Origin of the sequence: Staphylococcus sp. IVB6181, assembly GCF_025561445.1 — a bacterium.
Classification (GTDB): Bacteria; Bacillota; Bacilli; order Staphylococcales; family Staphylococcaceae; genus Staphylococcus; species Staphylococcus simulans_B.
In genome coordinates, this window is sequence record NZ_CP095096.1 from 2652885 (window position 1) to 2744967 (window position 92083).

Annotated in this window: 84 protein-coding genes, 1 pseudogene, 2 riboswitches and 2 other annotated features (1 of these 89 running past the window's edge); of the genes and pseudogenes, 21 read left to right on the top strand and 64 right to left on the bottom strand. The window is 37.5% G+C overall.

Annotated elements, in window-relative coordinates; all coding sequences use genetic code 11:
* The 7 genes from MUA90_RS13080 to MUA90_RS13110 all read right to left on the bottom strand — a co-directional run.
* Positions 1–763 carry the 5' portion of a bifunctional cystathionine gamma-lyase/homocysteine desulfhydrase gene (locus MUA90_RS13080; protein WP_105994495.1) on the bottom strand. 383 nt of this gene lie to the left of the window's left edge, so the window shows 763 of its 1146 coding nt (coding positions 1–763); it begins with the start codon at positions 761–763; its stop codon lies off the left edge, out of view.
* Between the two features lie 106 nt (positions 764–869).
* On the bottom strand, positions 870–1775 hold the full coding sequence (locus MUA90_RS13085) for a PLP-dependent cysteine synthase family protein (RefSeq protein WP_114604054.1): 906 nt from the start codon (positions 1773–1775) through the stop codon (positions 870–872).
* A 271-nt stretch (positions 1776–2046) separates the two neighbouring features.
* Positions 2047–2517 carry an IS200/IS605 family transposase gene (gene tnpA / locus MUA90_RS13090; protein WP_262587313.1) on the bottom strand — a complete coding sequence of 157 codons (471 nt, stop codon included), beginning with the start codon at positions 2515–2517 and terminating at the stop codon, positions 2047–2049.
* A gap of 179 nt (positions 2518–2696) precedes the next feature.
* Entirely contained in the window at positions 2697–4025 is a 1329-nt protein-coding gene (locus MUA90_RS13095; RefSeq protein ID WP_262587374.1) for a sodium-dependent transporter, read from the bottom strand.
* 356 nt (positions 4026–4381) lie between these two features.
* Positions 4382–4963: a TetR/AcrR family transcriptional regulator gene (locus tag MUA90_RS13100; RefSeq protein ID WP_262587376.1), complete on the bottom strand. Its 582-nt coding sequence runs from the start codon at positions 4961–4963 to the stop codon at positions 4382–4384.
* A 265-nt stretch (positions 4964–5228) separates the two neighbouring features.
* Positions 5229–5963, bottom strand: a complete 735-nt coding sequence (locus MUA90_RS13105) for an alpha/beta hydrolase (RefSeq protein ID WP_262587378.1) — start codon at positions 5961–5963, stop codon at positions 5229–5231.
* Positions 5964–6108: 145 nt separating this feature from the next.
* Positions 6109–6609 (bottom strand): isoprenylcysteine carboxyl methyltransferase family protein, encoded by a 501-nt coding sequence (locus MUA90_RS13110; protein WP_262587380.1) that lies wholly within the window; start codon positions 6607–6609, stop codon positions 6109–6111.
* Positions 6610–7032: 423 nt separating this feature from the next.
* Between MUA90_RS13110 and MUA90_RS13115 the strand changes: the two genes are divergently transcribed.
* Positions 7033–7737: a type 1 glutamine amidotransferase domain-containing protein gene (locus MUA90_RS13115; RefSeq protein ID WP_262587381.1), complete on the top strand. Its 705-nt coding sequence runs from the start codon at positions 7033–7035 to the stop codon at positions 7735–7737.
* Positions 7738–7879: 142 nt separating this feature from the next.
* Here MUA90_RS13115 and MUA90_RS13120 read toward each other — a convergent pair.
* The 10 genes and pseudogenes from MUA90_RS13120 to MUA90_RS13165 form a co-directional block, all read right to left on the bottom strand.
* Positions 7880–8482 (bottom strand): annotated as a pseudogene (locus MUA90_RS13120) (alpha/beta hydrolase).
* 37 nt (positions 8483–8519) lie between these two features.
* Positions 8520–9503 carry a ring-cleaving dioxygenase gene (locus tag MUA90_RS13125; RefSeq protein ID WP_262587383.1) on the bottom strand — a complete coding sequence of 328 codons (984 nt, stop codon included), beginning with the start codon at positions 9501–9503 and terminating at the stop codon, positions 8520–8522.
* A gap of 197 nt (positions 9504–9700) precedes the next feature.
* Positions 9701–10249, bottom strand: coding sequence for a hypothetical protein (locus MUA90_RS13130; protein ID WP_262587385.1), 549 nt, complete (start codon positions 10247–10249; stop codon positions 9701–9703).
* 165 nt (positions 10250–10414) lie between these two features.
* Positions 10415–11227: a DUF4097 domain-containing protein gene (locus tag MUA90_RS13135; RefSeq protein ID WP_262587386.1), complete on the bottom strand. Its 813-nt coding sequence runs from the start codon at positions 11225–11227 to the stop codon at positions 10415–10417.
* Complete coding sequence (locus MUA90_RS13140) at positions 11224–11784, bottom strand: DUF1700 domain-containing protein (protein ID WP_262587387.1); 561 nt, start codon at positions 11782–11784, stop codon at positions 11224–11226. The genes MUA90_RS13135 and MUA90_RS13140 overlap by 4 nt, the downstream gene beginning before the upstream one ends.
* Positions 11777–12100: a PadR family transcriptional regulator gene (locus tag MUA90_RS13145; RefSeq protein WP_114604064.1), complete on the bottom strand. Its 324-nt coding sequence runs from the start codon at positions 12098–12100 to the stop codon at positions 11777–11779. The genes MUA90_RS13140 and MUA90_RS13145 overlap by 8 nt, the downstream gene beginning before the upstream one ends.
* A 223-nt stretch (positions 12101–12323) precedes the next feature.
* On the bottom strand, positions 12324–13448 hold the full coding sequence (locus MUA90_RS13150) for a 5-methyltetrahydropteroyltriglutamate--homocysteine S-methyltransferase (protein WP_262587390.1): 1125 nt from the start codon (positions 13446–13448) through the stop codon (positions 12324–12326).
* A 79-nt stretch (positions 13449–13527) separates the two neighbouring features.
* Positions 13528–13769 (bottom strand) — a binding site (T-box leader).
* A 95-nt stretch (positions 13770–13864) separates the two neighbouring features.
* Positions 13865–14047, bottom strand: a complete 183-nt coding sequence (locus MUA90_RS13155; RefSeq protein ID WP_105994485.1) for a hypothetical protein — start codon at positions 14045–14047, stop codon at positions 13865–13867.
* A 74-nt stretch (positions 14048–14121) separates the two neighbouring features.
* Positions 14122–14221: riboswitch (SAM riboswitch) on the bottom strand.
* Between the two features lie 400 nt (positions 14222–14621).
* Positions 14622–15083: a 2-thiouracil desulfurase family protein gene (locus tag MUA90_RS13160; RefSeq protein ID WP_262587391.1), complete on the bottom strand. Its 462-nt coding sequence runs from the start codon at positions 15081–15083 to the stop codon at positions 14622–14624.
* Positions 15084–15100: 17 nt separating this feature from the next.
* On the bottom strand, positions 15101–15634 hold the full coding sequence (locus tag MUA90_RS13165) for a DUF5067 domain-containing protein (protein ID WP_262587393.1): 534 nt from the start codon (positions 15632–15634) through the stop codon (positions 15101–15103).
* A 189-nt stretch (positions 15635–15823) separates the two neighbouring features.
* Between MUA90_RS13165 and MUA90_RS13170 the strand changes: the two genes are divergently transcribed.
* Positions 15824–16294: a thioesterase family protein gene (locus MUA90_RS13170; protein ID WP_105994482.1), complete on the top strand. Its 471-nt coding sequence runs from the start codon at positions 15824–15826 to the stop codon at positions 16292–16294.
* Between the two features lie 67 nt (positions 16295–16361).
* On the opposite strand, the gene MUA90_RS13175 is transcribed toward MUA90_RS13170, so the two are convergent.
* From MUA90_RS13175 to MUA90_RS13215, 9 genes are all read right to left on the bottom strand, one after another.
* A complete protein-coding gene (locus MUA90_RS13175; protein WP_262587394.1) occupies positions 16362–17144 on the bottom strand; it encodes a (S)-acetoin forming diacetyl reductase in 783 nt (260 codons plus the stop codon).
* A 158-nt stretch (positions 17145–17302) separates the two neighbouring features.
* The gene (cysC, locus tag MUA90_RS13180) at positions 17303–17902 is read right to left on the bottom strand and encodes an adenylyl-sulfate kinase (RefSeq protein WP_105994481.1); all 600 of its coding nucleotides are present in this window, start codon (positions 17900–17902) and stop codon (positions 17303–17305) included.
* A 2-nt stretch (positions 17903–17904) separates the two neighbouring features.
* Positions 17905–19104, bottom strand: a complete 1200-nt coding sequence (gene sat / locus MUA90_RS13185) for a sulfate adenylyltransferase (RefSeq protein ID WP_262587398.1) — start codon at positions 19102–19104, stop codon at positions 17905–17907.
* A 15-nt stretch (positions 19105–19119) separates the two neighbouring features.
* Positions 19120–20034, bottom strand: a complete 915-nt coding sequence (locus tag MUA90_RS13190) for a sulfite exporter TauE/SafE family protein (protein WP_105994479.1) — start codon at positions 20032–20034, stop codon at positions 19120–19122.
* A gap of 230 nt (positions 20035–20264) precedes the next feature.
* Positions 20265–21026, bottom strand: a complete 762-nt coding sequence (cobA, locus tag MUA90_RS13195) for a uroporphyrinogen-III C-methyltransferase (protein ID WP_262587401.1) — start codon at positions 21024–21026, stop codon at positions 20265–20267.
* Positions 21027–21112: 86 nt separating this feature from the next.
* On the bottom strand, positions 21113–22819 hold the full coding sequence (locus MUA90_RS13200) for an NADPH-dependent assimilatory sulfite reductase hemoprotein subunit (protein ID WP_262587402.1): 1707 nt from the start codon (positions 22817–22819) through the stop codon (positions 21113–21115).
* Between the two features lie 18 nt (positions 22820–22837).
* Entirely contained in the window at positions 22838–24673 is a 1836-nt protein-coding gene (locus tag MUA90_RS13205) for an assimilatory sulfite reductase (NADPH) flavoprotein subunit (RefSeq protein ID WP_262587403.1), read from the bottom strand.
* 156 nt (positions 24674–24829) lie between these two features.
* On the bottom strand, positions 24830–25555 hold the full coding sequence (locus tag MUA90_RS13210; RefSeq protein WP_114604074.1) for a phosphoadenylyl-sulfate reductase: 726 nt from the start codon (positions 25553–25555) through the stop codon (positions 24830–24832).
* Between the two features lie 299 nt (positions 25556–25854).
* Positions 25855–27750 carry a DUF5776 domain-containing protein gene (locus MUA90_RS13215; protein WP_262587406.1) on the bottom strand — a complete coding sequence of 632 codons (1896 nt, stop codon included), beginning with the start codon at positions 27748–27750 and terminating at the stop codon, positions 25855–25857.
* Between the two features lie 264 nt (positions 27751–28014).
* On the opposite strand from MUA90_RS13215, the gene MUA90_RS13220 reads away from it, so the two are divergent.
* Positions 28015–28428: an NUDIX hydrolase gene (locus MUA90_RS13220; protein WP_114604076.1), complete on the top strand. Its 414-nt coding sequence runs from the start codon at positions 28015–28017 to the stop codon at positions 28426–28428.
* 52 nt (positions 28429–28480) lie between these two features.
* On the opposite strand, the gene MUA90_RS13225 is transcribed toward MUA90_RS13220, so the two are convergent.
* The 3 genes from MUA90_RS13225 to MUA90_RS13235 form a co-directional block, all read right to left on the bottom strand.
* Entirely contained in the window at positions 28481–29527 is a 1047-nt protein-coding gene (locus MUA90_RS13225; protein WP_114604077.1) for a PTS sugar transporter subunit IIC, read from the bottom strand.
* Between the two features lie 288 nt (positions 29528–29815).
* The gene (locus MUA90_RS13230; protein WP_262587409.1) at positions 29816–30805 is read right to left on the bottom strand and encodes a beta-channel forming cytolysin; all 990 of its coding nucleotides are present in this window, start codon (positions 30803–30805) and stop codon (positions 29816–29818) included.
* Position 30806: 1 nt separating this feature from the next.
* On the bottom strand, positions 30807–31799 hold the full coding sequence (locus MUA90_RS13235; protein ID WP_262587411.1) for a leukocidin family pore-forming toxin: 993 nt from the start codon (positions 31797–31799) through the stop codon (positions 30807–30809).
* Between the two features lie 316 nt (positions 31800–32115).
* On the opposite strand from MUA90_RS13235, the gene chrA reads away from it, so the two are divergent.
* Positions 32116–33273, top strand: coding sequence for a chromate efflux transporter (gene chrA, locus MUA90_RS13240; RefSeq protein ID WP_262587414.1), 1158 nt, complete (start codon positions 32116–32118; stop codon positions 33271–33273).
* A gap of 308 nt (positions 33274–33581) precedes the next feature.
* Here the strand turns inward: chrA and guaA are convergent, their stop codons facing one another.
* Genes guaA through xpt form a run of 4 tightly spaced genes read right to left on the bottom strand, consistent with a single transcriptional unit; the run spans position 33582 to position 38489 of the window.
* Entirely contained in the window at positions 33582–35123 is a 1542-nt protein-coding gene (gene guaA / locus MUA90_RS13245; RefSeq protein ID WP_262587416.1) for a glutamine-hydrolyzing GMP synthase, read from the bottom strand.
* Between the two features lie 16 nt (positions 35124–35139).
* Positions 35140–36606, bottom strand: a complete 1467-nt coding sequence (gene guaB / locus MUA90_RS13250; RefSeq protein WP_114604082.1) for an IMP dehydrogenase — start codon at positions 36604–36606, stop codon at positions 35140–35142.
* A 33-nt stretch (positions 36607–36639) separates the two neighbouring features.
* Positions 36640–37908 carry a xanthine permease PbuX gene (pbuX, locus tag MUA90_RS13255; protein ID WP_262587418.1) on the bottom strand — a complete coding sequence of 423 codons (1269 nt, stop codon included), beginning with the start codon at positions 37906–37908 and terminating at the stop codon, positions 36640–36642.
* A 2-nt stretch (positions 37909–37910) separates the two neighbouring features.
* Positions 37911–38489, bottom strand: a complete 579-nt coding sequence (gene xpt / locus MUA90_RS13260) for a xanthine phosphoribosyltransferase (protein ID WP_105994465.1) — start codon at positions 38487–38489, stop codon at positions 37911–37913.
* A 400-nt stretch (positions 38490–38889) separates the two neighbouring features.
* A riboswitch (purine riboswitch) is annotated at positions 38890–38991 on the bottom strand.
* Between the two features lie 238 nt (positions 38992–39229).
* On the opposite strand from xpt, the gene MUA90_RS13265 reads away from it, so the two are divergent.
* The 4 genes from MUA90_RS13265 (at position 39230) to MUA90_RS13280 (ending at position 43208) form a co-directional block, all read left to right on the top strand.
* A complete protein-coding gene (locus MUA90_RS13265) occupies positions 39230–39616 on the top strand; it encodes a general stress protein (RefSeq protein WP_262587420.1) in 387 nt (128 codons plus the stop codon).
* Between the two features lie 108 nt (positions 39617–39724).
* Entirely contained in the window at positions 39725–40390 is a 666-nt protein-coding gene (locus MUA90_RS13270; protein WP_105994463.1) for a hypothetical protein, read from the top strand.
* A gap of 117 nt (positions 40391–40507) precedes the next feature.
* Positions 40508–41521 carry a hypothetical protein gene (locus MUA90_RS13275; protein ID WP_262587422.1) on the top strand — a complete coding sequence of 338 codons (1014 nt, stop codon included), beginning with the start codon at positions 40508–40510 and terminating at the stop codon, positions 41519–41521.
* A 358-nt stretch (positions 41522–41879) separates the two neighbouring features.
* Positions 41880–43208, top strand: coding sequence for an L-cystine transporter (locus MUA90_RS13280; RefSeq protein WP_262588855.1), 1329 nt, complete (start codon positions 41880–41882; stop codon positions 43206–43208).
* A gap of 125 nt (positions 43209–43333) precedes the next feature.
* On the opposite strand, the gene nfsA is transcribed toward MUA90_RS13280, so the two are convergent.
* A complete protein-coding gene (gene nfsA / locus MUA90_RS13285; protein WP_262587423.1) occupies positions 43334–44089 on the bottom strand; it encodes an oxygen-insensitive NADPH nitroreductase in 756 nt (251 codons plus the stop codon).
* A 147-nt stretch (positions 44090–44236) separates the two neighbouring features.
* Here nfsA and MUA90_RS13290 point away from each other — a divergent pair, with 147 nt between their 5' ends.
* From MUA90_RS13290 to MUA90_RS13310, 5 genes are all read left to right on the top strand, one after another.
* Positions 44237–45013 carry a 2-keto-4-pentenoate hydratase gene (locus MUA90_RS13290; protein WP_105994460.1) on the top strand — a complete coding sequence of 259 codons (777 nt, stop codon included), beginning with the start codon at positions 44237–44239 and terminating at the stop codon, positions 45011–45013.
* A 385-nt stretch (positions 45014–45398) separates the two neighbouring features.
* On the top strand, positions 45399–45968 hold the full coding sequence (ahpC, locus tag MUA90_RS13295; protein ID WP_262587425.1) for an alkyl hydroperoxide reductase subunit C: 570 nt from the start codon (positions 45399–45401) through the stop codon (positions 45966–45968).
* Between the two features lie 16 nt (positions 45969–45984).
* Positions 45985–47508, top strand: coding sequence for an alkyl hydroperoxide reductase subunit F (gene ahpF / locus MUA90_RS13300; RefSeq protein WP_262587427.1), 1524 nt, complete (start codon positions 45985–45987; stop codon positions 47506–47508).
* 505 nt (positions 47509–48013) lie between these two features.
* A complete protein-coding gene (locus tag MUA90_RS13305; protein WP_262587429.1) occupies positions 48014–48637 on the top strand; it encodes a phosphatase PAP2 family protein in 624 nt (207 codons plus the stop codon).
* A gap of 61 nt (positions 48638–48698) precedes the next feature.
* Entirely contained in the window at positions 48699–49322 is a 624-nt protein-coding gene (locus MUA90_RS13310; RefSeq protein ID WP_262587431.1) for an NDxxF motif lipoprotein, read from the top strand.
* 57 nt (positions 49323–49379) lie between these two features.
* On the opposite strand, the gene MUA90_RS13315 is transcribed toward MUA90_RS13310, so the two are convergent.
* Positions 49380–49820, bottom strand: coding sequence for a carboxymuconolactone decarboxylase family protein (locus tag MUA90_RS13315; protein ID WP_105994455.1), 441 nt, complete (start codon positions 49818–49820; stop codon positions 49380–49382).
* Between the two features lie 171 nt (positions 49821–49991).
* Here MUA90_RS13315 and MUA90_RS13320 point away from each other — a divergent pair, with 171 nt between their 5' ends.
* Positions 49992–51158, top strand: a complete 1167-nt coding sequence (locus tag MUA90_RS13320) for an ArgE/DapE family deacylase (RefSeq protein ID WP_262587433.1) — start codon at positions 49992–49994, stop codon at positions 51156–51158.
* A 55-nt stretch (positions 51159–51213) separates the two neighbouring features.
* Here MUA90_RS13320 and MUA90_RS13325 read toward each other — a convergent pair whose 3' ends face one another.
* From MUA90_RS13325 to MUA90_RS13975, 12 genes are all read right to left on the bottom strand, one after another.
* Positions 51214–51801, bottom strand: coding sequence for a histidine phosphatase family protein (locus MUA90_RS13325; RefSeq protein WP_262587435.1), 588 nt, complete (start codon positions 51799–51801; stop codon positions 51214–51216).
* A gap of 316 nt (positions 51802–52117) precedes the next feature.
* Positions 52118–52870 (bottom strand): amino acid transporter, encoded by a 753-nt coding sequence (locus MUA90_RS13330; protein ID WP_262587437.1) that lies wholly within the window; start codon positions 52868–52870, stop codon positions 52118–52120.
* On the bottom strand, positions 52871–53761 hold the full coding sequence (locus tag MUA90_RS13335; RefSeq protein WP_262587439.1) for an ABC transporter ATP-binding protein: 891 nt from the start codon (positions 53759–53761) through the stop codon (positions 52871–52873).
* Positions 53761–54177, bottom strand: coding sequence for an Msa family membrane protein (locus tag MUA90_RS13340; RefSeq protein ID WP_262587441.1), 417 nt, complete (start codon positions 54175–54177; stop codon positions 53761–53763). The genes MUA90_RS13335 and MUA90_RS13340 overlap by 1 nt, the downstream gene beginning before the upstream one ends.
* Before the next feature lie 21 nt (positions 54178–54198).
* Positions 54199–54495 carry a CPBP family glutamic-type intramembrane protease gene (locus tag MUA90_RS14130; RefSeq protein ID WP_398577389.1) on the bottom strand — a complete coding sequence of 99 codons (297 nt, stop codon included), beginning with the start codon at positions 54493–54495 and terminating at the stop codon, positions 54199–54201.
* A 654-nt stretch (positions 54496–55149) separates the two neighbouring features.
* Positions 55150–55659 (bottom strand): hypothetical protein, encoded by a 510-nt coding sequence (locus tag MUA90_RS13345; RefSeq protein ID WP_262587442.1) that lies wholly within the window; start codon positions 55657–55659, stop codon positions 55150–55152.
* 608 nt (positions 55660–56267) lie between these two features.
* On the bottom strand, positions 56268–57590 hold the full coding sequence (locus tag MUA90_RS13350) for an ISL3 family transposase (RefSeq protein WP_262585957.1): 1323 nt from the start codon (positions 57588–57590) through the stop codon (positions 56268–56270).
* Between the two features lie 223 nt (positions 57591–57813).
* The gene (rpsR, locus tag MUA90_RS13355) at positions 57814–58056 is read right to left on the bottom strand and encodes a 30S ribosomal protein S18 (protein WP_002480324.1); all 243 of its coding nucleotides are present in this window, start codon (positions 58054–58056) and stop codon (positions 57814–57816) included.
* 53 nt (positions 58057–58109) lie between these two features.
* Positions 58110–58628, bottom strand: coding sequence for a single-stranded DNA-binding protein (ssb, locus tag MUA90_RS13360; RefSeq protein WP_262587443.1), 519 nt, complete (start codon positions 58626–58628; stop codon positions 58110–58112).
* 21 nt (positions 58629–58649) lie between these two features.
* Positions 58650–58946 carry a 30S ribosomal protein S6 gene (gene rpsF / locus MUA90_RS13365; protein WP_105994450.1) on the bottom strand — a complete coding sequence of 99 codons (297 nt, stop codon included), beginning with the start codon at positions 58944–58946 and terminating at the stop codon, positions 58650–58652.
* A gap of 162 nt (positions 58947–59108) precedes the next feature.
* Positions 59109–59339 (bottom strand): excalibur calcium-binding domain-containing protein, encoded by a 231-nt coding sequence (locus tag MUA90_RS13370; protein ID WP_262587446.1) that lies wholly within the window; start codon positions 59337–59339, stop codon positions 59109–59111.
* Positions 59263–60111, bottom strand: coding sequence for a thermonuclease family protein (locus MUA90_RS13975; RefSeq protein ID WP_316959792.1), 849 nt, complete (start codon positions 60109–60111; stop codon positions 59263–59265). The genes MUA90_RS13370 and MUA90_RS13975 overlap by 77 nt, the downstream gene beginning before the upstream one ends.
* A 399-nt stretch (positions 60112–60510) precedes the next feature.
* Between MUA90_RS13975 and argF the strand changes: the two genes are divergently transcribed.
* Entirely contained in the window at positions 60511–61515 is a 1005-nt protein-coding gene (argF, locus tag MUA90_RS13380; RefSeq protein WP_262587448.1) for an ornithine carbamoyltransferase, read from the top strand.
* Between the two features lie 83 nt (positions 61516–61598).
* On the opposite strand, the gene MUA90_RS13385 is transcribed toward argF, so the two are convergent.
* From MUA90_RS13385 to MUA90_RS13395, 3 genes are all read right to left on the bottom strand, one after another.
* A complete protein-coding gene (locus MUA90_RS13385) occupies positions 61599–67217 on the bottom strand; it encodes an Ig-like domain-containing protein (protein WP_262587451.1) in 5619 nt (1872 codons plus the stop codon).
* Between the two features lie 305 nt (positions 67218–67522).
* On the bottom strand, positions 67523–68026 hold the full coding sequence (locus MUA90_RS13390; RefSeq protein WP_262587453.1) for a hypothetical protein: 504 nt from the start codon (positions 68024–68026) through the stop codon (positions 67523–67525).
* Positions 68027–68440: 414 nt separating this feature from the next.
* The gene (locus tag MUA90_RS13395; RefSeq protein ID WP_262587454.1) at positions 68441–69049 is read right to left on the bottom strand and encodes a hypothetical protein; all 609 of its coding nucleotides are present in this window, start codon (positions 69047–69049) and stop codon (positions 68441–68443) included.
* A 377-nt stretch (positions 69050–69426) separates the two neighbouring features.
* Here MUA90_RS13395 and MUA90_RS13400 point away from each other — a divergent pair, with 377 nt between their 5' ends.
* A complete protein-coding gene (locus tag MUA90_RS13400; protein ID WP_262587455.1) occupies positions 69427–69678 on the top strand; it encodes an autorepressor SdpR family transcription factor in 252 nt (83 codons plus the stop codon).
* Between the two features lie 21 nt (positions 69679–69699).
* Positions 69700–70347 (top strand): SdpI family protein, encoded by a 648-nt coding sequence (locus MUA90_RS13405; RefSeq protein WP_262587457.1) that lies wholly within the window; start codon positions 69700–69702, stop codon positions 70345–70347.
* 47 nt (positions 70348–70394) lie between these two features.
* On the opposite strand, the gene ychF is transcribed toward MUA90_RS13405, so the two are convergent.
* The 4 genes from ychF to MUA90_RS13425 form a co-directional block, all read right to left on the bottom strand.
* The gene (ychF, locus tag MUA90_RS13410) at positions 70395–71492 is read right to left on the bottom strand and encodes a redox-regulated ATPase YchF (protein ID WP_105994085.1); all 1098 of its coding nucleotides are present in this window, start codon (positions 71490–71492) and stop codon (positions 70395–70397) included.
* A complete protein-coding gene (locus MUA90_RS13415; protein ID WP_105994084.1) occupies positions 71492–71704 on the bottom strand; it encodes a DUF951 domain-containing protein in 213 nt (70 codons plus the stop codon). The genes ychF and MUA90_RS13415 overlap by 1 nt, the downstream gene beginning before the upstream one ends.
* A gap of 29 nt (positions 71705–71733) precedes the next feature.
* On the bottom strand, positions 71734–72621 hold the full coding sequence (locus MUA90_RS13420) for a mechanosensitive ion channel family protein (RefSeq protein ID WP_262587459.1): 888 nt from the start codon (positions 72619–72621) through the stop codon (positions 71734–71736).
* A gap of 62 nt (positions 72622–72683) precedes the next feature.
* A complete protein-coding gene (locus MUA90_RS13425; protein WP_262587462.1) occupies positions 72684–73496 on the bottom strand; it encodes a ParB/RepB/Spo0J family partition protein in 813 nt (270 codons plus the stop codon).
* A gap of 339 nt (positions 73497–73835) precedes the next feature.
* Positions 73836–74190, top strand: a binding site (T-box leader).
* A gap of 118 nt (positions 74191–74308) precedes the next feature.
* Here MUA90_RS13425 and MUA90_RS13430 point away from each other — a divergent pair.
* From MUA90_RS13430 to MUA90_RS13445, 4 genes are all read left to right on the top strand, one after another.
* Positions 74309–75481 carry a trans-sulfuration enzyme family protein gene (locus MUA90_RS13430; RefSeq protein ID WP_105994080.1) on the top strand — a complete coding sequence of 391 codons (1173 nt, stop codon included), beginning with the start codon at positions 74309–74311 and terminating at the stop codon, positions 75479–75481.
* Positions 75435–77276, top strand: coding sequence for a bifunctional homocysteine S-methyltransferase/methylenetetrahydrofolate reductase (locus tag MUA90_RS13435; RefSeq protein WP_262587464.1), 1842 nt, complete (start codon positions 75435–75437; stop codon positions 77274–77276). The genes MUA90_RS13430 and MUA90_RS13435 overlap by 47 nt, the downstream gene beginning before the upstream one ends.
* Entirely contained in the window at positions 77273–79516 is a 2244-nt protein-coding gene (gene metE, locus MUA90_RS13440; protein ID WP_262587465.1) for a 5-methyltetrahydropteroyltriglutamate--homocysteine S-methyltransferase, read from the top strand. Before MUA90_RS13435 ends, metE begins: the two co-directional genes overlap by 4 nt.
* A gap of 138 nt (positions 79517–79654) precedes the next feature.
* Entirely contained in the window at positions 79655–80404 is a 750-nt protein-coding gene (locus MUA90_RS13445) for a cyclase family protein (RefSeq protein WP_105994077.1), read from the top strand.
* 426 nt (positions 80405–80830) lie between these two features.
* Here MUA90_RS13445 and MUA90_RS13450 read toward each other — a convergent pair whose 3' ends face one another.
* The 10 genes from MUA90_RS13450 to rpmH form a co-directional block, all read right to left on the bottom strand.
* Positions 80831–81991 carry an aminotransferase class I/II-fold pyridoxal phosphate-dependent enzyme gene (locus MUA90_RS13450; protein ID WP_262587467.1) on the bottom strand — a complete coding sequence of 387 codons (1161 nt, stop codon included), beginning with the start codon at positions 81989–81991 and terminating at the stop codon, positions 80831–80833.
* A 183-nt stretch (positions 81992–82174) separates the two neighbouring features.
* Positions 82175–83125 (bottom strand): hypothetical protein, encoded by a 951-nt coding sequence (locus MUA90_RS13455; protein WP_262587470.1) that lies wholly within the window; start codon positions 83123–83125, stop codon positions 82175–82177.
* Positions 83126–83138: 13 nt separating this feature from the next.
* Positions 83139–84089 (bottom strand): hypothetical protein, encoded by a 951-nt coding sequence (locus tag MUA90_RS13460; RefSeq protein WP_262587471.1) that lies wholly within the window; start codon positions 84087–84089, stop codon positions 83139–83141.
* Positions 84090–84303: 214 nt separating this feature from the next.
* Complete coding sequence (locus tag MUA90_RS13465) at positions 84304–85626, bottom strand: ISL3 family transposase (RefSeq protein WP_262587473.1); 1323 nt, start codon at positions 85624–85626, stop codon at positions 84304–84306.
* Between the two features lie 162 nt (positions 85627–85788).
* Positions 85789–86631, bottom strand: a complete 843-nt coding sequence (noc, locus tag MUA90_RS13470; protein ID WP_114604109.1) for a nucleoid occlusion protein — start codon at positions 86629–86631, stop codon at positions 85789–85791.
* Positions 86632–86677: 46 nt separating this feature from the next.
* On the bottom strand, positions 86678–87400 hold the full coding sequence (gene rsmG, locus MUA90_RS13475) for a 16S rRNA (guanine(527)-N(7))-methyltransferase RsmG (protein WP_262587477.1): 723 nt from the start codon (positions 87398–87400) through the stop codon (positions 86678–86680).
* Positions 87401–89275 (bottom strand): tRNA uridine-5-carboxymethylaminomethyl(34) synthesis enzyme MnmG, encoded by a 1875-nt coding sequence (gene mnmG, locus MUA90_RS13480; protein ID WP_105994068.1) that lies wholly within the window; start codon positions 89273–89275, stop codon positions 87401–87403. It lies immediately after the preceding gene.
* A 16-nt stretch (positions 89276–89291) separates the two neighbouring features.
* Positions 89292–90671 (bottom strand): tRNA uridine-5-carboxymethylaminomethyl(34) synthesis GTPase MnmE, encoded by a 1380-nt coding sequence (gene mnmE / locus MUA90_RS13485; protein ID WP_262588856.1) that lies wholly within the window; start codon positions 90669–90671, stop codon positions 89292–89294.
* Between the two features lie 132 nt (positions 90672–90803).
* Positions 90804–91157, bottom strand: coding sequence for a ribonuclease P protein component (gene rnpA, locus MUA90_RS13490; protein WP_162912182.1), 354 nt, complete (start codon positions 91155–91157; stop codon positions 90804–90806).
* A gap of 147 nt (positions 91158–91304) precedes the next feature.
* Positions 91305–91442 (bottom strand): 50S ribosomal protein L34, encoded by a 138-nt coding sequence (gene rpmH, locus MUA90_RS13495; RefSeq protein WP_000240855.1) that lies wholly within the window; start codon positions 91440–91442, stop codon positions 91305–91307.
* Positions 91443–92083: the final 641 nt, after the last annotated feature.

The window sequence follows — 92083 nt, forward strand, 5'->3', positions numbered from 1 at the left end:
GGCTGACTTGTTCCATACGTAAGCCTAATGTTTTAATACCGCGGATAAGCAAGTAGCTGTCTTGCGGTCCTAAAACGCCGCCTGTAGAGTTTTGGATAAAGCCGATACGTTCCGCTAAATCTTCATCATTTGTCGCAACTAAACCGCCGATGACATCACTATGACCGCCGATATATTTAGAAGCAGAGTGTAAAACAATATCTGCACCTAAAGTAAGCGGATTTTGGAAATAAGGTGACATGAATGTATTGTCTACTACTGAGATTAAGTTGTGTTTTTTCGCGATATCCGCTGATGCTTTAATATCTGTAACACGTAATAATGGGTTAGACGGTGTTTCAATGATTAACATTTTTGTTTCTGGTTTGATAGACGCTTCAATATTTTTTGCATCTGTTGTATCAACGAAATCTGCATCGATACCTAAACGGTTGAATACTTTTGTTAAGACACGGAAAGTGCCGCCGTATACATCAGAGTTGACCACAATATGATCGCCTTTGTCTAATAACATCACTACTGCAGAAATTGCGGCTACACCTGAACCGAACGCATACCCGAAACGTCCATGTTCTAAATCAGCAATTGTACTTTCTAAAGCAGTACGTGTAGGGTTGCCGCTTCGTGAATACTCATAACCTTCACGCAAGTCTCCGATATCATCTTGCAAATAAGTGCTTGTTTGATAAATCGGTGTTGTTACTGCACCAGTATAGTCATCAGTCGTATGTCCGCCATGGACCATTTGTGTTTTTTTATTCATGATATTAGCTCCTTTTTTAATCGTTTCTGACAACAGTAAAAGACACCTTAAGATAACGTGCTTGATCAACATTATCAGTGCCTCTCACTTGTTGTTTGAACTTCATTTACTTATTGTGTTTTCCCGAATAATTAAAGATGGATTTAGACATGTAGCGATCGCTGCCATCAGGGAAGACGGTCACAATCGTACCTTTGTCTAGGCGTTTTTTGATTTCTAATGCACCTTGCAGCGCCGCTCCCGATGAGCTTCCTACAAGGAGGCCTTCTTGCAATGCCAGCTGTTTTACATTATGAAAAGCAGCTTCATCCGCAATTGTTAAGATTGTTTCCACTAATCCTTTATCCAAGAAGACCGGCCATTTTTCAGAACCGATACCTTCTGTGTCATGCAATTGCTTTTTACCGCCGTTGAGCACTGACCCGACAGGCTCAACAATGACATTTTTCACATTGTGTTCAGCCAGCACTTCTGCAGTACCTGTAAAAGTACCGCCAGAGCCGACGCCGGCCACAAAATAATCAATCTGCGGCACTTCTTTCAAGATTTCTTGCGCAAGTGTGTCGCGATATGCGCCTGGATTATCCTCAGATTCAAATTGGTTCATATAATATGCACCATGTTCTGCCGCATATGCTTTTGCTTCATTTTGCGCACCAATCATACCGCCGTTTTGCGGTGTTCGAATCACTTCAGCTCCCAATGCTTCCATAATCGAAATTTTCTCCGCCGCAAATCCTTGTGGTGCGTAAATCACACATCGCAAACCATAATGATTCGCCGCAATCGCTAATCCAATACCTGTGTTTCCAGCCGAAGCTTCAACAATCGTATCTCCGCGTTGAATTTGTCCTCGTTCTAATGCTTGCTCCACCAAATACTTTCCTAAACGGTCTTTGACACTGCCGCCAGGATTAAATTGTTCCAGTTTCGCATAGATAGTGACGTTCTCATCACTGAACGATTCCAATTTAACGAGAGGCGTATTGCCGATTAAATCATATGCAATCATTGGTTTCCTCCCCGAGATGCGTGTGACGAAAGGCTTAACGTCTTTCTTAATTACGCAACCCAATTATCCCTATCATACTAGTCTGAATTATAACGCAATACAGTAAGGAATGCAATTGAATACTAAGATTAATCAAAACCACCCGTGTGAACAGGTGGTTTGTTCTTCGGCTGAAAGCCTCTGTTACTGACCAGCCCTTAAAAGGGCACTGAAGAATCTGACAACCGTACTACTTTTTCAGCAAGCCCTAAAGGGCTACGGTCATCATTCTTTATTTTCCTACTTTCTCACCAGTAAATGGGTCGATAAATTCTTTCATCGACATCTGATCTGCAAGGATATCCTCTTGTATTTGATTTCGAATATAGTTCTCTATCACTTTTTTATTTCTTCCTACTGTATCAACATAAAAACCTTTACACCAAAATTTTCTGTTCCCATATTTATATTTAAGATTTGCATGTCTATCAAAAATCATTAGACTACTTTTTCCTTTTAAATATCCAACAAAACTTGAAACTGAAATTTTTGGAGGTATACTCACAAGCATATGAATGTGATCTTTACAGGCCTCTGCCTCTATTATTTCTACACCTTTTCGTTCGCATAAAAGTCGAAGTATTTTCCCAATATCCTTTTTCAATTTACCATAAATTATTTGTCTTCTGTATTTAGGGGCGAAAACAATATGATACTTACAATTCCATTTTGTGTGTGCTAAACTATTTATATCATTAGACATACAAAAACTCCTATTCATGATGTAATGTTGGTTGCCAGACCATTTCACATTATACCATTTTTAGGAGTTTTTTTATTACATCGCTAAATCTTTCCTGAACCATACGCACAGCGTATGGTTTTCAAAAGAAAGAAAAAATTCCCGCTGTCTGACAGCGGGAATAGTATAAAATCTTAAATTTAGAAAAATTGAATTACGAATACTAGCAATATCACGACAGGTAAGACAAATTTCACTAAATAATACCATGGCGCAAAGAACTTGAAGCGATCATAACCAAAGACAGATTTCAAATCCTCTTTCGTTAATAACTGCCCGACAAATAAAGTCGTGGCTAATGCGCCTAAAGGCATTAAAATATTTGAAACTAAGAAATCCATATTATCGAAAATTGTACCTGCTAAGAAATGTACACCGCTCAAACTGCTGAAAGATAATGTTGCCGGAATACTGATAATAAACACAAGTATACTGCCGATCACTGCAACTCTGCCGCGTTTGCGATTATCATTCTTCGTAAAGTTCGATACATTCAATTCTAATAATGAAATTGAAGATGTCAGTGCCGCAAATAAGAATAAAATTAAGAAAATCAGATAGAAACCTGGACCAAAGCTCATCTTTTCAAAGACATGCGGCAATACTTTGAATAGCAGACCCGGGCCTTCTTCTGGTTTATAACCGAATGCATTAATCGCAGGGAAAATTGCAAGCCCTGCCAATAATGACACAATAATATTCATAATAACAATTGATAACGCTGATGTTTTAATCGTCATCTCTTTCGGTGCATAACTGGCATATGTAATCATTCCGGTTGTACCTAAAGATAACGCAAAGAAAGATTGTCCCAGCGCGAACAATACACCTTCCATGGACAGCTCTTCCATACGCGGTTCTAAAATGAAACGCACACCTTCCGCTGCACCTTCAAGTGTCAGTGATTTGACCACAATTAAAATCAAGAAGACAAATAACAGCGGCATCATTACTTTAGAAGCTTTCTCTAATCCATGTTCTACCCCTAACATGACAATCAGCATTGTAATTAAAATAAATGCTCCTTGTCCGATAATCGTATAGACTGGATTGCTGATGACTTGATCAAAGTGAATACTGCCTAAACCACCTTGGCCGAAGCCTAGAATCTGCATAGCGACTTGTGCAATATAGATAACAATCCAACCACCGACTACGCTGTAAAATCCGAATAAAACAAATACCGCAATATTACCGCTCCAGCCTATCGCATTCGTCCATTTTTTATTGGAGAGCTTGCCGAAGATTGCAGTTGTGTACGTTCTGCCGAGCTTCCCGATTGTGAATTCCATAATCAGCAGCGGCAAACCGATAAATATTGTAAATATCAAAAACATAATTAAAAACGCACCGCCGCCGTACACACCGGCCATATATGGAAATTTCCACATAGCCCCTAGTCCGATTGCCGAGCCTGCGCTTGCTAAAATAAATCCTGTTGACGTTTTCCATTGAGATTGTTTCGACACGTTCTTCATCCTTTTCTATCTGTTTAGAGTTGCGTTTAACTCATTTACGTTAAAGCGTTAAAGTGTTCATGTGATTAAGTATACTATAACACAATAATAGCAATCCCTCAACCTTATTTTGAAGTGTGAAAACTTGATTTAACCTTGTCATCATAGCGGTTTCAACGATTTTCAAAAGTTCATTTTTTAATTTCAAGTACAGCACAAAAAAGGCTGCTTAGATTTCAAGTTTGAGAAAATATTAATGCTAAGCAGCCATACAATCATATTTGATTTTATAAGTTAAGCAAAGATATCAGACACAAAACAAAAAAAGAGGTTACCTTCTTTTAGGATAACCCCTTGCAGCTCATATTTTATTCATCTATTTGTGATTCATTTAATTCTAATAGTGAATCCAGCATTGAACTTACTTCACCTTCTAATGTTTCGCGGCGGTAACTCAACTCATCGAAGTAGTTGATGAATGTTGTTCTGACGAAGCCGCTTTCGATTACACCGAACATTAATTCTTCAAATGCTGAAAACGAAATGGATACATCGTTCTTTTCATAGAACACTTTAAATAAGGCAATCACTCGCTTATGCAGTGCTGCGACATTGACATATAACTGTTCTTTAAATTCATCAGGCGCTTGTGTAAATTGCATGTACATGCGCAAGTAACTAATGTTTGGTTTGAAAACCACGTCTAAAATAAATTGCTTCAAATTCTCTAATGACGTATGAGAAGCATCTTCTTGCAAATCAAGCATTCTATTAAAATGATTAAATATACGCACCGTACATTCTTCATAGATATTTGCTTTACTTGGGAAGTAGTAGTAAAGACTCGCTTTTTTTATTGAAACGCTTTTCGCGATTTCATCAAGAGTGCAACCATAGTAACCCTTTTTCGCAAACAGCTCAATCGCATTTTTGATAATCTCATTCTTCATTGCGAAATCCCTCCAATCATTTCTCTCTTTCTCATTCTGCGGAAATTTCTTCTTGATGGCAGGCATTTGTATAAAAAGCATTTTGTTGTAACAATTTTCCTCTTACAAGAGGTGACTACCTTGAGGTGTCAACGGGGAACTTATTAGTAAAAATACTCTTGGAGCCATCATAACACATCCAAGCACTCTGATACATTAATAGTCGATTATACTTATATGATTTTACGCTACTTTTCTTAATATGTAAAACGCTTACACGTAAATATTACGATTTATACAAAAATTTAATAATATTATCAATAATTTCTTCTAATTGTGAACTTCTTGTGATCAAATGACCGGCATGTGCATAACTATGCAGTTCCGCTGACACAGCTTGTGTCAGATTCTGAACAATCTTTTTTGCACTTTCATGATAGGATTGATCATCAGCACCGCCGTACGCAACGAATGTCGGTGATGTCACTTTGTTCAATTCATTCATAGTCTGATTCACAAATGCCTCAAAATGCGCTGCACCTTCACGATAAGCAGGAACATAAGCCATTTGTTCTGCTTGTTCTTCCTCTGTACATCCGATGTAATATTGCAGACGTGTACCATAATGGTTCAATCTGCTTAAGACACCCGCTTGAGATTTTGTGTAAGGAACAGACATCGCAATCGTACGTGCAACGTCAAACTGCTGTGCTAACTTCAATGCAAAAATACCGCCTAATGATACGCCTGCTACATTGATATTGGTATAACCTTTCGCATGAAGAAAACCATATGCTGCTTCTGCGTCTTCCCACCAATCTCTGATATCGTATTGAACAAATTCAGATACAGGCAAGCCGTGTCCTCTGTAACAAGGTGCGTAACAAGTATAACCTTTTGCATGCAATGCCTCAGCAAGTGCTTTCACATCTTGTATTGTACCTGTAAAAGAGTGCAATAATAGAACCGCTTCAGATCCGCCTTCTAAAAAGAGTGCTTTTGGTGCTTTAACTTTTAACATTCAACTCACTCCATCTCAGTTGTAATCCTATTATAGAATGATTACACGGACTATTTCCACAAAAGGTTAAGCGTAATTTAATATTTAAATGTATTAATTAAAAAGACTAGAAAACATTGGTGTATTTTCTAGTCTTTGATGCAACTTATTTAAGATGTGACATTGCGCGCTCTTCTTGTTTGATACGTACAAAGAGTATATACGCATACGGCAGCAGTAAAATTGCTGCAGGATAAGCGTGTGTAAATAAGATAACCCCTATCAACTCAGGTATAATATTTAAAAAATAATTTGGGTGCTTGATGTACTTAAATATACCCGTTTTTATTACATTATGCTCTTTAAGAATATATATTTTCAGAGTCCAAATCGGTCCTAGTGTATGAATTACCCAAAATAATACAATATAACTCCCGATTAATAACAAAGTTCCCGCTTGAGCGATCCTATCAAAGGGAGGGTGATAAATAACTGCATAACTAAAACTCAATAAATAGATTAAAATATGTACCCATGCAAGGTACTTAGAATTTCTTGCACCATGTTCTACTGCACCCTGTGCAATTAAAAGCCGCTCGTGTTTCATTGAAATAGATAAATAATACAACCTTACTAAAAAGAATAAACCTAATATTGCGACACTCATTGACAACCTCCATACCTCACTATCAATAATCATAAACAAAGCCTGGACTTCGAATGCTGATCAAAATCCAGGCTTCCTCTACTTATTTCTTAAAAATTTTTCTACAACTTTTTTACTTAAGCTTTCATAGACAACATCTGAGCAATTCATTAAACAAAAAAGAAAAAAGAAAAATAGAAAAGAGAAAAAAGAAAAAACACAATATAAAACATCAAAGAAATAACAAAAAAATAACAAAATGTGTGTCATGCTTAATTTCAGACTACTTAAGCACAAGTTAATTTTAATGTCTCTTGCCCTCTTTTCCAATTAACGCATCATTAACAAATTCTTAACTTTAGTTAATGCTTGCAGTGCATTATTATGTTCGAAAAAGACTCAATTGCTGTATAATCCTTTTAAACCATAACAGGAGGAAATTACATGCCTAAAAAAGTTCTAATCGTCAATACAAGTGTCGACCATTTCGAAAATTTTGATGTTGCTACTGGTTTGTGGCTAGGCGAACTCGTTCATTTTTATGACGTCATGCACCGTAATCATATCCAAATGGATATCGTCAATACTAAAGGAGGCGCAACGCCTATTGATCCAGTCAGTACCTCCAAACTTATGCTGGATAAATTAACCAAGCAATACCAAAACAATCAAGCATTTATGCAATTGTTAGAAACATCACCCTCTATTAAGACAATCAATCCTAAAGATTATGATGCTGTTTATTTCACAGGAGGTCATGGTGTCATGTATGATTTCCCAGGAAATCCTGATATTCAACGTGTGATTTCAAAAGTCAGAGAACAAGGCGGTATTGTCTCAGCAGTTTGCCATGGGATCTGTGCTTTCTTAGATTTCAAAGATACAAATGGCGTTTATTATGTATCCGGCAAAAAACTCACAGGCTTCTCTAATTTCGAAGAAAAGTTGGCTCATCGTAAAAAGTTAGTACCATTTATGTTAGAAGATCAATTATTCGCACAAGGTGCTGATTATACTAAAGCTGCATTACCATTTTGTCCATATACTGTCACAGATTATCATTTAGTCACAGGTCAGAACCCTCAATCTCCTAAACGTGTCGCAAAAAAAGTACTTGCATTATTAAACGCAAAAGACAAAATAAAATAGTTACACAGAGAAAAAGACCTGGTCGCAACCACTTTGGTTGTGCCAGGTCTCTTGTTATTTTGGGGGTTTTGATTGAATTTGTTTTGGAGGTCCTTCAATCACGTGTCTTTAATGCTATCTATTTTAGAGTGATCATGTTTTTTTAGTTGTTGCCGTTAACGACTTTATCTGCGTCGTTTAATGATTGTTCTGTAATGCCGTGTGATTGTGTCCAGTGTGTTGTTACATTTGCGCCTGAACGTTTGAATAAATCAATTAAGCGTTCGCTTTCAGATACAGGTACGATAGGATCATGTGTACCCATTGAAAGGTAAATGTCCATGTGACTTAAGTCTTTAACGTCATCAATTTGTGTCGGGTAAAGTCATGCGAATAATAATGCTTTATCGAATTTAGTGTTGTCGCGCAATAACAAGTTAATCGCAATGTTTGTACCGTTTGAGAATCCGACTAAGATTGCTTTTTCTAAATCAAAGTCATATTCTTCAGCAGCTTCTTTTAAGAAGTCGTATAACTCTGTACCGCGTTCCTCTAAATCTTCCCAGTCATATTGACCTTCGCCGTGGCGTTTGAAGAAACGTGTCATACCGTTTTCATCTACGTTGCCTTTCATACCCAGCATATTATAGTTTTGGTTCAAGCGTAATGCGAGCGGGAATAAATCTGATTCATCGCCGCCAGTACCGTGCAAGAGAATAAATGTCGGTTGATCTTCACCGTTACCTTTTTTGAAAATGTGTTTCATACTTAATGCCATCGTATCTGCCTCCTAGAGTTATTAATTATTGATTTTTACGGCCAGGTTGGTTGTGGCGTGTCGTATCAATATGACGCACTTGTGCTTCGATTGCTTCTCTTTTTGGTTCTAAGAATGGAGGTAATGATAATTTTTCACCTAGTGTTTCATAGTCTTCATCACCCATGAATCCTGGACCATCTGTCGCAATTTCAATTAAGATACCAGGATAGAATTTAGAATAAAGTGATTTGAAGAAGTAACGTTCCACAAATCCAGAGTTGCCGATTTGATATTCATTCAAACGGTCAATCCATTCATCTAATCCTTCTTTGTCAGCGACACGGAATGCTGTGTGGTGAATTGTACCGTAACCTTGCATACCTGGGTTGCCGCCGAGTTTGCGCACAATCACTTGTCCGCCGTTGCCGCCTTTGCCTGTTTCGAATAAGTGATAGTCGCCTTCTTGATCTACTTCTTTATAGCCATAAACTTCTTCGAATACAGCTTTGAATGGGTCAAAACGGCTTACGTTTAATTCGATTGGGCCTAAACCAACAATCGCATATTCTTCAGGTACTGGCGCATTTTTCCATGCGACACCTGGTTCTACACTATCAGCCGCATCTTTTTCATCAGAGATCAATGTGTATTGTTGTCCATCGAAGTCTTCGAATTCAATGATTTTTTTACCGAATCTTTCGCTTGGCGTATCGTGTTTTACATCTAATTCGTCAAAACGTTTGTTCCAGAAATCAATCGCCGCATCTGATGGGACACGAAGTGTAATACGTGCAATTTCATCAGTTCCGTGTGTGCCTTTTGGAATTCCAGGGAAATCAAAGAATGTCACGTCAGTTCCGGCATTCCCTTCATCATCCGCAAAGAATAAATGGTACGTTTGGATATCATCTTGGTTTACAGTTTTTTTCACTAATCTAATGCCTAAAACATCAGTAAAGAAGTCATAAATTTTAACAGCGTCACTTGTAATAGCAGTAACATGGTGCATTCCTTTTAAGTTTTTCATTTAACTTCAGCTCCTCTTCTTTGAATAAGTTCCCCTTTTACTATTTATATTTGTATCATAGTAAAGCGGTTCTTCTTCCGATATACTTATTATACTTCATATAATAATACTACTTCCGAAATAATGCAAGTGTTTATGCTCACAACTCTCATTACCGTAAAAAAACGACTCCAAACTTCTTTGTCTGGAGTCATTTTCTATACATTCACTGCGGATTTTTGCACAAATTGCAATTCATAGATTGTTTCTTCATCAAATTGGTTGAAGCTGTCGATTTTTCCGAATAATTCCAAGTGCTGATATTTACGGCTTAAATTATGCTTAAAGTCGATGTTCACTTTTAAGCTCGCTTCATAGCCGTTTTGTTTAATCGTTTCCTCTAATTCATGGAAAACACCTTCATTAATCGGCACAAGGTAGAATTCTTTACTCGGCAAAATACTGACATACTTTCTTTGCAAGACTTCTTCTTTTCCCATATGCGTAATAGTCACTACAACTTCTTTTGCGGCACCGCCGCCTAAGTTATAAAGTTTTAAAAAGCGATTGCTGTCTTCTCCTGTTGTATTTATATTAAATAACTTCAAATGCCCGTCTTTGCCAGTCTTCAATAAGATTTGATCAAAGCCGATGGCTGGTATGAAGGAAATACGCATTTGATATAACTGTATAGAAACAGATATTAAATAGAAACACGCCATAATAAAGGTTCCGATTGAACCGATGGCTGATAATATATTGACCATAAGTCGCTCCTTTCTTCTGTGTTAAAAAATCGCAACGCATATTCTAACGTATTCAATAACAAGAAAAAAGGCATTTGTTTTATTCTTAAAAACAAATTTAATATTATGGAATATTTACACCAAAAGAAAGACTGAGCAATTATTACTCAGCCCTCCTATCATGATTTAATGTACTTCTATTGCACCTGTATCTGTTTGTAATTGCAGTGTATACGTACCTTTGCCATACTGCTTAGCTTTTAATTCAGGTTGATAGACATCAATGCTGGATGTGTCTTCATCACTGTCATTTTCTAGTTTGGTATTATGCGGTGCTTGGGCATATTTTACAGTGATATCTCCTGTATCTGTGACAGCTTTGATATTTGCATCGCCCTTAATTCCTTTTATTATTGAATCTCCAACATCATTTTCTAATTTCAAATCTTTAAACTCAGTACGGTCTATAAGGATATCTCCTGCATCACTCTTAGTATCGATACGATCGATATGTGATGTTTTCAATGTGAGATCTCCCGTATCTACTTGAGTACGCAGGCTTTCAGATTTTAAGTCTTCTATCGTGATATCCGTTGTATCATTATTAATCACCACTTCATCTAAGAGACGATCAGGAACAGTGATGGTAACTTCGCTGCTTTTATGACCATCAAAGCGGAAATTAATGGTCGGCTGTCGATAGTGTTCTTGTACTTTTAATGTGCCGTTTTCAACTGAACTTGAAATACTGTTTTTACCTTTGATTCCGCCCTCGCCTTTTACATTGAAATGCTGGCCGCGTTTGATTTTAATATCAGAGGCCTGTGTTTTAATATCAAGCTTTTTAATCTCAGCATCTTGGTTCGCATAATCTTTTTCATAATGCATCGGGTGATCTGGTTGTTGTGCAAGTTTCTTACCTTCTACATACGCTGCTATGCCAAAACCAATCGTCATCAGCAATCCTGCACTAAAGATAATAATGAGTGCTTTCTTCATGATTGTGCACTTCCCTTCACTACTTTAATATTCCAGCGCAGATACTTCATAAAGAGGATGAAGCTCCATTTACAAGCAAGATACGTTACTGTAAAGCACATCAATCCTACTCCGAAACAAGTGAAAGCCGTGTAGATATCTAATGGAATGATTTGATCGAAGCCTTCCATGATACCTTTTACGATGAGTAAGAGCGGTGTTGCGAGCAGTGAAATCGTCGCAACTATCAAGCCGAATAAGATGCCGAAAAGCGACGCAAGGATAACTGTTACCACAAAGAAGTTTAAAATACTGAGACCCATTACTGCGAGCACCGCATTGGTCACATTGCCGGCATTACGATCACCTTCAGCTTTTTCCATCGCATTTGCAGCACTCATTTCACGCCCGATTTCTTTTGGGTTCCCAAGTTCACTGGCAATTTCTGCTTCAGTCTTTCCTGCTGCTTTGCCGCTGATGAAATGCGTTTCGTATTCAGCGAGAATATCTTGTCTTTCTTCTGGTGAAACTCTGGTCAAATAACGATTTAGCAACTTTAAATATTCTTCTTTACTCATCTGTCTCACTCTCCTCAATAAATAAATCAACAGCTGCGGTAAATGCTTTCCATTCTTTAAGCAATGCGTCTAAACGTTCTAGACCTTCATCAGTAATACGGTAATACTTTCGTGCCGGGCCTTCAGTGGACGGTTTGAAATAAGTGGTTAAATAGCCTTCTTTAACTAAGCGGCGCATTAAAGGGTAGACTGTACCTTCCGCAATTGTGATACGCGGTGTAATCTTTTGAACAAGCGAATAGCCGTATTGGTCTTCACCTTTAATAATGAGTAAGACTAAAAACTCAAGCGCTCCTTTCTTAAATTGAATGTTCATGGCAATCCTCCATATACATTACTCAGTACTGTGCAATGTTTAGTAGTGGTTCATTTATAATATACCCTTTACTATTAAACTATGCAAGGTAGTGTATTAAAATAATTGTCAACTTCATGACTTTTGTAAAGCGTATGTTGAACGCAAAATAAAAGAGCAGTCCTCGATAATGAGTGCTGCTCTGTATTCAAACTATATATTATATTGTTCAGATACGAAAAAATCAGCCTTTTACCTTTTCGGGCCAAACTTCTTCTGCGATACTTTTAACTAAACGAATCTTTGCCCATTGCTGCGCTTCTGTTAAATTATTGCCTTCTTCAGTAGACGCAAAACCGCATTGTGTACTTAATGCCAAACGTTCTAATGGAATATATTGTGCTGCTTCTTTTATACGGTTTAATACTTCATCTCTATCTTCTAATTCACCGTCTTTTGAAGTGATTAACCCTAAGACCACTTGCTTGTCGCCTGAAACGTATTGCAGCGGTTCAAAGCCGCCTGAACGGTCACTATCATATTCAAGCAAGTATGCATCCACATTTTCTTGGTCGAATAATGGTGTTGCGACTGTATCGTATGCTCCTGACGCAAACCAAGTCGAACGATAGTTGCCTCGGCAGATATGTGTTTGTACTCTTAAATCTTCAGGTAAAAGTGCAATTGCTCGGTTATTAACGTCTGCGAAAAGCTGTTTTAAACGTTCTTTTTCTTTCGGATCGCCATTCTTGCCGTTGATTTCTGTTTGGTCGCCTACTAAACGGCCCCAAGTTGTATCATCAAATTGAATCGTCTTTAATCCAGCATCATGCAGATCTTCGATAACCGTTTGGTACGCTTTCGCAATTGCATCGATCAATGCATCATCATCTTTATAAAATGCACGTGTTTGGTCTAAATTTTCTTTTCTTGTCAGCTCTGAGAATAAACGTGCCGGTGCAGGTACTGTCTGACGTGCTTCAATACCTTCTGGTGTATGTGCTGATAAGAATTTAAAATGTTCCACAAATGGATGGTTTTCACCTGAAATCGGTCCCGATAAACGTGCCGTCTCAATACGAGAAGGGCCCTCAGAGAATGCATAACCGCCTTCGTCTTTAACTTGCTCTACACCATTCAGACCCCAGAAGAAATCCAAATGCCACCAGCTTCTTCTAAACTCTCCATCTGTAATAGATTTCAAACCATTCTCTACTTGTTTCTTAATCAATGTTTTAATTTCTCTATTTTCCACTTCTGTTAATTCATTTTGATCAATGTCGCCTTTTTCAAATGCGGCACGTGCCTCTTTTAACGCCTCTGGTCTTAAGAAACTTCCTACAATATCATAACGTAATAATTCAGTCATTCTGATTTCCCCCTTGTATCTGTTTAAAATAAGTCCTCAAATAATAAAAAGCCCCCATAAAGCCTGATTTAATAAGCTTTACAGGGGCGTAGAATCTGATTCTGCGCGGTACCACCCGGTTTCAAGAAGCACAAATAACATACTTCTCCTCTAAAGTACTATCATACTTTCGCAATGGTAACGTATGCGACCACGTGTTAACCTCACAATTCAGCTAACAGATTCAGAGTCCATTTTCGATATTGTCGAATTGCTTTTTCACACCAACCAAAAGCTCTCTGATAATTCTTCAATATTTACTTTACTCATCATAATCAATTAATATTATTTGAATTAATCCTAGTCTATAATTAAAAGAATATTCTGTCAACTATGAAATTCACATTTAATATTAACATGCATCAATTGCGAATAAATTACTCTTCTTCTAACCACTCTTTAATGACTTCTAATGGAACCATCTGTCTGATTGTTGCCTCAATATCATGAATCTGCGCTTTTCTTCCCATACTGCTAGCCATATTCATCGGCTTATAAGCTTCCCATTGCTCAAGTTCTGCCATTTTCCCTCTGATTTGTTCTTTAGTAGATGTTGTCATTTTATTTACCACCTTTTCTGATTTTGGATAAATAAAATAGCCCTCCTTGCAAGAAGAAGCGCTTCACGTACGTCTTCTTATCTTTCAAGTTTCCTTGTTGGATTTAGCACTTCACCTGACGGTTGTTGCTGGAGCTTCACAGGGCCAAGTCCCTCCACTCACTCTTAATAAGAACTATTTTTTTCACTACTCATCATACCTTATCCAAATATTTTTTCAACTTTTTCGATAAATATATTTAGTATAATTAGAAATTTTAAGATATATTGAACCTTAACACTCATTATGAAAAGGGGATAACACATAAGCAAATAACTAATGAAATGAATAAATGGAATCAGCTTTATAATAAGGGGTAACTTGCTAAGATATATCCTTTAAACTACTCGCCCTTAAAACACTACAGAAACACAGTCATTCTGACTCTCTCCTGCACCTCTTTAAATAATGCAATCAAATAATAAAAGCCCCTATAAAGCCTAATTCAATAAGCTTTACAAGGGGCATAGAATCTGATTTTGTGCGGTACACTTGGTTTCAACATACGTTGCCGTAATGGTAAACAGTATGAATTTTAAACCTCAAATTTTCCTTTCCAATTAAATTCATTAGCAAGCGTTATACCTTGTTGTTCAAATAATGCTGCACTTACACCCTTGCCTTGTTTAAGTTGACCTGAAAATGAACCATCATATATTTCACTCCAACCGCAAGACGGACTTTTTGATTTCAATATGACACCTGTACAACCCTGTTCCTTCAAAATTTCTAAGGCAAATTGTGCGCCTGATTTAAATGACTCAGTCACATCTTCCCCTGTTTTCGTTATCACTTTTGCAGTACCTTGCCATACATCACGTCCATCACCGCCTACAATTTCTGCGGCTTCTCTCGGTGTCAAAAGTCCTCCTAACACCTCAGGACAAATACTAATTGCCTTGCCCTGTTCAACCAATGACTTTAACTCAGTATTAAGTTTGTTCGAACCATCATACCTTACATTATCTCCTATTAAACAAGCACTGATTGCGATCATAGAAAAACTTCCTTCAATTATTTTTGAATATTTACTTTTATTTGTCCTAGAGATTCGTTAGTACTTAGATTTCTTGCTTTAATTAACACTGGACTTTTATCATCCTCTAATTCATAGGGTTCGATTGTCTGTACTGTTGCCCCTTTTTTTATGATATCTGCATTTCTTTGAAGGATATCCTGATAATTTTTGTCCATTACTATGCCGTGATTTAATCTCTTTTGAACATCTTTGGTATCTTGATAAACTTCAAAATCTGCTGACCATTCTGTTAAAGGTCGTACTTCTCTATTAGTAGTATTAGTAACTGAATAATGAATTATAAATAAAGGTTTCTTTTGAAACTCTTCACTACCCATCGGTTTAAATTCTGTTTTCAATACTTTTACTTTGACTCCATTTATTTCTATTTCGTTATTGCTTAATTTATTTATTTTCTTTTTTGTATTTTGACTTGCATTAAGACTTATATTCTTTTCCTCTTCCTTTTTTTCTCCACAAGCTGTGAGTAAAATGACAAAAGCACTAATCAATATTGCTAGTTTTTTCATAGCTGACCTCCAAATTGATATTTCTCATAATTTAATAACAATTATACCTTATTTCCATTTATCTGTATTAATAAAACCCAATCATTCTGCACATATTAAATTCTATACTTACACCAATGCTCCTTTACTATTCATTTTTATTTTCTATGATACACTTCACTTATATGTAATAAAGGGGGAGCTTTATTTATGGGTTATATTTATACTTACAATGACAAAGTGCATCCGTCTTGGATTGATCATAATCAACACTTGCATGATGCACAATATTTCTCGATTTTCAGTGATGCAGTGGTAGGTTTCTTTGCGAAGATGGGCTTTTCTATTGATTATCGTCAAAAACACGATACTACTATTTTCAATTTAGAAGCACATGTAACGTTTTTAAAGGAAATGCTTTTAGATGAGCCGTTTTCAGTCGAGGTTTATGTCTATGATTATGATGAAAAACGTGTTCATTTCTTTTTAAAAATGTTCAATGAAGATCATACACCGACTGCGACATATGAAGTTATCATGATGGCAGTAAACAATAAACTGCGCCGCAGTTCAGTGTTCCCTGATTTTGTGTTTAACAATATCCAATCTTATTACGAGGAACAAGGGGAGTTTGAAACACCAAAACAACTCGGCCATGCGATTGGTATTCCAAGAAAATAATAAAACGACAGCCCTGACACATTTAAGCGTCAGGGCCGTTTCATCTGTATAAGGATTACATAACCTATTAATTAAAAACCATACCGCCATCAATGATTAAAGCTTGACCTGTCATATAATCACTGTCTGGACCTGCTAGATAAGAAACACATGCCGCAACATCAGATGGCTCTGATAAACGTTTTAACGCAATGTGTTGTGCGAATTGTTCCATTCCCCATTCGTATGGTTTACCTGCTTCATCGGCAGTTTTTTGTGCGATATCTTCCATCATTGGTGTTTTAACGATACCTGGGCAATAAGCATTTACTGTAATGCCTTTTTCAGCTAAGTCGCGTGCAGCTGTTTGTGTTACACCGCGTACTGCGAATTTAGTAGAACTGTATAAAGCCAAACCTGGATTGCCGACTTGGCCGGCTTGTGAAGATGCATTAATAATTTTACCGCCATGGCCTAAAGCTTCAAATGCTTCTGTCGCAGCTTGAATACCCCAGAATACACCGCCGACGTTAACATCATAGACTTTGCGGTATAAGTCATAGTCGATTGTATGAATAGGTGTTTGTGGTCCTAAACCTGCGTTATTTACAATCACATTAAAGTCGCCGAAGTAATCTTTAACCGTATTCACCGCATTGAATACTTGGTCACGATCAGAAACATCGACTTTAACTGCAAGTGCTTCATAGCCTGCATCTCTTAAACTTTGTGCTACTTGTTCAGCAGTTGTTTCATTATAATCTGCCACTCCGATTTTAAAGCCATCTTCAGCTAATCGGCGACAAATTGCTTCACCAATCCCTTGTCCTCCACCAGTTACTAATGCGACTTGCCCTTTTACTTTTGTCATGCTGTACATCTCCTTGTTGTTCATATTTGCTTACAGTTTTATTATATCCGTTTTCTGAATATTTACAAAACTATATCCTGCTATGTGCTTTGAATATTAAAATCGTCTTACACGTTAAAATATCCATCTGACAACTGCTTTGCCAGATGGATAAAAATTTAAATGATTTGTTTGTCTTCTAAATATTGAATGATTTGTGCAACTGCATCTTCTACAGAAGTTGTTTCTGTATCCACTACAATTTCCGCATTTTCCGGTGCTTCATACGGTGCATCAATGCCTGTGAAATTCTTGATTTCTCCTGCACGTGCTTTTTTGTACAGTTGTTTCGGGTCGCGTTCTTCGCATGCCGCAACACTTGCTTTAGCGTAGACTTCAATAAATTCGCCATCGTCTAAGATTTCACGTACACGATCGCGGTCTTCACGATAAGGTGAAATGAACGCTGTTAAAGTAATTAAGCCCGCATCCGCTAATAGTTTGCTGACTTCACCGATGCGTCGGATGTTTTCTTTTCGGTCTTCAGGACTGAATCCTAAATTATTGTTCAAACCGTGACGGATATTATCACCATCTAAACGATATGAACGCACACCGCGTTCAAACAACGCTTTTTCGAGCGCAACACTGATTGTTGATTTCCCTGACCCAGAAAGTCCTGTAAACCACAGCACAACACTCTTATGATTGTTTTGTGCTTGGCGTTCTGCCTTCGTTACTTCTGAATCATGCCATGTAATATTTTGCGACTTTGTCATGCTTACGCCTCCTCGTTTTGTTCTCTATGTCTGCGTAATCCGCGAATTAAAACTTCTGCCACCTCTGGACGAGAGAATTCTTCTGGTAATGGTTCGCCGTTACGTAATTTCTCACGTACTTTTGTACCGCTTAAGTGCACATGATATTTCGCATCATGCGGGCAAGTTTTCGCTGTCGCCATATTACCACATTTTGTGCAATAGAACGCATGCTCAAATTTTAGAATATGAATACCCAACTCATGTTGGTATTTTGAAATTAACTCTTGTGCTTCATATGTGCCGTAGTAGTCGCCAACACCTGCATGGTCACGACCTACGATGAAGTGTGTACAACCGTAGTTCAAGCGCACAATTGCATGCAAGATAGCTTCTCTAGGACCTGCATAACGCATCGCTGCTGGATAGATTGCTAAGCGTGCGCGATCTTTAGGGAAGTAGTTTTTCAAGATAACTTGATAGCTTTCCATACGTACATCTGCAGGGATATCATCTGCTTTAGTTTCACCTACTAATGGATTTAATAATAATCCGTCGACTGTTTCTAAAGCTGATTTTTGGATATATTCGTGTGCACGGTGAACAGGGTTGCGTGTTTGGAAACCTACCACTGTTTTCCATCCTAAATCATGGAACATTTGACGAACTTCGATAGGATCTAATTCGAATTCTTCGAATTCGCTGTGATCTGCTCGGTTCACAAGTTGAATCGGACCTGCTAAGTAAACATTGCCTTTTTCATAGACTTTTTTCACACCTGGATGGGCTTCTTCTGTCGTACCGTATACATTTTGTGCTTCTTTTTCTTTGTCATACGTATACTTTTCTTCTAAAGTTAAAACACCATATAACTTTTCATCTTCGCCGTATAATGCGATTTGATCACCGATTTCATATTGTTCTGCTTCTGTTTCGCTTACTGGCAATGTAATCGGAATACTCCATAATGTTCCATCTTCTAAATGTAAATTATCAACAACATTCTTATAGTCCGCTTCTCCCATAAAACCTGTTAAAGGACTGAATCCGCCGATTGCGATTAATTCTAAGTCCGATAAACTCCAAGCATTTAAAGTTAATTTTTTAAATGATGCTGCTGCTTCAATTAAAGCATCTCGTTCTGCACCTTCAAGTTGTCGGTTGATCAATTTACCGCCATGCGGTGTACTCGTATATTCTAAAATTTGTGTTGCTGTTGCCAATTGACTCATCTCCTCTTATTGTTTAACTCTTCCTACTTTATTTGGTTCTTTTTTCTGAAAAAAATTGGGTAATCTGCCTTCTTTGCGCAAAATAACAAACAATAAAACTAACCATGCGGCGATAACACCGATTCTTACCACTCCTGAAACTTCACCAGGAACATGGAATGCTTTCATTAAAGTGTTGCTGTTCGTAAAGATAATCAAACCGCCGACGAAAATACCTAACACATTAACCGGGATAACTTTTACTAACCATGCCGCAAAAGGTGCAGCTGCAACGCCGCCCACACTTAATGCCAATACCAATCCCCAGTTAATAAGGTGTAACGGCAAAAAGATTAAGAAACTGATGGATGCAGCAATCGTTACGAAGAACTCGCTGATTGAAACACTTCCGATGACATGTCTGACGTTAATATCACGACGTGCAAGCAACGCTGATGTATTCACAGGACCCCAGCCGCCTCCGCCGATTGCTGTTAAGAAACCCGCTGTAAACCCAAGCGGGAACATAAATTTATTACTCAACTCTGACCCTTTAGTCAGCTTCTTAACTTGTCTGCGTTTAAAAGCAAATTGCACTAAAATATAAATACCGATTGTAATCAGGAACAAAGCAACGACAGGTTTTACAATACCTGCATGCAAATGGCTGACTACCGCGGCTCCAATGAAAGCCGCCATCGATCCGGGCACCGCTAATTTTAAAATTAAACGTTTGTCTGCGTTTGAAAACGACATGTGAGAGACACCTGATGCTGCTGTTGTCGCAATTTCAGAGAAGTGGATTGTCGCTGATACAATAGCTGGTGCTAAACCAAGCGATAACAAAATCGATGAAGATGTTACGCCGAAGCCCATACCGAGGGAACCATCAACCAATTGTGCAAAAAACCCTACAAGGGCAATAATTAATAGTTTTTTCATTGTCTTTGCTCCTTTCTATCAATAATCAAATACCTTTTTAGGTTTAATCATGATAATTCAAGAGGTTTCCAAATAAAAAGTAAGCTTAACCTCTTGTTGACCTTAATCAATTTTTACAATTTTCAAATTAATTTTATTTAAAAGCAGAGTTTCGTTATTATTCTTATGTGTTTACAAGGAATTAAAGTTAAGAAATTTCACAAAGTATAATACGAATACCCGTGCGGATTTTATTGTTGCGCTGCTGCTTTTTCTGTCATCGTTTGGAACCAGCTGATTTTGTCATGCATCTGCACGACTTCGCCTACTACAATCATCGACGGATTTTTAAAGTCTTTTGCGACTTCTGCGATATTCTCAAGTGTTCCGACTGCAGTTTGCTGAACACCGCTTGTACCTTGATATACCAATGCCGCCGGTGTAGCTTTCGGTCTGCCGTGACGGATTAATAATCGGCTGATCTCAGGCAATCTGCTGACACCCATGTAAATACATAGTGTTTCAGGTCCTAATGCTAAATGTTTCCAGTAATCTTCTTTTAATGTTTTAGCTTTATTGACACCCGTCACAAATGCAACGGATGAACTGTAATCACGATGTGTTACAGGAATACCTGCATACGCAGGTGCTGCAATTCCAGATGTAATACCGGGTACGATTTCAAACGGAATATATTGTTCTGCCAATACTTCCGCTTCTTCCCCGCCTCTGCCGAACAAGAAAGGGTCTCCGCCTTTTAATCTTGCGACAGTATGTCCTTTGTTCGCGAAACTGACAAGCAATGCATTGATTTCTTCTTGCGGAATAGATAAACCGCTTGGGTCTTTCCCGCAATAAACCAACCTTGTATTCGGCTTCGCATATGCTAATAACGCTTTATTAACGAGGCGATCATATAAAATCACAGTTGCGCTTTCTATCGCTTTAACACCCTTGACTGTGATTAAATCCGGATCACCCGGGCCTGCGCCCACTATATATACTTTTCCCATTCGATCACCTCATTTGTTTATAATGATTGCGATTGAAAGTGTGTACGACAAAACGTACAGCACTTTCTCCCGCAAGTTAAATGTCATTATCTGAAGTCGCGTCCATCTGTCACTTTATCTACAATACCTTTTCGTACGACAAAGTCTCCGAAATGTTCGCCTTCTTCACGTTCTTTGCTGAACTGTTCTAAAATCGGACGAAGACTTTCTAAAATTTCTTCTTCTCCAATATTTTCTTTGTATAATTTATTCAATCTTTCACCGATGAAGCTTCCGCCTAAGTAGAAGTTGTATTTGCCAGGTGCTTTACCGATGAAGGCAATCTCAGCTAATGCTGGACGCGCACATCCATTCGGGCAGCCTGTCATACGGATTGTGATTTCTTCTTCGCTTAAACCGAATTCATCTAAGATATCTTCGATTTTGCTGACAAGTGATGGTAAATAACGTTCAGATTCAGCCATTGCCAAACCGCATGTAGGGAATGCTACACATGCCATTGAGTTGCGGCGCAAACCGCTGTAGTTTTTGCCATCTGTTAAGCCGTATTCTTCGATTAATGCATCGATTTTTGGTTTATCTGCTTTATCAACGTTCGCAAATATCAAGTTTTGGTTCGGTGTCATACGGATTTCGCCTTTATGCACTTGAGCGATTTTTTTGATAGCTGTTTTTAATTTGAAGTCTTCAGTATCTTTAATACGTCCGTTTTGGATAAATAACGTATAATGATATTTTCCTGAACCTTCAACCCAGCCTAAGCGGTCGCCGTTGCTGTCGAATTCGAAAGGTTTCGCATCTTCGATTTCCCAGCCTAAACGATTATTAAGCTCTTCGCGAATCCAATCTACACCTTTACGTTCAACAGTGTATTTGAAACGTGCTTGCTGACGATCAGCACGATCGCCGAAGTCGCGTTGAATCGTTAAGATTTTTTCACAAACTTCTGCAGCTTTTTCTTTAGGAATATAACCTAATACTTTACCGACTTGCGGATGCGTTCTTAAGTCGTCATTCTTGCTTCCCATTCCGCCTCCGATAGTCACTGTAAAGCCAGTTAATTCATCGTTTTCAACGATACCGATTAAACCAATATCTTGAGAGTAGACATCGATATCATTAGACGGCGGTAATGCAATACCGATTTTGAATTTACGCGGTAAATACGTTTTACCGTACATCGGTTCATGATCTTCTTTTTTAGAATCGATTACTTTCTCGCCATCTAACCAGATTTCATGGTAAGCCGTTGTTTTCGGTAAAAGGTGATTACTGATTTCTGAAGCATACTCATTAATTTCACCATACAAATCAGATTGATAAGGATTTGGGTTGCACATGACGTTACGGTTAACGTCACCGCAAGCTGCGATAGAATCTAATACTGCCGCATTAATAGCTTGCATAGATTTTTTAAGATTACGTTTGAAAATTCCGTGATATTGCAATGTTTGACGTGTTGTTAGACGGATTTGTTCACCCGCGAAATCATCTGCTAATTTATCTAATTTCAACCATTGTTCTGGTGTTACACGTCCCCCAGGAATACGCACTCGAATCATGAATGCGTAGAGGGGTTCTAATTTTTGTTTGCGTCGTTCTTGGCGCAAGTCACGGTCATCTTGCATATAGCTGCCGTGGAATTTTAATAATTTTGTATCATCATCCGCAATTGCACCTGTAACAGGGTCATTCAAGCCTTCGACAATTGTACCGCGCAAATAGTTGCTTTCGCCTTTATTGCGTTCTAAATCATCTAAGCCTTTATATAAATCATTGTCATTCTTAGCCATAATTTGCCTCCTCAAAAATTAGTAAACGTCACGTTGATAGCGTTTTTCTTTTTTCAATTCTGCTAAGTACTCTTCCGATTCTTCTTCAGTTAAGCCGCCTTCTTTTTCAAGGACATGGATAATTGCTTGATGTACATCTTTAGCCATATGTTTTTCATCGCCGCAGACATAAATCGCTGCACCATTTCTTAACCACTCGTAGAATTCTGAACTTTTTTCATCAATTAAATGTTGAACATAACGTTTTTCTTCTTGATCTCGTGAAAAGGCTAAATCTACTTTTTCTAACACACCGTTCTTCAACCAATCTTGAATTTCAGTTTGGTAAAGGAAGTCTGTATTAAAGTGCTGATTACCGAAGAATAACCATGTATTGCCTGTTAAATCTAATTCTTCACGTTCTTGAAGTACACCGCGGAACGGCGCAACACCTGTACCTGGACCAATCATGATCACTGGTGTGTTTTCATCAAATGGGAATTTGAAGTTAGGGTTTTTCTTCAAGTACACTTTTAATTTGTCGCCTTGTTCAACACGTTCAGCCAACTGCACGCTGCAAACGCCTGAACGGTCGCGATTATGTGATTCATAACGCACTGCACATACTGTGATATGCACTTCATCTTCATTTGCTTTATTACTGCTGGAAATCGAATAGCTTCTCGCTGGGATTTTTCTTAAGAACTGATGTAATTGGTCAGGTTGTAAAGATTCAGTCGGGAAGTCATCTAACAGGTCTAATAAGTCGCGACCATAAATATATTCTTTTACCCATTCGCTGTCTGAAGCTTTATCTAGTAAATCTTCGTTATCAAAGATTTGCGCTGCTGCTTCAATCAGCGGTTTTGTTAATTTTGTAATTTCAAAGTAAGACGTTAAAGCTTCGCCTAAAGGCAATTTGTCGCCTTGTGTATTAATAACAACATCTTTTTCAGCAACCCAATCTTGCATATCGATGAGTTCATCGACTAATTCCGGATCATTTTCCGGCAAGATATTAATAGAATCGCCTGGTGCGTATTCATCACCATAACCTTCTAATGATAATTCAAGGTGACGGATTTCTTTATTAGAACCGCGTCCTGTAAGGTTAATATTTTCTAATACTTCTGCTTCATAAGGATTTGTTCTTGAATAGATAGGTGCTGATACATCTTGTACCGGTGTTTCTTCGGCATCTTGCACGACTTGTTTCACTTCTTGATCGCCAAGTTCGTTAATAATGTTATCAATCCATTCATTCGCAAGCCCTTCGAAATCAATGTCGCAATCGACACGAGGCAAGATACGTTCAGCGCCTAGTTCTTCTAAGCGTGCATCGAAATCTTTACCTGTTTGACAGAAGAATTCGTAAGATTGGTCGCCTAATGCTAAGACTGAGAAGCGTGCACCGTCTAATTTAGGGGCTTTTCGACCATATAAGAACTCATAGAATGAAAGTGCATTGTCCGGCGGATCGCCTTCGCCATGTGTTGAAGTCACTATCAATAAATCTTCAACATTTTTCAATTCTTTTGTTTTATATTGGTCCATCTCACTCAATGTTGCATCAAAGTCATTCTCTTTTAATTTACTTTCAAGCAATTCCGCTACCCATTGAGCGTTACCAGATTCAGAACCGAACAGAATAGTAATTTTTCTTGGTTCTACAACTTGCGGCGCTGCAACTGCACCGCTTTGCTGAACTGCGCCTGCAGCTTGAGGTGCGGGTGCTTCTGCTGTTCCGCCTTGCATGTTCGCTGTTAAGTAACCGCTAAGCCAAAGCTTTTGGTCATTTGATAATGTTGATAACGCTTGATTAATAAGTTGTGCCTGTTCATCGTTGAACGGACTATTTGTTGCTGATAAATTCAAGTGTCTCCCCCCCATATTATGGTTGATATCCTTAGTTTTTTAGTAGGAATTATAATCAAAAAAATATATGTTGCGGAATATGATTATTGTTTTAACAACAAGATTTTAATTCCAATGCGTTTACTAAGGATTCGGTTCAAAAAATTTCAAGTCCTATTATGATTTACGTCCAACATGCAGTCCGCATTCGGTTTTCATGTTGTTTTGCCATCTGCCTTCTCTAGAATCTCCGCCTTCAAAAACAGGTGATGTACAAGGTGCACATCCGATACTCGGATAATTTTGATCATGCAGTGTGTTATAAGGTAAATCATTGGATTTAATGTAATCCCAAACATCATCCCAAGTCCAGTGAATTAAAGGACAAACTTTGATAGATTCAAAACGATCATCTTTATTAATAAAATTCGTATTGCGTCTTGTCGGTGATTGTTCTCTTCTGAGTCCAGATACCCAAGCCGTTTGACCTGTAAGTACTTCTTCAAGCGGTTTGACTTTGCGAATATAGCAGCATTGGTTCGGATCTCTTCGCCAAAGGTTGCCGCCGTATTTTTGTGCTTGTTCATCCACTGTTAAGTCAGGTTTTTTCATTATAATGTTTAAATCAGGATATTTCGCTTTCACGCGGTCGATTAAATCATAAGTTTCTTCAAAATGGAGACCTGTATCTAAAAAGACGATACGAGCGTCTGGTTTTACTTGCGAAATTAAGTTAATCAAGACAATGCCCTCTGCCCCGAAACTGCAAGCATATACAATTTCATCTCCGTAAGTATCATATGCCCATTTCAAAACATGATACGCACCTTTTGTTTCATCAGTAACATCCAATGATTCAAAAGGATCTGAGGCGAAGTTTGTATAAGTAATTTTAGAAGTCAATAAAATACTCTCCCCTCATATTATATAGATGTTGTGCCATACAATTCAAATTGATACGATGTTCGAATTGTCAGAAAATAATTATGTATTGAATCATACCGCTTTCTTTTCTCCCTGTCAACAACATCTATAAATAATTTACAAAATTAATAATACGGACGAAGAAAATCTTATTTTTATCAATTAAGCCTTCCTTTCTCTTTTCTGCTAAATTACTTTAAAGCTTGTCATGAAGAGGGTTATCGTCTTTAAGCTTCACGTTCCAATAAAAAAAGGAGTTGGTATAAAAAACCAGCTCCTTAATCAATTGCTTGTACAAAATCACGATTCGCAGTCATGTAAATACCATCTGCTGTTTTCAATCGCGGTGTGCCTTTTGCAGAAAAAACAATTTTTTCAATCGATTTTGTTGTACCTTTTTTAATTGCGTCACCCGTCTCACTTTTAAAATTGCGGTCTTCATAACCCTTGCAATTTTTAATTACTTTTACAGCTGACGGGCATGTTATGAAATATTGTTCTGAATCAGTTTCATCTGTTGTTGTTACAAAGTTCTTATTCGCAGTAATAATATTGCCGTCTTCTAAGACTAACCGCGGTGTGCCTTTATGCGAATATTGAATATCTGATACTGACACTAGTTCACCGACTTCTATAGAACGCGCTGCTTCGTTTTTAAATTCTGTATCTTGATAGACTTTGAATTTTTTAATCGCATAAACTAGTTTTGGAATTTCAGTGTAATACTTAGCCGTATCAACAGGTTTTGTTTTTGTCTTATCTGCTTTTGTATCTCGAAAGACAAATTCTGTTTTAAAGCTTTGACGATGCATCGGCGGTGCTGTCGCAGCACTCGGCAATGTCATTTGAACCTTGCAAGGCTTATAGCCGTCATAAATCAATTGAATATCGAAGTCATAATCAGTTTCGAGTGCAGTCGATGGCACGAAAAGCTGATTGCCGTTTATTTCAAATGTTGTTTCTGTTACGACAGACTCATCTCTTATTTTGACTAACTGCACTGCATTGACTTGTGTCGCTGGTGCTTTGTAAACGTTGATCACTTCATAGAAAGTATCATCAACACAATGTGTACCCCCGTATACAGCATACATCGGCTCTGCCAACGGCTTGTATGCTTGCACGTTGTCTGGCAAGTCAAAATACACTTGTCCGTTATAAACATAATGCGGTGCACGTGCACCTTCGACTAATGATGAGATAAGTACATTCACTTGTTCAGATGTTCCTTCTAATAAGCAGTAACATACTTTTTCATATTTTTCTTCAGTTAAATAATCTGTAATGTCATGACCTTTTTCTTTTAATACTCCCACAAGTGTTTCGAAAGCTTGATAAAAGTGCGGTTGATGCGCACTGTTTAAAAAGCGGCGGTTGATGAATAAGCGTGATAAATAATCTAATTCAACGATTCTGCTGATGACATGTTTGCGCGCAGTCTCAGGGATGTCTAAATCCAATACTGCTTTTAACACTTTTAAATTCAGATCTGTTTTTTCAAAAACATCTGTCTCAGTCACCAGCGATTGATTGGCATCATATCGATTCACATGATAGACCGTGACATCATTCATCACTGCCTGTTGTGCCAATGCAATGACTTCTGTAAAGAAAAGCTTATCTTCTCCATACTTCATATGCTCAAACTGAATATTGTTGTCAGTTATTACACTTTTCTTAATGATTTTGCCCGGAGGGCCTACGGCACGAAATATTTTATCTATTTCATAAGGAACTAAGTCTTCTGCCTTTTGATAGGATGCAAAACGCGCAATCTTGCTGATTGAACGATCTTTATGTTTCAGAGCTTGTCCGAATGCGATATCTGCGTCATTCGCAATGGCTTGTTCCAATAATTTTGGAAAGCCTTTTGCATCCAGCCAATCATCTGCATCTAAAAATGTAACATAGCTGCCTTCGGCCGCATCTATACCCACATTTCTAGGTTGTGCAGGGCTGCCTGTATTTTCTTCTAATGCAATTACACGCATATAATCGCGCGTAACTTCATATTGCTGCAGTTGCGACAGCGAATCATCTGTTGATGCGTCGTCTATGAAAATCGCCTCTATTTCTGAATGGTTGAGCTCAAGCTCATCAATAGATTGAATACACTGTGCTAAATATAATGTTTTATTATAGACAGGAACGATTATTGATAATTTTTTTGGCAAAACTGTTCCTCCTAGGGTTGTGTCTTTGTATTTGCTATACTTTAACACATTATTTCCTAAAATTCTTTTTTTACACATTTTTATCGAATATATCAATTGATTGTTACTTACTCTATCGTTTCCAATCTTTAGAAATTATCGCTTTGTCTGCGCTGCTATGTTAAGCTCCATAACTGAACGAGTAAATATTACTTAATTATCTTCTAGCCTAATTCAAACAAAAAATTCACATCGCTTTAAAATAAGAAAAAAAGGAGTTTACCTATGCCCCCTTTGCATATACTTTCAGCATCGTGTTTAGTAACCAATGACAAAAATGAAATTTTATTAATTAAAAGTCCGAGACGAGGTTGGGAAATGCCTGGAGGTCAAGTAGAAAACGGCGAAACTATTACAGACGCTGCAATACGTGAAGTTAAAGAAGAAGCCGGCGTCAACGTTGAAATTACGAAATACTGCGGTGCGTTTCAAAATACCAATCATTCCATTGTGAATCATTTATTTTGCGCAGAGTATGTCAGCGGCAGCCTTACGACCAGCGAAGAAAGCTTGGAAGTCGGTTTCTTTTCGTATGAACAAGTCATGCAGCAAGTCACATGGGGTAATTTCAAAACACGTATCAATCTCTGCTTAGACGACACGCAACATCCGTTTATGGTCTCTTTTGAAGAGAAATAAAAATACAGCACCATAGCAAACTAATTTCGCTACGATGCTGTAATATTCAACATTATTTTGTTTTTGATTTTTTAAGGATTTCGGATTCATATCCTAAAACTTCACTGTTTCTGATCGGATAATTTCTAAATAAATAAGCCATCACAAATCCGACAATCAAACAGATGACCGCTGCGATTGCAGCGTACTTCAATACTTCAAGTGCGGGGTTGAACCCAAACATAACGAGTATACCTGGTGTCGGAGCTGCCGTACCCGGTGCATTGTTGATAAGCCCTGAGTAAGCAATGACCATTCCGGCCAACCCTCCGCCGATAAAGTTCGTTACATAAATCGGAACTGGATTCGAAGAAACCAAATCCGCTTTTGATAATGGTTCAATCGCAATTGAGATCACTGATTTTAAATTACCGATTTTCAAGCGGTGCAGCAACGTTGTATTCATGAAACTTGACGCAAAAGCTGTTAATGCTGCAACAGCCATTGGTGCGCCTGTCAGACCTAACATAGCTGTCAGTGCCATTGAGCTTAATGGCGATGTTCCTACTACCGTTACAATACCGCCAAGGATTAATCCCATAAGTAATGGACTTGTATTCATTGCTGCATCAATAATGCCCCCGATTTTCAGCAATGAACCGTCAACCAATGGTGTAAAGCCTACACCTAATAATCGTGCGATCGGAATACAAACAATTACTACAATAATAAAATCCATGCCATTTGTAATTTTCTTTTGAATAAAGCGAATTACAAATGACATTAAATACGCAGCAAATAGTGCAGGAATCAACCCGATTTCCGCAAAAGATACTGCTAATAATGCTGAATTTTGCGCATTGATCTTTCTAGATAATGCAACTAAGAATGCAACAATGACCCCACTCAATGTGCCTGCTAACTTTCCAGTTTCTTTCAAGAATTCAACGTTAAGAATGTCCCCCAACACATAACCTTGAAGTGCTTCTACTAAGAAAGTCGCAATTGCCGCTGTTGCTAAAGCCCCCATGACTGCGCGCCCATCCGGCGCGTAATACGTAAACAAAGTAAAAAAGACTAAAATGAGCAATAATAAGCCCGTACCGATTAATATATCTATTTTCCACAGCCCCTTTATATACTGTATTCATTCAAGCTTATCCCTTTTATCCTATAAACGCAAATTTTGTTTTCTTTATAGTATGAATTTTCAAACAGTTTTAAATCAATACTTAGTTTTAAGTAAAACCTCTGAAATATTTTAAATATTATAGAGTATATGAATACAAATCATGTATTTTTGATGGTGCAATCAGCCAAACTATCACCATTCTGTTTTTGTCATCTCAATCAGAAAGCAGGACTCCCAAAAACTGCTGCTGAGGTAAGTCCTGCGCTATATTGCTTATTATTCTGCTTTAATGAATTTCACACTGTGTGTTTCCCAATCAATTTCATAAGTCGCTGTCATAGCTTCTTTAGCTGTATTCTTTTTGTTATAACCAGACCAGTAAAATGTTTTCCACTTGATTAAATAGTCATCCATATTTCTTTCGTATTTTACTTTAATTCTAGATTTATCTTTATCATCATAATCATGAGAAAAGACGGTCAAAAATTCAGGGTTGAATGAACTTGCGATCAATGACGGCAATTGGTTAGAATCCACAAAGTTCTTCCCTGCATTTGCACGGCTGGTTCTGTTTTTCAAAAACAGCTCATTGCCATATGAACTTTGTATATCATTGTATTTTTCTCTGTTATAAGGTCCATATCCATTCACATTAATATTATAGGCTTCTACACCCCAAGCGATATCTTTTGGAGAAGTGGGTTGTTCTAGGAAGGTACGATAAGCATCTTGCTTATATTTTACGGATTCATTAAATGTATACTTCCCATTCAAATTAGCGTCACCGCCGCCACCCTTCAGATTGAGACCGCCTCCGATATTCAAACCGATTGTCTCTGTCACTTCTCGCGACTCATCACTGTTGCGCGGCGCATAATCAATAATGGCTGTAGAATCTGTTTTCGGCAACGTTACAGATACTTTATATTCGCCCGGCCAGCGTTTTGTACTCGTATATACCGCATAAGGATCTAATATATGTGCACCGCTCGCAATATTACCCGCTGTTTTCAGCACTACTGTTTCTTTATCATAACTTTCATCTTTAATGAAATTAAACTGGAGACTTTGTGTAATATGCTTTTGCGTGTCGCTTGCAGTTGCTGTACGTTTATAAATCATTGAGTCTGATGCCACTTTTTGCTGACCTTCATCTTTTATCACTGCTTGGATATGCCCATCAGCCTTGGCAGTTTGCGTCTGAGACAATATAGAAGCCGTTAACAATGTACTTAATGTTAAAACTTTAAATGCTTGCTTTCCCATCCTATTCACCGTCTTTCTCTAAAGGTGCTTGCCCTATCTGTTCTGATTCTTGGTTAATCATCTTCACTTTTTTCTTTTTCCAATCAATTTCATAGGTTACTTTATAAGTGTTTCCTGAAATATTTTGATGATAAAGGTTCATTTGCGGATACTTATCAAAATTATCGTTGTAATACGCCGCATCAATTTCATCATTCTTACGTGAATATGTCACTGTGATTTGTGTTTTTTCGTTCTCTTTATCGTTCGATAAATAAGTTAAGAAATCTGGATTAAATCCGCTTCTCACCAGCGAAGGCAACGTTGATTTCCCCGCAAAGAATGTCGATGGACGCTTTTCATCACGTTCTTCGCCATCATTATGGAATAAATTCATATCCCCGCGTGCATTCATATGACCGTTATAAAACAAACTGTTCGCAACAACATTCCAACCTACACCTTGATTGCTCGTATTTCCATTTAACAGTGTTCGGTAATTGGTTTGTTTATAGTTGATTGTTTTACTATAGTTTTGACCGCCATTGATATTTCCAGATTGATTGCTGGAAATAGAACCGCCGATGTTATAACCGAATGTCTCGGTCACATTGACGCTTTCAATATTGTTCTTCGGCAGATAATCTAATATCTCTGTTTTCGGATTGTCCTTCACATCGACACGTACACCAAATTCTCCAGGATATCTCATCTGGCTATAGAACAAAAAACTTTTACGATACTTTCCGTATTCTAATTGGGAAGCAATATTCCCTTTGGTACGGACAACTAAAGCATCTTTGTCGTATTTCGGATCATCGATAAAGTCAAAATGAACCAGTTGCGTGAATCCTCCGTCAAAATCACCGCCGACTTGTGTACGTTTAACAATTTTGCCGTCTTTACCGATCTCATCTTGTTTAATATCTGCTGCGAGAGCCTCAGTAGGCATGAATGTACCTAAAATTAAAGCTGATGCTGGAATTAATGTCGCAGCTATTTGTTTCCAATTCATGATGCATCACTCCTCTTTTTCTTTTGTTGTGCCTTTTCGATTTAATTATATCTAAAATTCTCAACTTAAAAATTAATAATAAATTATAATTTGTTAATTATAGTTAATATTTCTTTCACTGAAATGTCACGTTTTCAAAATCCATACATCACATCTTCAACAAATCGAAAATTAAGCCAGCCAGGCATGTCCATAACATGCGAAAATTTAATATTCTTTACATCTTTCATGCACAAACCTTAACATTTCATCAATATAATAGAGCATAACGTGTCAAAAATTATAAGTTGAGCCTATGATGAATAAGGAGAATAATATGTATAATTATGTAAATATTTTTATGGTTGCCTTAAAACTCGGTGTCTTATCCTTTGGGGGTCCGACTGCACATTTAGGCTACTTTTATGATGAATATGTAAAGAAGCGCAAATGGCTGAATGAAAAAGAATACTCTGATTTAGTTGCGTTGTGCCAGTTCTTGCCTGGACCTGCAAGCAGCCAAGTCGGTATAGGTATCGGAACGATCAGAGGCGGTGTCTTAGGGGGTATATTAGCCTTTCTCGGTTTTACAATGCCTTCTGTAATTCTATTAATGCTGTTTTCAGCACTCTTTGTGAATGGCAATGCCCACTTTACATGGATGCAAGGTTTAAAGTTAGTCGCAGTGGCGATTGTTGCACAAGCAATACTCGGTATGGGCAAAAAATTAACCAATACAAAAACAACGATTATGCTGGCGATGTTTGTATTGGCGCTTACATTATTAATCAACAATATTTATATACAAGTTATTGCACTTTTGATAACAGGCATTTACGGTATTGTATTTCTTAAGCCCGCTTCTGTCTCAAAACATGACTCAAAAGTCTTTTATTTACCTAAGAGAGTCAGCGTTATTTCTCTTTCTTTATTTGCTGGCTTGCTGGTTGTGCTGCCTGTCTTGAGTGCAGCTACACAAAACATATGGATAAGAATGTTCGATAGTTTCTACCGTTCTGGTTCTCTTGTATTCGGCGGCGGTCATGTAGTATTGCCTTTATTAGAAAAAGAATTTGTACCGCAAGGTCTCATTTCTTCTAATGATTTCATCACAGGTTATGCGGCTTCTCAAGCAGTCCCAGGACCTTTATTTACCTTTGCATCGTACATCGGTACATCAATCGGCGGTATCGGCGGCGGACTTCTCGCAACCTTCGCAATATTTTTACCTGCCTTTTTACTTTTATTCGGTGTCTTACCATTTTGGGATTGTCTTAAATCGAATATTTATGCAGAAGGGTTTTTAAAGGGCATCAGTGCTGGTGTCGTAGGTATCTTAATCGCCGCATTCTATCAGCCGATTTGGACATCTGCTGTTAAACAACCTTTAGATTTTACATTGGCAAGTATTCTTTTCGTTCTGCTCACCTATTTCAAACTCCCTTCTTGGTCGATTGTTTTAATAGGTATCGTCATAGGATTATTGTTTTATTAACTCCGAATATATGCATTCAATAGCTTTAAATGCGCCTATTTTAGCAAGGGTAACAACATGCTATTTTCATATTAATTAAACCATCGTGAATAGTAAGCCTAGACTTAGCTGACATACTTAAAAGAGCCCGGTAACTACTGCGAATAGTTATCAGGCTCAATGTTTATCATGCACTTCATATTTGTTACTTACATTAACACTTCACTTTTGAGAGTCATCTCTCATTGTTCAATGTCACGATTAAGTGTCTAAAAAACCCTCTAACCATTGCGGCTAAAGGGTTTTCGTTTCATATATTTATAGACTGGTTATTCCCATTCTATAGTGCTTGGCGGCTTAGAAGTCACATCATAGACAACTCTGTTGACATGATCGACTTCGTTTACGATACGACTTGAAATCTTTTGCAAGACTTCCCAGTCAATACGCGCAAAGTCGCTTGTCATACCGTCGATAGACGTTACGGCACGAATACCGATTGTGTAATCGTAAGTACGGTAGTCTCCCATTACACCTACTGAGCGCATACCTGGAAGAACTGTAAAGTATTGCCAGATTTCACGTTCTAATCCTTCTTCACGAATCACTTCTCTTAAGATAGCGTCTGATTCGCGGACAATTTCTAATTTCTCTTCAGTAATTTCACCTAATACACGGATACTAAGTCCTGGACCTGGGAATGGTTGTCTCCAAACTAAATGTTCAGGGATACCTAATTCGATACCTAAAGCACGTACTTCATCTTTGAATAATGTATTGATAGGTTCAATTAATTCAAATTGCATGTCTTCAGGCAATCCGCCTACGTTGTGGTGAGATTTAATTGTTTGTGCTGTTTTTGTACCTGATTCAATAACGTCAGTGTATAGCGTACCTTGTGCAAGGAAGTCTACACCTTTTAATTTAGAAGCTTCATCGTCGAAAACATAAACGAATTCATTACCGATGATTTTACGTTTTTGTTCAGGATCTGAAACACCTTTTAATTTATCCATGAAACGGTCTTTGGCATTCACACGAATGATGTTCATGTTGAAGCCTTCGCCGAATTGTTCCATAACCATGTCGCCTTCGCCTTTACGAAGCAAACCATGGTCTACAAAGATACATGTAAGCTGGTCGCCGATTGCTTTATGCAATAAGACTGCGACTACTGATGAATCTACACCGCCGCTCATTGCACATAAAACTTTGCGGTCGCCTACTTTTTCACGGATTTTTTCAATTTCAACGTCAATGAAGTTTTCCATTGTCCATTCACCTGTACAGTCGCACACACGGCGTACAAAGTTGCGTAAGATGTCGTTGCCGTATTCAGTGTGACGTACTTCTGGGTGGAATTGAACGCCGTAAATACGACGTTCTTTATCTTCGATTGCTGCATAAGGTGTGCTTGGGCTGTCTGCGATTGAAACAAAGCCTTCTGGAATTTCGATCACTTTATCTGAGTGGCTCATCCATACTGTTTGTTCTTCCGGTAAACCAAAGAAGATTTCATCTGATTTTGCATGAATCGTTGCTTTACCGTATTCTCTTTCGTTCGCACGCTCAACTTTACCGCCTAATAATTTAGTCGTTAATTGCATACCGTAGCAAATACCAAGTACGGGTACACCTAAATTGTAAATTTCAGGATCGATTGTGTAAGAACCTTCTTCATAAACTGAGTTAGGTCCGCCAGATAAGATGATACCTTTAGGATTCATCTTTTTAATCTCTTCAATTGAAATTTCATGGTCGTGCAACTCACTGTACACACCCATTTCACGAATACGACGTGTAATGAGTTGGTTGTATTGGCTGCCAAAATCTAATACAAGAATTAACTCTTGTTCTTTCGCCATTTCCATAAATCAGTTTCTCCTTTTATCTTGAGTAGTTTGGTGATTCTTTAGTGATTTGGATATTGTGCGGGTGGCTTTCTGCTAAACCTGCAGGGCCCATACGTGTGAACATTGCTTCTTCACGTAATTCTTTTAAGTTATGAGAACCAGTGTAACCCATACCGCTTCTCACGCCGCCCATCAATTGATAGATGTTGTCTTGTAATAAACCTTTGTAAGCGATACGGCCTTCAATACCTTCCGGCACATATTTTTTAGGTGTTTTATCTTCTTGGAAGTAACGGTCATTTGATCCGCTTTCCATAGCACCTAATGAACCCATACCGCGGTATGTTTTGTATTGTCTGCCTTGGAAGATTTCAGTTTCTCCTGGGCTTTCTTCAGTACCTGCAAGCAAGCTTCCTAACATTACTGCATGTCCGCCAGCTGCTAATGCTTTTACAACATCGCCTGAGTATTTGATTCCGCCGTCAGCAATGATAGCTTTACCATGTTTGCGTGCTTCAGTTGCACAATCGTATACTGCAGTGATTTGAGGTACACCTACACCTGCAACGATACGTGTTGTACAGATAGAACCTGGTCCGATACCTACTTTTACAACATCAGCGCCTGCTTCGAATAATGCTTTTGTAGCTTCTCCTGTCGCAACGTTGCCTGCGATAACAGTTACGTCTGGATAGTTTTTCTTAATGTGTTTTACTTGGTCGATAACACCTTTAGAGTGTCCGTGTGCAGTGTCGATAACTAATGCATCTACACCCGCTTCAACTAATTTTTCTGCACGAATATCTGTATCTTTAGAGATACCGATAGCTGCTGCACATAATAAACGGCCTTGCGCATCTTTTGCTGCGTTTGGATATTCATGAACTTTTTCAATATCTTTGATTGTAATAAGTCCTTCTAATTTTCCGTTTTCTGTTAATGGTAATTTTTCGATTTTGTGTTTTTGCAAGATTTTTTCCGCTTCATCTAAAGTAGTGCCGACTGGAGCTGTAATTAAGTCTTCTTTTGTCATGACATCAGAAATTTTAATTGAAAAATCTTCAATAAAACGCAAGTCACGATTTGTGAGAATACCAACGAGGTTACGGTCTTCTTTATTGTCTACGATCGGTACACCAGAGATACGGTATTTACCCATTAAAGCTTCAGCTTCATAAACTTTTTCTTCTGGAGTTAAGTAAAACGGATTAGAGATAACGCCGTTTTCAGAACGTTTAACTTTTTGTACTTCATCAGCTTGATCTTCGATGTTCATATTTTTATGAACCACACCAAGACCGCCTTGTCTTGCCATAGCAATTGCCATTTTTGACTCAGTTACAGTGTCCATACCTGCTGAAATAACTGGAATATTTAACTTGATTCTGTCTGATAATTCAACACTTAAGTCTACTTCCTTAGGTAATACATCAGACTCCGCTGGAACTAAGAGTACATCATCGAACGTCAAAGATTCTTTAGCAAATTTATTTTCCCACATTGAATACAGCCTCCATTATTTGTTTTAATTACATTATTTCACATTTTCTTCGTTTTGTTGATACTTTAAGCCGTTAAAAAAGAAATTAAGTACAATTGCTGAAATTGCACCCAGTACAATTCCATTTTGAGTTAACCAGGCGAATTGTTCGCCCATTGCTTTAAATGCTTGCGGAACAGCACTGATGCCTGTCCCTAATCCGACAGCTACAGCAATAATCAAAAGATTATTCTGATTTTTAAAATCAATACTTCCTAAAATACTTACGCCGTATGCCATTACCATCCCGAACATTGCGATCATCGCACCGCCGAGCACTGGTAAAGGAATGACGTTGGCTAATGCGCCGAGTTTCGGAATACAACCGCAAATCAAAAGAAGTATAACCATTCCATAGATGACATTATTCTTTTTCACGCCTGATAATGAAACCAAACCGACATTTTGCGAATAAGCAGTGTATGGAAAAGCATTAAAGATAGAACCGATGACAATCGCAAGACCTTCCGCAGTGTAACCTTTGCGGTAATCTGTACGCGTCAATCGTCTTCCAGTTATCTTGCTCAGCGCTGTGTAAACACCTGTGGATTCAATCAAGCTGACAAGGGCTACAATAAAGAAGACTAAAATAGCACCGATATCAAAACTGAATCCAGAGAAGCGAAACGGTTTTGGAAATTCAAACCAATGTGCTGTTCCGACTTGTTTAATATCTACTACACCGAATGCGCTGGCTAATAAAGTCCCTGCAATCAACCCGATTAAAATTGCGATAGACTTTAAGAAGCCGTGTGTAAAGCGTTGTAAAATCAAAATGATGACCAGAGTTGAAAACCCTAAGATGATATTCTTCATATCTCCATAGTTTTTAGAACCTTGGCCTCCTGCAACATAGTTCATCGCAACCGGCATTAAATTAATACCGATAATGGTTACGACGCTTCCTGTTACAACAGGTGGAAAGAACTTAACAACATAGGAGAAGACTGGTGCGATTAAGACTACTAAGATTCCTGAAACAAACAAGGAACCATATAAAACGCCTAACCCTTTTGTCTGCCCTATTAATATCATCGGTGCAACTGCCGTAAAGGTACAGCCTAATACGATCGGCAACCCAGTCCCTGTTACTCGGTTCGCTTCTAAAAACGTTGCGACACCACACATGAAGATGTCGACTGTTACCAGATATGCAATCTGTTCAGGTGTAAATTTAAGGCTGGTCCCGACGATAATTGGAACTAGTATAGCACCTGCATACATTGCAAGTAAATGTTGTAGACTCAGAATGAAGTTCTTCATGTTTATGCTTCACCCACTAAAGTCACTTGATTGCCTGCAAGCGATGCAACTTGGCATAAAGAAGAAACGGTCAAACCTGCTTCTTCCAGCTTCTTGCGGCCTTGTTGGAAGCTCTTCTCTACAACAATACCGACACCAACTGTTTGTGCGCCTGCTTGTTGAACCAAACGGTCTAAACCTAGGGAAGCATCTCCGTTAGCTAAGAAGTCATCGATAATCAGTACACGATCATTTTCATCCAAAAACTCTTTCGAAACAATCACACGATTCGTTTTGTTCTTTGTAAATGAATGAATATCTGTTTGATAGAAACCATCTTTCAAGGTACTCGGTTTCGCCTTTTTGGCAAAGAGACAAGGCACACCGAAACGATATGCTGCCATGATTGCAGGAGCAATACCTGATGCTTCAACAGTTAAAATCTTAGTAATCCCTTGATCTTCGAACTGCTTGTAAAATGTTTCGCCAATGTCATACATTAACTTTGCATCGATTTGATGATTCAAGAACCCATCGACTTTCAAAATCTTTTCTCCGATGACCACACCATCTTCTTTAACTTTTTGTTTTAACGCCTCCACGTTAGCAAACCTCCTCAATTTGTGTATAAAAAAAATCCCAAACTGCTAATCGAGTTTCAGGATCTATGAGTGGCACAGGCAATACACATCATCAATATAAAGTTTGCTTTGCTATCAGGAGGTTCATCTTTAACTGCAAGCCAAAAAAACCTATTTGGCCAAAACAGCTATGACTGCATACTTCTAATAATCCGCATCAGCTCAACCCCTTGAAGCCGAATGCTAAAGCAACCATATTCATTGATAATTTGAGAAGCTGAGAGTGTTCTCTGCGTTTCAAAATACAATCGCTCGCTATATGCAGGGATAAAGTACAGGTCCCATCTCCCAATAGTCCTTACCTGTAAATTATGGTGTCTGCACACTTTCAACCGTATTGTTTCGAAAGCACCATTTGTGTTGTATTGTATAAGTGACTCATAGTCATGTCGTTAAGGCGACATGGTAGAAACTTCTAAAGCCTAATTCTCTAGATTATATGAGTTAGGTAAATTATTTAATGATAATATCAGATTTCAAGCGTCTTTTCAATATTCGAAACTCATTTCATCTTATTCTTAAGAAATCCAATAATTTTAATAAAGAAAATGTTATCTTTCTGTTAATGGTTTGAATTTTCTTACATTTTATTTGATGCCCCGCATCACAAATAGTATAATGAACACGGAAACGTTTACAATAAAGAGATAATGGGTATTCTATTTTATATTAATCAGAATTTTCGGAGGGGGAGCTTTAAAATGCCAGAAATTGTTGTACTTTCATCAAAAGATGAACTTTTCGATACTTTAAAACACAAACTTGATGAAGGATTTACAAAAGACGAGATTTCAGTAATCAGCAGAAACAAACTACACATCGACAGCGTAGATAGCACAGATATGAAAGTGCAATCTACAAGCGGAACTTTCAGTGACAGAGTGGCCCGCCTCCTCACAGGGGAAGATGGCGAGGAAGCTGTCTTGCAGCATTATGATTTATCAGAAACTGAACGCCAAATTTTAAAACGCGAACTGCTTGATGGTAAAATTGTTGTACTTGCGGGCAAACATAAGTACAGTCGTAAAGAATTCAAAGAAGAATATGAAGAACATAAAGATAAACACGACAAAGAGTATGAAATTTAATATGTGTATCTGATTCTTTAATCGGCAGCAGTTGCTGCCGTTTTTTTATTCTACAAGCGAAGTACAGCGGTATGCTATAATCAAAAGAAACATGGGAGGGGACGACTTATGGAATTTAAATTAGTAAAACAAACATCTGACCCGTTATACGAAGCTGCTTTAAAAATTTATGACAACTACCAATTCGGCAATGTAAATCAAAAACATCATATATTCAAGCAATCTCTTGAAAATAAGCGCACTCAAAATGATTATGTCTTTTTAGTAGGATTAGATCAGGGTGAGCCTGTCAGTTTAGCCACAGCACACTATGAAGCCACTACTAATGCGGCATTCATTATCTACCTTGTTGCTGTCGATGCACCTGATAGAGCGCGTTATCTAGCTGAAACATTAGAAAAAGTACAAGATGCATTGGACAATCTTGCCAACCGTGTACATGACCGCGATGTGAACTTCTTCATGATGGAAGCCTTACCTGTACCAGATTCTTCAGAGGAAAAAGATGCAGACTTGCTTGTTTCGCGTCATCGTTTCTTAAACGAGCACGGTTTCGAACAACAAAGGGAAATCGACTATGTACGTCCTGCACTAGAAAAAGGCCAGCCGCCGATTGCTTTAAACTTATTCTTGCACACGCGTATTCCATTGACTAAAGACATTTATGCGACAAGTGTCAAATCTTGCTACATTTTAAAATATGTCTTCGCAAACCATCTTTCACGCAAAACTGTATATCCTCTCTTAGAACAAATGGATCTCAGAAAATCCTAAGAACGCTTGAAATCATACGGTAATCAGGTTAAACTAACATAGAGGTTAGACTGACGTTTGTGTGACGTAAGACAAACGTCCGACTTAAAAATCATAAAGTGAAAGGATATAGATCAGATGCTAACAAAAGAATTCGCCCAACGCGTCGAATTAAGTGAAAAACAAGTGCGTAAAATTGTTCAACACTTAGAAGAACGCGGCTACCACTTAAATAAAACCGAATACCGTGGTCGTGAAGCAACTGACTTCCAAGAAGAAGACATCGAGCTATTCAGAGAAATTGCGGACAAGGTTAAAAAGACAAACAGTTATGAACTTGCTTTCGAAGAATTAGAAAAAGAGAATGATTTCTTGCAAATCGTTGTTAAAGATGAAAATAAAGAACAATTACCAAGTGATCAGAATTTCGCAAAATTATTAAGCGACTTACATAACGACATCACTAAAATGCGAGAAGAACGCCAAATGCTCGGCCAAATGATTTCTCAAGTACACCAGCAGCAAAAAGATTTGCAAACACTGCAGCAGCAAATGACAAATAAACTTGATCAACATGAAAAAACATTAAAAGCCATTGAAACTGCACAAAAAGATCAAGCGAAAGCTGTTGAAGATAATACAGCAGCTGTAAAATCCCATACAGATAAAGTATTAGCACAACCAAAACAAGAAACGCCTGCAAAAGCAGAAACACCAAAAGCAGAAGCTGAACAGCCAAAAACAGATCAAACTGCTACTTCAACAACAGTTGACACTAAGAAAGAAGAAAAGCCATCAGTATCACCAACTTCTGAAGCTAAATCAGAAGAGAAAACTGCTGGTCAAACATCAGAAACACCGATTTCTGATTATAAAGGTGCAGCCGTTTCAGCTTCATCTGATGACAATAAAACATCAACGAAAAGCACAACTGCTGAAACTAAATCAGACAGTACTTCTGCTGCTTCAGACAACCAATCAGCTGCGACTGAAAACAAAGTATCTGATTCAGAAATGCAAAGCACACCTAACACAACTACATCTGAACCGGAAACACCGATTGATGCTATGCATAATCAACATGAGCCTTCAGTACCGCCGCATAAAAAAGAAGAGAAAAAAGGGTTCTTCGCACGTCTATTCGGAATGTAATTTCGAGAGATGCAAAACTCCAACCCGACCGTACGGGTTGGAGTTTTTTATTATATTCCCCTGCTATAACAGGCTCTGCGAAAAACCGCCATTGACCCTACCTTATATATGAGATATATTTACTATGTATTTAGGGGGACTTTACAAATTTTACATTGTTCCATGCATTTATGGTTGATACGTGTCTGCTAATATTCTATCTATTATCCAGAACCTCGTATTTATAACAGCCATTTGAATCTTTGTACAATCTTATTCATTCCGGATACAGATAAATTAAAGGAAAGGGAGTTTGATTCAATTGGGTTTCACAGTTCTTAACATCGTCATATTCGTCTTGCTGCTTGCTGGACTTTTCATGATGGCCAAGAAACACGTCGCTTTCTCTAAACGTGTATTTACTGCACTCGGCATCGGTATTGTACTTGGCGCTATTATGCACCTGGTCTATGGTGCTGATTCAAAAATCACAACAACTACTACAGATTGGCTGGGCATTGTAGGAAACGGCTACATTTCCTTGCTTCAAATGATTGTAATGCCGCTGATCTTTATTTCGATTGTCGCAGCATTCACTAAAATTCAACTTGGTGAAAAATTCGCGAAAATCGGTTTTTATATTTTCATATTCCTTATCGGTACTGTTGCGGTTGCGGCAACAATCGGTATTATTTCAGCTTTAGTCTTCGGTTTAGATGCTTCATCTATCGACTTGGGCAACGCGGAACATTCAAGAGGTACTGAAATTGCACAAAAAGCTAAAGATATGACAGCAAGTACTTTGCCGCAGCAAATTTTAGAACTCTTACCGTCTAATCCGTTCTTAGATTTCACAGGTCAACGTACTACATCTACAATAGCGGTCGTTATCTTTGCGACATTTATTGGTTTCGCTTATTTACGTGTAGCACGCAAACAGCCAGATAATGGTCATATTGTGAAACGCGGAATCGAAGCTGTCTACGCAGTAGTTATGTCTGTCGTAACTTTCGTGTTGCGTTTAACACCTTATGGTATTTTAGCTATTATGGCGAACACCATCGCAACCAGCGACTTCGGTGCTTTATGGACATTAGGAAAATTTGTCCTCGCTTCATATGCGGCACTGATTACTATGTTTATCATCCACCTCATTATTGTCGGCGGTTTAGGTCTTAATCCTTGGCGCTACGTACGAAAAGTTGCTGAGGTGCTGATCTTCGCATTCACAGCACGTTCAAGTGCAGGGGCATTGCCGTTGAACGTCCAAACACAAAAATCACGTCTGGGTGTACCTGAAGGTATTGCCAACTTATCCGCTTCCTTCGGTCTATCTATCGGCCAAAACGGATGTGCAGGTATCTATCCTGCAATGCTTGCTGTAATGGTTGCACCTGTAGCAAATGTGGAAATCAACTTCCAATTCATCATTACAGTAATTGCAGTTGTCGTGATTTGTTCATTCGGTGTTGCTGGTGTCGGCGGCGGTGCGACATTCGCAGCCATCTTAGTACTTTCTACATTGAACTTGCCGGTAGCACTCGCAGGTGTCTTAATTTCAGTAGAACCGCTTATCGATATGGGCCGTACTGCATTAAACGTTAATGATTCAATGCTTGCAGGTGTCGGCAGTGCTAAGCTCACAGGCAACCTTGATAAAGAACGCTTCAAATCAAATGATTATGGTGATTTAAGTACAGATTATTAATCTTAAAATTAAAAAGCAGTGCTATAGCATCAATAAAGCAGGCAGGACAAAGTTTAATCGTCCTGCCTGCTTTTATTGATTCACGCACTTATATGTTGGTACATGTTCGCTGTTAACGGTCGATCTTATTTTTGAACAAAACCAGAATCATGCAGCTCGTCTAACATATCTGTACGTTGTTTCATTTCTAAGAAATTCGCAACTTGCTGAGACCAAGTTTCTGTACGTTTGCCGTCTGTACGTTTTGAGTAATAATCGCTAACGACTTGGTCATATTCTTTTAATGCATCTACTTTTGATGATTTATCTTGATTGTATTGATTTTCATGGAACACTGCTTCAAATGGCAAACGCGGTTTAGGAGAACCTTGTTCATTATCTGCAGGTACACCGACTGCCATACCGAATAATGGGAAAGTATATTTAGGCAAGTTCAATAATTCTTTCACACGTGCAACGTTATTGCGCAGAGAACCTAAATACACAATACCTAAGTCTAAACTTTCAGCCACAACTGCCATATTTTGTGCGAGCAATGCAACGTCAATTGTACCTACTAATAAGCCTTCTGCAGACTCGAAAGAACTTTGCATATCGCCTTGAACTTGTTCATTGATTAAATCATGGCGATGATAATCCATCACAAAGACAAACAAGTAGCCGTTCTCTTCCACATAGGCTTGACCTGATATTTCTCGCAATGCCTTTTTGATTTTTGGATCAGTCACACCGATAATCGAATATGTTTGCAAGTAACTGGATGTTGAAGCGCTTTGTCCCGCTTGTACAAGCTGCTTCACAGTTGCTTCGCTTAAAGGTTCTTGTTTAAATCGTCTGACTGAATGGTGTTTTTTCATTAATTGTTCAATTACATCTGACATAGATTTTACGCCCCTATCTTTCCAAATGATTTTAACACTCCTATTTTACCCTTTTTTCATGAGGCTTAAAAAGTTAATGCTTTGAAACTTAATCCGAATAAAGTTATCCTAATACTATAAATATTCTGACTAAAGGGAGAGATAACTATGACACAACATAAAAAAGAGATTGTTAACACATTATTCAAAGCACAAAAAAATCATGAACCCGTCAACTTCATATCAGAAGAATATGAAGTCAGCGAACCCGTGGCTTATCAAATCCAAGATGAATTAATCGAAGCACTCAAACAAGCCGACAACAGTGAAGTCGCAGGTTATAAAGTAAGTATGACTAGCGAAGATACGCAAGCTTATGCGAATACCAACGAACCTGCTTACGGTACGATTTTATCGAATAAAGTTGTAAAATCCGGAGACACTGTACAGCTTTCTAAATTGTTTGCCCCTTTAATCGAACCTGAATTGGTATTTGTATTAACTGAAGATATCAGCCCAGATGCTTCTGACGAAACAATTTTAAACAGTGTTAAAGTTGCACCGGGCATCGAAATCCCAGACGCACGTTATAAAGATTGGTTCCCTAACTTTACTTTAGGTGATTTGATCTCCGATAACACAGCTTCAGGCTTAGTCGCATTAGGCGAAGCAAAAGCGCCTGTTTCATACAATGATTTCGAAAATATCACTTTAAAATTATCAAAAGATAATGAAGAAATTGCGACAGGTATTTCTTCAGATGTATTAGGCAACCCTATTGAAGCCTTGAAGTGGTTAATCAATAAATTGAATACACAAGGCAAACAGCTTTACAAAGGTCAAATTGTGTCATCTGGTACGTTTGTACCGCCTGTACCTGCAAAAGCCGGCACTTATAAAGCTGAATACAGCTACCCTGGTTCAATCGAAGTCACATTTGAATAATCCATGACAACTTCCATTTACTCGTTTGGAAAGTTGAAAAGGGGTATATGTGTATTGTAGGTTCTCACAATAATTAATAATGTATGGGTTTCATTGAGAAAATTTGATTCTAATTGATATTGAGCAATAATTATTAATTTCCTGTAAACTTGTTGGCTTTACATGAGTTTTAAAAGCCGTTAGAATGTCCAATATGCTCGTTTTCAAAGCATTTTAACAGTCATTGTACGGTAGAAACCGCTTGTATTGACTATTTCTGACGATAATGTGATAATAGTAATCAAGGAGATTAGAATTATTATAAATAAGTAATTAGGATAATTTAGATATCCTGGTTATGTATTCTGATCAAACAAACTTTATAATTTCTAGGAGGATGTATTTTATGTCATTAATTAACAAAGAAACTTTACCATTCACAGCAGATGCTTATGATCCTAAAAAAGACGAATTCATCGAAGTTTCAGAAGAAACTTTACAAGGTTCATGGAACGTAATCGTATTCTATCCAGCTGACTTCTCATTCGTTTGTCCAACTGAATTAGAAGACGTTCAAAACCAATATGATGAATTACAAAAATTAGGCGTAAATGTTTACTCAGTTTCTACTGATACTCATTTCGTACACAAAGCTTGGCATGATCATTCAGATGCTATCAGCAAATTACAATACACTATGATTGGTGACCCATCACAAACAATCACTCGCAACTTTGACGTATTAGACGAAGAAAAAGGCTTAGCTCAACGCGGTACTTTCATCGTTGACCCAGATGGCGTAGTACAAGCTGCAGAAATTAACGCTGACGGTATCGGCCGTGACGCAAGCGCTTTAGTACACAAAATCAAAGCTGCTCAATACGTTCGTAAACATCCAGGCGAAGTTTGCCCTGCTAAATGGGAAGAAGGCGGCGAAACTTTACAACCTGGTCTTGACTTAGTAGGTAAAATTTAAGGAGGCATTCACATAAATGCTGAATAAAGAGTTAAAATCACAATTATCCCAACTTCTTGAGTTAATGGAAGGCGACGTGGTTTTAACAGCGAGTTATGATGACAGCGACAAATCTAAAGAGTTGAAAGAACTACTAGATGAAATTGCTGATATGTCATCGCATATCACTGTTAAAGAGGACACACTTCAACGTACACCAAGTTTTAGTGTGGACCGTCCTGATGCGCACACAGGCGTTGTATTCGCCGGTGTGCCATTAGGTCATGAATTCAACTCACTCGTACTGGCTTTATTACAAGTCAGCGGACGCCCTCCGAAAGAAGAGCAAAGCGTTATCGATCAAATCAAAGCGCTTGATCGTCCACTTCATTTCGAGACATTTATCAGCTTGAGCTGTCATAAATGTCCAGATGTGGTACAAGCGTTAAACTTAATGAGTATTTTAAATCCGAATATCACTCATACAATGATTGATGGTGCTATATTCAGAGAAGAATCTGAAGATATTATGGCAGTACCTGCTGTATTCTTAAACGGCGAAGAATTCGGCAATGGCCGCTTAAGCATTTCTGACATTTTAGGTATGTTGGGAAGCAAAGCAGATCCAGCTGAATTCAATGATAAAGAGCCTTTCGATGTTTTAGTTATCGGCGGCGGCCCAGCAAGCGGTTCAGCAGCAATTTATGCTGCGCGTAAAGGTTTGCGTACAGGTATTGTAGCTGACCGTATCGGTGGTCAAGTCAATGAAACTGCAGGTATCGAAAACTTTATCACTGTTAAAGAAACAACAGGTCCGGAATTTTCAGCTGCCTTAGAACAACATGTCGAAGCGTATGACATTGATGTCATGGACGGCATGCGTGCTTCTAATATCGAAAAAACAGATGACGGTATCGTTGTAACATTAGACAACGATGCAAAATTAACTAGTAAAACAGTAGTTATTTCTACAGGTGCACGTTTCCGCAACCTTAACATTCCAGGTGAAGACGAATTGCGCAACAAAGGTGTTGCGTACTGCCCTCACTGTGACGGACCTTTATTCAAAGGCAAAGATGTAGCAGTTGTCGGCGGCGGCAACTCTGGTGCGGAAGCAGCGATTGACTTAGCAGGTATCGTCAATCATGTAACACTTGTTGAATATAAAGACTTTTTACGTGCAGACGAAATCTTGCAAGAACGTTTACGCGAATTGCCGAACGTTGAGATTTTGAAAAATGCACAGTCTTCAGAGATTCTTGGCGACAGCCATGTTACAGGACTCAAATATGAAGACAATAAAACTGGCGAAACACATCAAATCGATGTTGAAGGTGTATTCGTTCAAATTGGTTTATTACCAAACACAGAATGGTTGCAAGGTGCAGTCGAAACGAATAAACAAGGTGAAATCTTGATCGACCGCAACCACGCAACAAGCATGCTGGGTGTGTTCGCGGCAGGCGATGTTACTGATGAACATTACAAACAAATCATCATCGCAATGGGTGCAGGTGCCAGCGCAGCACTCAGCGCATTTGATTATATTATCCGAAACTAATCTCTCCCTATCATTTTGATTAGTACGGATACAAATAGACAGGCGAAGGTAAATTTCTGCGACAATATTACCTTTGCTTGTCTTTTTTTATACATATTCATGATACAATTAATGAAGTACACTATTATATAGCTTAATCATCAGCTTGGCGAATTACTCTAACCGCTTAGACACCCTCCTCTTTTGTATCTGCCAAGCCTTCCGTTCCACCATCAAATCAAGAACTGTCAAAGGAAATATGCAATGAAAGCCGGCTGTTTCACCAAACTTCAACGGCGTGCTTTAAAATGCCTCTTTTTTTCAGCAACCTTTAAATTTCCTCAGCTTGTTTTTGAATTTTAAATTCCAGAACTATCATCAATCATGGCCGAATTCTGTTTATATACCTGCAGTTTATCGTGTTCCATCTATTTTCTGGTCAAACGTTCATTCCAAAGTAGGATGGCAATACTTGGGCGGTCAGCTATAATCATTATTAATAAAAAAAGAAAGCTAGGTTTTAACTATGAGTCTCCTATACACTAGACATATCGGTTTAACACTTACCATCTTAATCGCTTTAATGCTGCTCGTTAAGACGGACTTCATACTCTTAATAGACGAACCCATATACAGCTTCGTCAGACTCTTGCATCACATACCTTTTATGGATCGTTTCTTATTTGCCTACTCTGACATATTTCAGCCTTGGTATTTAGTAGGTTTTATGGCGGTCATTCTTATCCTTCTCTTTTTCAAAAATAAGAAACTGATGCTGACGACAACTGTTTGGGCTGCTGCTACACTGCTGCTGGGTATTGCATTAAAATACTTTATTCACAGAGAAAGACCCGTAGAATATATTTCCGGGTTCAGCTTTCCAAGCTTGCACACACTTACGATATTTGTCGCTGCAGCAGTCTTCTTAACATTCTGCCGCAAACGCATATGGCATTACATTGCTTATGTCATGATTGCGCTGATGATGATTTCTCGTATTTATGTACACGCCCATTACTTCTCAGATACAGTCGGTGCAATTGTCTTCGGTTCTTTAATGCTGCAAGTCGCGCAGCATTTCATCATTAAATACCGTCTGAATGTGCCATTTACTTCGCGCTTAAAATCACCTTGGCAACGAGATACTTAACGCAAGTCAACAGATTCGCTATAATAAAGATAATCATGCAGATAATTAAAGGAGAAGAATCGTGAATAAATTAAAGCAGCTACTCATCATCGCTTTCACACTCGTACTTGCAGTTGCATTGACTGCTTGCGGTCAAAAAGATGAAAAACAAGAGCATCACGTTAAGTACGCGCCAAAAAATGCAACGCCGATTAATAAAATAGAAATCTTCAAATCCTCTGATAAAGGTAAAGATTTAACTGAGCAAGAGTTAGAAGAAAGCCTGAAACGTTATTTAAATGCGAATAATGATATTATCGATAACAAGTATGTCTTACAGCACAAATTAGATCAGCAGTATGACGGTCGTCAAAAAGTCTCTGATGATTTAGATACAGATTTGCGTGATTTAGCAAATCTTACTACCAAAAATCAAATGAACTTCGAAGCCTTCTTAAAAGACAACAAAGTCCCTGCAGATCAAAAAGAAGACATTGAACGCGTCAATAAGTACTTTAAAGCTGTAAACTATAAAGCAGCACGTGCAGATCAGCAATTAGAAGAGTTGAGCTACAGCCCGCAAAAAACAGTTAATGTCGTAGATGTACCGACGAACTATGCGGGTGACGTCAACTTGAAGCAACAAAAGAAAATTAAAGCTTACTTGAAAAAACATCATTTAGAAACAAAAGCGATTGATAAATAATATACAAATGGAGTGCAGCATCATTAATGATGTCGCACTCCATTTCTTTATGCTGAATTATACAATATGCTGGTTACCCATAGAAATGGATAATCTATTCCAGAAATTGATTTGATTAATTGTGAAGACTAAATCTGTATATGCTTCTTCTGAATATTCCTTACGTACACGTTCATATAATTCATCTGGTACGCCGCCTTGCGCAATCTGTGTAATTGCTTCAGTCAATTCTAAAGCAAGTTTTGTTTTTTCTGAATAAAGGTTTGTATCTTCCCATGCGCTAAGCAAGAACAACTCCTCTTCGCTGACTCCTACTTTGCGGGCATCGCTTGTATGGATACCTAAACAGTAAGCACAGCCGTTAATTTGAGAAGCACGTACTTTAATCATTTCGCGCAACTTGCGATCAATATCCGCTTTTTTCAGCTGCTTCTCCATTTCTAACAAAATGTCGATTTTCTCTTTAGCCACTGTTCCATAGTCAATTCTATTATCCATTCAATCATTACCTCCATTACTTTTGATTGCTATATACGGTGCTATTATTCCCTGAATTTCGCTTTTTTATTCTTTTTTACTTTAATCTACAAAAGTGCGAATTGTTTGAATACTGAAAATTAGTATTTTACGATTAATATGTACAGAATAAAATATAAAGGGGTTGTTAGAATGGGAAAATTGACATCAGAAGAACGTGTCCAAATTTTAGCGGATATCGTAGGTATTGAATCCGTAAATGATCATGAATTAGATGTTGCAGAGTATCTGCATGATTTATTGAAAAAACATGATATCGACTCAAAAATTATTAAATTAACTGATACACGCGCAAACCTTGTAGCGGAAATCGGCAACGGCAGCCCAGTAATCGGCGTTTCAGGCCATATGGATGTTGTATCTCCAGGTAATCCAGAAGACTGGCAAACACCGCCGTTTAAACTTACTGAAGATGATGAGGGCCATTTACACGGCCGTGGTGCGGCAGATATGAAATCAGGCTTAGCCGCATTAGTCATCAGCTTAATCGAACTGCACGACCAAGGCTTGCCTAAAGAAGGTACAATCCGTCTACTCGCAACTGTAGGTGAAGAAATTGAAGGCGACGGCGCGAAAGCCTTCCAAAAAGAAGGTTATATGAAAGATGTAGATGCTTTAATCATCGCAGAACCTTCTCAAGATAAGATTATTTATGCACACAAAGGTTCAATGGACATTCGTGTCACTTCAAAAGGTTCATCTGTGCATAGTTCTATGCCGCATTTAGGCTATAATGCATTGAACCCATTAGTCGACTATGTTCACCGTATTAATGAAGCACAAGCCGCAATTAAGTCTACGAACGAACAACTTGGCGACCCTATCGTCAATGCGACTATCTTCAACAGCGGTTCGCAAGTCAACTCTATTCCTGATTACGCTGTGACAGAGTTTAACATTCGTACTATTCCGGAAGCTGATAATGCAGGCTATCAAGACTTGTTCGAACAAGTCGCAAAAGACGTAAAAATGGCTTATAAAGACAGCGACTTGCATGTGGATACGTATATGTCTCGCCCTTCAGTCTTCACAAACGGTGAAAACAGTGTCATCGACTTAGCACAAGAACTAGGCAAAAAATATTTAGGCAATGATATTCCTAAAGAAGCTTCTCCAGGCGTGACTGACGCAGCTGACTTAGTAGTCGACAAAGGAGAAGACTTCCCGTTCATTATGTTTGGCCCTGGACAAACTAGCCAAGCTCACCGTGTCGATGAGTATGTAGAGAAAGATGTCTACTTGAAATTCATTGATTTATTCGAAGAATTACTAACACAATCTATCGACAAATTAAAATAAGCCACATAAAGCGACTTACACCTTAAAGCTGCATCTGATTATAGATGCGGCTTTTTTATATATTATCTGTATCCACTAAAACAGGATCACAATTTTTAACTTTCTTGCTGAACAATTCATCTTCATTAATGACACCTAAATAATATAAACAACAACGAATCCAGATGAGATGTGCAACAATTACAACGACTTCGTCTTTATTATCGATTACTTCTTTGAAGAATTCATCAATTCTTGCAAGAACATCTGTATAATTTTCTCCGCCTGGCGCATGTTGTGTAAAGCTGTTTCTGAAATCACTGAACCTTGGATCTTCAAAATAACGTCGATAATTCGGGGTCTTTTGAAGCATTTCTTGCGAATAGCCTTCAAACTCGCCTAATGCACGTTCTCTCAATAATGGAGAAAAAGTATGAGGAATTGAGTGGTCAAAACCATTTTCATACGTTTGAACCGTTCGTATTAAATCAGAAATATAAATGTGGTCAATCGTGATATTTTCAAAATACTTTTTTAAAGCTTGTGCAGATTTAACACCTTTTTTAGTCAGCGTAACATCCAATTGTCCGCAAAAATAACGTTTGCCATGTTTGTTATCGTAGTTTGCTGTTGATTCTCCATGCCGTATTAAATAAAGCTTCATGGTGTGTTCACTCCTATTATCCTCAAATGTTATTTGCCATTATGCTTTATTCAATCAAAATTCAGCTCTACTCTATTACAGGCAAATAGATTTAACGTAATGATAACATGATTTTATATAATTTTAGTTGCTTAATCTTTATTTGTTATCTAATTTTAACATTTCTGTTGCATGACTTGCTCACAATTGAATAGCTGTATTATTGTTTGCATGAAAAACTCACACCTCTTTTGACTTTTCAAAGCTTCTAAAAGGTGTGAGTAAATAACCTGCATATCTCAATTATAATGTTGCATCTCTTATCCTCGCTGTCTCATCAATATTCCGTTTTTTTGAACACACGCAAACTAGCTATATATAAAATAGTACAGTAAACAAGCGTCATGATTAAAATAATCCCGAGTTGGATGAAAAATGCTTGTATACTACTCGCATCTGTATAGCTGTTTGGGAAGAGATAGCGTCCTCCTTTGATTAAAGAAGAAATCGAAATTACCATGAACAATAAGATAACCCCTAATATAGTAAACCCTGTTGATAACCTCATCGATAATAATATCGCAAATATCACCGCGATAAATGAAACACCAATAGTACTTACAATACTTAAAACATCTGCATACAAATCCGTTTGAGTTGCTGGTAAAAACACCCCTGAAGCATAATCAAAGTTTTTTATGAATGTGAAATAAAGCAACTCAGATGAAATGAATAAACCAATGAAATAAATCATATACATAGAAGCCAATGATATAAGTTTGGCATTCAATAGCTTCGTTCTTCTGATATCTTTATAAAAAATTAATTTGCCACTATTTATTTCATCATAAAATGACATTCCGACAAAATAAGTCATCATGATTAATGGAATTGCAAATTGGGATTGCGCCATTAAAATCCCATTATAAAAATCTAAACCAGATAATCCTTTTGCTTCTCCACCCACTTGCATAAAGTTAGTGGGCAAGAATAAGGTAATTAAATACAGAAACGGATATAATGCAATCGCATAAAATATCTTTGCTGATGTGCGGGAAGATAAATTTAAAAAGATACTTTTTGATAACATTTATGCTCCCCCCTTATTTTCATAGTAATCAAATGCATCATATAAATCTTCTTGCGGCTTGTCTATTTTTACCAATGTGTACTTTGTCAGTACAGTTGTCAATAAATCATTATAATTATCAACCGTTTCTTTAATGAAAATACTATCACCTTCAATACGTTCAACAATTGAATAATCATATTTAAGTTTTTCAGCATCTTCTTCAGTTATGTTTCTATCCACAATGATTTTAAGACCATTCATTTTATTTAGATTGATAGCACGAAGGTGACCATTTTTTAAAATAACAAATCGGTCGCAAACTTCTTCCAGTTCATTTAGTTGATGACTAGATATTAATAAGGAAATTTTTCGATTTTTAACCCATTTTTTGAGTGCTTCAATTAATGTTTTAACGCCATTCGGATCTAATCCAACAAAGGGCTCATCCATAATTGCCAACTTTGGTTCAATCAATAAACACATCGCCAAAGAAAGTCTTTGTTTCATTCCGAATGAAAAATCTTTCGCTTTTTTATTTTTAGTATGGCGTAATCCAACCAATTCTAAAATTTGGTCAATATTTTTTAAGTATTGTGTTTGTTGATTGACCTGTAAAAAATACTTTAAATTTTGTTCAGCTGATAAATGATCAAAATACACTGTATCAATCATAATACCAACATCTTGTAATAAACCATCGTGCTGAAAAATATCCTTACCATCAATCATAATTTGGCCAGACGTCGGTCTTTTCGTCTTTGCTATGATTTTCATTAACGTTGTTTTACCCGCACCATTTTTGCCCAGTAACCCCACTATCTCTCCACTATTAATTGTCAAATTAATATTTTCAAGAATCATGCGATCATCATTTTTAAATTTCTTAAATAAATCTTTCACTTCTAACACTATGCATGCACCGACTTTCTAAATAACTTCATAACTAAGAAGCTAATTACAAAGTAAAACAAGAAAATGAATATAAGTTGAGAAAGCGCCGTTAAATTAGCATTCATATGAATAAAAAAGTCACCTTTTTCATATGAATACTTTGCTAACACTTCCTTAAACTTTGTATTATGCATGACAGAATTAGATGTAATAATATAATAAATTAAATTGAAAATACTCATTATAAAAACATTTAAAATTGAGCGATTCCCTTGCCCCACTATAAATGAAAAAGTATTTATCAATAGCGGCACAACAATCATTCCAATTATCATGACGATTAACCCTAAATTAATATTTATGATTGCCATTAAAATCGAACAGATAAAGTTCAAGATAAGCGCAACCGTAATAAGTTTAATTTTTAAATTCAAATATGGAACCCTCCTTTTAAATCAAGAAAATTTGTATACTAAAACGTTATAAAGCCAATGTAATCCTATAGCATCTTGTAATTTATATTTTCCAGAGACATAATAAAGCAAAAGACTCACTGGGAATTTAGTTAGTAAGTTAATAATAAAATCTCCATTCAGATGCAATATTAACGCAAACATTAACGATCCAATAATATAACACCACCATCTACGGAATACGCTAAGTAATATTAATAAAATGATATGCCTAAATAAAAATTCTTCACCAAATGCTACTACTAAATATTCAAATGTAGCTTCATACCCACAAAACACAACGAGATAATTATTATAGTTATAAATATTATTACAGTTCTTTTCCAATTAAATAAATCTATGAATATATTGTTTATCTGCAAATTAGAAAATGTATGTATTATGAACACTGGAATAATTACAAAAGCCAATATAAAAACAGAAACAAAAAGTGTAATATAGACCCAAGGAGGCAATTGTTTATTGATTAATGTAATAACGAACAATCCCATATTTAAGACAAAACCAGCCAATACAATTAGTGCACAGGATAATATAACATTTTCAAATTTTTTCATGTTCTACTCCATTTTAGTAGTTAAAGCTAGGATAAGTATCCTAGCTTTAATATTTTTAATATTAAATTAGAAGTACCATCTTTTTCCTCTTCTGCCAAATTTAAAAATCCAAATGTTAATTTCATTTAATGATAAAATATCTAGTAATGATTTCATATGTTTCACCTCCCACATTACAAAAGCACCGTTTAAAAATTTCTCTATATCTATAATTAATATGTGTAATTTGCACAACTCGTTAAAAACATTATACTTTATCATTATTACAATGTAAACGCTTTTATCATAAATCAAATACTTCTATTCATTCATTTATCTTATCAAACATTATTAAAAATAAAAAAGACCGAGCATGCTTTCATGCTCGATCAACCACTTAAATTAAATCAATTTTATTAATTTCCATTAGGTCTTTAAAAAATTCACGTTCTACTTCTAGTAAATGTACATAATCATCTGACATAATTTCTTTACTTAATTCCACGTTCTTTTCTGAAATAAAGTCGACTAACTTTTCGTTCTCTTCATTGTTTTCATATTCTTCTTTAGCTTGTGCCAACAATGAATCCTCACATACTAAGATAAAAGCACGACCATATGCAATATCGACTTTACCTCGCTGGTAGTAAGATTCTAAGAAATTTTTAGCTTCGTCAAAACTATTAGTATGTTCAAAGATACCGAATACTTGATCTGTTACTTTTTCTGAAAGGTCGGATAATCGTTCTTTTTCCGCTTGGTTTCCAGGTTTCACTCTATCTTTCACTAACATTTTCTGTGTTTTGATTTCATCTTCAATTTTTTCTAATTCTTTAATACGCTCTTCTTTGTTCCACGTGTCTTTATTTTTCTTATATGTTCCTAATAATTCTTCTGCTTTATGCAAATCAAAATGCTTTTCATCAGTACCGCTTTGGTCTAACTCATCAAAATAATTTTAGCTTTTTTCACTCATAGTTATTAACTCCTTTGTCCAATGACATTTTCTTTGATTCAATCTATCAGAGTGCAATTTAGTGAAAGTTTACCCGCGTCCACATCTCTTAAACACCGCATACAATCTTAATGCGCACAGTTATTTTGACAGTTAGGGAACGTAACTGTTATTTTCTCTTTCATTATTTACAGATAAGGACACAAAATGACGACTTAAGAAATTTAGTCCAATTAAATGCAAATCTAATTTAGAATAGAACTAAGATAAAACAAAGGAGGTTACTTATCATGATGATCGCAGATATTATTGGTGGTATTATCAAGTTAATCGTGAATTTAGTAGACACTTTCGCTCCTAAAAATTAATTTAATTAAAAACATTAAAATTGGCTGCATATACGTCCGATGATTCGGACGTATTTTTTTGGGCTCTATGTCAAATTCGGTTGATGCATAAAATTTGAAATCAAATATTATAGTTACCATAAACTATGTCGCTCAGCTAGTATTGCTTTAATTCCTATGGAATTTAGTATTACTAACTGAGCATTTTTTATTTTAAGCTGCTTTAGGCAATGGGGTATGGAAGCGATGTTTTTTCTTAGCTAATAGCTTGAATTTGATTAGAATTCTATTTCTGAAGTTATAGAAATTTCTGTATCCATAAGCGATTCTTTTTAGTACTTTAATGTTGTTATTTATAGCTTCTATAGGGCCGTTTGAGCGACCAGGATGATTTAATGCATTCATAATTTCTGGTAAAAAATTTCTAAAGCTTTTAAGTACTCTTTTAAGTCCGCCATCAGTATTTCTATCCTTAAGGTATTTAAGAATTTGATGAGTTAATTTATGATTTTCATTGGTCTTTATTGATGTACGAAGCGCATTTACTTTGTCATAGACATCCTTTAACTCTGGGCTTTCACCCAAAATAAAATTTATCATTGATTTTTCTGATTCTAATCCAGGGAAAAGCTTGTTATCTTTATAAAGCGTACTATTCAAGGATTCGGAAGGTTTAAGAATAAGCTTCCAATAATGTTTAAGTTTTCTATAGTATTTGCCATCCTTATGTCTTTTTTCATTCATTATCCTGATACGAACTCTATTGAGTTCTCTATTTAATGCTTGAACAAGGTGAAATCGATCTAAAATGATTTTCGCATTTGGAAATAACTGCTTAAATAAAGAAATATATGGGCTGTACATATCGGTTGTAACTGTTTCAACTCTTTTTCTTACTTCTCTATCAAACCGGATAAAATAAGCAAATAATGCACGCTTTCTACGATCAGGTAAAATATCTACGATTTGATGCGTATCACCATCACAAAATATAAAACTCATTTTACCTACTACATTTTTAACACTTTTGAATTCATCCACCATGATATGTTTGGGCAGTTCATTAAATGGACCTAACTTAACACTATTTGCAGTTTTATTAATATAACGTATTACAGAAGCAGAACTAACATTGTTATCGTAAGCAATGCCTTTGCAAGATCTATTCTCATGGCTTTGATACAGAATATGCAGTGCTAATTTATTACAGAAATTATGATGCTTTTTCACAAAATTCGTCTTTGCTACAAATGATGAATGGCATGAACGACAAAAGAACCTTTGTTTTTTGAGCTCTAAATAACTGGGACTACCTTGAATCTTCATAAGCTTTATCATCGTTTTTCTTTTACCATTCTTTACTATTCTATGGTTTTCATTTACTGCTCCGCAGTTTTCACAACAATCTGGTGTGTATGTCAAAGTGCCTTTAAATAGTAGAGTTCTTACCAAGTTAAAGTAAACTTCCTGAACATCATCAGAAAAAGTAATATTTTTCCCTTTATAATCAAGTATTTTTGCTATACAATGTGTCATAAGCGCAATTCCTCTCTTTATTTGTGTTGGTAACTTAAATATTAGGGGGTTGCGCCCTTTTTATGCAAAAAATTCGATTGAGAAATAACCGCTAGGTTATCTCATCAACCGAATTTATTATAGAGCCTTTTTTTGTATCTTTTGAATTTGCCCTTTTTCAGTATTTCAGACGCAAAAAAGCCCCGTAAGCCTATGCCTACGGGGTTTATTATTAAAACTGATCTTAGTTTTCGTCTTTTACATATGGTAATAATGCCATATGACGAGCACGTTTGATAGCTGTAGTCAACATACGTTGATATTTAGCTGAAGTGCCAGTTACACGACGTGGTAAAATTTTACCGCGTTCTGAGATAAAACGTTTTAATAAGTCAGTATCTTTATAGTCGATGTGTGTAATTCCGTTTGCTGTGAAGTAACAAACTTTTTTACGACGACGTCCGCCTCTTCTTGGTCCACCTGCCATGGTTAACTGCCTCCTTTAATCGATATTTTTAAATTTTACGTTCATTCGACGTATTAGAATGGTAAATCATCATCACTGATATCAATAGGTCCGTTTGCGTTCGCAAATGGATTATCTGATTGTCCAGCATTTGATGAATTGTTGTTTTGATAAGATGACGTATTTTGTCCTTGTTGTTGACCACCGTAGTTTTGACCATAATTCTGGAATTGGTTGCTACCGCCAGATTGTTGGCCATGACGTTGGTTTTGTGATTTAGGTTCAAGGAATTGAACACTGTCACATACAACTTCAGTAACAAAGATACGGCGTCCTTCTTGGTTTTCATAACTGCGTGATTGTAAGCGACCATCAACGCCTGCAAGACTGCCTTTAAACAAGTAATTGCTTACGTTTTCTGCTTGTTTTCTAAAAACAACACAGTTAATAAAGTCTGCTTCGCGTTCCCCTTGCGCATTCGTAAACGTACGATTAACCGCTAAAGTAAAAGTCGCTACACTTACGCCTGAGGGTGTCGTTCTGTATTCAGGATCCTTTGTTAAACGGCCTACTAATACAACTCTGTTAAGCATTTAAACGCCCCCATTCTGTTTTTACTTATCTTCGTCTTCGCGGATAACAATGTAACGAATGATATCGTCATTGATTTTTGCTAAACGTTGGAATTCATCTGTAGCTTCACTGTTTTCAGTGTTGATACGTACAAGGTTATAGAAACCTTCTTTGAAATCTTCGATTTCGTAAGCAAGGCGACGTTTGCCCCAATCTTTTTCTTCAATGATTTCAGCACCGTCTTGATTTAAAATACCGTTGAAACGTTCAACTAATGCTTTTCTCGCTTCGTCTTCAATGTTCGGACGAACAACGTACATAATTTCATATGTTCTCATTTTTTATTTGCACCTCCTCGTGGACTATACGGCTTACTCTCAATTGGAGTAAGCAAGGAATAATTTTCATTACTCACAATCAAGAATTATAGCATAGCCATTTACTTTTTACAATCATTTTTATCACGTGAATTTTGTTGACTTACGATTTTCATTTACCCGCTAATTGACTTCACATGCCATACCATCTTTATCTCTATCCATCTTATCTTGATATGCAGGATGACCTTTAGGAACACCGTTCGGGTAATCCACCCTTAATGCAGTGCAGTTTGCATAATGTTTTGAGGCAGTTCCGCTTTGAGATTCAGTCGACTCAGCCTGCGAAGGAGTTGCTGCAGCTTGGGAGTCTGACGACACTATTTTGTGCAGCTTCGCTATCAGGAACCCCATTACTCCAAATATTCAAATATTCTTGCTGCGCTAGACGCTGGCTTTCTTTTAACTGATCCAGATAAGTAATACTTGGCGGATAAATGTAGGCTACTTTAGCTAAACCTTGTCTCACTAATGCATCATTGACCATTACACCATCCGCATAAACATAGGCTAAATATCTTCCGTATTTATCGGTCTTTCCGCCTTTATCAAATTCAACTTCAATCTTTGAAGCATTTTCCAGCATGTTTTTGGTATAAGCCGATGCTTCTTTGCCGTAAGGCTCCACACCTTTTTTAGGATGCTTTGTTTCCGGTGTATCAATCAATAACAATCTGAATACCGATTCTTTTCCTTGGTACATCAGTCTTACCGTATCACCATCGACTGCACGTGAATAAGTTGCCTCTTCTTTCACTAATCCATTTGCACTAGGTTGTACTTTTGATTCTTGTTGCGAGTCTGGAGTTTCTTTATCAGATTCTGAAATTTCTTCTTTCTTAGGTGCAGCTGCTTTAGGTTTTTCTTTCTTTTCCTGTTTAGCAGCATCATTATCTTGTTGTTGATCTGGCTTATTATCTTTTGCGACTTCAGCTGTATGATGTTCTGATTGTTTTTGTTCAGTTTCTGGTTCTGATAAATCAATCATGATCATACTTAAAACAAAAGCACCAAGCGCAATCAATCCTGCTGTTTTTTTAGGCTTTCGCTTTGCCCATAAAACGATAAACATAACTATGTAAATGATGAAAATAATAAAACACAATACTCCCAGTATTTCTAACATCTTGTACACCTCTTCTCTGATGTTTATTACTATCTATAATATACTATTTCTTCAATCATTATAAGATTCTATTTACACTTTATAACAATTCAACATTTTCTTTTTTCTCCTTAACAGGCTGCTTTTCTTCGAAAAGCTAAAAAGGTTTTTATAAATGATTGTGTATTTTTATTCGTTATAGTGTATAATAAAACAAACCATAGCACCTTGTTTATATTTTCGTATATGGGTATGGAACTAATGTGACACTTACAACTAAATATTACAAAAGTATATTTATTTAGAAACAGTTAAGAAATTGTGAAATTTTGAAAATCGTTGTGTTTTACATTGGTTTTTAAAATGAAAACGCTTATAATTAAGGTGAAAATTATCACTAAAAGAGGAGTTGTAGTAATAATGCAAAACTTAAGAAACAGACATTTCCTAACACTATTAGATTTTTCAAACAGAGAGATGGAGTTCTTATTGAACCTATCTGAAGATTTAAAACGAGCTAAGTACGCTGGAATTGAACAACAAACTTTAAAAGGTAAAAACATTGCATTAATTTTTGAAAAAGACTCAACTCGTACGCGTTGCGCATTTGAAGTTGCAGCAGCAGACCAAGGTGCAAGTACTACTTACTTAGGACCAACTGGTTCTCAAATGGGCAAAAAAGAAACAGCAGCAGATACAGCACGCGTTTTAGGCGGCATGTATGACGGCATCGAATACCGCGGATTCTCTCAACGTACTGTTGAAGTACTTGCGAAAGAATCAGGTGTTCCAGTATGGAATGGTCTTACTGATGAAGATCACCCTACTCAAGTATTAGCTGACTTCTTAACAGCTAAAGAAGTATTGAAAAAACCTTACCATGAAATCAACTTCACTTATGTTGGTGACGGACGCAACAACGTTGCGAACGCATTAATGCAAGGTGCAGCGATCATGGGTATGAAATTCAACTTAGTTTGTCCAAAAGAATTAAACCCAACTGACGAATTATTAAACCGTTGTAAAGATATCACTAAAGAAAACGGCGGCGAAATCTTAGTAACTGACAACGTTGACGAAGGTGTTAAAGGATCAGACGTTCTTTACACAGACGTTTGGGTATCTATGGGTGAACCTGATGAAGTTTGGGAAGAACGTATTAAATTATTAAAACCTTACCAAGTGGACCAAGCAATGATCGAAAAAACTGGCAACCCGCACGTTATCTTTGAACACTGCTTACCATCATTCCACAACACTGACACTAAAGTTGGCAAAGAAATCTACGAAAAATTCGGCTTAAAAGAAATGGAAGTAACTGACGAAGTCTTCGAAGGCAAACACTCAGTAGTATTCCAAGAAGCTGAAAACCGTATGCACACTATCAAAGCTGTAATGGTCGCAACTCTAGGAGATATCGGATAATCTATCCTCATATATAAAGAAATGCCATGGCTGGGAATATATTTCCTAAGCCATGGCATTTTTATTTTAGACTGACCGCAGTCTTATTTATCTTCTTTTGCTTTCTTTCTAGCAAATCTTCCGATTAGTGCAGCACCGAAGAGTGATGCTATCCAACCGATTGATGAAGAAGATTGCTCTTGTTGTCCAGTTGCTGGTAAAACTTTATCTTGGTTCTTGTTTTGTTGTTTGTCTTGAACCTTTTGACCTTGAACAGTTTGTTGTTGGTCGTTCTTTTCTTTTGTTACATGTGAAACGCTGCCTTTTGGAGTTTCTGATACAGTTTCGCTTTTTGCGACAGGTGAATGACTTTCTGTTTGATCAGAACCCTTATTTTCATTTGTTACAGGTGATGAAGTGCTGCTTGAAGGTGCTGATGTTGTTTCAACCGCTTCAACCGTTTCAGATACTTTCGATTGTTCTGCTTCTTGTGCTTGTTGATGATTTGAATCTGGTTGTACTGTTTCACTTTCTGCAACTTCATTTTCATTAACAACATCTTCTTGAACTTTGTTATCAGTTGCAACAGAAGTTTCTTCAGTAACATCAACTGGAGACTCTGATGCAGCCGGTTCTTCTACTGCAGGTTGTTCAGTTGTCGTATTATTCTCAACCGCTTCTGTTGATGCATCTTCAACACTCTCTTCAGACTCCTCTGAAGGTACTTCGCATACTTCATTCTCAACACTTACTTCTGTATTTGTGACTGTTGGTTCTGTTGCTGGCGTTGAATCTTGATTACTGTCTACCGGCGTATCTGGTGCATTTTCACCAGTATTATCCGATGTTTCGCTGTCTGGCGCAGGCGTTGAATCACATGTGCTCTCTTCATCGTTGGATGCGCTATTGTCACTCTCTGGTGTCTCGTTTTGATCAACTGGCGCTGTTTCAACAGGTTGTTCTTCTGAGCTCTCACTCTCTGTATTCTCTTCAGGTTGTGCTGTCTCTGTTGTGTCCGGTGTCTCAGAAGCAACTTCGTCTGTTTCGTCTTGAGGTACTTCTGTTTCAGAGGGGGTGTTAGGTTGTCCTGCCGGCTCCTCAGTTTTCACTTCTACAGGCACGACTTTACTTTCAGCTGCAGCCGATTGATTATCTGCACTGTCTTTAGCAGTTACAGTAATCACTTCATTACCTTTTAAAGCAATATCTTGTGTTAAGGCAACTGTCCATTTGCCTTCAGCATCTGCACGCGTCTCAAAACGTTTTCCATCCGCTAACACTACTGTTACAAGTGCATTAGCTTCAGATGTACCACTCACACTTGAATCTGTTGCTTTAACTTCATTTAATACAGGTGCTTGCGGCGCCGTTGTATCTTCAACTACTTTTGTTGCTTCTTGTGATGCATTGCCTGCTTTATCAGTTGAAACGGCTTTAACTGATGCCTGATATACAAACGGTGCACTGAATTCTGCTGTCCAGTTTCCTTGGGCGTCTGTCACAACTTCTTTTGTTGATCCATCTGCTAATGTTAATTTCACGGTACTTGATGGTTCTGCTGTTCCTGATACAGTGCTTGCACCTGCTTCTACTTTATTGATAACAGGTGTTTGCGGCGCTGTTGTATCTTCAACTACTTTTGTTGCTTCTTGTGATGCATTGCCTGCTTTATCAGTTGAAACGGCTTTAATCGGTGCTTGATATACAAATGGTGTATCAAATTCTGCTGTCCAGTTTCCTTGGGCGTCTGTCACAACTTCTTTAATTGTTCCATCTTCTAGTGTTAACTTCACGGTACTTGATGGTTCTGCTGTTCCTGATACTGTATTAGTGCCTGCCTCTATTTTATTGATGACAGGTGTTTGTGGCGCTGTTGTATCTACTACTGTTTGTGTTGCCTCTTGTGATGCATTGCCTGCTTTATCAGTTGAAACAGCTTTAATTGGTGCTTGATATACAAACGGTGTACTGAACTCTGCTGTCCAGTTTCCTTGTACGTCTGTCACAACCTTTTTTGTCGATCCATCTGCCAATGTTAATGTCACAGTACTTGATGGTTCCGCTGTTCCTGTTACTGTGCTAGCTCCCGCTTCTACCTTGTTAATTACAGGTGTTTGCGGCGCTGTTGTATCTACTACTGTTTGTGTTGCCTCTGTTGAATGATTTCCTGCTTTATCAGTTGAAACGGCTTTAATTGGCGCTTGATATACAAACGGTGTACTGAACTCTGCTGTCCAGTTTCCTTGTGCATCTGCCACAACTTCTTTAGTTGATCCATCTGCTAATGTTAACTTCACAGTACTTGATGGCTCGGCTGTTCCCGATACTGTTTTTGTGCCTGCTTCTACTTTATTGATAACAGGTGTTTGTGGCGCTGTTGTATCTTCAACTACTTTTGTTGCTTCTGTTGATTGATTTTCTGCTTTATCAGTTGAAACTGCTTTAATCGGTGCTTGATATGTGAATGGTGTTACAAATTCTGCTGTCCAATTTCCTTGTGTGTCTGTCACAACTTCTTTAGTTGATCCATCTGCTAATGTTAATGTCACGGTACTTGTTGGTTCGGCTGTTCCTGTTACTGTGTTTGTGCCCGCTTCTACATTATTAATAGTTGGCACTTTTGGTGCTATTGTATCTAACGCCTTCACAGATACTGTTTCTGATACTGTACCGTGTTTTCCATTAGCAAACACTTGTGTAACATCGTTATGTTCTACCGTTGTTCCTTGTGGCAATTGTGTTGTCCACTGCCCATTTTCAGGTACCTCTACTTCTGCTTTTTGACCATTTTTAAATGTAACAGTTATCGTACTTCCCGCTTCTCCGGTACCGCTGATACTTGTGCTTCCAGCTTCAATCGGATTAACTACAGGTGTATCTACTCTATATGCCTCAACAAGCGGATTTAATATATTCATCAATTCCGCTTTAATATTCGGATCTGTATATTCTACGCCCTGGAATACTTTGAATAATTGACTGCGGTAATCTCTTTCTGGGTGTGCTTGAATAGCAGCAGCAACTTGTGCCACATCAGATTGGATTGCTTCGTCATAACGGTGATTGGCATCAGTTTGTGTTTCACCATCTACAATGAAACCTTTATCAGTAAGTGTGTATGTCACTGTTTCTTGATCAGCAAGCGGTACTGTAACATTTTCTTTCGTTTCATTTCTAACTAAGACACGACGTGCAGCTGGTTCACGGTGATGCACAATTACTTTATCTCCATAGTCTAAATCAAATGTTTGTGTTTCAGATGAAAGTCTTTGATTACCGATATAGGATTTATCTAATACGTTTGTACCGTCTGCTTTTTGAATAGTCATGTGTGCATACTCATCTGTAAAGTAAACATGCGGTTGTCCTGCGTTTTGTTTGAATTCAATTTGTTTTGTGTCAGGGTTGTAGTTCGCTGACGCAAATTCAAAGTTAGATAAACCTCTTAACGAAATAGTTTGCGTTACACTGTCTTGCACATCATCATTTTTAGGATAGTTTAAAACTGCTTGGTTTTCTCCGCTTTCTTTTACTACGATATATTCACTTTCAGGTAAAGCATATGTTGTAGATAATGGCGCTACGATTTTATATACACCAGCACGTACTTGAGGGAAGACTGCCTTACCGTCTACAACTTCTGCACTCGCAACCTCTTGAGTACCTTCCATCAAGCTTACTTTGGCATTGTCTGGTAAGGTTTGACCGTTAAGGTTCAGACTTACTTCTGCATCTGCACGCACACTAGTATCAGCTAAATCTGAAGATTTTACGAGTTCGTATGGTGTAGATAATCCTAGTTTTTGAGTTAAACGCTGCTGCTCTTCTGGATTGTTTATTAACAGTGATAAAGGATAAGTGTACGTGTTATTGTACGTATCTAATTGGTCTTTTAGTGTTTGCGGCAGATTGATTTTATATAAGTCAAAATATGCTGTACCGTTAATACCGTTATCAGCTAACCAATAAGTGTTGATCCATCTTGGTACATCTTGCGCAAAAGGTTTGCTGGCATTTGCCATATCCGCTTCTTCTTGTCGAATCCCTTTCCACAAATCAGTAAAGCCTTCAATTCCTGTTAAACGTACCATTTTCGTCATGAAATCAAGTCGTCCTCTAAAGCCTCCGTTCGCATAGCTTAAATCACCAGTGACTAATCTTTCATTAAAGCCTTTTTGAACGCCTTCTTGGTTGCCTTCATACAGCCAACCATCATTAACACCCATAACTTCTGTTTGGTATTGGTTTGCTAGGATATTATTTTCTACTTCAATTAAATCCATTTTAGGATCATAAGTCATTGCGCCATCATAACCATGACCCACTTCGTGGAGGCCTAACCAGCCTTTTTCAAGATAGCCAGACATGGAAGTGTTGTTAGAACCCATGTTATTTGTAGAATAATAAGCTAACCCTGGACCATGCGCATCCGCAATCGTAAAGTACTTTTGTCCTACGTTGTAATGTACAGAGTTAATGTCATCATTTAATCCGACCCATTTGTCATAGTGATTAATCACATCTTCGTAATAGCCGATCATGTCATCTAAGTCCGTAAAGCCCCATCTTCCAGGATCTTGACCCAGATTTGCGATTCTTTCACGGTCTTCTCTAGGAACTAAAAATGCAATTTTATCTCCATCTACATATCCGTAACTTGTGTCACGCGCAGCCCAATCACTATCGAACGCTGTTTTGTCACCGTTTTTGCGATAAGTAGGCAACGTCACACCTGCATTGTCTTGAACATAATATTCAACTACAGGTTGTTGGTTCAATCCAGTAGGAATGCGTACAAATGCGGCACTATCAATACTTGTAGAGATATTAGTCCAGCTGCCGTCGCGCGAAACAGTTTTATTTCGAACTTGTAATCTATCATTCGTCATTAAATCTACACGCAAATCAGCTTCATTGCTGCCTTGTGCTTGACGAATATAAAATTCTTTTCCAGCCGGTACGATCAATCCTAAACTTTCTCGTGCTTGATAAATACCGCGCTGCATTTTAGCTGTTTTCGCAACATCTGATTTCGGATATACCGGAATCGATTTCGAATAAACTTGTTCCGTTACACCCTCTACATTGTCTACAGGATGTGCATTAGCAGCTGGTGCCGGTGCACTTGTATTTGTTATAGGTGCCTCAGGTGCAGGACTTGAAGCAGTCATAGCACGTGTTGCTGTTTCAGGAGCTGGTGCTGTTTCTGTTTGAGGTGCTGTATTGTTAGTTTCTTCAGTTTTTGGTGCTGCATCGGTATTTGTTGAAACTTCTGGCGCTGTCGTTGTTCCATTTGCTGTTGGTGCCGCTGTTTCTGTCTTAACAGTATCAGTTGAAGCTTGCGGCTGAGGTGCTGAAACAGGTTCAGGTTTCGTATCGACTGGGCTTGTTTGATTATCAGTTGAAGGTTGTTGAATCGTTGAATCTGCTGTTTTTGTGGAATCGCTTACAGACTCTGTTGGTGCAGTGGTTGCAGTACTTGTTTGTGTATTAAGTGGTTGTTCAGCACTTGCAGTGCTGCTGGGAGCTTGCGGCTGGTTGGTATCATTAACTGTGGATGTGTCAGAGGCAGGTGCTTCTGCAGCTTGTGCTTGCTGATCTAGAGAGACATAAACTAACGTCCCGAATAAAACAGAAGCAATCCCTGTGCTGAATTTTCTAATGTGGTACTTATTTCTTAATTTTTTGTCAAAAAACAAATCATTTCGGTGATTTTTAGGCATCTAACATTTCACTTCTTTCCTTTGTAATTCTATAACACAATTCTATCATTATCTTTTTGGAAATTGTGAAAAAATTATTAATTTACACAACTTTCATAAAAAACTTTTATGACTTGTTCGACATTTTTGAAGACACAATCTATCGTTATTTCAGTGCATTACTCAATAATTTGAATAACCTATCCATAGCTTAACGCCTTTACACACAGTTAATCCTGCATTCATAATGAGTTCTTAAACCTAAAAAAGAACGATGTAACTTGTCGCAATACTGTTACATCGTTCTATTAAATTCCATTATTTAATTATAATAACCAACTGATAAGATTAATAATAAGTTTTCCAACAACCAGTATAAGGGTCGTTTTCCCTTTATTTTCACCTAAAAAGTAGAATGCAGCCGCAAAAACTCCTATATCTATTAACGGGGTGATATACTTAATAGTGCCTAACGGTAGTCCTATCAGATCGCTGAAAATCAGTGCAAAAACATTCGCAATGGTAAATCCAAGCAGCAACGACATATATAAACTTTTATTTTGATATGTATTACCGAGTTTAAAAACAAAAGCTAACAGTTTTAACAAAAAATACGTGACAAAGAAAGTAACTAAGCTAGATATAACTATTAAAATAACAATCAATAAGTTGATTTGTACATCTGACATATCCACACTGTCTTGAATACTGTCTAATTTTTGTGTAATGATGTGATCATTTGCAGAAATGACATAAAACACTAATATCGCTGATATGACATATGGTAGCAACGCAAGCAAATCAAGTAGTTGTGATTTAATTCTATTCATTCAAATTCCTCCGGTTCTATTTAAATCTCAATGGTTGAATCATTTAATCTAGACCTTTCAAAAAGATTGTTATGTACCGCTTGCTTTTATAAACAAAAACCACTAATCATTTTTATAATATCATTCTTAAAATTAATGTTTTATATATTCCTTAAATAGTAACTATTAATTCTCATATGTCAGAAATGCACATATACAAAAACACTAAGGTATCCCTAAGTGTTAGAGTTTAACTCGCTTTAAAGAATGCTTATCAGCTATTAAATTTGAAATTTGTAAAAACATACAGATATAGCTAAAGTATCATTTTCAGCATCCCAGGACTCCAAATATATTGCATGTCTATCTGCTTTAAGACTCCCTTCACTCAAGGGGAGTCTTAAAATATTATATACAGCTAATATCTAAAATTAGTTATTGTTGTGGATTAATATTCTCAGTATATTGTCTGAACATTTCATCTTGTTGCTTCATTGACTCTCTATTTATATTATCAATTTTTTGCCTTAATTCTTGTTGACTCTGTTCATCACCATAAACTTTAAAAGTTTTATAACGTACTTCTCGTTTGATACCGTATGCTGCTAACTCTTCATCTGTTACAGAGCTTTCTGGCAAATCTAAATATACATTCTCTGTATCTTCAACCTTGCTACTTTCTTTCGTCTGCTCTGTGCCTTTGTATATATTATTTTTATTTTCTCTAATATTCTTGTTTTGAGTTTTTTCTGGAGAAATAATTTCTTCTTTTTCTACTGAACTTTCATTTTGAATAACACTTTCTTGGGAACTAGTATTTTCTGAAGTATTCAAACCTTCCTGCTTAACATCCTGTAATTTATCCTCATTTGTAATATTCTCTTCTTCATTCTTTTTAATATTATTATTCTTTTTATTCGGGGTAACTACCTCTTTATTTTGTGTATCACTTTTTATGTTCTCCTTATTAGTACACCCACTTAAAATTACTGCAATTAAAACTACTATGGTAACATTTCTTAAAATTCTAACCTGTTCTTTCATGTTGCACCTCTTATTTTTTTATTTACTTATATTATATATCGTTGTGACCAAGCAATAAACGAACTATAAGTCATAATTAGAGTATTAAAAAACCAAACTTCAAATTAAATTTTTACTACATAAAATTATTTGGAGGTTATTTTATAGTCGATACACTTGCATTCTTTAGATAATTTTAACTTTACAGGTTTGTTTTAAATGTATTTACTATATCTCGTCTTACCTGTTTATTATTTATCTATATCGCCAACGTAGTCTATGTTTCTATTCCTACAGTTTAAAATTCTGTAATTGATTGATGATATCTATTGACATCCCAAATAATTAGATATAGTATTTAGTTAAATACTTAAATACTTAAATGAAGGAGCGGGGTAATGAAAGAATTATTTAAGGCACTTTCTGATGAAACAAGAAGAAAAATTTTAGAACTACTAAAAGATGAAACACTAACAGCAGGAGAAATTGCAAATCATTTTAACATGAGTAAACCAAGTATTTCTCAGCATTTAAAAATATTAAAATATTCTGGATTGATACTCAGTGAGAAGAAAGGCCAATACGTATATTATAGTTTGAACACTTCTGTTTTAGACGATTTATTATCTTGGATAATGGGCTTAAAATAATAATTAGGATGTGAATATAAAATGTTAGATACTATTAAAAATAATAAGATGGGATTGATTATTTGGGTTATATCACTATTGACATGGGTTCTATCTTTAGCATTTCTTCCAAATAATATTGCTATGCAATATCACGATAATGGAACAATTAGTTGGTCAATCAACAAATACTTAGGTGCTTTGATCTTTATGGCTATAATATCTTTCATATATATCTACTATATGATTTTACCTGTTATTGATCCTAAAAAAGCAAACTATAGAAATTTCAATACTACTTATTCATTAATAATATCTACTATCTTAATACTCGTATATTTTGCCGAAGTCTTAATCATACTCTCAAATTTTGGCATCACTTTTAATAGTAAATTAATTCTTAATTTGGTGTTAGCTTTATTATTTCTTATTGTAGGAAATTATTTTCAAAAAATACGTACTAATTGGTTCATTGGTTTTAGAACTCCGTGGACTTTATCAAGTGAAAAAAATTGGAAAAAAACCCATAGATTAGTAGGTAGAATTTATATTCTCTTAGGAATATTATGTTTAATTTTTCCTTTTATGAATATACAAACAAACTGGATCCTTTTAATAACTATAATAATATTTGCAATTATTATCCCTTATATTTACTCATATCTCATTTATAAGCAATATCAAAAATGATAAAAAAATCGAGTACCCACTTTGAGTACTCGATATTTTATACTTAATTAAACGTTGAATCTGAAGTGTACAACGTCACCGTCTTGCATGATATAATCTTTACCTTCTAAGCGCATTTTACCTGCTTCTTTAGCACCTTGTTCACCTTTGTTATCTACAAAGTCTTGGTAGCTTGTAACTTCGGCACGGATGAATCCGCGTTCAAAGTCAGTATGGATGATACCCGCACATTGCGGTGCAGTCATGCCTGTTTTGAATGTCCAAGCACGTACTTCTTGTACACCTGCAGTGAAATATGTCGCAAGTCCTAATAAGTCGTATGTGCTGCGGATTAAACGGTCTAAACCTGGTTCTTCAATACCTAAGTCTTCTAAGAACATTTCTTTATCTTCATCGTCTAATGTCGCGATTTCTTCTTCGATTTTCGCGCTGATTACGATAACTTCTGAGCCTTCGTTATCAGCGTATTCTTTAATTGTTTTAACTTTTTCGTTATCCGCTTCATTCACTTCATCTTCGCCAACATTCGCAATATAAATCATTGGTTTTGAAGTTAAAAGCTGTGCTTGTTTAACGTATTTCGCATCTTCTTCATTGAATTCTAAACTGCGAATCGGATCTCCTGCTTCTAATGCTTCTTTAATACGTTCTAAAATACGTACTTCGTTAACTGCATCTTTGTCTTTTTGACGTGCCATTTTTTCAAGTCTCGGCAAACGTTTGTCGACAGATTCTAAATCCGCAAGTACTAATTCCATATTGATAACTTCGATATCATCTAATGGATCTACACGTCCAGATACGTGTGTCACGTTATCATCATCGAATGCACGCACGACTTGGCAGATTGCATCTACTTCACGAATGTGAGATAAGAATTTATTTCCTAATCCTTCACCTTTAGAGGCACCTTTAACAATCCCTGCGATGTCTGTGAATTCGAAAGTTGTAGGAATTACTTTTTTCGGATTAACGATGTCTGATAGTGCATCTAAACGTGAATCCGGTACTTCTACAATCCCAACGTTAGGATCAATCGTAGCGAATGGGTAGTTCGCCGCAAGTGCACCCGCTTTTGTTATTGCATTAAATAGTGTAGACTTTCCGACGTTTGGTAAGCCTACGATACCAGCTGTTAAAGCCATTAGTCATTCTCCTTCTTTTTCGTATCATTTGATACAAGTATTTTCTTTAATTTCTTATTAAACTCTGTACGAGGCATCATAATACTTCGATTGCAATGTTCGCATTTAATTCTAATATCTGCACCCATACGAATAATTTTAAATCGATTAGCGCCGCAAGCATGCGCCTTTTTCATCTCTACAATATCATTCAGACCATACTGAGCCACCATTTACAATCCTCCATCATTATGAATTCTTATCATTGAGGTTTCTGTCCATCAAACTGCATCATAATCGGAACAGGTGATTTAATTCCCTCTTGATTCAAGAAATTAGCAACCTCTTTACGCAAGATACGTGATCCTGGTACTGCATTATTCGGCGTTGTTTCAGCCGCAATTTTCAAGATGTATGCATTACCTGTTAAATCCTCAATACCGAGAATTTCAGGTTTTGAGACGAAGACATAGTAGCTTGAATGTAATGTATCCAAGAACTCCTTAAGTTTGCTTTCTACCTTATCGACATCTTCATCCATTGCAATCGGCACTTCTATTAATGCCTTGCCGTTACTGATTGAGAAGTTGGTAATCTCTGACATCACGCTGTTCGGTAAAACTACTAATTCACCTGTATAAGCATGAATGCGTGTTGAACGCAGACCAATGGACTGAACTGTCCCTTCAGTAATAGGAGTCCCGTTCAAGTTAATTTTAACATAATCACCTACATCAAAATGGTTCTCGAATATAATAAAGAAGCCAGTAATGATATCTTTTACAATCGTCTGTGCACCAAAGCCGATAGCTAAACCGACTACACCAGCTCCGGCTAAGAGACCTGTGACACTGATACCGAATTTTCCAAGTATCGTTGTCAGCACAATAAACCATACAACATAACGTACTACGTTTTTTAATAAGGCTGTCAGTGTGACAGAACGTTTTCTGCCATGCGGATTGCGGTTTTGCAATTTAAAGAACTGATCAATTGATTTATTAACAAGGTTGATGATGATAATCGCAACTACAACGTAGATTACAATCATAATCAGCTTGTTCAAGATGTCAGCATAGGTGTCTGGTTTTGTCAGGGGTTCAATAAGTGAATTGAACACACCTTGTAATGTATTCCAAAAGGTATTCAAATAATCGTCCTCCTGTCCTTTAACAACAAATATATATTTTACCATGAATAAAACATAATTTCTTATGATTCACTATTTAATTGTTGTATTAAACGCATGAATTCCTCCTCTGACTTAAACTCAAAGGTAATTTGTCCTTTATTCTTTTTCGTAGTAATCGCGACTTTTGTGCCATAGTGTTCTTGAAGCAGACGTTCTTGTCTTTGAATCATGCGCGGTTTCTTTTGACTAGCTGCTTGTGTTGTCTGCTTTGTATCAGATGTCATTTCAGACAAATATTGTTCTAGATAACGGACACTCCATGATGCTTTCATTGCTTGTTCAGCAACTTGTTTCATCAATGCCTCGTCTTTTAAAATCAATAAAGTTCTGCCGTGTGCACCTGATAACCGACCGTCTTCTACCCATTTTGCGATAGATTCAGGCAAGTTCAGCAATCGCAGCATATTGGCAATATAGGGCCGTGATTTTCCTAGACGCTGTGCGACGTCTTTTTGTGTCAAATGCAGATCATCCATCAGTTTACGGTAGCTTTTCGCTTCTTCTATTGCATTCAAATCTTCACGCTGCAAGTTCTCTATAATCGCCAGTTCCATCATCTCAGCATCTGTCATTGTTTTAACGATAGCCGGAATTTCAGTCTTCCCAGCTTTTTTAGAGGCTCTGAAACGCCGCTCTCCTACAACAATATGATAGCCTTGTACGGTTTTGCGCAAGATGATGGGCTGCAAAACACCATGTTCACGAATTGAAGCCGCAAGATCGTCTAGCTTCAAATCATCAAAATGTTTTCTAGGCTGATACGGATTCGGCCGTATTTTATCTAAAGCTACACTTTCAACTTTGTGTTCTTGCTCATTACTCGAGTCATGCACGTTTCAGTCACCTCGCTTTGTTTTAAATTGAACATTATTAGTCCAAATTCTTATTTTTGTTCCTCTCTTATTGTATGAAAAATAGCGCACGCAATAAAGCAATTTTTCTTGTGAACTCTAAAAACTAGCCCAAAGTATGAGGGTTGAAAATAAAAATTTTCAAAAAATTTTAAATTCCTTTATCCCTTGATACTCTAGGGGTTAACTCGGTTTTTATTTTCAGTATAGACCTACTATTCTGAAAATTCTGTTGACAAACGATTCAGAACCAATATACAATGTGGTCATCAACAAAAAAACAAAACATTTTTCACCAAGAATGACAATTGAATATCGTTTCTAAACACGATAATAAGGAAAGTAGAACTTACACTGCTGGCACAGAGAGCTTCCGTCCGCTGAAAGGAGGCACAGAAAGAAAGTTTGAAAATGGCCTTGGAGTGGTGGTGTCGATATGAGGCATCAACGGGGGCGCCCGTTACAGCGCTACAGTATTAACATTTTTGCATAATGGCGTACTGGAATGACGCATAACGTTATTTTAAAAAATCTTGCAGCGATTGCTGATATATAGATAACGTACCACGGACTTCAGTATCTGCCATGAACAGATTTAGCGTACTGGAAGAGGTTGCTTTAGCAATAAAGCAGCGAATTAAGGTGGTACCGCGAAGCTCAAGCTTTCGTCCTTTACATCCGAATCTTTTTTCGGGTTTAAAGGACGGAAGCTTTTTTTCGTGGTCAGCTTCCCTCCTTAGTTCCAGACCTTCCGCAGCCAAAAGCAATCTCAATAACTAAAGGAGTGTATTTCAATGTCACTATCACCAGAAACAAATTTAATTAAGTACCATCAATTCCCGAACATTGCAGCAGCCAACCCGCCACTTTACGACTCATCGACTTTCCCGACAGCATTGATCGGTTCAGAGGTCCCTTACGATTACGCAAGATCAGGTCATCCGAACAGAGCATTGTTAGAAGAAAAGCTTGCAGCCTTAGAAGATGCCGAGTACGGAATCGCATACAACTCAGGAATCGGCGCAATTTCAGCAGTCTTCTTCTTACTGAAAGCCGGAGACCACTTAATTATTCCTAACGATGTATACGGCGGAACATATCGCCTATGCGAACATGTATTGCCAGGATTTAATATCGAGGTCACAGCTGTTGATACAACCAATCCATTAGAAGTGGAGCAAGCGATTCAAGACAATACGAAATTGATTCACCTTGAAACACCTTCTAACCCATTGTTTAAAGTGACAGATATCCAAGCGATTACAGAAATAGCGAAAGCACATGATGTACTCGTTTCAGTGGATAACACTTTCTTAACACCGTTATCGCAAAAGCCGCTGCATTTAGGTGCAGACATCGTCATCCACAGTGCAACGAAATTCTTAAGCGGCCACAGTGATTTAATCGCCGGTGCAGTAGTTACAAATAATGCGGAAGTTGCGGAATCTTTGAGATTCCTGCAAAACACTTTAGGAAGCGGATTATCAGCTCAAGATAGTTGGACATTAACGAAACATCTTAAAACGCTTTATGTCCGCTGGAATCAATCAGTGAAAAACACTGAAAAAATCGTTGAATTCTTAAGAACACGCCCTGAAATTACTGACGTGTATTACCCAGGAAATGATGACATTAACCAACGCCAAGCTGAAAACGGCGGTGCAGTACTCGGCTTTAGATTAAGCGACCCTGATAAAGTGCCGACATTCGCTAAAGCCTTGAAAATCCCGCAAATCGCAGTCAGCTTAGGCGGCATTCAAACCATCGTATCTCATCCAGCCACAATGTCGCATGCTTCTGTTCCAGAAGATGTGCGCAACGAACGCGGAATAACGTTCGATCTATTGAGACTGAGTGTGGGCTTAGAAGACCCAGACGAGTTGATAGCAGATTTTGAAGCAGCATTGGAGGAAGCATACTATGAGCCGATTTCTACAAACTTTGAGCAACAACGTATTAGTAGCTGACGGTGCAATAGGAACGATTCTCTACTCAGAAGGGATCGATACTTGTCCTGAAGCATATAACCTGACACACCCTAAGAAAATAGAACAAATTCATCGATCTTACATTGAAGCTGGTGCAGATGTGATTCAAACCAATACTTATGGTGCTAACTTCGAAAAACTTCAAGTTTTCGGGTTGGAACACCAAGTGAAAGATATCATTCGTGCCGGCGTAAGAATAGCAAAGCAAGCAGCCAATGAAGACACTTTTATATTAGGAACTGTTGGAGGTTTTAAAGGTGTGAAACAAAATGAATTGTCGCTTTCGACAATCCTTTATCACACTGATATTCAAATTGAAACATTGATAGACGAGGGTGTCGACGCACTCCTCTTTGAAACTTACTATGATTTAAACGAACTCTTGCAAGTGATCAGAGCGACGAAGAAAAAGTATAACATTCCTGTTATCGCACAATTAACCGCTTCTAGCACCAACTACTTGCAAGACGGAACTGAAATTAACGAAGCATTAAAACAAGTGGAAGCTGAAGGTGCAGATGTCATCGGCTTAAACTGCCACCATGGCCCGCACCACATGCAGCAATCTTTCACACATATCGAGATTCCGCAGCACGCGATTCTCTCATGTTATCCGAATGCCAGCCTTCTTGATTTTGAAGACTCAGCCATTCATTACAGCGATAACGCCGCATACTTTGGAAAAATTGCGGAAACCTTAGTGAAAGAAGGCGTCCACTTAATCGGCGGGTGCTGCGGTACCACACCTGAACATATCCGCTTCATCAAACAAGCGGTGAAAGGTTTGAAACCGGCTTTAGAAAAGAAAGTCATCCCGATCAGAAGAAAAAGCAATTACCCTTCTATCCCGGTGCAAAAAGACAATCTGACAACTAAAGTCAAAGCAGGCCCGACAGTTATTGTAGAACTTGATACACCGAAACACTTAGACACAACCAAATTCTTTGCCAATGTCAAAAAGTTAGACAAAGCGAAAATCGACGCGATTACATTAGCAGACAACTCGCTAGCAACCGTTCGTGTCAGCAACATCGCAGCTGCCAGTATTATTAAGCAGAATTACAATATTGAACCGCTCGTGCACATTACCTGCAGAGACAGAAATTTAATCGGTTTACAATCTCACTTGCTCGGCCTATCACTGCTCGGCATCAATGAGATACTCGCGATTACAGGTGACCCATCTAAAGTGGGGCATCTGCCAGGTGCATCGAATGTTTATGATGTAAATTCTAAAGGCTTAGCTGAACTTGCTGTACGTTTCAACGACGGCCTTAACATTGACGGCGGCGCATTGAAAACAAAAACCAACTTCAATATTGCCGGTGCATTCAATCCGAATGTCCGCAAGATGGAAGCAGCAATCAAACGGTTAGATAAGAAAGTCGACAGCGGTATGAATTACTTTATTACACAGCCGGTTTACACGGTCGAACGTATTAAAGAAATCGCTGAAAAGACTGCACATCTCGATACACCGTTCTTTATCGGTATCATGCCGATCACAAGTTATCGAAACGCACAATTCTTACACAATGAAGTGCCTGGCATTTCATTGCCAGATGAAGTATTAGAACAGTTTGAAGCGGTCAAAGATGATAAACAAAAAACCAAAGAATTAAGCTTGCGCATCTGCCGCAAACTTATTGATGAAGTGATACAACACTTTAACGGTCTTTATCTGATTACACCTTTCGAACAAGTAGATTATTCACTCGAACTCTCAACTTATTTTAAAACTCAAACTGAAAAAAACCAGGAGGCAATAATATGACAATTAAAACAGCTAATATCGGATTCCCACGTTTAGGACGCAAAAGAGAATGGAAAAAAGCAATCGAAAGTTACTGGGCAGGCAAAACAAACTATGATGAATTAACAACTACATTAAACGACTTGCACAAAGAAAACTTATTATTACAAAAACACTACAACATCGACAGTGTACCAGTTGGAGATTTCTCATTATATGACCACGTTTTAGACGTATCATTATTATTCAACATCATTCCAGAACGTTTCCAAGGTCAAGAAGTTAATGATGATTTATTATTCGATATCGCACGCGGTACTAAAGAAAACGTAGCAAGTGCTTTAATCAAATGGTTCAACACTAACTACCACTACATCGTACCTGAATGGGACAACGTAGAACCTAAATTAAACCGCAATGTCTTATTAGAACGTTTCGAATTTGCAAAACAATTAAATGTGAATGCACACCCAGTGATCTTAGGTCCTGTAACATTCGTTCAATTATCACGCGGCGGAGAACAATCATTTGAAGAAAAAATCGAAGCATTGCTTCCATTATACAAAGAAGTATTACAATCACTTGTTGATGCAGGTGCTGAATACATCCAAATCGATGAACCTGTATTAGTTACAGATAACGCAAAAGAATTACAAGACGTTACACGTCATGTCTATGACTACTTCGAAAAAGCTGGATTAGCTGACAAATTAGTCATCCAAACTTACTTCGAACATGTTGATTTAGACTTCGTCAACACATTACCAGTTAAAGGTTTCGGTTTAGACTTCGTTCATGACCGCGGCGAAAACTTAAAACAAATCAAAGAAGGCAAATTATCTAAAGATAAAGCTTTATATGCAGGTATTATCGACGGCCGCAACGTATGGGCTGCAGATATCGAAGCGAAAAAAGAATTAATCGAAACATTAGAAAACTATACAGACGAATTAGTCATCCAACCTTCTTCTTCTTTATTACACGTACCTGTTTCATTAGATCATGAAGAATTAGATGAATCTATCGAAGAAGGCTTAAGCTTTGCGACTGAAAAATTAGACGAATTAGACGCTTTAAAACGTGTTATCAACGATAATGACAGCGAAAAATACGATCAATTAAAAGCAGCTTACGAACGCTTCCAAAACCAAGCATTCAAAAACCTTGAATATGACTTTGACAGCGTACGTACACATCGTGAATCAGCATTCCCTGAACGTAAAAAAGTTCAAGATGCACGCTTAAAATTACCAGAATTACCAACAACAACAATCGGATCATTCCCGCAAACTAAAGAAGTTCGTAAAAAACGTGCAGACTGGAAAAACCACCGCATCAGCGATGAAGAATATAACCAATTCTTACGCGATGAAATCGCACGCTGGATTCAAATCCAAGAAGATATCGGCTTAGACGTATTCGTTCATGGTGAATTCGAACGTAACGACATGGTTGAGTTCTTCGGCGAAAGATTACAAGGCTTCTTAGTTACTAAATACGGTTGGGTTCAATCATACGGTTCTCGTGCGGTTAAACCACCAGTTATCTACGGAGACGTTAAATGGACTAAACCAATCACAGTGGAGGAAACAGCTTATGCTCAAAGCTTAACTGACCACCCTGTAAAAGGTATGTTGACTGGTCCAGTTACAATCTTAAACTGGTCATTCGAACGTGTAGACATTCCGCGTCATGAAGTTCAAGATCAAATCGCTTTAGCAATCAACGAAGAAGTATTAGCACTTGAAGATGCTGGTATTAAAATTATCCAAGTAGACGAACCAGCATTACGTGAAGGTTTACCATTACGCTCTGAGTTCCATGAAGAGTACTTAAGCCAAGCATTGCATTCATTCCGCTTAGCTACATCTTCAGTGGCGGATGCGACACAAATTCATACGCATATGTGCTATTCTCAATTCGGCGAAATCATCCATACAATCCACGACTTGGATGCAGATGTTATCTCAATCGAAACATCACGCAGTCATGGTGCTTTAATCAAAGACTTCGAGGATGTAACGTATGATTTAGGTATCGGATTAGGTGTATATGATATCCACAGTCCGCGTATCCCGACTGAAGAAGAAATCACAGTTGCGATTAACCGTGGTTTACAAGAAATCGACCGTTCATTATTCTGGGTTAACCCAGACTGCGGCTTGAAAACACGTAATGAAGATCAAGTAAAAGAAGCATTAACAGTTTTAGTTTCAGCAGTTAAAAAATTAAGAAATAAAGAAGGACAAGAAACAGCGTAATACAAGTTTCAACTTTATAGGCAAAGGCTTGCTAGTGGGAGAGCAGTCTCAAGTACCACTAGTCAGCCAACCTATAAAATAACCGCCATACATTTCAAAAAGCACCAAAAACAAATCAGTCAGTAAGAGGTGTTCAAGATGAGTTATCCTTTATGGGATCAGCTGAAAAGTTTGAAAGAAAATGAATGGGTGGATTTAACACATACATTCGATTCAGACAGTCCACATTTCAGCGCATTAGAAGCAGCATACATTGATACGATCAGTACAGTTAAAGAAAATGGTTATTTTGTACAAAGATGGAGTGTTGCCACACAATATGGTACACACATTGATGCCCCCATCCACTTTGTAGAAAACAGAAGATATTTGCATGAATTAGATTTAAAAGAATTAGTATTGCCATTAATTGTTCTCGACTATTCTAAAGAAGTTGCGGAAAATCCCGATTTCCGTTTAACTAAGCAGCATTTATTAGAATGGGAACAAGCAAACGGCCGTATTGAACCAGATACATTCGTCGCATTCCGCAGTGATTGGTCACACCGCTGGCCGAATGTGGAACAATTTGAGAATAAAGATGCAGAAGGCAATCCCCACGCACCCGGATGGTCACTCGATGCATTGCAATTCTTATTAGAAGAACGCGGCGTACGTTCAGTAGGCCATGAAACATTCGATACAGACGCTTCAGTCGATGTCGCAAAACACGGCGATTTAATCGGTGAACGTTATGTACTGGGACAAGATACGTTCCAAATTGAGTTATTAACTAACTTAGACCGACTCCCTCAAAGAGGCGCAGTCATTTATACCATCAGTCCAAAACCGGCAGATGCACCAGGATTCCCGGTCCGTGCATTTGCGATTACACCAAACAAGCAGTAATGGACCGCGATCATCCATTACACGCTGCCATTATTAAATTTTAAAAACGACTCCTTAAAAGTTATGAGTAAATACAATAAAAAGTTGGCTACGTTGCCCTGGGTCCTCAGGAATTGGGGCAATGAATCGCCACTGTTCTTAAACCCGATAAGAACATTTCTTTTCATAATCCATACTATTTCTAACCCGATACGAAATAGTAAAATTAAAAACCGCCTATTTCCCGATATTAGGCAAACTATACTCCTTTTTTACTACTAAAAAACAAGAGGTACTGAATATAAAGCCGCATTTCCCACCACCCCGTGAGTGCACAGCCTTTATATTCAGTACCTTATTTTGATGCAAAAAATCACCGCTCGCAGATGATAGTCAACAAGCAGTGATTGAATGATTGGTATTATTTAATTGAAAGCAAATACTTATTTAAGCTTTATACATATCACTTAATGATTTTAACCGCTTCGCAGCCTCATCCAACTGTGCATCATCTAATGCAAGAGAGACACGTACGTAATTACGGCCATTTTCTCCAAACGGAATACCTGGAGCAACTAAAATAGATTGATCTTGAAGAAAGAATTCCACAAATTGTTCGCCATCATAACCTTCTGGTGTCGCTAGCCATAAGAAGATACCGCCAGTCATTGGTTCATACGGAATGTTGCCTTCATCTAAGATTTCAGTGAAACGGTCGCGGCGCGCTCTAAAGACTTCACTTTGTTTATCTAAGAAATAATCATAGTTATTGAGCGCAAATGTCGCCGCATCTTGTAAAGCACCAAACATACCTGCATGATGATGGGTATGATATTTCTTAAGTGCCGCAATCACGTCTTTATTGCCGACCGCAAAACCTACACGATAGCCTGACATGTTATAGCCTTTAGACAGCGAATACACTTCAATTGCGACGTCTTTACCGCCTTCTGTCTGCAAGATACTCGGATTCTTATGATCAAAGCCGAATGCCGCATAAGCAAAGTCATGTACTATCTTCGTTTGCGTACCTCTAAACTTTTGAACAACATCTTCAAACACATCTTGTGTCACTGTAGAGCCTGTAGGGTTATTAGGGTAAGTTAAATACACTAACTTAGTCTGACCTAAGACTTCCTCCGGTACTTTATCAAAATCAGGTTGATAGTATGGCGGTTCAAGCTCTAAGGCATAAGGTTTCGCATCCGCAAATAAGACCCCTGCTAAGTAGTCTGTATAACCAGGATCTGGCAGTAAAACATAATCTTCAGGATTCACAATACAGTTAGGCAGACCGACTAACCCGTTTTTAGTACCATATAAGATACAAACTTCATCATCTTTGTCTAATTCAACACCGTATTGGCGCTGATAGAAATCCACAATCGCTTGTTTGAATGTGTCTTTGCCTTGGAATGCGACATACTTTTGGTTTTCTGGCACACGCAGTGCTTTCGCAAACTCATCTACGATACCTTCAGGTGTTTCCCCGTCAGGAATGCCTACGGCCATGTTGATGAGGGGAAGCGGTCCATGTTCTATTTTTCTCCCCATTGTTTTTCCAAAGTAACTGTCCGGAATTTTTGATAATCTTCTTGAAATGACCAAATTACGTCCCTCCTTAAATAATGAAAAAGCTATACGTTACCCCTAAAGGAACATATAGCATAACTATGTATTTCTCACAGTATTGGTAATTGTTTATCACCTCTATTATTGTAAAAATTCTGACATTTGTCAAATCTCTAATAAAAGACTTCTCATGCTTATACACAAGAAGTCTGATAGGTTTTATTCTCTTTCTCCGTCAGCATCATACTTTTCTACTGAACCATCTGAATTTACGATATAAGATCCTGCTAAATCACCGGATTTATCTAAAATAGAGAAGCCCCAGCTGCCATCTCCGCGTTTTTCAGGCTCTTTAAACGTATACGTGCTGGTATCTAAAGTTTGGCCTTCATACTCTTCAACTTTATCAATCACATTCGCACGTGTGACTGGTTCATCTGATGAACTCGAATCAGATGATGTACTTTCTGAAGTATTATCAGTAACAGACGGCGAAAGCACTGGACCAGAGCCACTTGATGAATCCTCAATTTGAATCATATGCGATACTTCCGTTAACTTCGGATTGTTTTTGTGTTTTTCATACAAACTTTTTAGGTTGTATACTTTACCGTAATCAAATAATTCTTGATAATTCAGACTTGTGCCTTTCTCTGCCGCAATCGCGACTTTAGAACCATCCAGTACAAACTTAACATGGAAAGGTCCTTTTCCTGTTTCAGTCTCGTAAATATCTGTACCCGAAGGTTGTCCTTGTACTTGACCCTCTGCTACTCGGCGCAGATTCAAAGTTTGAATATTAATCTGATTAGATTCTGATACGCCTTTTTGTGTGTAAGACTGATTTAATAATTCATCCGCTGAAACTGTGGTTTCAGACGTTCCTGGTTCAAATAAAGCTAAAGCGATTTTATCCTCATTCGTTAAACTGTCAAAGCTTTTAAAATCATCTGATTTCGAATGAGATGTATCTTCGCTTTGTTCATGGTGCTGTGTTGTTTGATTATTATCAGCATCCGATTGATTCGACTCAGAGTGCTCAGATGATGATTGATTTGAATCTTGTTGTGTCGATTCAGTGGATTTTGATGCTTTTTCTTCCTCTTGTCCGCAACCTGCAATTAACAATGTCAGCACAGCCGAAGCCGCAAAAATTGATTTTAATTTCATATTAATGTTCTCCTTATTCTCGCTCTCCGCCAGCGTCATACTTTTCTACTGAACCATCTGAATTTACGATATAAGATCCTGCTAAATCACCAGATTTATCCAAAATAGAGAAGCCCCAGCGGCCGTCTCCCATTTGTTCAGGTTCTTTATACGTATACGTACTTGTATCTAAAGTATGCCCTTCATACTCTTCAACTTTATCAATCACATTGTCACGTGTGACTGTTTCTCCTGAATCAGAATCTGAACTTGAATCAGATGATGTACTGTCGTTTGAGGACTCGGTCTGAGCTTGACTGCTAGAAGATGTGCCTTGTGCTGCATCATTAATAGAAATCATATTTGCGACTTGTTGAAGTTGTGATTCATCGCCGTATTTTTGATTTAATTCGTTTAAATCATGCAAATCACCATTATCCACTATTTCTTGATAGCGTCTTTCACCTTGTGTTCCTGAAACCAAAACCTGATGATCACTTACACCTATTATCGTTCCAAAGTGTCCTGTGCTTTCTTTAGCATGATAAAACACCATATCTTGCGGTGCGCCTGTAAATTCTGCAGGTATTTTCTCGAGATGGTACGTATCAATCGCAATTTGTTCTTCGCTAGGCGAACCCATGCGTGACATAGTATATGAATGATTTAATAATTCATTCGCAGTCACTGCGTTATGATGCTTTTGAGGTGCGAATAAAGCGAGCGCTACTTTTTCATTAGTTTGAAGCTGTGCTACATCTTTAACTGGTTTCTTTTGGTGATTGTCTTTTTTAGATGTTGAATGATCATTTGATTGTGTTTTTGAATCTGTAGTATTGCTTTCTTTTTTCGTTTGTTCATTATTATCGGATTGCGATTGTTTCGTGTCTTCGTTTTTAGATTGCTTATTTTCTTCTTGGTTACCACATGCTGCAAGGATGAGTGCCGCTGATGCAAGTGTTGCTGCTAAAGTTCTATATTTCATGTTTGTCCCTCCAAATAGCCCTGATTTACGACCATTATAGCTAAGGGAAGGGACATAGAATGTCTAGTTGCGCAATAAAAAAAGGCTCTATGTCAAATTCGGTTGATGCATAAAATTTGAAATCAAATATTATAGTTACCATAAACTATGTCGCTCAGCTAGTATTGCTTTAATTCCTATGGAATTTAGTATTACTAACTGAGCATTTTTTATTTTAAGCTGCTTTAGGCAATGGGGTATGGAAGCGATGTTTTTTCTTAGCTAATAGCTTGAATTTGATTAGAATTCTATTTCTGAAGTTATAGAAATTTCTGTATCCATAAGCGATTCTTTTTAGTACTTTAATGTTGTTATTTATAGTTTCTATAGGGCCGTTTGAGCGACCAGGATGATTTAATGCATTCATAATTTCTGGTAAAAAATTTCTAAAGCTTTTAAGTACTCTTTTAAGTCCGCCATCAGTATTTCTATCCTTAAGGTATTTAAGAATTTGATGAGTTAATTTATGATTTTCATTGGTCTTTATTGATGTACGAAGCGCATTTACTTTGTCATAGACATCCTTTAACTCTGGGCTTTCACCCAAAATAAAATTTATCATTGATTTTTCTGATTCTAATCCAGGGAAAAGCTTGTTATCTTTATAAAGCGTACTATTCAAGGATTCGGAAGGTTTAAGAATAAGCTTCCAATAATGTTTAAGTTTTCTATAGTATTTGCCATCCTTATGTCTTTTTTCATTCATTATCCTGATACGAACTCTATTGAGTTCTCTATTTAATGCTTGAACAAGGTGAAATCGATCTAAAATGATTTTCGCATTTGGAAATAACTGCTTAAATAAAGAAATATATGGGCTGTACATATCGGTTGTAACTGTTTCAACTCTTTTTCTTACTTCTCTATCAAACCGGATAAAATAAGCAAATAATGCACGCTTTCTACGATCAGGTAAAATATCTACGATTTGATGCGTATCACCATCACAAAATATAAAACTCATTTTACCTACTACATTTTTAACACTTTTGAATTCATCCACCATGATATGTTTGGGCAGTTCATTAAATGGACCTAACTTAACACTATTTGCAGTTTTATTAATATAACGTATTACAGAAGCAGAACTAACATTGTTATCGTAAGCAATGCCTTTGCAAGATCTATTCTCATGGCTTTGATACAGAATATGCAGTGCTAATTTATTACAGAAATTATGATGCTTTTTCACAAAATTCGTCTTTGCTACAAATGATGAATGGCATGAACGACAAAAGAACCTTTGTTTTTTGAGCTCTAAATAACTGGGACTACCTTGAATCTTCATAAGCTTTATCCTCGTTTTTCTTTTACCATTCTTTACTATTCTATGGTTTTCATTTACTGCTCCGCAGTTTTCACAACAATCTGGTGTGTATGTCAAAGTGCCTTTAAATAGTAGAGTTCTTACCAAGTTAAAGTAAACTTCCTGAACATCATCAGAAAAAGTAATATTTTTCCCTTTATAATCAAGTATTTTTGCTATACAATGTGTCATAAGCGCAATTCCTCTCTTTATTTGTGTTGGTAACTTAAATATTAGGGGGTTGCGCCCTTTTTATGCAAAAAATTCGATTGAGAAATAACCGCTAGGTTATCTCATCAACCGAATTTATTATAGAGCCTAAAAAAACCACTCGTTCCTAAGAACGAATGGCTGTTAGCGTTTATACACTCTTATTTTAATTTCTAAATAGTCTTCGTGGTCGCGTTCTTTTTGTTCTACGCGAAGTCCGCTTTTCTCTATTTTTTCAAAACTGCTTTGAAGTGCTTCTTTTGCTGGTGTGAGGTCTTTTGTGAATTGGAAGTTTTGTGCTTTGACTTTTTCAGGTCCGACTTTGGCTTTCACTCTGGCCTCTGTTTGTTTCACATTCAAGTGCTGATCAATAATGATTTGAACCATTTCTTCTTGTTCTTCATGTGATAAGCTCAGCAATGCACGTGCGTGACGTTCTGTTATTTTACCTTCTGCAAGTTTAGAAAGCACTTTTGGCGCAAGTTTTAATAAACGTAGCTTGTTTGCGATAAAACTTTGGCTTTTACCCACACTTTGTGCGAGTTCGCTTTGTGTTGTATCTCCAAGTTCTAATAACTTTTGATACGCTTCCGCTTCTTCAACTGCCGATAGATTTTCACGTTGAATATTTTCAATCAAAGCAACGACTGCCGTTTCTTCATCTGTCATCTCGCGAATAATAACATCCGCGTATGCCATATGAATACTGCTCATAGCACGAAAACGGCGTTCACCTGCAATGATTTCATACATGCCCTCTTCAATCGGTCGTACCACAATCGGTTGAAGCAATCCATGTTCTTGAATGGATTCCGCAAGTTCATCAATCTTCGTCTGATCAAAGACTTGTCTTGGTTGATAGCGGTTAGGCACAATCTTCTCAATTTGAATAGATTCAACATGATTATTGCGATCTTCTTCAGTATAGCCTGTCATATCTTCATCTTTGTTTGTTAAACCGAATAGTTTAGAAAAAGGCTTTTTCATTCCGCAATCTCTCCCTCTAAATATAATTATATACTAATATTTATTTTTATTTTAGTAAAGGAGATTTATTAGGCGTACCTGCTTTTCTAGGATACTTTTTAGGTGTTTTACTGCGCTTTTCGATGATAATCATTTGGCGTTCGCCTGCATCATCCGGCAGTTCAAAGGTTTCTACCGCTTCGACTCTTCCTCCAAACACACCAATCGCAAATCGGGCTTCTTCAAGTTCCTCTTCGCCTTTTGAAGATTTCATTGCCACAAAGTGTCCGCCTGTCTTAACCAGCGGCAAGCATAACTCGCTGAGTACTGTTAAACGTGCAACGGCACGGGCTGTCACAATATCATAAGACTCCCGGTTGTCTCCGCGTGTATTGCCGAAGTTTTCAGCACGCTCATGGACAAAGCTCACACCTGTTAATTCTAAAGCATCCGCAAGATGATTTAAGAATTGAATACGTTTGTTAAGCGAATCCACAATTGTTACTTTCAACTGCGGAAAGACAATTTTTAGCGGGATACTTGGGAACCCTGCACCTGCGCCTACATCACAGATGCTGAGTTCTTTTGTCATATCTATATAAAATGCGGCTGTGATGGAATCATAAAAGTGCTTCAAGTACACTTCTTCTTCATCCGTGATACTTGTTAAATTCATCTTTTCGTTCCATTCAACCAGCATTTTGTAATAAGTTTGAAACTGTTGTTTTTGTTGGTCGTTCAAAGTAATACCATGTGATTCTAGCTTATCAGCCAACCATTCAACACTCATTTATTTCACCCTTTCAAGCTTACCTTGTTCAAGATAGATCAGTAAAATTGAAATATCAGCAGGGTTAACGCCTGAAATACGTGACGCTTGTGCAATGTTTAATGGTTTAACTTCTGCTAATTTTTCACGTGCTTCGCTCGCTAAGCTGTCAACTTTACTATAGTCCAAGTCGTGTGGAATTTTCTTTTGTTCCATACGTTTTACTTTTTCGACTTGTTGTAATGATTTATTGATATAACCTTCATATTTCGTTTGAATTTCTACTTGTTCTTCTACTGCTGCTGGAATTTGATGTTCTTCCTCTAAAATATCTAGAATCGCTTGATAATCCATTTCAGGACGACGCAGCAATTCAATTGCTAAGATACCGTCTTTTAATGGTGAACCGCCATGAGCTTTGATTACTTCTTGCGTATGTTCATTAGGTTTAATACGAATGTTAGATAAACGGTCGATTTCTGCTTGGATTTGATCACGTTTTTCGTTGAAACGCGCATAACGTTCATCAGAAATCAATCCTAATTCATGACCTAAATCCGTTAAACGCAAGTCTGCATTATCATGACGTAATAATAAGCGGTATTCTGCACGAGATGTTAATAAACGGTAAGGTTCGTTTGTTCCTTTGGTAATCAAGTCATCGATTAATACACCGATATAAGCATCTGAACGGCTTAATACTTTTTCACCTGTACCGAGCACTCTGCCTGCAGCATTGATTCCGGCCATTAAGCCTTGGCCAGCCGCTTCTTCATACCCAGACGTACCATTGATTTGGCCCGCTGTGTATAAGTTTTTGATTTTCTTAGTTTCAAGTGTCGGCCATAATTGTGTCGGTACTAATGCATCATATTCGATAGCGTAACCTGCACGCATCATGTCTGCTTTTTCTAAACCAGGAATCGTTTGAAGCATTTCACGCTGAACATGTTCCGGCAAGCTTGTAGACAATCCTTGAACATAAACTTCGTTTGTGTCGCGGCCTTCTGGTTCTAAGAATAATTGATGGCGCGGTTTATCATTGAAACGCACATATTTATCTTCGATAGATGGGCAATAACGCGGGCCTGTACCTTTAATCATACCTGAGTACATCGCAGATAAATGCAAGTTGTCATCAATCACTTGGTGCGTCTTATCATTTGTATAAGTCAGCCAGCATGGCAGCTGGTCTAAAATAAATTCAGTTGTTTCAAAGCTGAATGCACGTCCTACATCATCACCTGGTTGGATTTCTGTTTTGTCATAATCAATTGTTTTAGAGTTCACACGCGGCGGTGTACCTGTTTTGAAACGTACAACTTCAAAACCAAGTTCGCGCAAGTTATCAGCAAGTGTAATAGATGGTAATTGGTGGTTAGGACCGCTTGAATACTTCAAGTTGCCTAAAATAATTTCACCGCGTAAGAATGTACCTGTTGTGACAATAACTGCTTGAGAGCGGTATTCTGTACCGATATTTGTACGAACACCTTTAATTTCGTCACCTTCAATGATTAATTCATCTACCATTCCTTGCATAATGTGCAAGTTCTCTTCATCTTCTAATACACGTTTCATTTCACGTTGATACAATGCTTTGTCTGCTTGTGCTCTTAATGCACGTACTGCAGGACCTTTACCTGTATTCAACATACGCATTTGAATATGCGTTCTATCTATTGTCTTAGCCATTTGACCTCCTAATGCGTCGATTTCACGAACGACAATCCCTTTAGCGGGACCCCCTACTGACGGGTTGCATGGCATAAATCCAACGTTATCTAAGTTAATTGTCAGCATCAGTGTATTCGCACCGCGGCGCGCTGAAGCGAGACCTGCTTCGATACCCGCATGTCCGGCACCGATGACAATTACATCATAATCCAAAGCCATAGTTTATCCTCCTTAATTATTTTCCGAGACAGAATTGACTGAATAACTGATCGATCAATTCATCACTTGCGGATTCTCCGATAATTTCACCTAAAATTTCCCATGTTCTTGTTAAGTCTATTTGTACCATGTCCATTGGTATTCCGGCTTCTGCCGCATCTATTGCATCATGTATTGAATTTCTTGCTTGTTTTAATAATGAGATATGTCTTGAGTTAGAAACATATGTCATATCTTGGTTTTGAACCTCTCCGCCGAAGAATAAGTCGCGGATTTGTTCTTCGAGCTGATCAATGCCCTCTTGTTTCAGCATTGATGTTTCAATGACAGGCATATCGCCGACCATTTCATGCACTTCATCTAAATCAAGGTGCTGCTCGAGGTCCGTCTTATTCACAATGACAATTGCATCTTCATTTTTGATGACTTCATATAACTTACGGTCTTCTTCAGTCAACGCTTCGTTATAGTTTAAGACGAACAAAATCAAATCAGCCTCGCTGAGTGCTTTGCGTGAACGCTCAACACCGATTTTTTCTACGATGTCTTCAGTCTCGCGGATACCTGCAGTGTCTACTAAGCGCAACGGTACACCGCGGACGTTCACATATTCTTCTAAGACGTCTCGCGTCGTACCCGCAACCTCAGTGACAATCGCTTTATTATCTTGAATTAAGTTATTAAGCATAGAAGACTTGCCGACGTTCGGTTTACCTACAATTACAGTAGAAAGACCTTCTCTCATGATTTTACCCTGTGTACCTGTCGCTAAAAGACGATCGATTTCAGCTTTGATTGATTCAGACTGCTTTAACAGGAATTCTGTTGTCGCATCTTCGACATCATCATATTCAGGATAATCGATATTCACTTCAACTTGCGCTAAAATTTCCAAAATCGATTGACGTTGGCGTTTAATCATATCGCTTAAGCGTCCTTCGATTTGATTCATCGCAACTTTAGACGCCCGGTCAGTCTTAGAACGGATGAAATCCATCACTGCTTCAGCTTGAGACAAATCAATACGGCCGTTTAAGAATGCACGCTTTGTGTATTCCCCTGGTTCAGCCATTCTTGCCCCATATGTCATTGTCAGTTCTAAGACACGGTTGATAGTAAGTATCCCACCATGACAGTTAATCTCTACGATATCTTCTCTTGTAAATGTTTTTGGTGCACGCAGCACGGATACCATCACTTCTTCAACGACTTCATTCGTTTCAGGATCGATAATATGCCCATAATTAATTGTATGCGAATCTACTTCAGCTAATGGTTTCTTTCCTTTATACAGCCGATCTGTAATTTCAACAGCTTGGCTTCCCGACAAACGGACAATACCGATTGCACCTTCTCCCATCGGAGTAGAAATACTGGTAATTGTATCTAAATCCAACATGCTGCTTCGCCTCCTCTACTTAAATTTCTAACTATATAATTGTAATGACTTTTATTGTAAATTGCCACATATGTGTTCAAATTCTATTAAGTTAGTCTTACGTTTGTCTTACCTAAGACTTCGGATAGTCTACTTTATTCTCTTATTGAATAGTTTTGCAATTTTCAGCACGTGTTCTAAGCTTTTTTGAATTTCTAGTACAGTCATATCTTTTGCAGGTTGCCTTGCAATTACAATAATCTTTTTCGCAATAATATCATTCTTATGTACTTTAAAATTTTCTCTGATTGAACGTTTGATACGATTGCGTGTCACTGCATTGCCGAGTTTCTTAGAAACACTAATCCCTAATTTAAAATGAGTCAAGTTTTCGTCAGGCATGACATAAATGACAAATTGGCGATTTGCGACTGACTTCCCTTTTCTGTAAATCGCTTGAAAATCGCTGTTCCTTTTAATGCGGTATGCTTTTTCCACTTCCATCACTCACTTATTTTTCTTTTCTTGCTGCTCCCCTACCCTACTTTGTATCTTACGCATCTAGTGTAGAGAATCGGGGTATCAATTTCCAACCTGCGGATCTTTTACCTGCTTTAAAGCAAAAAAAAGACCACTGATAGGTCAGTGATCTTATGCTGATAAAACTTTACGGCCTTTACGACGACGACGCGCTAATACTTTACGGCCATTTTTAGTGCTCATGCGTTTTCTGAAACCATGAACTTTACTGTGTTTACGTTTATTTGGTTGATAAGTACGTTTTACCATGTAAAAACACCTCCATATCGAATCATTTCATTCATTTATAGTCGCTTTCTCATATTTAACATCATGAGATTCTTGGAAAAGATCTGCATCTACAGCCTTATCTGCTATAACCGAGATATTACAGTCTTATACCAAGTTACTCCGTAGTCTTTTCTACGGTGTCTGCGAAAGGATGAGCTCCTATCAAATGCTCACCTTACTTAGTTCAATTAATCAATATCTTAGTCATAATTCAAGCAACTACTAAAATATAACAAATTCAACCTTATAAAGCAAGTACATTTTATGTGTATGTTATCTGAAAAGTTATCCACTTATTCACAGAGGAACAGTGACATTCTGTGGATAAATATGTTACCATACACAGACTCCTGCACATAAAAGTAACATATCCACATAGGTTTGACAGGTAGATTTGTTAATAAGTATAATGATGTGGATAAGTCTTATGAAGTTTGATAGACCTAAGGTTTACAGCTTTCATTTATCAACATTTTATCTGTGCACAACTCAAAATTCAATAAAGTTATCCACCGATTGTGATTAACTTGTGGATAATTACCAACATCCTGTGTATTAAGTTATCCACGGGATGTGATTTTGTGAATAAGTCTAAAAAATTTAAGAAAGATGGAGTTTAT

Coding starts and splice junctions, on each gene's coding strand:
- MUA90_RS13150 (WP_262587390.1), bottom strand. CDS start 13,448: ATGACTGAATTATTACGTTATGATATTGTAGGAAGTTTCTTAAGACCA.
- rpsR (WP_002480324.1), bottom strand. CDS start 58,056: ATGGCAGGTGGACCAAGAAGAGGCGGACGTCGTCGTAAAAAAGTTTGT.
- pbuX (WP_262587418.1), bottom strand. CDS start 37,908: ATGAAGAACTTCATTCTGAGTCTACAACATTTACTTGCAATGTATGCA.
- mnmG (WP_105994068.1), bottom strand. CDS start 89,275: ATGGCTTTGGATTATGATGTAATTGTCATCGGTGCCGGACATGCGGGT.
- MUA90_RS13190 (WP_105994479.1), bottom strand. CDS start 20,034: ATGAAAAAACTATTAATTATTGCCCTTGTAGGGTTTTTTGCACAATTG.
- MUA90_RS13155 (WP_105994485.1), bottom strand. CDS start 14,047: ATGACAACATCTACTAAAGAACAAATCAGAGGGAAAATGGCAGAACTT.
- nfsA (WP_262587423.1), bottom strand. CDS start 44,089: ATGTCAGATGTAATTGAACAATTAATGAAAAAACACCATTCAGTCAGA.
- rnpA (WP_162912182.1), bottom strand. CDS start 91,157: ATGGAAGTGGAAAAAGCATACCGCATTAAAAGGAACAGCGATTTTCAA.
- MUA90_RS13170 (WP_105994482.1), top strand. CDS start 15,824: ATGGGTTATATTTATACTTACAATGACAAAGTGCATCCGTCTTGGATT.
- MUA90_RS13115 (WP_262587381.1), top strand. CDS start 7,033: ATGCCTAAAAAAGTTCTAATCGTCAATACAAGTGTCGACCATTTCGAA.
- MUA90_RS13270 (WP_105994463.1), top strand. CDS start 39,725: ATGGAATTTAAATTAGTAAAACAAACATCTGACCCGTTATACGAAGCT.
- guaB (WP_114604082.1), bottom strand. CDS start 36,606: ATGTGGGAAAATAAATTTGCTAAAGAATCTTTGACGTTCGATGATGTA.
- MUA90_RS13415 (WP_105994084.1), bottom strand. CDS start 71,704: ATGGTGGCTCAGTATGGTCTGAATGATATTGTAGAGATGAAAAAGGCG.
- MUA90_RS13460 (WP_262587471.1), bottom strand. CDS start 84,089: ATGAAATATAGAACTTTAGCAGCAACACTTGCATCAGCGGCACTCATC.
- noc (WP_114604109.1), bottom strand. CDS start 86,631: ATGAAAAAGCCTTTTTCTAAACTATTCGGTTTAACAAACAAAGATGAA.
- MUA90_RS13200 (WP_262587402.1), bottom strand. CDS start 22,819: ATGGCTAAGAATGACAATGATTTATATAAAGGCTTAGATGATTTAGAA.
- MUA90_RS13275 (WP_262587422.1), top strand. CDS start 40,508: ATGCTAACAAAAGAATTCGCCCAACGCGTCGAATTAAGTGAAAAACAA.
- MUA90_RS13975 (WP_316959792.1), bottom strand. CDS start 60,111: ATGTTAGAAATACTGGGAGTATTGTGTTTTATTATTTTCATCATTTAC.
- rpmH (WP_000240855.1), bottom strand. CDS start 91,442: ATGGTAAAACGTACTTATCAACCAAATAAACGTAAACACAGTAAAGTT.
- MUA90_RS13370 (WP_262587446.1), bottom strand. CDS start 59,339: ATGGGGTTCCTGATAGCGAAGCTGCACAAAATAGTGTCGTCAGACTCC.
- MUA90_RS13100 (WP_262587376.1), bottom strand. CDS start 4,963: ATGAAGAATGAGATTATCAAAAATGCGATTGAGCTGTTTGCGAAAAAG.
- guaA (WP_262587416.1), bottom strand. CDS start 35,123: ATGGAAATGGCGAAAGAACAAGAGTTAATTCTTGTATTAGATTTTGGC.
- rpsF (WP_105994450.1), bottom strand. CDS start 58,946: ATGAGAACATATGAAATTATGTACGTTGTTCGTCCGAACATTGAAGAC.
- cysC (WP_105994481.1), bottom strand. CDS start 17,902: ATGACAAAGTCGCAAAATATTACATGGCATGATTCAGAAGTAACGAAG.
- ahpF (WP_262587427.1), top strand. CDS start 45,985: ATGCTGAATAAAGAGTTAAAATCACAATTATCCCAACTTCTTGAGTTA.
- MUA90_RS13455 (WP_262587470.1), bottom strand. CDS start 83,125: ATGAAATTAAAATCAATTTTTGCGGCTTCGGCTGTGCTGACATTGTTA.
- MUA90_RS13235 (WP_262587411.1), bottom strand. CDS start 31,799: ATGAATTGGAAACAAATAGCTGCGACATTAATTCCAGCATCAGCTTTA.
- MUA90_RS13445 (WP_105994077.1), top strand. CDS start 79,655: ATGAGTTATCCTTTATGGGATCAGCTGAAAAGTTTGAAAGAAAATGAA.
- MUA90_RS13230 (WP_262587409.1), bottom strand. CDS start 30,805: ATGGGAAAGCAAGCATTTAAAGTTTTAACATTAAGTACATTGTTAACG.
- MUA90_RS13085 (WP_114604054.1), bottom strand. CDS start 1,775: ATGATTGCATATGATTTAATCGGCAATACGCCTCTCGTTAAATTGGAA.
- MUA90_RS13395 (WP_262587454.1), bottom strand. CDS start 69,049: ATGAAAGAACAGGTTAGAATTTTAAGAAATGTTACCATAGTAGTTTTA.
- cobA (WP_262587401.1), bottom strand. CDS start 21,026: ATGGGAAAAGTATATATAGTGGGCGCAGGCCCGGGTGATCCGGATTTA.
- MUA90_RS13385 (WP_262587451.1), bottom strand. CDS start 67,217: ATGCCTAAAAATCACCGAAATGATTTGTTTTTTGACAAAAAATTAAGA.
- ychF (WP_105994085.1), bottom strand. CDS start 71,492: ATGGCTTTAACAGCTGGTATCGTAGGCTTACCAAACGTCGGAAAGTCT.
- MUA90_RS13330 (WP_262587437.1), bottom strand. CDS start 52,870: ATGTTATCAAAAAGTATCTTTTTAAATTTATCTTCCCGCACATCAGCA.
- MUA90_RS13350 (WP_262585957.1), bottom strand. CDS start 57,590: ATGACACATTGTATAGCAAAAATACTTGATTATAAAGGGAAAAATATT.
- MUA90_RS13160 (WP_262587391.1), bottom strand. CDS start 15,083: ATGATCGCAATCAGTGCTTGTTTAATAGGAGATAATGTAAGGTATGAT.
- MUA90_RS13130 (WP_262587385.1), bottom strand. CDS start 10,249: ATGGTCAATATATTATCAGCCATCGGTTCAATCGGAACCTTTATTATG.
- MUA90_RS13430 (WP_105994080.1), top strand. CDS start 74,309: ATGTCACTATCACCAGAAACAAATTTAATTAAGTACCATCAATTCCCG.
- MUA90_RS13325 (WP_262587435.1), bottom strand. CDS start 51,801: ATGAAGCTTTATTTAATACGGCATGGAGAATCAACAGCAAACTACGAT.
- MUA90_RS13305 (WP_262587429.1), top strand. CDS start 48,014: ATGAGTCTCCTATACACTAGACATATCGGTTTAACACTTACCATCTTA.
- argF (WP_262587448.1), top strand. CDS start 60,511: ATGCAAAACTTAAGAAACAGACATTTCCTAACACTATTAGATTTTTCA.
- metE (WP_262587465.1), top strand. CDS start 77,273: ATGACAATTAAAACAGCTAATATCGGATTCCCACGTTTAGGACGCAAA.
- MUA90_RS13175 (WP_262587394.1), bottom strand. CDS start 17,144: ATGACAAAAGTAAAAGGGCAAGTCGCATTAGTAACTGGTGGAGGACAA.
- MUA90_RS13315 (WP_105994455.1), bottom strand. CDS start 49,820: ATGGATAATAGAATTGACTATGGAACAGTGGCTAAAGAGAAAATCGAC.
- MUA90_RS13320 (WP_262587433.1), top strand. CDS start 49,992: ATGGGAAAATTGACATCAGAAGAACGTGTCCAAATTTTAGCGGATATC.
- MUA90_RS13465 (WP_262587473.1), bottom strand. CDS start 85,626: ATGACACATTGTATAGCAAAAATACTTGATTATAAAGGGAAAAATATT.
- MUA90_RS13135 (WP_262587386.1), bottom strand. CDS start 11,227: ATGAAGAAAGCACTCATTATTATCTTTAGTGCAGGATTGCTGATGACG.
- MUA90_RS13265 (WP_262587420.1), top strand. CDS start 39,230: ATGCCAGAAATTGTTGTACTTTCATCAAAAGATGAACTTTTCGATACT.
- chrA (WP_262587414.1), top strand. CDS start 32,116: ATGTATAATTATGTAAATATTTTTATGGTTGCCTTAAAACTCGGTGTC.
- ssb (WP_262587443.1), bottom strand. CDS start 58,628: ATGCTTAACAGAGTTGTATTAGTAGGCCGTTTAACAAAGGATCCTGAA.
- ahpC (WP_262587425.1), top strand. CDS start 45,399: ATGTCATTAATTAACAAAGAAACTTTACCATTCACAGCAGATGCTTAT.
- MUA90_RS13125 (WP_262587383.1), bottom strand. CDS start 9,503: ATGAAAAACTTAAAAGGAATGCACCATGTTACTGCTATTACAAGTGAC.
- MUA90_RS13400 (WP_262587455.1), top strand. CDS start 69,427: ATGAAAGAATTATTTAAGGCACTTTCTGATGAAACAAGAAGAAAAATT.
- MUA90_RS13220 (WP_114604076.1), top strand. CDS start 28,015: ATGCCCCCTTTGCATATACTTTCAGCATCGTGTTTAGTAACCAATGAC.
- tnpA (WP_262587313.1), bottom strand. CDS start 2,517: ATGTCTAATGATATAAATAGTTTAGCACACACAAAATGGAATTGTAAG.
- MUA90_RS13105 (WP_262587378.1), bottom strand. CDS start 5,963: ATGTTAAAAGTTAAAGCACCAAAAGCACTCTTTTTAGAAGGCGGATCT.
- MUA90_RS13290 (WP_105994460.1), top strand. CDS start 44,237: ATGACACAACATAAAAAAGAGATTGTTAACACATTATTCAAAGCACAA.
- MUA90_RS13435 (WP_262587464.1), top strand. CDS start 75,435: ATGAGCCGATTTCTACAAACTTTGAGCAACAACGTATTAGTAGCTGAC.
- MUA90_RS13405 (WP_262587457.1), top strand. CDS start 69,700: ATGTTAGATACTATTAAAAATAATAAGATGGGATTGATTATTTGGGTT.
- MUA90_RS13280 (WP_262588855.1), top strand. CDS start 41,880: ATGATGGCCAAGAAACACGTCGCTTTCTCTAAACGTGTATTTACTGCA.
- MUA90_RS13165 (WP_262587393.1), bottom strand. CDS start 15,634: ATGAAAAAACTAGCAATATTGATTAGTGCTTTTGTCATTTTACTCACA.
- MUA90_RS13145 (WP_114604064.1), bottom strand. CDS start 12,100: ATGAACATTCAATTTAAGAAAGGAGCGCTTGAGTTTTTAGTCTTACTC.
- MUA90_RS13140 (WP_262587387.1), bottom strand. CDS start 11,784: ATGAGTAAAGAAGAATATTTAAAGTTGCTAAATCGTTATTTGACCAGA.
- MUA90_RS13110 (WP_262587380.1), bottom strand. CDS start 6,609: ATGAGTGTCGCAATATTAGGTTTATTCTTTTTAGTAAGGTTGTATTAT.
- MUA90_RS13390 (WP_262587453.1), bottom strand. CDS start 68,026: ATGAATAGAATTAAATCACAACTACTTGATTTGCTTGCGTTGCTACCA.
- rsmG (WP_262587477.1), bottom strand. CDS start 87,400: ATGAGTGTTGAATGGTTGGCTGATAAGCTAGAATCACATGGTATTACT.